This is a genomic window from Bradyrhizobium sp. HKCCYLS3070, assembly GCF_051167575.1.
Taxonomy (GTDB): domain Bacteria; phylum Pseudomonadota; class Alphaproteobacteria; order Rhizobiales; family Xanthobacteraceae; genus Bradyrhizobium.
On the sequence record NZ_JBNPTI010000002.1, the window covers coordinates 1 to 111,310 of the forward strand.

109 protein-coding genes, 1 tRNA gene and 1 pseudogene (1 of these 111 cut by a window edge) are annotated in these 111,310 nt (G+C 65.7%); 62 read left to right on the plus strand and 49 right to left on the minus strand.

The genetic code is table 11. The annotated features are described in order from the left end of the window. Positions 1–388: 388 nt before the first annotated feature. The 6 genes from ACQR03_RS08705 to ACQR03_RS08730 all read right to left on the minus strand — a co-directional run bounded on the left by ACQR03_RS08705 (position 389) and on the right by ACQR03_RS08730 (position 6,670). Positions 389–670, minus strand: a complete 282-nt coding sequence (locus ACQR03_RS08705) for a hypothetical protein (RefSeq protein WP_315714092.1) — start codon at positions 668–670, stop codon at positions 389–391. Between the two features lie 9 nt (positions 671–679). After that, positions 680–1,468: a DpnI domain-containing protein gene (locus tag ACQR03_RS08710; protein WP_316172602.1), complete on the minus strand. Its 789-nt coding sequence runs from the start codon at positions 1,466–1,468 to the stop codon at positions 680–682. 146 nt (positions 1,469–1,614) lie between these two features. Further along, a complete protein-coding gene (uvrB, locus tag ACQR03_RS08715; protein ID WP_315750051.1) occupies positions 1,615–4,896 on the minus strand; it encodes an excinuclease ABC subunit UvrB in 3,282 nt (1,093 codons plus the stop codon). Positions 4,897–5,084: 188 nt separating this feature from the next. After that, on the minus strand, positions 5,085–5,267 hold the full coding sequence (locus ACQR03_RS08720) for a hypothetical protein (RefSeq protein ID WP_315714095.1): 183 nt from the start codon (positions 5,265–5,267) through the stop codon (positions 5,085–5,087). 201 nt (positions 5,268–5,468) lie between these two features. Continuing rightward, positions 5,469–5,681 carry a hypothetical protein gene (locus tag ACQR03_RS08725; protein ID WP_035655128.1) on the minus strand — a complete coding sequence of 71 codons (213 nt, stop codon included), beginning with the start codon at positions 5,679–5,681 and terminating at the stop codon, positions 5,469–5,471. 65 nt (positions 5,682–5,746) lie between these two features. Next, the gene (locus ACQR03_RS08730) at positions 5,747–6,670 is read right to left on the minus strand and encodes a LysR substrate-binding domain-containing protein (RefSeq protein ID WP_315768693.1); all 924 of its coding nucleotides are present in this window, start codon (positions 6,668–6,670) and stop codon (positions 5,747–5,749) included. 90 nt (positions 6,671–6,760) lie between these two features. Here ACQR03_RS08730 and ACQR03_RS08735 point away from each other — a divergent pair, with 90 nt between their 5' ends. The 3 genes from ACQR03_RS08735 to ACQR03_RS08745 are packed head-to-tail and all read left to right on the plus strand — an operon-like array spanning position 6,761 to position 8,498. Then, the gene (locus tag ACQR03_RS08735; protein ID WP_434841386.1) at positions 6,761–7,525 is read left to right on the plus strand and encodes a TSUP family transporter; all 765 of its coding nucleotides are present in this window, start codon (positions 6,761–6,763) and stop codon (positions 7,523–7,525) included. A gap of 7 nt (positions 7,526–7,532) precedes the next feature. Continuing rightward, the gene (locus ACQR03_RS08740; protein WP_434841385.1) at positions 7,533–7,772 is read left to right on the plus strand and encodes a hypothetical protein; all 240 of its coding nucleotides are present in this window, start codon (positions 7,533–7,535) and stop codon (positions 7,770–7,772) included. A gap of 30 nt (positions 7,773–7,802) precedes the next feature. After that, positions 7,803–8,498: a glutathione S-transferase family protein gene (locus ACQR03_RS08745; RefSeq protein ID WP_434841384.1), complete on the plus strand. Its 696-nt coding sequence runs from the start codon at positions 7,803–7,805 to the stop codon at positions 8,496–8,498. Here ACQR03_RS08745 and ACQR03_RS08750 read toward each other — a convergent pair. Then, on the minus strand, positions 8,495–9,277 hold the full coding sequence (locus tag ACQR03_RS08750; RefSeq protein WP_434841383.1) for a crotonase/enoyl-CoA hydratase family protein: 783 nt from the start codon (positions 9,275–9,277) through the stop codon (positions 8,495–8,497). The two genes, ACQR03_RS08745 and ACQR03_RS08750, sit on opposite strands and share 4 nt — an antisense overlap. A 96-nt stretch (positions 9,278–9,373) precedes the next feature. Here ACQR03_RS08750 and ACQR03_RS08755 point away from each other — a divergent pair, with 96 nt between their 5' ends. Continuing rightward, on the plus strand, positions 9,374–10,003 hold the full coding sequence (locus tag ACQR03_RS08755) for a TetR/AcrR family transcriptional regulator (RefSeq protein ID WP_316192029.1): 630 nt from the start codon (positions 9,374–9,376) through the stop codon (positions 10,001–10,003). Here the strand turns inward: ACQR03_RS08755 and ACQR03_RS08760 are convergent. From ACQR03_RS08760 to ACQR03_RS08775, 4 genes are read right to left on the minus strand one after another with little or no spacing between them, the layout of a single operon-like run. Beyond that, positions 9,978–10,460, minus strand: coding sequence for a hypothetical protein (locus tag ACQR03_RS08760; RefSeq protein WP_315750057.1), 483 nt, complete (start codon positions 10,458–10,460; stop codon positions 9,978–9,980). The genes ACQR03_RS08755 and ACQR03_RS08760 overlap by 26 nt on opposite strands. Before the next feature lie 15 nt (positions 10,461–10,475). Then, complete coding sequence (locus ACQR03_RS08765) at positions 10,476–11,279, minus strand: hypothetical protein (protein WP_434841382.1); 804 nt, start codon at positions 11,277–11,279, stop codon at positions 10,476–10,478. 40 nt (positions 11,280–11,319) lie between these two features. Further along, positions 11,320–12,003 carry an HAD family hydrolase gene (locus ACQR03_RS08770; protein WP_316166511.1) on the minus strand — a complete coding sequence of 228 codons (684 nt, stop codon included), beginning with the start codon at positions 12,001–12,003 and terminating at the stop codon, positions 11,320–11,322. Beyond that, positions 12,000–12,242, minus strand: coding sequence for a cysteine-rich CWC family protein (locus ACQR03_RS08775; RefSeq protein WP_434841381.1), 243 nt, complete (start codon positions 12,240–12,242; stop codon positions 12,000–12,002). Before ACQR03_RS08775 ends, ACQR03_RS08770 begins: the two co-directional genes overlap by 4 nt. Positions 12,243–12,361: 119 nt before the next feature. Between ACQR03_RS08775 and ACQR03_RS08780 the strand changes: the two genes are divergently transcribed. The 4 genes from ACQR03_RS08780 (at position 12,362) to ACQR03_RS08795 (ending at position 18,127) form a co-directional block, all read left to right on the plus strand. Then, a complete protein-coding gene (locus tag ACQR03_RS08780; protein WP_434841380.1) occupies positions 12,362–13,882 on the plus strand; it encodes a DUF1800 domain-containing protein in 1,521 nt (506 codons plus the stop codon). Continuing rightward, positions 13,879–15,102, plus strand: a complete 1,224-nt coding sequence (locus tag ACQR03_RS08785; RefSeq protein WP_434841379.1) for a DUF1501 domain-containing protein — start codon at positions 13,879–13,881, stop codon at positions 15,100–15,102. Before ACQR03_RS08780 ends, ACQR03_RS08785 begins: the two co-directional genes overlap by 4 nt. A 136-nt stretch (positions 15,103–15,238) precedes the next feature. Next, positions 15,239–15,559, plus strand: a complete 321-nt coding sequence (locus ACQR03_RS08790; protein ID WP_315714107.1) for an antibiotic biosynthesis monooxygenase family protein — start codon at positions 15,239–15,241, stop codon at positions 15,557–15,559. Positions 15,560–16,144: 585 nt separating this feature from the next. Next, positions 16,145–18,127, plus strand: coding sequence for an AI-2E family transporter (locus tag ACQR03_RS08795; protein ID WP_434841378.1), 1,983 nt, complete (start codon positions 16,145–16,147; stop codon positions 18,125–18,127). A gap of 161 nt (positions 18,128–18,288) precedes the next feature. On the opposite strand, the gene ACQR03_RS08800 is transcribed toward ACQR03_RS08795, so the two are convergent. The 4 genes from ACQR03_RS08800 to ACQR03_RS08815 all read right to left on the minus strand — a co-directional run bounded on the left by ACQR03_RS08800 (position 18,289) and on the right by ACQR03_RS08815 (position 21,596). Further along, entirely contained in the window at positions 18,289–18,750 is a 462-nt protein-coding gene (locus tag ACQR03_RS08800; RefSeq protein ID WP_315750064.1) for a GNAT family N-acetyltransferase, read from the minus strand. Positions 18,751–18,811: 61 nt separating this feature from the next. Beyond that, positions 18,812–19,006 carry a hypothetical protein gene (locus ACQR03_RS08805; protein ID WP_315714111.1) on the minus strand — a complete coding sequence of 65 codons (195 nt, stop codon included), beginning with the start codon at positions 19,004–19,006 and terminating at the stop codon, positions 18,812–18,814. Between the two features lie 513 nt (positions 19,007–19,519). Next, positions 19,520–20,170 carry a glutathione S-transferase family protein gene (locus ACQR03_RS08810; protein WP_315714112.1) on the minus strand — a complete coding sequence of 217 codons (651 nt, stop codon included), beginning with the start codon at positions 20,168–20,170 and terminating at the stop codon, positions 19,520–19,522. Between the two features lie 193 nt (positions 20,171–20,363). After that, positions 20,364–21,596, minus strand: coding sequence for a glycosyltransferase family 87 protein (locus ACQR03_RS08815; RefSeq protein ID WP_434841377.1), 1,233 nt, complete (start codon positions 21,594–21,596; stop codon positions 20,364–20,366). Between the two features lie 191 nt (positions 21,597–21,787). Here ACQR03_RS08815 and ACQR03_RS08820 point away from each other — a divergent pair, with 191 nt between their 5' ends. The 8 genes from ACQR03_RS08820 to ACQR03_RS08855 all read left to right on the plus strand — a co-directional run bounded on the left by ACQR03_RS08820 (position 21,788) and on the right by ACQR03_RS08855 (position 30,562). Then, positions 21,788–22,990 carry a pyridoxal phosphate-dependent aminotransferase gene (locus ACQR03_RS08820; protein WP_315714114.1) on the plus strand — a complete coding sequence of 401 codons (1,203 nt, stop codon included), beginning with the start codon at positions 21,788–21,790 and terminating at the stop codon, positions 22,988–22,990. A gap of 120 nt (positions 22,991–23,110) precedes the next feature. Continuing rightward, positions 23,111–23,635 (plus strand): DUF992 domain-containing protein, encoded by a 525-nt coding sequence (locus tag ACQR03_RS08825; protein ID WP_315714115.1) that lies wholly within the window; start codon positions 23,111–23,113, stop codon positions 23,633–23,635. Between the two features lie 197 nt (positions 23,636–23,832). After that, positions 23,833–24,303 (plus strand): DUF992 domain-containing protein, encoded by a 471-nt coding sequence (locus ACQR03_RS08830; protein ID WP_315750066.1) that lies wholly within the window; start codon positions 23,833–23,835, stop codon positions 24,301–24,303. Positions 24,304–24,479: 176 nt separating this feature from the next. Continuing rightward, positions 24,480–26,528 (plus strand): elongation factor G, encoded by a 2,049-nt coding sequence (locus ACQR03_RS08835; protein ID WP_315750067.1) that lies wholly within the window; start codon positions 24,480–24,482, stop codon positions 26,526–26,528. Positions 26,529–26,734: 206 nt separating this feature from the next. Continuing rightward, positions 26,735–27,037 carry a helix-turn-helix domain-containing protein gene (locus tag ACQR03_RS08840; RefSeq protein WP_315714118.1) on the plus strand — a complete coding sequence of 101 codons (303 nt, stop codon included), beginning with the start codon at positions 26,735–26,737 and terminating at the stop codon, positions 27,035–27,037. A 94-nt stretch (positions 27,038–27,131) separates the two neighbouring features. Continuing rightward, positions 27,132–28,895 carry a SulP family inorganic anion transporter gene (locus ACQR03_RS08845; protein WP_315750068.1) on the plus strand — a complete coding sequence of 588 codons (1,764 nt, stop codon included), beginning with the start codon at positions 27,132–27,134 and terminating at the stop codon, positions 28,893–28,895. A gap of 102 nt (positions 28,896–28,997) precedes the next feature. After that, positions 28,998–29,840 carry a shikimate dehydrogenase gene (locus tag ACQR03_RS08850; RefSeq protein ID WP_315714120.1) on the plus strand — a complete coding sequence of 281 codons (843 nt, stop codon included), beginning with the start codon at positions 28,998–29,000 and terminating at the stop codon, positions 29,838–29,840. A gap of 143 nt (positions 29,841–29,983) precedes the next feature. Further along, positions 29,984–30,562, plus strand: a complete 579-nt coding sequence (locus ACQR03_RS08855) for a hypothetical protein (RefSeq protein WP_315750440.1) — start codon at positions 29,984–29,986, stop codon at positions 30,560–30,562. A 265-nt stretch (positions 30,563–30,827) separates the two neighbouring features. Here ACQR03_RS08855 and ACQR03_RS08860 read toward each other — a convergent pair whose 3' ends face one another. Next, entirely contained in the window at positions 30,828–31,964 is a 1,137-nt protein-coding gene (locus tag ACQR03_RS08860) for an alpha-hydroxy acid oxidase (RefSeq protein WP_315714121.1), read from the minus strand. Between the two features lie 407 nt (positions 31,965–32,371). On the opposite strand from ACQR03_RS08860, the gene glmM reads away from it, so the two are divergent. From glmM to ACQR03_RS08880, 4 genes are all read left to right on the plus strand, one after another. Then, a complete protein-coding gene (gene glmM / locus ACQR03_RS08865) occupies positions 32,372–33,721 on the plus strand; it encodes a phosphoglucosamine mutase (protein WP_315714122.1) in 1,350 nt (449 codons plus the stop codon). 400 nt (positions 33,722–34,121) lie between these two features. Next, entirely contained in the window at positions 34,122–34,964 is an 843-nt protein-coding gene (locus ACQR03_RS08870) for an outer membrane protein (protein WP_315750069.1), read from the plus strand. 188 nt (positions 34,965–35,152) lie between these two features. Then, positions 35,153–35,980 (plus strand): outer membrane protein, encoded by an 828-nt coding sequence (locus ACQR03_RS08875; protein ID WP_315750070.1) that lies wholly within the window; start codon positions 35,153–35,155, stop codon positions 35,978–35,980. Between the two features lie 28 nt (positions 35,981–36,008). Continuing rightward, positions 36,009–36,464 carry a GNAT family N-acetyltransferase gene (locus ACQR03_RS08880; protein ID WP_315750071.1) on the plus strand — a complete coding sequence of 152 codons (456 nt, stop codon included), beginning with the start codon at positions 36,009–36,011 and terminating at the stop codon, positions 36,462–36,464. On the opposite strand, the gene ACQR03_RS08885 is transcribed toward ACQR03_RS08880, so the two are convergent. Together ACQR03_RS08885 and ACQR03_RS08890 are read right to left on the minus strand one after the other, a co-directional pair. Next, the gene (locus tag ACQR03_RS08885; protein ID WP_315750072.1) at positions 36,465–37,316 is read right to left on the minus strand and encodes an amidohydrolase family protein; all 852 of its coding nucleotides are present in this window, start codon (positions 37,314–37,316) and stop codon (positions 36,465–36,467) included. Then, positions 37,313–38,299 carry an aldo/keto reductase gene (locus ACQR03_RS08890; protein ID WP_315750073.1) on the minus strand — a complete coding sequence of 329 codons (987 nt, stop codon included), beginning with the start codon at positions 38,297–38,299 and terminating at the stop codon, positions 37,313–37,315. Before ACQR03_RS08890 ends, ACQR03_RS08885 begins: the two co-directional genes overlap by 4 nt. Positions 38,300–38,405: 106 nt before the next feature. On the opposite strand from ACQR03_RS08890, the gene ACQR03_RS08895 reads away from it, so the two are divergent. The 6 genes from ACQR03_RS08895 to ACQR03_RS08920 all read left to right on the plus strand — a co-directional run bounded on the left by ACQR03_RS08895 (position 38,406) and on the right by ACQR03_RS08920 (position 47,789). Then, positions 38,406–38,696, plus strand: a complete 291-nt coding sequence (locus ACQR03_RS08895) for a hypothetical protein (RefSeq protein ID WP_315714383.1) — start codon at positions 38,406–38,408, stop codon at positions 38,694–38,696. Between the two features lie 145 nt (positions 38,697–38,841). Continuing rightward, positions 38,842–40,014, plus strand: coding sequence for a phosphoserine transaminase (locus ACQR03_RS08900; RefSeq protein ID WP_316201317.1), 1,173 nt, complete (start codon positions 38,842–38,844; stop codon positions 40,012–40,014). A 276-nt stretch (positions 40,015–40,290) separates the two neighbouring features. Then, positions 40,291–41,880, plus strand: coding sequence for a phosphoglycerate dehydrogenase (gene serA / locus ACQR03_RS08905; protein ID WP_316169320.1), 1,590 nt, complete (start codon positions 40,291–40,293; stop codon positions 41,878–41,880). Between the two features lie 454 nt (positions 41,881–42,334). Further along, complete coding sequence (locus tag ACQR03_RS08910) at positions 42,335–43,999, plus strand: mucoidy inhibitor MuiA family protein (protein ID WP_316169627.1); 1,665 nt, start codon at positions 42,335–42,337, stop codon at positions 43,997–43,999. A gap of 130 nt (positions 44,000–44,129) precedes the next feature. Further along, the gene (gene ftsH / locus ACQR03_RS08915) at positions 44,130–45,986 is read left to right on the plus strand and encodes an ATP-dependent zinc metalloprotease FtsH (protein WP_315714130.1); all 1,857 of its coding nucleotides are present in this window, start codon (positions 44,130–44,132) and stop codon (positions 45,984–45,986) included. Between the two features lie 117 nt (positions 45,987–46,103). Further along, positions 46,104–47,789, plus strand: a complete 1,686-nt coding sequence (locus ACQR03_RS08920) for a methyl-accepting chemotaxis protein (protein WP_316166523.1) — start codon at positions 46,104–46,106, stop codon at positions 47,787–47,789. 57 nt (positions 47,790–47,846) lie between these two features. Here the strand turns inward: ACQR03_RS08920 and ACQR03_RS08925 are convergent, their stop codons facing one another. Beyond that, positions 47,847–48,776 (minus strand): DMT family transporter, encoded by a 930-nt coding sequence (locus ACQR03_RS08925; RefSeq protein WP_315750076.1) that lies wholly within the window; start codon positions 48,774–48,776, stop codon positions 47,847–47,849. 77 nt (positions 48,777–48,853) lie between these two features. On the opposite strand from ACQR03_RS08925, the gene ACQR03_RS08930 reads away from it, so the two are divergent. Further along, positions 48,854–49,579 carry a TetR/AcrR family transcriptional regulator gene (locus ACQR03_RS08930; RefSeq protein ID WP_434841376.1) on the plus strand — a complete coding sequence of 242 codons (726 nt, stop codon included), beginning with the start codon at positions 48,854–48,856 and terminating at the stop codon, positions 49,577–49,579. Between the two features lie 44 nt (positions 49,580–49,623). Beyond that, the gene (locus ACQR03_RS08935) at positions 49,624–50,403 is read left to right on the plus strand and encodes a sulfite exporter TauE/SafE family protein (protein ID WP_434841396.1); all 780 of its coding nucleotides are present in this window, start codon (positions 49,624–49,626) and stop codon (positions 50,401–50,403) included. A gap of 10 nt (positions 50,404–50,413) precedes the next feature. On the opposite strand, the gene ACQR03_RS08940 is transcribed toward ACQR03_RS08935, so the two are convergent. Beyond that, a complete protein-coding gene (locus tag ACQR03_RS08940; protein ID WP_315827652.1) occupies positions 50,414–51,343 on the minus strand; it encodes a DMT family transporter in 930 nt (309 codons plus the stop codon). A gap of 143 nt (positions 51,344–51,486) precedes the next feature. After that, the gene (mgtA, locus tag ACQR03_RS08945) at positions 51,487–54,045 is read right to left on the minus strand and encodes a magnesium-translocating P-type ATPase (protein WP_434841375.1); all 2,559 of its coding nucleotides are present in this window, start codon (positions 54,043–54,045) and stop codon (positions 51,487–51,489) included. A gap of 208 nt (positions 54,046–54,253) precedes the next feature. Here mgtA and ACQR03_RS08950 point away from each other — a divergent pair, with 208 nt between their 5' ends. The 6 genes from ACQR03_RS08950 to ACQR03_RS08975 all read left to right on the plus strand — a co-directional run bounded on the left by ACQR03_RS08950 (position 54,254) and on the right by ACQR03_RS08975 (position 61,239). Then, positions 54,254–55,522: an efflux RND transporter periplasmic adaptor subunit gene (locus ACQR03_RS08950; RefSeq protein WP_434841395.1), complete on the plus strand. Its 1,269-nt coding sequence runs from the start codon at positions 54,254–54,256 to the stop codon at positions 55,520–55,522. Continuing rightward, positions 55,519–56,745: an ABC transporter permease gene (locus tag ACQR03_RS08955; protein WP_315750080.1), complete on the plus strand. Its 1,227-nt coding sequence runs from the start codon at positions 55,519–55,521 to the stop codon at positions 56,743–56,745. The genes ACQR03_RS08950 and ACQR03_RS08955 overlap by 4 nt, the downstream gene beginning before the upstream one ends. Continuing rightward, positions 56,738–57,421 carry an ABC transporter ATP-binding protein gene (locus ACQR03_RS08960; RefSeq protein WP_315750081.1) on the plus strand — a complete coding sequence of 228 codons (684 nt, stop codon included), beginning with the start codon at positions 56,738–56,740 and terminating at the stop codon, positions 57,419–57,421. The genes ACQR03_RS08955 and ACQR03_RS08960 overlap by 8 nt, the downstream gene beginning before the upstream one ends. Positions 57,422–57,768: 347 nt before the next feature. Next, entirely contained in the window at positions 57,769–59,061 is a 1,293-nt protein-coding gene (locus tag ACQR03_RS08965) for an adenylosuccinate synthase (RefSeq protein ID WP_315714139.1), read from the plus strand. 36 nt (positions 59,062–59,097) lie between these two features. Next, positions 59,098–60,747: a hypothetical protein gene (locus ACQR03_RS08970; RefSeq protein ID WP_434841374.1), complete on the plus strand. Its 1,650-nt coding sequence runs from the start codon at positions 59,098–59,100 to the stop codon at positions 60,745–60,747. 54 nt (positions 60,748–60,801) lie between these two features. After that, positions 60,802–61,239: a DUF5413 family protein gene (locus tag ACQR03_RS08975; RefSeq protein ID WP_315750083.1), complete on the plus strand. Its 438-nt coding sequence runs from the start codon at positions 60,802–60,804 to the stop codon at positions 61,237–61,239. Between the two features lie 24 nt (positions 61,240–61,263). On the opposite strand, the gene ACQR03_RS08980 is transcribed toward ACQR03_RS08975, so the two are convergent. Together ACQR03_RS08980 and ACQR03_RS08985 are read right to left on the minus strand one after the other, a co-directional pair. Continuing rightward, positions 61,264–61,512: a GCG_CRPN prefix-to-repeats domain-containing protein gene (locus tag ACQR03_RS08980; RefSeq protein ID WP_315750084.1), complete on the minus strand. Its 249-nt coding sequence runs from the start codon at positions 61,510–61,512 to the stop codon at positions 61,264–61,266. Positions 61,513–61,544: 32 nt separating this feature from the next. Further along, positions 61,545–61,790, minus strand: coding sequence for a hypothetical protein (locus ACQR03_RS08985; RefSeq protein ID WP_315714143.1), 246 nt, complete (start codon positions 61,788–61,790; stop codon positions 61,545–61,547). Between the two features lie 261 nt (positions 61,791–62,051). Between ACQR03_RS08985 and ACQR03_RS08990 the strand changes: the two genes are divergently transcribed. Further along, positions 62,052–63,011, plus strand: coding sequence for a helix-turn-helix transcriptional regulator (locus ACQR03_RS08990; RefSeq protein WP_315750085.1), 960 nt, complete (start codon positions 62,052–62,054; stop codon positions 63,009–63,011). Positions 63,012–63,086: 75 nt separating this feature from the next. After that, entirely contained in the window at positions 63,087–63,620 is a 534-nt protein-coding gene (locus tag ACQR03_RS08995; protein WP_315750086.1) for a DUF4112 domain-containing protein, read from the plus strand. A 99-nt stretch (positions 63,621–63,719) separates the two neighbouring features. Here ACQR03_RS08995 and ACQR03_RS09000 read toward each other — a convergent pair whose 3' ends face one another. From ACQR03_RS09000 to msrA, 3 genes are all read right to left on the minus strand, one after another. Beyond that, positions 63,720–64,004, minus strand: coding sequence for a hypothetical protein (locus ACQR03_RS09000; protein ID WP_315714146.1), 285 nt, complete (start codon positions 64,002–64,004; stop codon positions 63,720–63,722). 397 nt (positions 64,005–64,401) lie between these two features. Then, the gene (msrB, locus tag ACQR03_RS09005; protein ID WP_434841373.1) at positions 64,402–64,812 is read right to left on the minus strand and encodes a peptide-methionine (R)-S-oxide reductase MsrB; all 411 of its coding nucleotides are present in this window, start codon (positions 64,810–64,812) and stop codon (positions 64,402–64,404) included. Positions 64,813–64,924: 112 nt separating this feature from the next. Beyond that, a complete protein-coding gene (msrA, locus tag ACQR03_RS09010; RefSeq protein WP_316176092.1) occupies positions 64,925–65,638 on the minus strand; it encodes a peptide-methionine (S)-S-oxide reductase MsrA in 714 nt (237 codons plus the stop codon). A 1,046-nt stretch (positions 65,639–66,684) separates the two neighbouring features. Between msrA and ACQR03_RS09015 the strand changes: the two genes are divergently transcribed. Together ACQR03_RS09015 and ACQR03_RS09020 are read left to right on the plus strand one after the other, a co-directional pair. Further along, positions 66,685–66,942: a hypothetical protein gene (locus ACQR03_RS09015; RefSeq protein WP_315714149.1), complete on the plus strand. Its 258-nt coding sequence runs from the start codon at positions 66,685–66,687 to the stop codon at positions 66,940–66,942. 176 nt (positions 66,943–67,118) lie between these two features. Beyond that, a complete protein-coding gene (locus ACQR03_RS09020) occupies positions 67,119–67,370 on the plus strand; it encodes a hypothetical protein (RefSeq protein ID WP_315750090.1) in 252 nt (83 codons plus the stop codon). Positions 67,371–67,380: 10 nt separating this feature from the next. Here the strand turns inward: ACQR03_RS09020 and ppk2 are convergent, their stop codons facing one another. From ppk2 to napE, 7 genes are all read right to left on the minus strand, one after another. Next, positions 67,381–68,511, minus strand: coding sequence for a polyphosphate kinase 2 (gene ppk2, locus ACQR03_RS09025; protein ID WP_315827656.1), 1,131 nt, complete (start codon positions 68,509–68,511; stop codon positions 67,381–67,383). 146 nt (positions 68,512–68,657) lie between these two features. Then, positions 68,658–69,767, minus strand: coding sequence for an ATP-dependent DNA helicase (locus ACQR03_RS09030; RefSeq protein ID WP_316201308.1), 1,110 nt, complete (start codon positions 69,765–69,767; stop codon positions 68,658–68,660). Between the two features lie 265 nt (positions 69,768–70,032). After that, positions 70,033–70,695 carry a NapC/NirT family cytochrome c gene (locus tag ACQR03_RS09035; protein WP_316201307.1) on the minus strand — a complete coding sequence of 221 codons (663 nt, stop codon included), beginning with the start codon at positions 70,693–70,695 and terminating at the stop codon, positions 70,033–70,035. Then, positions 70,692–71,162 (minus strand): nitrate reductase cytochrome c-type subunit, encoded by a 471-nt coding sequence (locus ACQR03_RS09040; RefSeq protein ID WP_316201305.1) that lies wholly within the window; start codon positions 71,160–71,162, stop codon positions 70,692–70,694. The genes ACQR03_RS09035 and ACQR03_RS09040 overlap by 4 nt, the downstream gene beginning before the upstream one ends. 5 nt (positions 71,163–71,167) lie before the next feature. Further along, positions 71,168–73,672: a nitrate reductase catalytic subunit NapA gene (gene napA, locus ACQR03_RS09045; protein WP_316203644.1), complete on the minus strand. Its 2,505-nt coding sequence runs from the start codon at positions 73,670–73,672 to the stop codon at positions 71,168–71,170. Positions 73,673–73,687: 15 nt separating this feature from the next. Continuing rightward, positions 73,688–74,008: a chaperone NapD gene (locus ACQR03_RS09050; protein WP_315750094.1), complete on the minus strand. Its 321-nt coding sequence runs from the start codon at positions 74,006–74,008 to the stop codon at positions 73,688–73,690. Between the two features lie 16 nt (positions 74,009–74,024). Then, a complete protein-coding gene (gene napE / locus ACQR03_RS09055) occupies positions 74,025–74,210 on the minus strand; it encodes a periplasmic nitrate reductase, NapE protein (RefSeq protein ID WP_315714158.1) in 186 nt (61 codons plus the stop codon). Between the two features lie 389 nt (positions 74,211–74,599). Between napE and ACQR03_RS09060 the strand changes: the two genes are divergently transcribed. From ACQR03_RS09060 to ACQR03_RS09085, 6 genes are all read left to right on the plus strand, one after another. After that, on the plus strand, positions 74,600–75,556 hold the full coding sequence (locus tag ACQR03_RS09060; protein ID WP_434841372.1) for an aliphatic sulfonate ABC transporter substrate-binding protein: 957 nt from the start codon (positions 74,600–74,602) through the stop codon (positions 75,554–75,556). Positions 75,557–75,592: 36 nt separating this feature from the next. After that, a complete protein-coding gene (ssuD, locus tag ACQR03_RS09065; protein ID WP_315827660.1) occupies positions 75,593–76,771 on the plus strand; it encodes an FMNH2-dependent alkanesulfonate monooxygenase in 1,179 nt (392 codons plus the stop codon). Further along, entirely contained in the window at positions 76,768–77,574 is an 807-nt protein-coding gene (locus ACQR03_RS09070; protein ID WP_316169310.1) for an ABC transporter permease subunit, read from the plus strand. The genes ssuD and ACQR03_RS09070 overlap by 4 nt, the downstream gene beginning before the upstream one ends. A gap of 9 nt (positions 77,575–77,583) precedes the next feature. Beyond that, positions 77,584–78,444: an ATP-binding cassette domain-containing protein gene (locus tag ACQR03_RS09075; RefSeq protein WP_434841371.1), complete on the plus strand. Its 861-nt coding sequence runs from the start codon at positions 77,584–77,586 to the stop codon at positions 78,442–78,444. A gap of 14 nt (positions 78,445–78,458) precedes the next feature. Continuing rightward, complete coding sequence (locus ACQR03_RS09080) at positions 78,459–79,034, plus strand: flavin reductase family protein (RefSeq protein WP_434841370.1); 576 nt, start codon at positions 78,459–78,461, stop codon at positions 79,032–79,034. A gap of 91 nt (positions 79,035–79,125) precedes the next feature. After that, positions 79,126–79,281: a hypothetical protein gene (locus tag ACQR03_RS09085; protein WP_316193223.1), complete on the plus strand. Its 156-nt coding sequence runs from the start codon at positions 79,126–79,128 to the stop codon at positions 79,279–79,281. A 444-nt stretch (positions 79,282–79,725) separates the two neighbouring features. On the opposite strand, the gene flbD is transcribed toward ACQR03_RS09085, so the two are convergent. The 8 genes from flbD to ACQR03_RS09125 form a co-directional block, all read right to left on the minus strand. Then, complete coding sequence (gene flbD, locus ACQR03_RS09090; RefSeq protein ID WP_315714165.1) at positions 79,726–81,105, minus strand: sigma-54-dependent transcriptional regulator FlbD; 1,380 nt, start codon at positions 81,103–81,105, stop codon at positions 79,726–79,728. 53 nt (positions 81,106–81,158) lie between these two features. Beyond that, positions 81,159–81,506 carry a flagellar motor switch protein FliN gene (gene fliN, locus ACQR03_RS09095; RefSeq protein WP_015669138.1) on the minus strand — a complete coding sequence of 116 codons (348 nt, stop codon included), beginning with the start codon at positions 81,504–81,506 and terminating at the stop codon, positions 81,159–81,161. A gap of 29 nt (positions 81,507–81,535) precedes the next feature. Beyond that, a complete protein-coding gene (locus ACQR03_RS09100; protein WP_315714166.1) occupies positions 81,536–82,156 on the minus strand; it encodes a FliH/SctL family protein in 621 nt (206 codons plus the stop codon). Then, positions 82,156–83,250, minus strand: a complete 1,095-nt coding sequence (gene fliG / locus ACQR03_RS09105) for a flagellar motor switch protein FliG (RefSeq protein WP_315714167.1) — start codon at positions 83,248–83,250, stop codon at positions 82,156–82,158. The genes ACQR03_RS09100 and fliG overlap by 1 nt, the downstream gene beginning before the upstream one ends. Positions 83,251–83,294: 44 nt before the next feature. Beyond that, positions 83,295–84,893: a flagellar basal-body MS-ring/collar protein FliF gene (fliF, locus tag ACQR03_RS09110; protein ID WP_315714168.1), complete on the minus strand. Its 1,599-nt coding sequence runs from the start codon at positions 84,891–84,893 to the stop codon at positions 83,295–83,297. A 335-nt stretch (positions 84,894–85,228) separates the two neighbouring features. After that, a complete protein-coding gene (locus ACQR03_RS09115) occupies positions 85,229–85,504 on the minus strand; it encodes a DUF1153 domain-containing protein (protein ID WP_002714638.1) in 276 nt (91 codons plus the stop codon). A 249-nt stretch (positions 85,505–85,753) separates the two neighbouring features. Continuing rightward, complete coding sequence (locus ACQR03_RS09120; protein ID WP_315750102.1) at positions 85,754–86,452, minus strand: flagellar hook assembly protein FlgD; 699 nt, start codon at positions 86,450–86,452, stop codon at positions 85,754–85,756. Between the two features lie 12 nt (positions 86,453–86,464). Beyond that, positions 86,465–88,069, minus strand: coding sequence for a flagellar hook-length control protein FliK (locus tag ACQR03_RS09125; RefSeq protein WP_434841369.1), 1,605 nt, complete (start codon positions 88,067–88,069; stop codon positions 86,465–86,467). On the opposite strand from ACQR03_RS09125, the gene ACQR03_RS09130 reads away from it, so the two are divergent. From ACQR03_RS09130 to ACQR03_RS09150, 5 genes are all read left to right on the plus strand, one after another. Further along, positions 88,056–88,283 (plus strand): hypothetical protein, encoded by a 228-nt coding sequence (locus tag ACQR03_RS09130; RefSeq protein ID WP_316169303.1) that lies wholly within the window; start codon positions 88,056–88,058, stop codon positions 88,281–88,283. The genes ACQR03_RS09125 and ACQR03_RS09130 overlap by 14 nt on opposite strands. Positions 88,284–88,425: 142 nt before the next feature. After that, positions 88,426–89,622: a tRNA 2-thiouridine(34) synthase MnmA gene (gene mnmA, locus ACQR03_RS09135; protein WP_315714172.1), complete on the plus strand. Its 1,197-nt coding sequence runs from the start codon at positions 88,426–88,428 to the stop codon at positions 89,620–89,622. Positions 89,623–89,649: 27 nt separating this feature from the next. Next, positions 89,650–90,285 carry a class I SAM-dependent methyltransferase gene (locus ACQR03_RS09140; protein WP_316166538.1) on the plus strand — a complete coding sequence of 212 codons (636 nt, stop codon included), beginning with the start codon at positions 89,650–89,652 and terminating at the stop codon, positions 90,283–90,285. A 76-nt stretch (positions 90,286–90,361) separates the two neighbouring features. Next, a complete protein-coding gene (locus ACQR03_RS09145; RefSeq protein WP_315750106.1) occupies positions 90,362–90,712 on the plus strand; it encodes a hypothetical protein in 351 nt (116 codons plus the stop codon). A 236-nt stretch (positions 90,713–90,948) separates the two neighbouring features. After that, positions 90,949–91,025: transfer RNA gene (locus ACQR03_RS09150), tRNA-Met, on the plus strand. Here ACQR03_RS09150 and ACQR03_RS09155 read toward each other — a convergent pair. Then, positions 90,982–92,652: a recombinase family protein gene (locus ACQR03_RS09155; RefSeq protein WP_315714387.1), complete on the minus strand. Its 1,671-nt coding sequence runs from the start codon at positions 92,650–92,652 to the stop codon at positions 90,982–90,984. The genes ACQR03_RS09150 and ACQR03_RS09155 overlap by 44 nt on opposite strands. Here ACQR03_RS09155 and ACQR03_RS09160 point away from each other — a divergent pair. Further along, complete coding sequence (locus ACQR03_RS09160; RefSeq protein ID WP_315707331.1) at positions 92,597–92,860, plus strand: hypothetical protein; 264 nt, start codon at positions 92,597–92,599, stop codon at positions 92,858–92,860. The genes ACQR03_RS09155 and ACQR03_RS09160 overlap by 56 nt on opposite strands. 218 nt (positions 92,861–93,078) lie before the next feature. Here ACQR03_RS09160 and ACQR03_RS09165 read toward each other — a convergent pair whose 3' ends face one another. Then, positions 93,079–93,354: a helix-turn-helix transcriptional regulator gene (locus ACQR03_RS09165; RefSeq protein WP_315707353.1), complete on the minus strand. Its 276-nt coding sequence runs from the start codon at positions 93,352–93,354 to the stop codon at positions 93,079–93,081. 102 nt (positions 93,355–93,456) lie between these two features. Continuing rightward, positions 93,457–96,468, minus strand: a complete 3,012-nt coding sequence (gene traA, locus ACQR03_RS09170; protein ID WP_315714175.1) for a Ti-type conjugative transfer relaxase TraA — start codon at positions 96,466–96,468, stop codon at positions 93,457–93,459. Between the two features lie 169 nt (positions 96,469–96,637). Here traA and ACQR03_RS09175 point away from each other — a divergent pair, with 169 nt between their 5' ends. After that, a complete protein-coding gene (locus ACQR03_RS09175) occupies positions 96,638–96,964 on the plus strand; it encodes a conjugal transfer protein TraD (RefSeq protein WP_315706518.1) in 327 nt (108 codons plus the stop codon). 1 nt (position 96,965) lies between these two features. Further along, positions 96,966–97,235, plus strand: a complete 270-nt coding sequence (locus tag ACQR03_RS09180; protein WP_315706517.1) for a conjugal transfer protein TraD — start codon at positions 96,966–96,968, stop codon at positions 97,233–97,235. 94 nt (positions 97,236–97,329) lie between these two features. On the opposite strand, the gene ACQR03_RS09185 is transcribed toward ACQR03_RS09180, so the two are convergent. Further along, positions 97,330–97,527 (minus strand): tetratricopeptide repeat protein, encoded by a 198-nt coding sequence (locus ACQR03_RS09185; protein ID WP_315706516.1) that lies wholly within the window; start codon positions 97,525–97,527, stop codon positions 97,330–97,332. 274 nt (positions 97,528–97,801) lie between these two features. Between ACQR03_RS09185 and ACQR03_RS09190 the strand changes: the two genes are divergently transcribed. Next, on the plus strand, positions 97,802–99,109 hold the full coding sequence (locus ACQR03_RS09190) for an MFS transporter (RefSeq protein ID WP_315706515.1): 1,308 nt from the start codon (positions 97,802–97,804) through the stop codon (positions 99,107–99,109). 105 nt (positions 99,110–99,214) lie between these two features. Next, positions 99,215–100,687, plus strand: coding sequence for a carboxylesterase/lipase family protein (locus ACQR03_RS09195; protein ID WP_315706514.1), 1,473 nt, complete (start codon positions 99,215–99,217; stop codon positions 100,685–100,687). A gap of 27 nt (positions 100,688–100,714) precedes the next feature. On the opposite strand, the gene ACQR03_RS09200 is transcribed toward ACQR03_RS09195, so the two are convergent. Continuing rightward, positions 100,715–101,713 (minus strand): LysR substrate-binding domain-containing protein, encoded by a 999-nt coding sequence (locus ACQR03_RS09200; RefSeq protein ID WP_315706513.1) that lies wholly within the window; start codon positions 101,711–101,713, stop codon positions 100,715–100,717. Positions 101,714–101,987: 274 nt separating this feature from the next. On the opposite strand from ACQR03_RS09200, the gene ACQR03_RS09205 reads away from it, so the two are divergent. Continuing rightward, on the plus strand, positions 101,988–103,082 hold the full coding sequence (locus ACQR03_RS09205) for a hypothetical protein (protein ID WP_315706512.1): 1,095 nt from the start codon (positions 101,988–101,990) through the stop codon (positions 103,080–103,082). A gap of 27 nt (positions 103,083–103,109) precedes the next feature. Here the strand turns inward: ACQR03_RS09205 and ACQR03_RS09210 are convergent, their stop codons facing one another. From ACQR03_RS09210 to ACQR03_RS09220, 3 genes are read right to left on the minus strand one after another with little or no spacing between them, the layout of a single operon-like run. Further along, entirely contained in the window at positions 103,110–104,051 is a 942-nt protein-coding gene (locus ACQR03_RS09210; protein WP_315706511.1) for an SMP-30/gluconolactonase/LRE family protein, read from the minus strand. Continuing rightward, positions 104,026–104,598 carry a hypothetical protein gene (locus ACQR03_RS09215; protein WP_315706510.1) on the minus strand — a complete coding sequence of 191 codons (573 nt, stop codon included), beginning with the start codon at positions 104,596–104,598 and terminating at the stop codon, positions 104,026–104,028. Before ACQR03_RS09215 ends, ACQR03_RS09210 begins: the two co-directional genes overlap by 26 nt. Next, positions 104,595–105,254 (minus strand): GntR family transcriptional regulator, encoded by a 660-nt coding sequence (locus ACQR03_RS09220; protein ID WP_315706509.1) that lies wholly within the window; start codon positions 105,252–105,254, stop codon positions 104,595–104,597. Before ACQR03_RS09220 ends, ACQR03_RS09215 begins: the two co-directional genes overlap by 4 nt. Positions 105,255–105,471: 217 nt before the next feature. On the opposite strand from ACQR03_RS09220, the gene ACQR03_RS09225 reads away from it, so the two are divergent. The 7 genes and pseudogenes from ACQR03_RS09225 to ACQR03_RS09255 all read left to right on the plus strand — a co-directional run. Next, the gene (locus ACQR03_RS09225) at positions 105,472–106,491 is read left to right on the plus strand and encodes a TRAP transporter substrate-binding protein (RefSeq protein ID WP_315706508.1); all 1,020 of its coding nucleotides are present in this window, start codon (positions 105,472–105,474) and stop codon (positions 106,489–106,491) included. 74 nt (positions 106,492–106,565) lie between these two features. After that, the gene (locus tag ACQR03_RS09230; protein ID WP_315706507.1) at positions 106,566–107,075 is read left to right on the plus strand and encodes a TRAP transporter small permease; all 510 of its coding nucleotides are present in this window, start codon (positions 106,566–106,568) and stop codon (positions 107,073–107,075) included. Positions 107,076–107,130: 55 nt separating this feature from the next. Beyond that, positions 107,131–108,404: pseudogene (locus tag ACQR03_RS09235) on the plus strand (TRAP transporter large permease). Positions 108,405–108,432: 28 nt separating this feature from the next. Next, complete coding sequence (locus ACQR03_RS09240) at positions 108,433–108,927, plus strand: type II 3-dehydroquinate dehydratase (RefSeq protein WP_315706506.1); 495 nt, start codon at positions 108,433–108,435, stop codon at positions 108,925–108,927. 13 nt (positions 108,928–108,940) lie between these two features. Beyond that, the gene (locus ACQR03_RS09245) at positions 108,941–109,597 is read left to right on the plus strand and encodes a hypothetical protein (protein ID WP_315706505.1); all 657 of its coding nucleotides are present in this window, start codon (positions 108,941–108,943) and stop codon (positions 109,595–109,597) included. Continuing rightward, entirely contained in the window at positions 109,597–110,412 is an 816-nt protein-coding gene (locus ACQR03_RS09250; protein ID WP_315706504.1) for a sugar phosphate isomerase/epimerase family protein, read from the plus strand. Before ACQR03_RS09245 ends, ACQR03_RS09250 begins: the two co-directional genes overlap by 1 nt. A gap of 15 nt (positions 110,413–110,427) precedes the next feature. Beyond that, positions 110,428–111,310, plus strand: partial view of an FAD-dependent oxidoreductase gene (locus ACQR03_RS09255; RefSeq protein ID WP_315706503.1) — the 5' portion only. Its footprint extends 839 nt past the window's final position; the window shows 883 of its 1,722 coding nt (coding positions 1–883); its start codon is at positions 110,428–110,430; its stop codon lies off the right edge, out of view.

The following is a 111,310-nucleotide window of genomic DNA, read 5'->3' on the forward strand; positions in this document are numbered from 1 at the left end:
TCAACCGGCATTCCCTGCGCGACGGTCTTCACGCTTATACGCAGTCTCCCTGGTGCGCCGGGCTTGTTGGCCACCATCCCCACCGCCATGCGCTCGCATTGCGCCGGGTTGATACCAGCGTCGGGGTATCAGGACGCTGCGACTTCACGTCCGCAAGCGATCGTTCGTCCGCGCCTTCGTGAGAAGACGCTGCGATCTCTCGCGGCCATCGCATCCCCGCCTCGCGTGTCGTGACGATCGCGCGCTACGCCCCTCTGCGGTGAGGCGGGATGCGGGGAGATAATCATGATTTCCGAAAATGCGCAAGAGATTTATTTTTTTCGGAAGGTGTACGGGTTGTCTCGCGGCTTGTCCGGCGGCCGTCTGATGGATTTCGTGAAGGGCACCCCTAATTTGGGTCTGACGCCGCGAGAAATTCTTCCGCTTTGGCTCGGCTCGAGAACCGCCCGAGCTCTTCATAGGACGGCTCGTCCTCGGCGTCATCAGCCGATCGCAGGACGACAAAGCAATCCTCATTTCTCAAAATCAGCTCTGTCAGGTCCTCGCTCCGGGACGGAGACATGTCGCGGGCGCCGCAATGAGGACACTCGTCGTCGCACATGCACGACCATTCATCGGTCCAGGCCTGCGCGCAACGTTCACAACGATAGAAGTTCAAGAACCAGGCCATTGCCCGACCTCACGTCTTCAAACGATAGCGGCCGCGCGCTATGAACTCCAGGAATCCCTGATCGCGCAGGAGCTGGAGCTGCTGGCGGATTTTCGGTCGGACGTTCTGGTTGCCGGGATAGAGCAGGCTGAGATGGCGGTCGAAAGCATAGACATCGTCGAGCGTGAATTCAGGCTTGCCGAGCGACTCGACGCATTTCAAGACCTCGATCAGCCATCCGCGTGCATCCAGGGATTCCTTGCGGAGGAAGAGCGTCCTGCTCCACTCCTGCAGCACGACCTCCTTCGAGCGGACGACGCGATTCCGGACGATGTGAATCTTGCCCGACTCGGGAACGCGATCGAGAAGAATGTTCGACCCGACCCATCCGGCGCGGCGCGCGGTCGCCGCAAGCGGCTTGCGCTGCTCGATGATGTCGCGGATGAAGAAGTGCTTCGGCACGACGAAGAGGTTGATGACCGACCGGGTGTCACGGTCATAATTCATCAGCAGGAGATTGGGATTGTTGCTGGCGGCCAGCCGCTCGCACTTCGTCCCATAGGCGCCGTCGGCGACCTTGGCGCCGAATGCCTTCTTCTGGCTCTTCAGCTCGAATTCTTCGCTGCAGGCTTTACAGAGAAAATCCGCCAGCGGGCTGTTGTTGGGAAACTGCGTCATGTTCGACTGGCCGCAGTTCGGACAATAGGCTTGCGCGCCAACCCACGCCTCGGTCCACGCCCGCGCCTTCTGCGTGCCGCTGGTGTAGGCGGTCTGGGATTCTTCGAAGCCGAGTTTCATGTGAGCAGAGTAGCTCAACATGATTTGTTTTCCAGTAGAGATCGCGGGGCCGGACGTCATTGCGAGCGAAGCGGCGAAGCGAAGCAATCCAGATCAGGCCAAGTGCATAGACTGGATTGCTTCGTCGCTATCGCTCCTCGCAATGACGCGGCGAGAAGGTTTACACCTCACCGCTTCTTCCACCCGCCGCGCTTTCCCGGCGCGCCACCGGTCGAGCGCGGAGCCGGGCCGAATTCGGGGCCGGACTCGCGGGAGTTGGTGGGCTGGATGATCTTGCTGCTGCTGCCGAATGGCTTTGGCGGCAGCTTGGCGTTGGGGCGGTAGGGCAGGGATTCCGGGCCGTGCATCTCGTCGAGATGCGGCTTGTGGACTTTGGAGCCGGTGCTTGGGCCGCCGCTGATGATGTCGTCGAGGGACGGCGCGAGCGGGTCGCGGGGCTTCACCCCACCCCGGCCGCCTTTGGCGGCCGACCCTCCCCCTCCAGGGGAGGGTGAAGAGGAGCCGCCAGCGCGTGCCGCAGCGCCACGGCCCTTCATCGCCGTGGTCGGGAGATTTGCGGCGTCGCCGTATTTCTTGGTGCCGGCGTAGGCTCCGGCCTTGCCTTGCACGGTGCGCTGCTTGGCGGTGGGGTCGTCGACGACGGCGAGCTCGGTGGCGCGGAGGCGCTTGACTTCGTCGCGGAGGCGGGCGGCTTCCTCGAAGTTCAAATCGGCGGCGGCTTCGCGCATGCGGGTTTCGAGATCGGCCAGCACCGCCTCGAAATTGTGGCCGATCGAGATGACGTCGTCGGTGGTGGTGCCGCCGCCGGTCTCGATCAGCACGTGGTCGCGCTCGTAGACCGAGTTGAGGATGTCGCCGATCGACTTCTTGACGCTCTCCGGCGTGATGCCGTGGGCCGTGTTGTATTCGACCTGCTTCTCGCGGCGGCGGTTGGTCTCGGCGATGGCGCGCTCCATCGAGCCGGTCATCTGATCGGCGTAGAGGATCACCTTGCCGTCGACGTTGCGCGCGGCGCGGCCGATGGTCTGGATCAGCGACGTCTCGCTGCGCAGAAAGCCTTCCTTGTCGGCGTCGAGGATCGCGACCAGCGCGCATTCGGGAATGTCGAGGCCCTCGCGCAGCAGGTTGATGCCGACCAGCGCGTCGAACGCGCCGAGGCGCAAGTCACGGATGATCTCGATGCGCTCGATGGTGTCGATGTCCGAATGCATGTAGCGGACGCGGATGCCCTGCTCGTGCAGATATTCGGTGAGGTCCTCGGCCATGCGCTTGGTCAGCACCGTGATCAGCGAGCGGTAGCCGGCCTGCGCGGTGGCGCGGACCTCGCCGAGGAGATCGTCGACCTGGGTGCGAGCGGGGCGGATGTCGACGGGGGGATCAATCAGCCCGGTCGGGCGGATGACCTGCTCGACGAACACGCCGCCGGCCTCGTTCAGCTCCCAGCCGCCGGGGGTCGCCGACACCGCCACGGTCTGCGGCCGCATCATGTCCCATTCCTCGAAACGCAGCGGGCGGTTGTCCATGCAGGAGGGCAGGCGGAAGCCGTATTCGGCCAAGGTCGCCTTGCGGCGGAAGTCGCCGCGGAACATGCCGCCGATCTGCGGCACCGTGACGTGGCTTTCGTCGGCGAACACCAGCGCATTGTCGGGGACGTATTCGAACAAAGTCGGCGGCGGCTCGCCGGGCAGGCGGCCGGTGAGGTAGCGCGAGTAGTTCTCGATGCCGGCGCAACTGCCGGTCGCCTCCATCATCTCCAGATCGAAGGTGGTGCGCTGCTCCAGCCGCTGCGCCTCGAGCAGGCGGCCCTGCGCGTGCAACTGGTCGAGCCGCATCTTCAGCTCGGACTTGATCGACTTCATCGCCTGCACCAGGGTCGGGCGCGGCGTCACATAGTGCGAATTGGCGTAGACCTTGATGAACTCCAGCTCGTCCTGCTTGTGGCCGGTGAGCGGATCGAACTCCTCGATGTTCTCCACCGTGTCGCCGAACAAGTTCACGCGCCAGGCGCGGTCCTCATAGTGCGCCGGGAAGATGTCGATGACGTCGCCCCGCACGCGAAAGGTGCCGCGGGTGAAATCGTGCTGGGTGCGCTTGTATTGCAAAGCGACGAGGTCGGCGATGAGTTGGCGCTGGTCGATGCGCTCGCCCTTCTTCAGCGCGAAGGTCATCGCGGTGTAGGTCTCGACCGAGCCGATACCGTAGATGCACGACACCGAGGCGACGATGATCACGTCGTCGCGCTCGAGCAGCGCGCGCGTCGCGGCGTGGCGCATCCGGTCGATCTGCTCGTTGATCGAGGAATCCTTCTCGATGTAGGTGTCGGTGCGCGGGACGTAGGCCTCGGGCTGGTAATAGTCGTAGTACGAGACGAAGTACTCGACCGCGTTGTCCGGGAAGAAGCTCTTGAACTCGCCATAGAGCTGCGCGGCGAGCGTCTTGTTCGGCGCGAGGATGATGGCCGGGCGCTGCGTCGCCTCGATCACCTTCGCCATGGTGTAGGTCTTGCCGGAGCCGGTGACGCCGAGCAGCACCTGGGTGCGGTCGTTGCGCGCGATGCCCTCGACCAGCTCCTTGATCGCCTGCGGCTGGTCGCCCTTCGGCTCATAGGCCGACTTGATCTCGAAGCGGACGCCGCCTTCCGACTTCTCGGGGCGCGGCGGCCGGTGCGGCGTCCACACCTTGAGCGAGCCGTCGTCCTTGCGGAACTCGGGACGACCCTCGCGGATCAGCGACTCCAGCGCTTCCGCCGTGGCCTTGACGCCGAGCGCCTCCATCTTGTTGCGCGGCGGGCGGGCGAGCGCCTCCTCGTCGTCCTCGGCGGTGGGCAGGCCGAGCTGCCGCGCCAGTTCCGGATCGAGCGTCGGGATGGTGGCGGCGGTGCCGTAATTGGCTTGCGGCGCTTCGGCGAGTCCGGAGGCTGAGGCGGCGTCATCCGCCCCGAGGGGGTGATGCTGCGGAGAGAGGCCCCCACCCTGGCCCTCCCCCGCACGCGGGGGAGGGGACGCTAGCGGCGCAGTCTCGGCATCATCGCTGGCGCCGGCACTCGGCGCCTGCCGCCTGGAGCCCTCCCCCGCGTGCGGGGGAGGGTTGGGTGGGGGCGGGCCATGCGACGGATCGTTGTTTGACGATGAACGTCCACCCACCGGCTGCGGATTCGGCCGCAGCGGGATCGGGCGATCGGACGTGTCGCGGGCCGCAAGCTCAGCGCTCTTGCCGCGCGTCGACGCCCGCGCGCGGTGCGCGGCGGCCTCGCCGCCGCTGCGGCGGTCCCAGGAATTGTCCGGCGGAGGCTTCAGTCCCGTTGAGGAACCGATGCCGCTCTCGCCGCGGTTGATGGCGGGATTGAGCAGCTCGGCGAGCGCGGGCGCGATCGGCTGCACGTCGGGCCGGTGCGCTTTCGATTTCGGCGGTCGGCCTGGCTTCTTGGGAGTGTCGGGGGTCTTCGCCATGGCCCGAATATGGGACGGATGGCGCCGAGTTGAAAGAGTGATCGGGCGCCGCGCACCAGCCTTGCTGACAGCATGGTGGCAGCAGCAGGCATCGAGACGCACGTGCTCCCGAAAGGCCACACGAGATCAGCGGGCGACTCGCGAGCCATGACGCGCGCGATGGCGTTGCCGCGACGCCACGCTGCCGTTCAATGCCGCGTCGGCTGCTCGACGATGTCGAGATGCACGCCGTGGCAGGCGACGCATTGCAGGGCCCAGTACTCGGAACCGCCGCGGCCGTTGATGACGCTCAGGACGCTCAGCTCCGCATCGCAGTCCGGGCATCGCGTACGCACCGAAAAAGCGAGGTGTTTGACGGCAGGCTCAGCCATGAATTGCAGTCCGCATTACGAATACACTCGGCATTTCGAATTGGCGTTTGATGTTGGCTTGGAACCGTCTGGCCGCGCGGGGGGACTCTCGGGGACTTCACTCTCGGAGATTGTTCCACGTCGCGCTATCCGTCTTTTCCCGGGGGTCGGTCGATATCCTCCGTCGCGTGCTTCAAAGTGCTGCGATTCGGTCTGCAGGTGTCAGCGCCACCGCTTGCGAAAGCGGTCGATATGGCTTTTCGCGTCGGCAATCGCCATGTCCGCATCGGACCAGGCGAAGCCGACTTCGAGCGAGGGGAACGAAACGCCATTGATCACCACCGGGGTCATGTCCGCGCGGCGGATCCGCGCGTGCCACAAGCCGCGTCCTGCTTCGAACGGCTCGATGGCGAAGTCCTCGTACAAATACGTCATTGCGCAGTCCTGATGTCCCGAACGGCAACGACAGCATGAATTGGTCCGGGCATTTGTGAACAGGTTCACACGTCAGCGTCTTTTTTGATGGCGTCCCTGCGCTGGGAATTCCGGGTCGCGGGCTGTGACGCCGCGCGCATGATCCAGCGTCGGAACGCGGCGAAATCACGTTGGCCGGCCTGGAAATGGCGGTAGACAAGATACCAGCGCTCGCCTTTTGGGACGGTCAATGCGAACGGTGCAACCAGGCGTCCCGCCGCGAGGTCGTCGTCGATATAGGGACGGATGCCCATGGCGACGCCGAGCCCGTCGATCGCAGCCTGCAGCGCATGTCCATAGTACTGGAACTCGGTGCCGCGCGCGCTGACGCGCGTGATGCCCGCGGCCTTCAGCCACAACGCCCAGTCCTCGGCGGCATGCGACACCCGCAGCAGGCTCGAGCCCTTGAGATCGGCAGGCTTCTTCAAGGTCGCGGCGAGCCGCGGCGTGCACACCGGCACGAGATCCGCGGCGAACAGCGGCTCGGCGACGAGGCCCGGCCAGGCGCCGTGGCCGAGCTTGATGCCGCAGCTCCAGTCGTCGCCGAACGGCACCGCCGCCCCGCCGGTGGTGATGCGGACCTCGATGTCCGGCTGCTCGGTGCTGAAATCGGCCAGACGCGGGATCAGCCATTTCATCGCGAACGTCGGCCCGACGCCGAGCGTCAGCACCCGCATCGATGACGGCGCCATGATCTGCGCGGTCAGGCTCGACAGCGCATCGAAGATCGGCGTCAGTCCGCTCTGATAGGCGCGGCCGGCGGCGGTGAGCGCCAGGCGGTTGGCCTTGCGCTCGAACAGCACGACGCCCAGCCGCTGCTCGAGCAGGTTGACCATGCGGCTGATCGCGGCCGCGGAGACGTTGAGCTCGCTGCCTGCCGCGGCGAAGCTGCCGGTGCGCGCCGCCGCCTCGAACGCCTTGATGCCGTTGAGGAACAGCAGCCGTCTCATCGCGCCCTCAGGAAAACTGATGGAGGGCAAGATAACTCGGTTTGTGCGGATGTCGCCAGTGCGACAAATTGCATGGCGAGGAGATCAGCCATGACACCCGCCCTGATTGCAGCGCTCGGATTGCTGATGGTGGCGACGGCGTTCCTGTCGGGGCTGTTCGGCATGGCGGGCGGGCTGATCCTGATCGGCGTGCTGCTGGCGATCATGCCGCTGCCGGCGGCGATGGTGCTGCACGCGGCGACGCAGATGGCGTCCAATGGCTGGCGCGCGGTGCTGTGGCGCCGGCACATCCGCTGGCGGCCAGTCGCGGTGTATCTCGTCGGCTGCGCGCTGGCGCTCGGCCTGTGGTCGCTGGTGCGCTACGTGCCGGGCAAGCCGGCGGCGCTCTTGCTGCTCGGCGTCACCCCGTTCATGGCGCGGCTGATGCCGGCCGGCCTCAAGCCCGATCCGGACAGCGTCTGGCAGGGCGCGATCTACGGCACGATCTGCATGGGGCTGATGCTGATGACCGGCGTGTCGGGGCCGCTGCTCGACACGTTCTTTCTCGGCGCGCGGTTCGACCGCCGCTCGATCGTCGCCACCAAGGCGACGTGTCAGGTCGCGAGCCACCTCACCAAGCTGATCTATTTCGGCGGCATCATCGATCAGGCCGCGAGCCTCGATCCGGTGCTCGCGCTCGTCGCCGTCGGAGCGTCGATGCTCGGCACGAGCCTGGCGCGGCGGCTGCTCGAGGCGATGAGCGAGCAGCAGTTCCGCACCTGGGCCAACCGCATCATCACGGCGGTGGCAAGCTACTACATCCTCTATGGCGGCTGGCTGCTGCTGGCCGCGCAGAGCTCGGCGGCGGCAGAGTGAGGCGAGCATGGCCGGATCGGCAGACCCCCTGGTGCTGGACTTCGTCGAATGGGTCGCGCGCGCGCCGTGCAGCCATGCCGAAGTGGTCGCGACCTGGCGAACGAGCTGCCCGCGCCTGACGGTGTGGGAGGATGCCGCCGATCTGGGCTATGTCACGCGCGAGGCGATCGCGGGCGCCGGCCTCTTCATCATCGTCACCGATGCCGGCGCGCGGCTGCTGCGCGACAACGGCCGCGTCGTGCGCTAGAACGGTCCGGACTTGGAGGAAGGACCGGGAATGGCCGTCAAGCTGTATGAACTCGTCGGGACCGATGCGGGCCGCCCGTTCAGCCCCTATTGCTGGCGCACGCGGATGGCGCTGGCGCACAAGGGGCTGAGCGCTGATACGATTCCGTGGCGCTTCACCGAGAAGAGCGCGATCGCGCCGCATGGATCGGAGAAGGTGCCGGTCATGCTCGACGGCGACCGCGCGGTCGCCGATTCCTGGGCGATCGCCAACTACCTCGAGGACACCTATCCGGATCGGCCCTCGCTGTTCGGCGGCGCCGGCGGCCGCGCGATGGCGCGCTTCCTCAATGCCTGGGGCGATATCGCCATCGTCGGCGGCATCTTTCCGCTGATCATCGCCGACATTCCGAAGAACCTCGCCGCCGAGGATGCCGACTATTTCCGCAAGTCGCGCGAGGCGCGGTTCGGCAAGAGCCTCGAAGAGGTCATGGCCTCGCGCGACCAGGCGGTCATCGGCTTCCGCAGATCGCTGGAGCCGCTGCGGCAGACCCTGAAGACGCAGGCCTTCATCGGCGGCGACGCGCCCGACTATGCCGACTACATCGTGTTCGGCGGCTTCCAATGGGCACGCGTGGTGAGCCCGTTCCGGCTGCTCGAGGAGAACGACAGCGTCCATGCCTGGCGCGAGCGGCTGCTCGATGCATTCGACGGGCTGGCGCGCAAGTCGCCGGGCCATCCGGTCTAGCAACGCGGCGGCCGGCGCTCGCGCCAGGCCGCCAGCCCGTCCGCGAGATCGCGGCTGCCGACGAGGCTCACGAACTGTTCACTCTCGACCTGCAGCCCTTCGCCGATCGCCATGTTGAGCCCGCGCGTCGCGGCGGTGATGATGCCGGCGACGGTGTCCGGCCCGTGGCGGATGATGCGCTGTGCCAGCGCGCGCGCCGCCGGCAACAGCTCGTCGTGCGGCACGACGGCGTTGACGAGGCCGATCTCCAGCGCGCGCTGTGCCGGGAAAGAATCGCCGGTCAGCAGCAGTTCGAGTCCGCGCTTGCGGCCGACCAGCCGCGGCAGCCGTTGCGTGCCGCCGAAGGTCGGCGGCATGCCGAGCCTGATCTCGGGCTTGGCGAAGCTGGCGCGCTCGCTCGCGACCGCAAGATGCACGGCCTCGGTGATCTCGCAGCCGCCGCCGAAGGCGAGCCCGTTGACGGCGGCGATGACCGGCTTGCGGAACGCCTCAAGCCGCGCCGTCATCGCCTGGCCGCGCCGGACGAAGTCGCGCAGCGCGGCAGCGCGCCCCTGGCGGACGCTTGCGGTGAATTCGTCGATGTCGGCGCCGGCCGAGAAGGCGCGTTGTCCCGCACCGGTGAGGATCACGGCCCTGACGCCGGCATCGGTCTCGATGCGGTCGAGCGCGGCCATCAATCGATCGATCAGCGCGTAGCTGAGCGCGTTCAGCCGCTGCGGCCGGTTCAGCGTGATCACGGCGATGCGGTCAGAGATGTCGAGCAGGATGAGGTCGGTCATGGTGTCTCGCAGGCTGGCGGTTGGAGCAGGCAAAGACTAGGCGCCGCGGCAGCCGAGGTATATTCACTGGTCAGTATACATTGACCGAGCGCCGCCATGCCCCGTTCCTCCGATCCCACGCCCGCCCGCATCGTCGCCGCCGCGAGCAGGCTGTTCTATGCCGAGGGCATCCGCGCCGTCAGCGTCGACGCGGTGGCGGAGAAGGCGGGGGTCACCAAGAAGACGCTGTACTATCATTTCCGCAGCAAGGACGATCTGGTCGCGGCCTATCTTGCCGCGCGCGACCAGCCGAACCTGACGCTGTTCAAGCGCTGGTTCGACGAGACCGAGGGCGGGCTGCCCGACAAGATCGCCGGGATCTTCAACCAGCTCGCGCGCGCTGCGCGACATCCGAAATGGCGCGGCTGCGGCTTCCTGCGCACCACCGCGGAGCTCGCCAATCTGCCCGGCCATCCCGCGATCAGGATCGGCGCCGCCCACAAGAAGAAGTTCGAGGCCTGGCTGCAGGCGGTCTTCGAGGAGCAGGGAATTGCCGAAGCAGGCGGGCTCGCGCGGCAGATGCTGCTGCTGCTCGACGGCGCATTCGCGGTCGTGCTGCTGCATCGGGACGCCAGCTACATGGAAACCGCGGGCGCGGCGGCGCGGACGCTGGTCGCGGCGGCGCTGCCAAAGGGGAGGCGATATGCTTCCCGCAGGACCGTCAGCCGGCGCAGCCGCGTCCCCTGACCTGCTCGCCGCGAACGATCGTTGCGACCATCCGGCTCGCCATGCCGTCGAAATCGGATGGCTTGATGTAGCCGGCGGCGTAGGCTTCCTGGGTGAGCCGTTCGATCCTTCGATCCTCGGCGGTGGTCCATACGCCCGCGATATAGGCGGCGCCGGCCGGACCATAGGTCTCGGGATAGCGCTCGTTCTGGTTCTGCCGGTGATAGTAGTAGTGGTTGAGGCCGCTGATGAAGCTGTCGCGCTTGGCGCCGCAGCGGTCGCTCCAGGCGAGGTCGAGCGACTTCAGCGCGTCTTCGCGCTGCGAACGCCGGGCGTCCTCGGTGTATTTCTCGTGGTCCTGAAACTCCGCGCCGGTGACCGGCGGAAACGCCGCCGCGGTCGGCGCTTCGGTCAGGAACAGGCGTCCGCCAACCTGCCAGACGACGATGGCCGCAATGATGAAGATCAGCCGGTTCATGGCAGCGCTCGTTTGCTATCGCCGGTCCCGTTGCGCCTGCCGCGTCCGGCACACCGCCGACTCGTCGGACCAGAAGGCGGGTCCGGCGAATTGCGGGACCTCCTCGCGCACGTCGGCCGGAAAGTCCGCCTTGGTGATCCCCTTTTCCTCGAAGGCTTCGAACAACGCCTCCTTCACGCGCTGATCGAGCGGCGTGCCGACGCTGTCGGCCGCCTCCTGGAGCGATTTGTCGGTGCAGATCTTTGCGCCCCAGAACTGCCGCTTGCAATCCAGCTTGGCAACATAGGCGCGGGTGTAGGCCGTCAGTGCGTCCACCAGGTTCTGCTTCATGGTCTGGTCGCACGGCGACAGCTTGTAGGCCGTCGCGGCCTGCAATGCGTCCATCCGCAACGCGTCGAGCTTGGGATTCTTGTCGCTCTGCGAGGTGTGCTGCGCGAGCCACGCCTTGCGGTCGAACTCCTTTGCCTCCGGGCCGCCGAAGGTCATGTCGACCGTGGGGGATAGGGGAGCCACGACAGCCACGCCCCCCGGCGCCGGCGCAGCAAGGTTTGAGACCGTTTCAATCGAAGCTGTCCGCATCATGCCCCGCCACGGTCCATCCGGAAGCGGAAATCCCCTGACCGCCCAACTCACTCCTGCGAACGCAGCAAAAAATGCCGCACCTGCGGCGCCAATGAATCGCAACATGAAATAAGCCCATCCGCCAACGCCTGCACGGTAGTGCGTGCGGGTTAATGCATCCGATAGGGCCGCCGGCGGCGCGCAACGACGTGAACCGATCGTGACCGTGTTCGGCCGCGTTTGAAGAAAATGGCTCATGAGAAGGCTGCACGGCGATTCACAGCCTGCCGAGGTGACGTCACGTCCTGAGGGGCAACACCGAACGGCGCGCGAGCAGCGCGATGGCGGCATCGAGATCCGGCAGCACGGCCGCCGCATTCGCCCGCGAATGATCGTTCGGCGGCACGATGTCCGGCACCATCAAGGTGATCGCGCCGGCGGCGTGCGCCGAGGCGACGCCGGGATTGGAATCCTCGATCGCGACGCAGGCCGGCGCGTGCGTCCGCAGCCGTTCCGCGGCAAGCAGATAGAGGTCCGGATGCGGTTTGGCGCGGGCCACGTCGTCGCGCGTCAGGACCGCATCGAAGCGGTGATCGATGCGGGCGAGGCGGAGATGCTCCGCGGCCGTGCGGCGCGAGGACGAGGTGACGACGGCCTTGGGCAGGCCGACCGCGTCGATCGCATCGAGCAGCGCGATGACGCCAGGCTTCAGCGGCATGCCCGCCTGCAGGATCTCGACCGTCTTGGCCGCGAACAGGCGGTTGACTTCGGCCAGCGGAAAATCGTCGCCGAAATGGTCGCGCAGGGTCTGCTCGTTGTCGGGTCCGGGAATGCCGATCATCGCGTGACAGAGCTCGACGACGCCGTCGCTGTAGCCGAGCGCATTCAGCGCCGCGATCGCAGCTTCGAGATAGACCTTCTCGGTGTCGAGCAGCGTGCCATCCATGTCGAGCAGGACGGCTTCGACGTGCCAGCGTGTCACGAGCGCGGCTCCGGTTTGCCGGCCAGTCTCTTGAGGCAGTTGGCGCACAGGCAGTCCTTGAAATTGCTTTGTCCGGTCTTGGGCAGCGGCAGGCGCACGGCCTCGTCGAAGCACCAGCAGGAGCCGCCCGGATCGCAGCTGAACGCCGTGCCGCACGACTCGCAGATGAGTTGCCGCGCGGTCATGTCCGCTAAACGATTTGTCACCTTCGGAACCACGTCCGACCAGCCCCTTTTCATGTCCGGTTCATCTGCCGGGGCAAGTATAGTGCGTGACAATCTGCCGCGCCATCGCAGTCTGCGGTCGCGGCAACACAGCGTTTCGGGAGCTCCCGCGATGACGGGCTCGAGGATGTGGCATGGCGCGTGATGCTCGAGCGGCTCTTGTCGCATTGAATCGCTTCGGCTTCGGCGCGCGTGGCGGTGCCTCGGGCGATCTCGTCAATGCGGCGTCGGACCCGCGCGGCTTCGTCAAGGCCGAGCTCGGCCGTCCCGATGGAGCGCTGCTGGAGGCGCCGGGTCTGCAGCCGACGGCAGCACTCGCCGCTGCCGTCTTCGCCTATCAGGACGAGGTCAAGCGGGCCCGCGAGGCCGCGAAGTCGGAGGCTGCGCCGCAGGAGCAGTCCAGCCCCACGCGCGGCCTTTCGACGAACGGCGCGGACAAAGCCATGGCCGCAACGCCCTCGGCGGCCCCAGCGGCCGGTGCCGACCCCGCATCCGCGATGCAGGGAGCGCCGGCAAAGCCCGCGCAAGCCCAGCAGCCGCCCAACGTCGTCCAGAAGACCTTCCGTGCCGAAGCGCTGGCGCGGCTGCAGCGCGCCGTGCTCGCCGATTGCGGCTTCACCGAGCGGCTGGTGGCGTTCTGGTCGAATCATTTCTGCATCTCCGCCGGCAAGGGCGAGTTGGCGCGGATGTGGGCCGGCGCGTTCGAGCGCGAGGCGATCCGGCCGCACGTGCTCGGGCGCTTCGTCGACATGCTGAAGGCGGTCGAGCAGCATCCGGCGATGCTGTTCTTTCTCGACAACCAGGAATCGCTCGGACCGGACTCGCGTGCCGGCCAGAACCGCAAGCGCGGCCTCAACGAGAATCTCGCGCGCGAGATCATGGAGCTGCACACGCTGGGTGTCGGCGGCGGCTACAGCCAGGAGGACGTGACCTCGCTGGCGCGCATCATCACCGGCTGGAGCTTCGCCGGCCGCAACACCCGCAACGCGGCGCCCGGCAGCTTCGTGTTCAATGCCAATGCGCATCAGCCGGGGCCGCAGACGTTGCTCGGCAGGGTCTATGCGGATGATGGCCTCGCCCAGGGCGAAGCTGCGCTCGCCGACATCGCACGGCATCCGTCGACCGCGAAGTTCATCGCCGCCAAGCTCGCACGTCATTTCATTGCCGACGATCCGCCGCCCGCGCTCGTCGCGCGACTCGAAGCCGTGTTCAGGAGGAGCGATGGCGACCTCAAGGCGCTGACCTTGGCGCTGGTGGACTCCGACGATGCCTGGTCGGCGCCGCTCACCAAGATCCGCTCGCCCTATGAGTTCCTGGTCGCCGGCGGCCGGCTGCTGGCGCGCGTGCCGGAGGATCCCGGCTTCTATCTCACTTCCCTGAACACGCTGGGCCAGCCGTTGTGGACGCCCGCGGGACCAAACGGATTCGCTGATACCAATGCGGTGTGGGCCGCGCCGGAAGGCATGAAGCTGCGGCTGGACATCTCGTCGCAGCTCGGCGGCCGACTCGGCAACAATCTCGATCCGCGCGAGCTGCTCGAGCTCGTCGCCGGCGATGCTGCGTCGACCGAGACACGCCGCACGATCGAGCGCGCGGAGTCGCGCCAGCAGGCGCTGGCGCTGCTGTTGATGTCGCCGGAATTCCAGAGGAGATGACGATGGACCGGATCGCGACCTCGCTGTTGACCTCGCGACGCCACTTGCTGCTGGCAGGCGCGTCCTTCGCCGCGTGGGGCTATTTGCCGAAATTCGCCCGCGCCGCCGACCAGCGCGATCCGCGGCTGATCGTCGTAATCCTGCGCGGCGCGCTCGATGGCCTCGCCACCGTCGCGCCGGTCGGGGATCCCGACTACGCCGGACTGCATGGCGCGATCGCGCTGACGACGGCGGGACCAACTCCGGCGCTGCCGCTCGACTCGTTCTTTGCGCTGCATCCGTCGATGCCGGAATTCGCGCGCATGTATCGCGACAAGCAGGCTGCCGTGGTTCACGCGGTCGCGACACCGTATCGCGAGCGCTCGCATTTCGATGGCCAGGACGTGCTCGAAAGCGGCTTCGCCGGTCCCGGCCGCGTGCAATCGGGCTGGCTGAACCGCGCAGTCGAGGCGCTGCCGCGCGGCCCCCGCGTCACGGGCGCGCTCGCGGTCGGTCCGACGGCACCGCTGGTGCTGCGCGGCGCAGCGCCCACCGTCGGCTGGGCGCCGGTAACCTTGCCGCAGGCCGATGACGACACCGCGATGCGGCTGGTCGACCTCTATGCGCATCGCGATCCCGCATTGGCGGCTGCGCTGTCGCAAGGGCTGAAGCTCGAGAAGGTCGCGTTCGGTGACGACATGAAGCCCAAGCCGGGCGGCAACCAGATCGCGGCGATGCGCCAGGTCGCGCGCGGCGCGGCGAAGCTGATCGCGGCGGATGAGGGTCCGCGCATCGCGGCGCTGGCCTTCGACGGCTGGGATACGCATGCCAATGAAGGCGGCGCAATCGGCCGGCTGGCGCAGCTGTTGTCGGGCCTCGACGGCGCGCTCGCCGAGTTCGAGAGCGGTCTTGGCCCACGCTGGCGGGATACGGTCGTGGTGGTCGCAACCGAGTTCGGGCGCACGGCGAAGATCAACGGCACCCAGGGGACCGATCATGGCACCGGGACGATTGCGCTGCTCGCCGGCGGCGCGGTGAAGGGCGGGCGGGTGATCGCCGACTGGCCGACGCTGAAGATGGCGAGCCTCTACCAGGGACGCGATCTTGCGCCGACGACGGATCTGCGCGCGGTGTTCAAGGGCGTACTCGCCGATCATCTCGGCATCGGCGAGCACGCGCTCGGCGGCGCGGTGTTTCCGGACAGCGCGGCCGTGAAGCCAATCAAGGGGCTCGTGGCCTAGGGCTCGCTTGCGCCATGTCCTGATCGGGGCCCTGAAGCGTTCCACATCGCGGCATCAGCGGCCACCGCCGCGGGCGCATTGCACCGCGAAGTCTGCTACTCCTCGACCTGCGGCATTCACCCCTCAGGAGATCAGCATGTTCATCGCCATGAATCGTTTTCGCGTCGCCAAGGGCTCAGAGGCCGCCTTCGAGCAGGTCTGGCTGTCGCGCGACAGCCATCTCGACAAGGTGCCGGGCTTCGTCGAGTTTCACTTGTTGAAGGGACCGGAAGCGGAGGACCATACGCTGTATGCCTCGCACACGATCTGGGCGTCGAAAGCTGCGTTCGAGGACTGGACCAGGTCCGAAGCCTTCCGCGCCGCGCACCACCGGGCCGGCGACACCAAGGTGCACTATCTCGGCCCGCCGCAGTTCGAGGGGTTCGAGGTCCGCCAAACGGTAGGCAGCAAGACGTAGGACAAGGACAGAGTCCACCATTCAGACGAGATCCGTCTCCGCGGCCCGTCTTGGCTGAGCACGGCCGAGCGGACGCTTGATTTGCGCTGAACGACACGGCGGCCGACAGGACCCGGACGGTCGCCGGTCGTGCGCCCTCGGAAGCTGCTCGCCCGGGCCTCGCCGGGCAAGCCGTACCGCCGAACCTGCTGACATCAACAAGGACGACGCCCCAGTGAAGCTCCGGCTGAGTCGCGGAGATGCGACGGTGTGCCGACGCTGACCAGTCGTCGCCGTCGGCAGACGCGCATGCGACCTCAGGCGCTCTCGGGAACTGGAGCCTCACGAGGCTGTTATCGCGTGTCTGAAACAGGAAGCCGAATGTCCGGCAGGGCGGGCAGCGCCAGCCAGCGCCCTCGGTCGTTCTGTTCTAGCGAAGGCCCGGATGGTTGCTCGGATCGAGGACGAACCTTCTGGCATATGACCACCGGCGCCGGCGACATCGTCAGAAGCTTCCCTCCGTTGCAACGCGCCACCTTCGTCGACGTTGACAGCCTGACCGCTTGAGCGACGCGCGCTGCCCTTCCTCGTTCGGAGAGAGATTCGATGATCATCAGACAGCCGCTCAAGGTCCGCACCCCAGAGGAAGTTCTCGGGCTGATCAGCGCGCTGGCCATCGCCATTTTTGCGGTCATCATCATCGCGCTGCTGTATTTTGGTCGCGATATCCTGGTCCCCGTGGCCCTGGCCATCCTGCTCAGCTTCGTATTGGCGCCATTGGTCGCGCAACTGCAGCGGCTTCGTGCCCCGCGCGGACTGGCCGTCGTCAGCGTGGTCGTTCTCGCATTCGTCGTGATCTTTACACTGGGCAGCCTGCTCGCCACCCAGCTCACCCAGCTTGCCAGTGAGCTGCCGAACTATCAATCGACGATGAGCAACAAGATCCAGTCGTTCCGCGACACCAAAGCCGGCAGAGGGACGCTCGAGCGTGCATCGGACATGCTCAAGGATCTGGGCAAGGAACTCGACAAACAGAAAGAGCCGGAAGCGGCTCGGCTGCCGAGCGGACTGCGAACGAATTCCTCAGTCCCTGTGACCCCGATCCCGGTGGAGGTCCGGCAGCCCGATCCCGGAGCGCTAGACAGTCTCCGCACGCTGATTTCGCCGCTCATTCATCCGCTGGCGACGACCGGCATCATCATCATCTTCGTGATCTTCATATTGCTTCAACGCGAGGACCTGCGGAATCGGCTCATTCGCCTTGCGGGCTCATCCGACCTGCAGCGCACCACGGCGGCGCTCGATGATGCGGCTTACAGGCTCAGCCGGCTGTTCCTCACCCAGCTCGCCCTGAACGGCGGATTCGGCGTCGTGATCGGCGTCGGCTTGTGGTTCATCGGCATCCCCAGCGCCCTCCTTTGGGGGATCCTCGCCGCAGCGCTTCGGTTCGTGCCCTATATCGGCGCCGTCATCGCCGCGGCGTTTCCGCTTGCTCTGGCGGCAGCGGTCGACCCTGGCTGGTCGATGCTGATTTGGACCTTGGCCCTGTTTCTCGTGGTCGAGCCGTTGCTCGGCCACGTCATCGAACCGATGGTCTATGGGCGCAGCACGGGCCTGTCCCCCGTGGCGGTGGTCGTTTCAGCCGCGTTCTGGACCGCGCTGTGGGGCCCAATCGGGTTGGTGCTCGCGACGCCGCTGACGGTCTGCCTGGTCGTCATCGGACGACATGTGGAGCGCCTGGAGTTCCTCGACGTCATGTTCGGTGATCGTCCAGCGCTGTCTCCTCCCGAGATCTTCTACCAGCGCATGCTTGCGAACGATCCGACGGAAGCGGCCGAGAAGGCAGAGGAGTTCTTGAAGGAGCGCTCGTTGATTGCCTATTGCGACGAGGTCGCGGTGAAGGGACTGCAATTGGCCCAAGCCGACGCCGACCGAGGGGCGCTCGCCTATGATCGCCTTGCAACGATCCGTGACGCCGTCGCCGAGTTGACCGCCGATCTTTCCGATCAAAATGATGGTCCGCTGGCGAAACGCGAGACCACCAGCGATCCGGAAGCTGCATCGGCCGTCGACAGCTCGGCCAGCAGTGGGGCAATCGACACGATACCCATCCTCAGCAAGGACAATCTCGCCGAAGGATGGCGGAGCGAGCAGCCGGTCCTGTGCGTGGCCGGGCGAACCCCGATCGACGAAGCGGCGGCGGTGATTCTCGCGCAACTGTCGTCGGTGCACGGGTTGGGCGCGAAGGTCTCAGGAGCGGAGGCGCTCTCGACGGCGAACGTCATCAAGCTCGAGCCCGCAGGTGTTGCGATTGCCTGCCTGATCTATATCGGCAATTCCGGCGTTGCACATATGCGCTACTCCGTTCGTCGCTTGAAGCGACGACTCCCCAAGGCAAGAGTGATGTTGGTCTGCTGCGCGGCCGACGTCGATCAGGAGGCCGCGAAGGTGCTGCAGGAAGCCACCAAGGCCGATCTGGTCGCGGCGAGCATGGGTGAGGCTGTCAGAATGTGCGTCGAAGTCGCGCAGGCGAAGGCTTCTCAGCAGGTCCCATTGAAGCAGCAGAACACGACGACCAACGTAGCGTGAGACGCGCCACGTCCAACGACCAAGGCCAGACAAAAAAATGCGGCCCCGGTCAGAGACGGCGACTGACGGGGACCGCTGAAACGCGTGACCGGTGACGGGGGATGATCAGGCGCTCGATGGAGCGTAGGCCTGCCCCGTGACGGCGGCGTGACACCGCCCGTTCACAGCGCCTTGCGGTAGACGATGAAGCCCGAGCGCTCGGCGATCTTGTCGTAGAGCGCCTGTGCCGTGGTGTTGGTCTCGTGCGTCTGCCAATAGACCCGCGGCGCACCGGCCTGACGCGCTTCGCGGTAGACCGCCTCGATCAGCGCCCGTCCGACGCCCTTGCCGCGGGCGGCCTCGCTCGTGAACAGGTCGTTGAGATAGCAGAGCGGCCCGATCGTGGTGGTGGCGCGATGAAACAGGTAGTGCGCCAGGCCGATCAACTCGCCACCGCTCTCGGCGACCAGGGCATGGACCGGCTCGTCGGCATCGAAGAAGCGCGACCATGTCATCGCGGTCACCTCGGCCGGCAGCGCCGTCGGCCCCGAACGGCCGTAGAAGGCATTGTAGCCGTCCCAGAGCGGCAGCCAGTGATCATGGTCGTCGCGCGCGATGGCGCGCACAGTGAGTGCTTCGTGCATGAAGGCTTCGCCGTCCGTTTGAATCTCGACGGACCTTCGATACGCGCAGCCGCGTTGGCGATCAATCCGGGACGGGCTGCACCGGTTCGGCGGCGGGCGGCCGTACCAGCTCGACATAGACGGACCGATCTTCCTCGGTCAGCGGCGAGAGCGAGAGCTCGCCCCGCCGCTCGATCAGGATCAGCAGTGACGCCGCCAGCAGGATCGCGAGTGCCAGGGTCACGGCAACGATTACGACCGTTGATTTCATCGCCATTTTGTGCGCGAGACAATCATCGCCTGTTGTCGCGAAAACCGCGAAGGGTTGTCAAAATGGCTTCCTGTTAAGCGGGCATCGACAAGACGGCGCGGATCGACACCACCGCGATGGTGACGCTGACACCCAACGAGAGCGTGCTGGCCGCGATCGTTGCGACCACGGCGGTGGTCAGGCTGGGCGAAAGGGTGAGCGTTGCGTGGTCGTGAAAGCCGCTGACGGGCGTACGGAGCCCTCTACGGTGGTTCGACTCCTGCGGCGACGCATGGCCGCGGACCCAACTGAACCTCGGAACGGAAGCAAGACGCCACCCGGACATGAAGTCGAAATCCCTTACCCATACATCCGCGAGCGAATCACTCGCAGAGGTAAATTCTAAGGTCGCGCTGGGCAGGATTGCGGCGGCAAATCGGAAAAAAAGGCAGGAACATGGCGCTGGCGGTGTTTGTTCCCGCCGAAGCGTGTATTTTCCCCGCTGTTCTACGGACGGTCCGTAGTCTTACGGTGAATGCCTCACCCGTAGTCGGCGGCGATGCCGGCCGAATCGATCAGCGCCGGCTGCCAATCCATCGCGACGAAACCGGGTGTCTGTTCGACGCGGCGCAGCCAGTTGCGGATCTTCGGGAAGGTCGACAGGTCGAAGTCGCAGCGATCGGCGACGTGGGTGTAGCCGTAGAGCGCGATGTCGGCGACCGTCAGCTGCTTCGCGGCAAAGTAGTCGTTGCTCTTGAGATGATTCTCCATCACCTGGAGCGCGGCGTAGCCGCGCTCCATCCAGTCCTCGAGCGCATGTGTCTGCAGGTCGCGCCCGCCCTTGACCAGCAGCAGCCAGAAATAGGCGGCGCCGATGTTCGGCTCCAGCGCATGCTGCTCGAAGAACATCCACTGCAGCGCTTCGGCGCGCTCGATGCGCTGCTCCGGCACCAGCGGCGTGCCGCCGGCGACATACCAGAGGATCGCGTTCGATTCGGCGATGAAGCGGTCCTCGCCGACCTCCAGCAGCGGCACCTGGCCGCTGGGATTCTTGGCGAGAAAATCCGGCGTGCGGCTCTCGCCGCGCAGGATGTCGATCTCGATCGCCTGATAGGGCGCGTTCAGAAGCGCGAGCGCAAGGCGGACCTTGTAGCTGTTGCCTGACCGCTGCATCGAATAGAGCTTGTACATCCGGCCGATTTCGAGTTCGAGGAATCAAAGGTTGGACGCATCGCACATCCAGACGCCAGATCGTCCCGCAATGCGGCCAGACAATGATGCCGATGGGCGCAGGCTGCAAGAGCCGGCGGATGGAAAAAGTCGAAATGCGCTACTGCACTGCACTCTCGAATAACAACTTTCCAATAGATTCAAACAATCGAGATCACGCCTGCGCGATGCGCGCGTGTCCACCGATCTCGACGGCGCGATCGGTGAGTGCGCGGCGCAGGGTCAGCGCGAACAGGGCCATCAGAACGATGAGGCCCAGCGGTATCGTCGTCAGCCCGGCGACGCTGCGCGAGAGCAGCGGCACGATCCAGGCGGCCGCGAGCACGCTGAGCTCGTAGTCGCGAAAGCCGTTCGCGAGGCCGTGCCGGACGAAGAAGATGATCGCGACCGCGACGACGACGAGGTCGTAGTCGAGCACGTAGGGCGTCGCCAGCAGGCTCGCGCTCGCCAGTGCCGAAGCCTTGAGATCGAACGCGGCCTCGCTCTGCCACAGCCATGCAAGTCCGGCCGCGAGCGACAGCGCCAGCAGGCTCTGCAGCGCATAGGCGGACCTGATATCGGCGCCCCAATGACGCGCGGCCGAGAACACCGACTGGATCTTCTCCCAGCCGGTGCCGCCTTGCTCAAGCACGACGCTCTGTGTGAAGGTCATCGACTGGTAGAAAGCGTGCCAGACGTCGCTGCCGAGCGCGGCGAAGCTGATCGCGACCAGCGCGGCCACCGTGGCGGCTGCCGCAGCAATCGTCGGCCAGCGCGTGCCTGCGAGCAGCGCCACGGGAATGAGCACGCCGAATTGCGGCTTGTAGGCGAGCAGGCCGATCAGGACGCCGGCCGCCCACGGCCGGCCGCGCTCCATCAGCAACAGCGCGCCGCCGAGCAGCGCCGCGGTGAAAAACGCGTTCTGGCCGTGACCGATGTTGACGAACACGGCGGGAAAGGCGGTCGCGACCAGCAGGGTCCCGGAACGCGGCAGGATTGCGCGCATGACCGCGAGGTATGCGAGCAGGCTCGACACGACCCAGAGCGCGAGCCCTCCGGCATAGGGCAGCAGGGCGGTGATGGCGGCGATCGCGAAGAAGAAGGGCGGGTAGTGCCAGCCGAAGAACGGCACGTCGCGGCCGTCGAATACGGCCTTTTCCGTCGCATGCTGCAGCGGCGGATCATAGGCATCGGCCGCCTTGCCCTGAAGGGTCAGCACGCCTGCCGCATAGACATTGGAGAAGTCGGTGCCGATCGGCTTGCCGTTGCGGTCGACCAGGCCATCGGACAGCGCGATCCAGCCGGCGATTGCCGCGATCGTGACCGCGAGCAGAATCCAGCTGTAGGACTTGATCCGCGTGGCCGTCAGCCAGTCGCCGGATCGCAGGGCGTACCCGATAGTGGTCATTTCGGCCTGAGACTCTGGATAATCGTCGGTCCACGCTAACGGGGCGGCTTTAACGTTCTCTAAAGTCTTGGGAGCCATGTGCCCAAGCTTCTTGCGATGCAGCGCTGGGGGCCCTACAAATGGGCGTTTCCCTGACATGACTGGTCGTGGCCCCGAGGGGGTGATCCACGACGCCTGCATAGGAGCTGATGATGTCCTTTCTCGCCGCTGCGCTCGACCGTGTGAAGCCGTCCGCGACCATCGCGGTCACGGATAAAGCGCGCGTCCTCAAAGCGGCGGGCCGCAACGTCATCGGCCTCGGCGCCGGCGAGCCGGATTTCGATACGCCCGACAACATCAAGCAGGCCGCGATCAAGGCGATCCAGGACGGCAAGACCAAGTATACCGCGGTCGACGGCATCCCCGAGCTGAAGGAAGCCATCATCGGCAAGTTCCAGCGCGAGAACGGCCTCACCTATAAGCCGAACCAGGTGATCGTCGGCGTCGGCGGCAAGCAGGTGCTGTACAATGCGCTGATGGCGACCATCAATCCCGGCGACCAGGTGATCATCCCGGCGCCGTACTGGGTCAGCTATCCCGAGATGGTCGCGCTCGCCGGCGGCGAGCCGGTGCCGGTGGTCTGCACCGCCGCCCACGGCTTCAAGCTGCAGCCGGAGGCGCTGGAGAAGGCGATCACGCCGAAGACCAAGTGGCTGATCCTGTGCTCGCCGTCGAACCCGACCGGCGCGGCCTACACCAAGGCCGAGCTGAAGGCGCTCACCGAGGTGCTGGTCAAGCATCCGCATGTCTGGATCATGACCGACGACATGTACGAGCACCTCGTCTATGACGACTTCGTGTTCACCACGCCGGCGCAGGTCGAGCCCTCGCTGTTCGACCGCACGCTGACCGTGAACGGCGTCTCCAAGGCCTATTGCATGACCGGCTGGCGCATCGGCTATGCCGGCGGTCCGGCGCACCTGATCAAGGCGATGGCGACGATCCAGTCGCAGTCGACCTCGAACCCGTGCTCGATCGCGCAATGGGCGGCGGTGGAGGCCCTGAACGGTCCGCAGGACTTCATCCCGGCCAACAACAAGGTGTTCAAGGAGCGCCGCGACCTCGTGGTGTCGATGCTGAACCAGGCGAATGGCATCGAATGCCCGCGGCCGGAAGGCGCGTTCTACGTCTATCCGTCCTGCGCCGGGACGATCGGCAAGACCGCGCCGTCGGGCAAGGTGATCGACAATGACGAGGCCTTCGTCACCGAGCTGCTGGAGACGGAGGGCGTCGCCGTGGTGCAGGGCTCGGCCTTCGGCCTCGGCCCGGCCTTCCGCATCTCCTACGCGACCAAGACCTCCGACCTCGAGGACGCCTGCAAGCGAATCCAGCGCTTCTGCGGCAATCTGAGGTAATCGGGCAACATCCTTCTCGAAACACCAGAAGCCAATTTCCAGGCCGAAAGGCGCCATGTTTTGAACATGGCGCCTTTCTTTTGTCGGCCGACAAGTCTGGTGGCGTAGGGTTGGAGTTCGATGCGGCTGCTTCTGCTGTCGATCGCGTTGATGGTGATGATCGTGCCGCTCGCGCAGGCCCATCAGGGGCGGCCGATGCGCGCCGGCGTGCTCGAATGCGAGGGACGAAAGACCTCCGGCAGGCTCGTGATGTCCCAGTCCCGCCTGCGCTGCGTGTTTCGCAGTCAGGGCCGCCAGCCGGAGCGCTATGTCGCCAAGGTCCGGCGTTACGGCCTCGATCTCGGCCTGACGGATGTGACCAGGATGGCGTGGGCGGTCAGCGCACCGGTCAACGATTTCGGCCGCAGCGAGCTGCGCGGGCGCTATGGCGGATTGTCCGCCAACGCGGCCGCTCTGGTCGGCTTCGGCGGCAGCTTCCTGGTGCGCGACACCGATCGCGCCGCGGCGCTGCAGCCGATCAGCCTGCAGGGGCAGACCGGCTTGAACCTCGCTGCCGGAATCACCGAGGTCGAGCTGGTGCCGCTGCTGCCGATCCACCCGAGCCCGAGCCGTTCATCGTCCTACTTCTCGCGCTTCTATCGCTGAGACCCTCGATCGGAGAGACTCGGACACGTCCAGGCGAACGCGTCGCAGTCGCTGCCTGCGTCGGCGCGCCGGCTCGTGCCGACGGCGCGGCGAATCTGGTGCGACTGTAAGGCTTGTGGCATAGATGTGGCGCCCTGTGATCGTGCGTCCGATCGACGGGTCTGCATCACACGTTCATTTCAGCCGGAGTTCTATTCATGCGCTCGACCATCCTCGCCGGGCTCGCCGCTGCGATCGTCCTCTGCACCGGCGCTGCCCAGGCGCAAGATCGCGTGCGGGTCGGTGTCCTCGAATGCCGCGGCGGCGCCAGTGTCGGCTTCATCGTCGGCTCGGTGACCCATCTCGGCTGCGTGCTGCGCGCCGACGGCCTGCCCGAGGACCGCTACGTCGCGACCATCCGCAAGGTCGGCCTCGATCTCGGCATCACCCAGGAATCGCTGCTGGCCTGGGTGGTCTATGCACCGGTCGCGCGGCTCGGGCCGGGCGATCTCTCCGGCGACTATGCCGGCGCCCAGGGCTCGGCCGCGGTCGGTGTCGGTGTCGGCGGCAACGTGCTGGTCGGCGGCTCCGCCAACTCGATCGCGCTGCAGCCGCTCAGCGTCCAGGGCCAGGTCGGCCTCAGCGTCTCGGCGGGGCTGCAAAGCCTCGAATTGCGCCCGGGGCGGTGATCTTCCCTTTGCCTTGAACAGCGCTCTTCCCGCCATCGTGCGGGAAGACGGCGCGATCCCCCGCACTGCAGCAACGTTTTTCGCAGGCCGCCTGCTTGCCAAAGCGGCAGCCGAGGCAGAGCATTCGGCTTTGCCGACCCAATCAAGGGCCGAGCTCCACAACGAGGAGGCGGCGAATGGGACAAGACCTGAGAAGTCCCCGAGGTCCACGGTGCATCGCGCTGGTGGGCCCTTTCCAAAGCGGTAAAACCACTCTCTTGGAGGCGATCCTGGCGCGGACCGGCGCGATCCCGCGCGCGGGCAGCGTCGACGCCGGCACCTCCGTCGGCGATGCCAGCCCGGAGGCGCGTCAGCACAAGATGAGCGTCGCCATGACGGCGGCGACCACGACCTTCATGGGCGACAGCTACACCTTCCTCGACTGTCCTGGCTCGATCGAGTTCATCCACGACATGCGCGCCGCGCTGCCGGCGGTCGATGCCGCCATCGTGGTCTGCGAGGCGGACGAGAAGAAGCTGCCGCAATTGCAGATCATCCTGCGCGAGCTCGAGGAGCTGCGCATTCCGCGCTTCCTGTTTCTCAACAAGATCGACCGCGCCAATGCGCGGATCAGGGAGACGCTTGCCACATTGCAGCCGGCCTCGCGCGTGCCCCTGGTGCTGCGCCAGATCCCGATCTGGAACGGCGAATTGATCGAAGGGTTCGTCGACCTCGCGCTGGAGCGCGCCTTCATCTATCGCGAGCATAAGGCCTCCGAGGTGATCGCGCTCGAAGGCGGCGATCTCGACCGCGAGAAGGAGGCGCGCTTCTCGATGCTGGAGAAGCTCGCCGATCACGACGATTCGCTGATGGAGCAGCTGCTGGAGGACATCCCGCCGCCGCGCGACGCCGTGTTCGACGATCTGGCGCGCGAATTGCGCGAGGGATTGATCTGCCCGGTGCTGCTCGGATCGGCGTTGCGCGAGAACGGCGTGCTGCGGCTGATGAAGGCGCTGCGCCACGAGGCGCCCGGAATCGCCGAGACCGCGCAGCGGCTCGGCGTGAAGGACACCAAGGAGGCGCTCGGTTATGTCTTCAAGACGCTGCATCTGCAGCATGGCGGCAAGCTGTCATTGACGAGGGTGCTGTCCGGCCATCTCGACGACGGCGCGACGCTGCATGCCGCCTCGGGCGAGGCGGCGCGCGTGTCCGGCATCCTGGCTGCCACCGGCGCCTATGACAGCAAGCGCGCGGGCGCCCAGGCCGGGGACACGGTGGCGCTCGGCAAGCTCGATGCGGTCAAGACCGGCGATACGGTTGCGACCGGCAAGACGGCACCACCGCCGCTGGCAAAGGTGGAGGCGTGCCCGCCGGTGCTGGCGCTCTCGATCGCCGCCGTCGACCGCAAGGATGACGTCAAGCTCGGCCAGGCCTTGCAGCGGCTCCACGAGGAGGATCCGTCGCTGACCATGGTGCAGAACCCGCGCACCCACGACACGGTGCTGTGGGGGCAGGGCGAGATGCATCTGCGCGTCGCGCTGGAGCGGCTGCGCGACCGCTTCGGCGTCAACGTCAAATCGCACCAGCCCGCGATCGGCTATCAGGAGACCATCCGCAAGCCGATCACGCAGCGCGGCCGCCACAAGAAGCAGTCCGGCGGGCACGGCCAGTTCGGCGACGTGGTGCTCGACATCAGGCCGCTGCCGCGCGGCGAAGGCTTCCGCTTTGCCGAGAAGGTGGTCGGCGGCGCGGTGCCGCGCAACTACATCCCGGCGGTGGAGGAGGGCGTCGTCGACGCAATGGCCCGCGGCCCCCTGGGCTTTCCGGTGATCGACGTCGAGGTGACGCTCACCGACGGCTCCTATCACAGCGTGGATTCGTCCGACCTCGCGTTCCGCACCGCGGCGCGGGTCGGCGTCGGCGAGGGGCTGCCGCAATGCCAGCCGGTGCTGCTGGAGCCGATTCACACCGTCGAGATCGTCTGCCCGACGGAGGCGACCGCCAGGATCAATGCGATCCTCTCGGCGCGGCGCGGCCAGATCCTGTCCTTCGATACCCGTGACGGCTGGCCGGGCTGGGACTGCGTCCGGGCGATGATGCCGGAGGCGGAGATCGGCGAGTTGATCGTCGAATTGCGTTCGGCGACGGCCGGCGCCGGCAGCTTCACCCGCCAATTCGACCACATGGCCGAGGTGACCGGCCGCGCCGCCGACCACATCATCGCCTCCCATCGCGACGCCGCCTGAGCTGAACGCTCCGCGCCGAGCAGCGCCGGCCCGTCATCCTCTCTCGGGATGGCGGGCCGGATCGCGTCGGGACCTTTGCTCGGGCGCGCAGGGAACAAACGGCGAGGGCCGGGTTCCAGCTTGCGTCCGGGATCAGTTTGTGATGTATTTTACATCATTGTCTTTGTCTCAGACATCATTTATGGTGTCTGCCACGTGAGGCCAGCGTGATCACGTCGTTCCAGATGCGGGCAGCGCGAGCGCTGCTCGGGATAGATCAGAGAACCTTGGCCGAGCTGGCCGGCGTGTCGCTGCCGACGATCCAGCGGATGGAAGCCTCCACGGGCAACGTCCGCGGCGTGGTGGACTCGCTGACCAAGGTCGTCGATGCGCTCAATCGCGCGGGCGTGGATCTGATCGGTGAGCATTCCCGCAGCGAGAACGGCGGGCGTGGTGTTCGCCTGAAGGACCCGGGGCCGCCCCGCCGCATGGGCCGTCAAACTGACATCGCGCGCGATGACGCAAGCTAGGCTCATCGCGCGGGCACGGGGCCCCTGGGCGCTTCGTGTGGGACGCATCGTCGGCTGCGCCGCGGCCCGATGAGGCGACGGGAGCGTGATGGGCATGAGCATCGCAAACGAACACCGTTCGCACGGGCGGGTCGGACATCATGAGCCGACCTTCGCCGAGCTTTATTCCCCCAAACTCCTGACGGTCTTGCGCGAGGGCTACGGCCTCAGCGACTTTCGCGCCGACGCGCTGGCGGGCCTGACGGTGGCGATCGTGGCGCTGCCGCTGTCGATGGCGATCGCGATCGCCTCCGGTGTCTCGCCGGGGCGTGGTCTCTACACCGCCGTGATCGGCGGCTTCCTGGTCTCGCTGCTCGGCGGCAGCCGCTTTCAGATCGGCGGTCCCGCGGGTGCCTTCATCGTGCTGGTCGCTGCGACGGTCGATCGCCAGGGTCTCGATGGCCTGCTGATCGCGACGATGATGTCCGGCGTGATGCTGGTGATCGCCGGATATCTGCGGCTCGGCACCTACATCAAGTTCATTCCCTATCCGGTCACAGTCGGCTTCACCGCGGGCATCGCCGTCATCATCTTTGCCAGCCAGCTGAAGGATCTGTTCGGTATCACGCTTGCGGGCAAGGAGCCGGGCGAGCTGCTTCCGAAGCTCACGGCGCTCGCGCATGGCGCGCCGACCGCGAGCATGTCTGCGGTCGTGACGGCCGCGCTGTCGATCGCGATCATCATCGGCCTCAAGCATCTGCGGCCGACCTGGCCCGGCATCCTGATCGCGGTGGTGGTCGCGGCCATCATCACCTTCGCGCTGCAGCTTCCGGTCGAGACCATTGGGACGAAATTCGGCGGTATCCCGCGCGAGCTGCCGGCGCCGGCGTTGCCGGCGTTTTCGCTCGCCAAGATCCAGGCGGTGTTTCCCGATGCGATCGCCTTCGCACTGCTCGGAGCCATCGAATCGCTGCTGTCGGCCGTCGTCGCCGACGGCATGACCGGCCGTCGCCATCGCTCCAACTGCGAGCTGGTGGCGCAGGGCTTTGCCAATATCGGCTCGGCCTTGTTCGGCGGCATCTGCGTCACCGGCACCATCGCGCGCACCGCCACCAATGTTCGCGCCGGCGCCCGCGGACCGGTGTCGGGCATGCTGCATTCGCTGTTTCTTTTGGTGTTCATGCTGATCGCGGCGCCGCTGGCGAGCTACATCCCGCTGTCGGCGCTCGCCGCGGTGCTCGTCGTTGTCGCCTGGAACATGGCCGAGAAGCACGAGTTCGCCACCCTGATCCGATCGTCCTGGGGCGATGCCACGGTGCTGCTCGCAACCTTCGGGCTGACGGTCTTCCGCGATCTCACCGAGGGCATCCTGGTCGGCTTCGCGCTCGGCGCCGTGCTGTTCATCAACCGGATGGCGCAGATGACCGGCGTCGAGGACGGGTCGCCTCTGGTCGCAAAGGACCGCGCCGACTTCGAGGATGAGGCGCGGGTGCCGTACAATCCGAAGCTCAGCGCCGACAAGGACGTGCTGGTCTATCGCATCACCGGTGCGTTCTTCTTCGGCGCCGCCTCGACCGTCGGCACCGTGCTCGACTCGATCGCCGACCGCCGCAAGGCCTTCGTGGTCGATTTCGCAGCGGTGCCGTTCCTGGATTCGACGGCCGCCAACGCCATGAGCCGCGTTGCCGCCAAAGCCAAGCGCCAGGGCATCCGCCTGTTCATCACCGGGGCGTCGCCGACCGTGCGTCGGGCGCTGCTGACCCATGGCGTGCGGCCGCCGCTGGTGCGCTACCGCGAGACCATCGAGCGCGCGGTGGCCGACATCAAGGGCAAGGAGACGGCACCGGCGGACGTCGCCGATGGGCTCGCCGCGAGCTGACACGCGACCTCAACGCCGCGTCGCCGTTTGGGCCATGGCGCCTGGGGGCGACTGCCGAGCCCCAGCATTGACTCCAGCCGGAGCTTGTCCGATGTCACGGCCATGACCCTTGCCGCCAAACCCCGCGCTGCGTGCCTGATCGGCTGGCCTGCCGCGCATTCGCGCTCGCCCTTGATCCATCATCATTGGCTGCACGAGCTCGGCATTGCCGGCGGCTACACCATCGAGGCGGTGCCGCCGGAAGAGCTGGCGGACTTCGTCATGCATCTCGACCGTCGCGGCTTCGTCGGCGCCAACGTCACGATCCCGCACAAGGAGCGCGTGCTGGAGCTGAGCGAGCCGGACGCGCGTGCCCGCGCCGTCGGCGCGGCCAACACGCTCTGGTACGAGGACCGCATCCTGCGGGCCACCAACACCGACGTCGAAGGCTTCATCGGCAATCTGGACGCCGCTGCCCCAGGCTGGGACCGCACCGACGAGGCGCTGGTGCTCGGCTCCGGCGGCTCGGCGCGGGCCGTCGTGTTCGGCCTGCTCGAGCGCGGCATCGGCCGCGTCCACATCATCAACCGCACCGCGGCGCGCGCACAAGCCCTGGCTGATCAGTTCGGCAGCCATGTCGTTGCCGAAGGCTGGGACCGCGTCGGCGCGCTGCTGCCGCGCGCGGGCCTGTTCGTGAACACCACCTCGCTCGGCATGCACGGTCAGCCGCCGCTCGAGCTCGACGTCGAGCTGTTGCCGCAGCAGGCCGTCGTCGCCGACATCGTCTACGTGCCGCTGGAGACGCAGTTGCTCGCGGCGGCGCGGGCGAGGGGGCTGCGCACTGCCGATGGACTCGGCATGCTGCTGCACCAGGCCGTGCGTGGCTTCGAATTGTGGTTCGGCCGCCGTCCGCAGGTCACGCCCGAGTTGCGCGCGCTGGTCGAGGCCGATCTCACAAGGGCTTGAGCGCGGAATAAGCGCAGATGGTCGGCGTCTCATTGATCGAGCGTCCGCGTAGCCCCGCATTGGACGCGGATGATCTTCTCTCGCCCTCGGAGCCATGCATGTCCGCTCGTCTCATCCTGATCCGTTCCGTCGCTTCACTCGCCATGGTTGCGGCTGCATCCGCGCTCGCCATCGCCCAGCAGGCGCCGGTGCCGACGCGCGTGCGCGGCGCCATCGAAAGCGTCGACGCCAATACGATGACGGTGAAAGCCCGCAGCGGCGAGATCTTCAAGCTGCGCATGGCCGGCGATCTGCGCGTCTCGGGTGTCGTCAAGGCGCAGCTCTCCGACATCAAGCTGGGCTCGTTCATCGGCGCCACCACGGTGCCCGGCCCGGACGGCGCGCCGAAGGCGGTCGAGATCCACATTTTTCCCGAGGACATGCGCGGAACGGGTGAAGGCTCGCGGTCGTGGGACCTGAAGCCGAACTCGAGCATGACCAACGCCACCGTATCCGAAAGCTCGGTCTCGACCGACGGTCACTCGCTGCTCGTCAAGTACAAGGGGGGCGAAAAGCGCGTCGACATTACGCCGGACACGCCGATCGTCACCTTCGTGCCCGGCGACGAGTCCGAGCTGAAAGCCGGCGCCAAGGTGATCGCCACCGTCAAGCAATTGCCTGACGGTTCGCTCGAGACCAGCCGCGTCAGCGTCGGCCGCGATGGGCTGACGCCGCCGATGTGACCTGCCTTTCTCTGTGTGCTCAACTGCGTCTCCGTTGCCGGTGTCGTCCCTGCGAACGCAGGGACCCATACCCCCAGGGAGGAGTTTAGGGCGCAGTGGCAATTGGGCTTTTGCCCAACACGACGGCCGCGGAGTATGGGTCCCGGATCAGCGCCGCGCCGCGCTGACGCGCGTCACGGCTTGTCCGGGACGACAGCTTTTGCATGGTGGAAGTCGGGGGCGCGTAAGCTGATTAGTCCGAGCACCTTGCTCGCCGATTCTCGAGCTAATCCGCCAGCACCTTCCGGTCGATCTCGGCCACCGTGTTGACGCCGCACAGGCCCATCGTCGTCAAGAGCTCGTTGCGGATGATGTCGATGGCCTTGGCGACTCCGGCCTGGCCGCCGGCGCCGAGGCCGTAGGCATAGGCGCGGCCGAGCATGCAGGATTTGGCACCGAGCGCGAGCGCACGCATCACGTCCTGGCCGGAGCGGATGCCGCCATCGAACATGATCTCGATCTTGTCGCCGACCGCTTCCGCGATGCCGGGCAGGACGTGGATCGAGGACGGCGCGCCGTCGAGCTGGCGGCCGCCATGGTTGGAGACGACCATCGCCTGCGCGCCGGTCTCGACCGCGAGCTTGGCGTCCTCGATGTCGTGGATGCCTTTGATGATCAGCTTGCCCGGCCAGATCGAGCGGATCCAGTCGACGTCCTTCCAGTTCAGCGAGGTGTCGAACTGCGCGGCGGTCCAGGCCGAGAGCTTGGTGAGATCCTCGGTGTTCTTCACGTGGCCGGCGATGTTGCCGAAGGTGCGGCGCTTGCCCTGCAGCACGCCCTGCACCCAGGCCGGCTTGGTGGCGAAGTCGAACAGCTTCGACAGCGTCCATTCCGGCGGCACGCTCATGCCGTTCTTGATGTCCTGGTGGCGCTGGCCGATCACCTGCAGGTCGACGGTCAGGCATAGTGCGCTGCACTTCGCAGCGATCGCGCGCTCGACCAGGGCCTTGATGAAGCCGCGGTCCTTCATGACGTAGAGCTGGAACCAGAACGGCTTCTCGACGCTGCCCGCGATGTCCTCGATCGAGCAGATCGACATCGTGCTCTGCGTGAACGGGATGCCGGCGGCCTGCGCCGCGCGGCAGGCGTGAATCTCGCCGTCGCCGTGCTGCATGCCCAGGAGGCCGACCGGCGCCAGGATCAGCGGCATCGACGAGGGCTCGCCGAGGATCGTCGTCGACAGATCGCGCTTGGAGACGTCGACCAGGATGCGCTGGCGGAACTTGATCTTCTGCAGATCCTCGCGATTGGCGCGCAGCGTCTCCTCGGCATAGGAGCCACGATCGGCGTAGTCGAAGAAGGCTTTGGGCACGCGGCGCTTGTGCAGCAGGCGCAGGTCTTCAATGCAGGTGACGTGTTTCATCGCGGTCTTCGGCTCCCCACCGGCGTCTCGTTTCTTAGGGCTGGGGCAGTCATCTAGCATCTTTGCGGCGGCTGCCAAATCCAACTTGGGAACCGCCACGGCGTCTGGGCAAAGCAGGGCGAACTGCGAGCGTCCCGCAACAACATGACCCAGGGCTGCCGGAGCGAGCACCTTCCTGCTGCGGCGGGGCTCCGACGGGTGAGCCCTCCAGAGCCGTCAGGTCGAATGAAAAATTAGTCTTAACAACGGCTTACAGAGGTCATGGCGGTTTCGTGGTAATGATTCATCACATTTTTTGAAGCCATCTTAGCCTTAAGGCGACTATAACCCGCGGGCTGACCGGCAGGGCGGGTCCTGTGATTCGCGCTCGCCGGTAACGAAATCCAGAAGCCGTTGCTGGGGGTCATATGAGCCGTAACTATTTCGGGACCGATGGGATTCGTGGCCGCGCCAACGGCCTGATCACGCCGGAACTCGCGCTCAAGGTCGGGCAGGCCGCAGGTCTTCTGTTCCAGCGCGGCGAGCATCGCCACCGGGTGGTGATCGGCAAGGATACACGCCTTTCCGGGTACATGATCGAATACGCCATGGTGGCCGGCTTCACCTCGGTCGGCATGGACGTGCTGCTGGTCGGCCCGATGCCGACGCCCGCGGTCGCCATGCTCACCAAGTCGATGCGCGCCGATCTCGGCGTCATGATCTCGGCCTCACACAATCTGTTCGAGGACAACGGCATCAAGCTGTTCGGGCCGCAGGGTTTCAAGCTGTCCGACGATGTCGAGAGGCAGATCGAGCAACTGCTCGATGAATCGCTCGACAAGAAGCTGGCGCAGAGCGCGAGCCTCGGCCGCGCCCGCCGCATCGACGGCGTGCACGATCGCTACATCGAATTCGCCAAGCGCACCCTGCCGCGCGATCTCTCGCTCGACGGTCTTCGCGTCGTGGTCGATTGCGCCAACGGCGCGGCCTACAAGGTCGTGCCCGAGGCGCTGTGGGAGCTCGGCGCCGATGTGATCTCGATCGGCGTGGAGCCGGACGGCTTCAACATCAACAAGGAATGCGGCTCGACCTCGCCGGAGGCACTGTGCCGGAAGGTACGGGAAATGCGCGCCGACATCGGCATCGCGCTCGACGGCGACGCGGATCGCGTGATCCTGGTCGACGAGCGCGGCCACATCGTCGATGGCGATCAGCTGCTCGCGGTCATCGCGCAGAGCTGGAAGGAAGACGGCCGCTTGGCGCGCGCCGGTATCGTCGCGACGGTGATGTCCAATCTCGGCCTCGAGCGCTTCCTGCAGGGGCTGGGGCTCGAGCTGGTGCGTACGCCGGTCGGCGACCGCTATGTGCTCGAGCGCATGCTGGCCGACGGCTACAATCTCGGCGGTGAGCAGTCGGGCCATATCATTCTCTCGGATTACGCGACGACGGGCGACGGCTTCGTCGCGGCGCTGCAGGTGCTGGCGACGGTGCAGAGGCTGCGCCGTCCGGTCTCCGAGGTCTGCCATCGCTTCGACCCGCTGCCGCAGATTCTCAAGAACGTCCGCTATCGCAGCGGCAAGCCGCTCGACGCGGACGAGGTGAAGTCGGCGATCGACACCGGACAGAAGCGCCTCAACGGCCATGGCCGACTGCTCGTACGCTCCTCCGGAACCGAGCCGGTGATCCGCGTGATGGGCGAGGGTGACGACCGCGATCTGGTCGAAGAGGTCGTCGACGAGATCGTCGCTGCCGTCGGCAACGCTGCGGCTGCTGCTTGATCGCGGACGGGAATATATCAATCTCTGCGGCCTGCCATCGACGTCGGATGGCAGGCCTTTTTGTTGGTCCCTTCTCTGCTCGCAAGCTGATGGGAGCGGATGTGCCTGAGCGAGCAGGGCGCGTCGGACTGCCGGACGCGATCGCCTGCGCGCCAGCGCCTTGGCTGCGACCGATTGAGATGGGACTCAACTAATTAGTTGTTCTTCATCCTGCGGTCAAAATTGTCGCTAACGAATTGTTAGGAGGGGTTGCTTGGCCGTTAACGACTCCGCGCGCTCATGAAAAATCAACCTTAATTATTAGGGTTAAGCGCTGCTTAAGCATTTGGCGTGATAGTGTGGCATCAGCGTGATGTGGAAGCAATTCTCCGATTGCTTCACCGGCCAAAGGGACGAAAAAATGCGTAGCGTTAAGTTTCTGATCGCCGCCGGAGCGGCCACTCTGTTTTCCACTTCGGTCTTCGCTGCCGACATGCCCATCATGCCCCCTCCGGTCTACGCGCCGCCGCCGGCGGCCGATTTCGGTGGCTGGTATCTGCGCGGCGACATCGGTTTCAGCAATCAGAAGGTCAAGGACGTCCATTACTCGCGCGAATCCGCCTACACGCCGATGACGTCGTTCAACCAGACCTCGGCGTTCGATACCGCGGGCATCTATGGCGTCGGCGTCGGCTATCGCTTCAACAGCTGGTTCCGCGCCGACGTCACCGGCCAGTATCGCGGCAATGCGAACTTCAAGGCCACCGACCGCTTCAATGCAACGGCGGGCGGCGTGCCCTACAGCGGCATCGACAATTACAGCGGCAGCAAGTCCGAATGGCTGGTGCTCGCCAACGCCTATGTCGATCTCGGCACCTGGTGGTGCGTGACGCCGTTCATCGGCGCGGGTGTCGGTGGTGCGCGGGTGACGATTTCGAATTTCACCGACACGGGCATCAACAACCTGCCGTTCACGACCACGAGCTTCGCGACGGCGCCGACCTCCTCGAAATGGAATTTCGCATGGGCGGCCCATGCCGGTCTGGCTTACAACGTCAATCCGAACCTGGTGCTGGAGCTGGCCTACAGCTACGTCGATCTCGGTCACGGGCAGACCGGTGTACTATCCGACTACGTCGGCAACACCACCGGCAACGTCTTCAAGTTCAAGGACATCACCTCGCACGACCTGAAGCTCGGCGTGCGCTGGAATTTCGACAATCCTCCGCCGCCGCCGATGCCGGCGCTGATCCGCAAGGGCTGAATCGAGCGCTCGCCCTCACTGTAAATCGAACGAACGGCGCGGGCCTCCCGCGCCGTTTCGCGTTTCTGATCGGGCGAAGCGCGCGCTTTCGCTGAAAGAATTTCCGTGCAGAGCGCTGCGACAACGAATGATTAAGGTTAACGCGCGATGATCGGAACAGAGAGTCAAGTGCTGATTGGAGCGTTGCGATGCGTAGCCTGGTGGTGGCGGTTTCGGTGTGCGGCATGGTCTCCGCGGCCCAGGCCGCGGACTTGTCCGACCTTCCGATCCTGCGCGGTGGCCTGACCGAGGGCCTGAACAATTCGCGGGTCAACTGGGACGGTTACTATGTGGGCGTCCAGGGCGGCTACGGCTCGTCCGATGAGAATTTCAACGGCTCGACCAAGAACATGACGGCGGCGGTGTTGGCCAACACGCTGATCGAGAGCCAGATGCAGGTATCGTCCTGGAACCCGAATCTCGGCAAGCAATCCTCGCGCGCATCGGGCTTCGGCGCCTTCGTCGGCTACAACAGTCAGTGGGACGACGTCGTGCTCGGCGTCGAGGCGAGCTATCTGCACGGCAAATACGGCGGCATGGCCTCTTCGAGCCGCACGCTCGTCAGCACGGCCGCACTGACCGACGGCAACTTCCACGCCGTGACGTCGACGCAGTCCTCGCAGATCTCGATCACCGACATGGCGACGATCCGCGGTCGTGCCGGCTATGCGATGGGTTGCTTCCTGCCCTACGCATTTTTCGGCCTTGCACTCGGCAACGCAGATATCGGCCAGTCCGTGACGGTTCAGGACCGGGTCAGCACGACATTTCTCGGCACCTACACGCCGCTTGCGCCGCTCAGCGCCAACAACCTTCAGCACAATCACCTGATCTACGGCTACAGCGCCGGTCTCGGCGTCGACGTCAATCTGGTCGGGGGCCTGTTTGCGCGGGCCGAATACGAATACGTCCGCTTCACCTCGACGGTCGACACCAGCATCAATACGGTGCGCGCGGGCCTCGGCTACAAGTTCTGAGCTGATTGCAAGCCTGTCCTGTATGCCGATGTCCGTCAGCATCCGTCCTGCGCAGCGCGACGACGTCGCTGCCATTGTCGCCATGCTCGCCGACGATCATCTCGGCCGGGCGCGCGAGCGCCTCGAGCAGCCGTTGCCGCAGTCCTACTACGACGCGTTCGAGACGATCGCGCGGGATGGGAACATCACCCTGATCGTTGCCGAGGAGGCGGGCCGGGTGGTCGGCTGCCTGCAACTCTGCATCCTGCCCGGGCTCAGCTCGCAAGGTGCGTCGCGCGCGCTGGTCGAGGATGTTCGGGTCGCCACCGACCGCCGCAGCCGCGGCATCGGCGAGCAGCTGCTGCAATGGGCGATCGCCGAGGCGCGCAAGCAGCGCTGCAATCTGGTCGAGCTGATGACGCATCAAAGCCGCACCGACGCGCAACGCTTCTACGGGCGGCTCGGCTTCGCCAAGAGCCATGTCGGCATGGTGATGCGGTTCTGATCAGCGCGGCAGGCGGTAGGCCGCGACGGCGTTCGGGCCGAACGCCTTGTCGCGGATGTCCGAGCCGAGCTGTGTCAGGCAGCGCTCGAGCGCCTGCTTGATTTCACGGTAGCTGCCGGCGAGCAGGCAGACCGGCCAGTCCGAGCCGAAGATCAGCCTGTCGGCGCCGAAGCAGCGCGCCACATGTGTCACGTAGGGCTGCAGCCGCTCCGCGTCCCAGTCGGTCCAGACGGCTTCCGTGGCGAGCCCCGACACCTTGCACCAGACATTGCCGCAAGCCGCGAGCTCGGCGATGCGATCGGCCCAGTCCTGATCGAAGCCGGTTGCGATCGGCGGCTTGGCGGCGTGGTCCAGCACGAAGCGCGCTCTTGGAAAGGCGCGCACCGTCGCAATCGCCGCTGGTAGCTCTCGCGTGCGCACCAGCAGATCGTACGTCAAGTCGTGCGCGAACACGCTGTCGAGGCCGCGCCTGACGTCGCCGCGAAAGATCCACGCCGGATCGGCCTCGTCATGGACCTGGTGGCGGATGCCGACCAGCCTGTCGCCGCCGGGCAGGCCGCGCAGCCGGTCGATCGTCGACCCTACCGACGGATCGGTCAGGTCGACCCAGCCGACGACCCCGCCGACGAATGGCGTCGCATGGGCGATGCGCAGGAACTCCTCGGTCTCGTCGAGCGACGAGCGGGTCTGCACCAGGATGCTGGCGTCGAGAGCGTTCTCGGCCAGCAGCGGGGCAAGGTCGGCGGGACCGAACGGACGGCGGATCGGCGCCAGCGCGTCGCCGGTCATCCACGGATAGTCGGCGCGACCGGGATCCCAGAAGTGCTGATGCGCGTCGATGACACGGCTCATGGCGCGTCTCCCGGCAGCGGCGCCCGGGCATCGACGAGATTGCTGGCACGCAGGTCGCGCCAGAAGGCGGGCGGGATCGGAGCTTGCGCCATCGCGATGTTGTCGGCCGCCTCCTGCGCATTGCGGGCGCCCTGCAGGCCGACGGTCACGGCGGGATGGGCCAGGCAGAACTGGATCGCGGCAGCCTTGAGCTCGGTGCCGTGCTGTCTGCACAGCGCATCGAGCTGGCGCGCCCGCGCCACCAGCGCGGCATCGGCATCTTCGTAGTTGAACTTCGCCGGCCCGTGAGGGTTGGCGAGAATGCCGCTGTTGTAGATGCCGCCGAGAATGATGGCGATGTTGTTCTCGCGGCAGATCGGAAAGAGCGTCGTCAGCGCGCCCTGGTCGAGCAGCGTGTAACGGCCCGCCAGGAGAAAGCAGTCGACCGGAACGGCCTGCGCAAAGCGCGTCAGCATCTCCGACTGGTTCATGCCGGCGCCGATCGCCTGGATGCTGCCGTCGTCGCGCAGCCGCTGCAGCGCGCGAAAGGCGCCGGCCACAGCCTCGTCATAGTGATCGTCGGGATCATGCACGAGCAGGATGTCGATGCGATCGAGGCCGAGCCGGACCAGGCTCTCCTCGACCGAACGCATTACGCCGTCATAGGAGTAATCGAACCGCGGCCGCAGCGGCGGCGTGCCCTTGTAGTGCGGATCTTCGCCCGAGGCGGTCGGGTCCGGCCGCAGCAGCCGGCCGACCTTGGTCGAGATCACATAGCTGTCGCGCGGCTGCCGGCGCAGAAATGCACCGAGCCTCTGCTCGGCGAGGCCGAAGCCGTAGAGCGGCGCGGTGTCGTAGAAGCGCACGCCGCGCGCCCACGCCGCGGCGATCGTGGCTTCGGCATCGCCGTCGCTGACCGGCTCGAAAAGACCGCCGAGCGGCGCCGTCCCGAGGCCGAGTCGGGTGATGTCGAGCGGGCTCCTCCCGAGACGGACGCGTTCCATTCTTCTATCCTTGTTGTTCGGCGCGTGCAGATCGCGTCATTGTGCACGGATGCGTTCGACGAAACAATGACGTCGCATGGTGCAGTACAACGAAGAGGAGAGGACGATGTCGGCGATCAATCCACTGACGGCCTTCGGTGTCGTGCTGGCGACGGCTGCCACCGACGCGGTCTACGTCATGTTCACGTCGGCGGTCGTTGCCAAGCGACGGTTGTCAGCGGCGACCTGGAGCTCGATCTGGTACATGCTGTCGTCATTCGCGGTGATCAGCTACACGGAGAACTGGATCTACGTCGCATTCGCGGCGGTCGGCTCCTGGATCGGCGCCTACGGCTCGATGACCTTCCTGCATCGTCCGCCAGCTGGTCAGGCACCGGTCGGCGCCGCGCCGGAATGAATTGCATTCGCTTGCATGCCAGCACGACCGCGTGAACGCAGACAGGAGGCGCGCGAAGTTCCTTGACGCGGAACGACCCTTACCGTATTCACGCCGGCGGGACACCTCCCCCCAACGGGAGGCTTACTATCTGGAAGGATAGACGATGACTGCAGCGAAACCCTCGCAGCGGCCTGCCGTGCCGCACTTCTCCTCCGGCCCCTGCGCCAAGCGCCCCGGATGGACCTCCGAAAATCTCAAAGACGCTCCCCTCGGCCGCTCGCATCGCGCGAAGATTGGCAAGGCGAAGCTCAAGCAGGCCATCGAGCTGACGCGCGACGTCCTCGAAGTGCCCGCCGACTACAAGATCGGCATCGTGCCCGCGTCCGACACCGGCGCGGTCGAGATGGCGCTGTGGTCGCTGCTCGGTGCGCGGCCTGTCACCACGATCGCCTGGGAATCCTTCGGTGAGGGTTGGGTCAGCGACATCGTCAAGGAGCTGAAGCTCAAGGATGTCACCAAGCTGCACGCCGGCTATGGCGAGATCCCGGATCTGTCCAAGGTCGATCCGGCCAGTGACGTCGTCTTCACCTGGAACGGCACCACGTCAGGCGTGCGCGTGCCGAATGCCGACTGGATCAGCGCGAGCCGGGAAGGCCTGACGATCTGCGACGCCACCTCGGCCGCATTCGCGCAAGCCCTCGATTGGCCGAAGCTCGACGTCGTCACGTTCTCCTGGCAGAAGGCGCTCGGCGGCGAGGCCGCGCATGGCATGCTCATCCTCTCGCCGCGCGCGGTGGCGCGTCTCGAGACCTACAAGCCAGCCTGGCCGCTGCCGAAGATCTTCCGCCTCACCAAGGGCGGCAAGCTCAACGCCGGCATTTTCGAGGGCGAGACCATCAACACGCCCTCGATGCTGTGCGTCGAGGACTATCTGGACGCGCTCAACTGGGGCAAGTCGATCGGCGGCCTCAAGGCGCTGATCGCCCGCGCCGACGCCAACACCAAGGTCCTCGCCGACTGGAAGGCGCGAACGCCGTGGATCGACTTTCTCGCCAAGGATCCCGCCATCCGCTCCAACACCTCGGTGTGCCTCAAGGTCGTCGATCCCGCGATCACATCGCTGTCGGCCGATGCCCAGGCGGAGTTCGCCAAGAAGCTGGTGTCGCTGGTCGAGAAGGAGAACGCCGGCTTCGACTTCGCGCACTATCGCGATGCGCCGGCCGGCCTGCGCATCTGGTGCGGCGCGACGGTGGAAGCCAACGACGTCGCGCTGCTGACGCAGTGGATCGACTGGGCGTTCACTGAGGCCAAGGCCGCGCTGCCGAAGGCGGCGTAGCGCTTCTCGCTTGCCGTCATTGCGAGCGTAGCGAAGCAATCCAGGGCAACGCGGGAAGTCTGGATTGCTTCGTCGCAAGTGCCCCTCGCAATGACGAAGACAGCGAGCTGCGTAGGGTGGGCAAAGGCGCGAAGCGCCGTGCCCACCATCAACGTCAACCGACGCGAAAGACGGTGGGCACGCTGCGCTTTGCTCACCCTACGATTCGATTGCTTCCACCCATTCCGGCGCCGATGCGCTGTCCCTCTCTCGCGAGAGGCGTGAAGGAACATCGTCATGTCCAAACCCAAAGTTCTCATTTCCGACGCACTTTCCCCGGCCGCCGTGCAGATCTTCAAGGATCGCGGCATCGAGGTCGACTTCCAGCCCAATCTCGGCAAGGACAAGGACAAGCTCGCCGACATCATCGGCGACTATGACGGCCTTGCGATCCGCTCCGCGACCAAGGCCACGGCCAAGATCATCGAGCGTGCCAAGCGGCTCAAGGTGATCGGCCGCGCCGGCATCGGGGTCGACAATGTCGAAATCCCCGCGGCGACCGCCAAGGGCATCATCGTGATGAATACGCCGTTCGGCAATTCGATCACGACCGCCGAGCACGCGATCACGATGATGCTGTCGCTGGCGCGCGAGATTCCGCAGGCGGACGCCTCGACCCAGGCCGGCAAGTGGGAGAAGAACCGCTTCATGGGCGTCGAGATCACCGGCAAGACGCTGGGCGTGATCGGCTGCGGCAATATCGGCTCGATCGTCTGCGACCGCGCGCAGGGCCTGCGCATGAAGGTGATCGGCTTCGATCCGTTCCTCACCGAGGAGCGCGCCCTCGATCTCGGCGTCGAGAAGGTCGAGCTCGAGGAGCTGCTGAAGCGCGCCGACTTCATCACGTTGCATACGCCGCTCACCGACAAGACCCGCAACATCATCGATGCCGCGGCGATCGCCAAGATGAAGCAGGGCGTGCGCATCATCAATTGCGCGCGCGGCGGCCTGGTCGACGAGCAGGCGCTGCTCGAGGCCCTCAACAGCAAGCATGTCGCGGGCGCGGCCCTCGACGTGTTCGCCGAGGAGCCGGCGACCAGCAATCCGCTGTTCGGTCATGCCAACGTGATCTGCACGCCGCATCTCGGCGCCTCGACCACGGAAGCGCAGGAGAACGTCGCGCTGCAGATCGCCGAGCAGATGTCGGACTACCTGCTCACCGGCGCGATCTCGAACGCGATCAACTTCCCGTCGATCACCGCGGAAGAAGCGCCCAAGCTGAAGCCGTTCATCGCACTCGCCGAGAAACTCGGCTCGTTCGCGGGCCAGCTCACCGAAAGCAGCATCACCAAGATCCAGATCACCTATGAAGGCCACGTCGCCGAGATGAAGACCCGGGCGCTGACCTCGGCGGTGCTGGCCGGGCTGCTGCGGCCGATGCTGGGCGAGGTCAACGTCGTGTCGGCGCCGGTGATCGCCAAGGAGCGCGGCATGATCGTCGACGAGGTGCTGCGCGCCGGCGAGAGCGACTATGAGAGCCTGATCACGGTCGCGGTCACCACCGAGCATCAGGAGCGCGCGGTGTCGGGCACGGTCTACGCCGACGGCAAGCCGCGCCTCGTCGACATCAAGGGGATCCGTGTCGACGCCGAGTTCGGCAAGTCGATGATCTACGTCACCAACGAGGATAAGCCGGGCTTCATCGGCAAGTTCGCAAGCCTCCTCGGCGACGCGAAGATCAACATCGCGACCTTCCATCTCGGCCGTGTCGCGCCGGGAAGCGACGCGATCGCGCTGGTCGAGGTCGACGGTGCGGTGCCGGCGGATCTGCTCGCCAAGATCCAGGCATTGCCGCAGGTCAAGCAGGCCAAGGCGCTGGCGTTCTGATGACGCGCTAGAGCGCGCGGTGCTTCTTGGTTGAATCGACTTCGCCGCTGGCTCGGTTGACCTCTCCCGTCAAGCGAAGCTTCGCTTCGCCAGAGCGGGGGAGGTCGGCGCGAAGCGCCGGGTGGGGTCTCCCTCCGCTCGGGCAGCCTCAATCGAGGAGGCACCCCCCACCCCAGCCCTCCCCGCAACTGGGAGAGGGAGCGCACATCCTTCGCGGCTCGCAACCAGACCTCAACTCTTCACGCGCTGGGCCAAATTGGCCGACCGGAAAGGGCAGCCCGGCACCGTGGCCGTGCTGCCCTTTTCTGTGCTCGTCTGTGCTCGGCGGAATTTCAACGGCAAGCTTTGCGGTCGCACGATTTGAACCCGCGGACCTCTCGTGGCGTCTAACGCCCCGCAAGGGACCGGCTCATCCGGTTCTCAGGGGCGCTGGGATACGGAGAGATCGATGGCAATGCGAACGACGTGGCTGGTTACGACAACTCTCGTTCTCGGTGCCTCGCTGGCGGCAGCGCCGGGCCATGCGGCAAACCTTGACGCGACGTCCACCGTCGATGCCGTCACCGTGTATCCCGACGGCGCGACCGTGACCCGGGTCATCTCGCTCGACCTTCCCACCGGTGACACGACGGCGATCGCCAAGGACTTCCCGCTCGGACTCGATGCGTCCTCGCTTCGTGTGGAAGGCGAGGCCGGCGCCAAGCTCGTGATCGGCACCGTCGACGCCAAGCCACCGCGTGCGGCGCCGCCCGTCAACCTGCCCGACATCGACAAGCGCATCGAAGCGCTGAAGGACGAGCGCGCCAATCTCGATGGCACGATCGCCGCGGCCCTGGCGCGCAAGAAATTTGCCGAGCGTTTTGCCGAGGCATCGCCGGCCGGGCTCGGCGAAAAGGGCGAGGCGCGTCCGATCACGGAATGGCGTGCCGCGTTCGCCGCCGTCGCCGACGAGGTTGGACAGGCCGACGCGGCGATCCGTGATGCCGAACGCAAGCAGCGCGAGATCGATCGCGAGATCGCGCGCCTGCAGGACAATCTCACGACGAAGCCCCCGAGCAAGCTGGAGGTGCGGATCGAATTGTCGGCTGCGGCAGCGACCAAGGCGACCTTGCGCGTGACCTACGCGGTGCGCAATGCCCGCTGGGTGCCGCTCTACGACGCGCGTCTCGACACGACGGCGAAGGACCGCAAACCGGCTCTCGAACTGGTGCGACGCGCCGAGATCCAGCAGGCCACCGGGGAGGACTGGTCCGAGGTCGCGCTCACGGTTTCGACGGTGCGGACCGGACGCGGCGGCAGCGCGCCCGAGCTCAGGACGATCATCGCGCAATATCCGCCGCCACAGCCCGCGCCGAAGCCGGCCGCCGTCAGCGCGGCACGAGGACTCATGGAGAGCCGGCAGGAGTTTCGCTTTGGCGGAGGGACGACGTTCGGAGATGTCGCGGACAAGGCCGTCGAGCAGCAGACTGTCGCGGAGATCAGCGCCTTTCAGACCGTCTTCCACCTCCCCGGACGCGTCAGCGTCGGTGCCAATGATGGCGCGAAGAGCCTGCGGATTTCCACCGCGACGATCACGCCCGAACTGACGATCCGTTCGGCGCCCGTCATCGATGCCACCGCCTATCTCGAAGCGAGCTTCCCGCAGAGCGAGGAGGCGCCGCTGCTGCCGGGCAAGGTCTCGATCTATCGCGACGGCATGTTCGTCGGCACCAGCAGATTGGCGTCGGCCGGCAAGGACGAGGTCGTTCATGTCGGCTTCGGGGCCGACGACAAGGTCAAAGTCGAGCGCAGTGTCGTCAAACGGAACGAAGGTTCGGCCGGTCTGATCGTGACGACGGCGAAGATCGACGAGCGCGCCTTCAAAACCACGGTCCGCAACGCGCATGATTTCCCGATCAAGGTCGCGATCCAGGATCAACTGCCGGTCAGCGAGAACGAGGAGATCACGGTTGAGATGCTTCCCGCGACCACGCCGCCGGCCTCGACCAACGTCCGCGACCGGCGTGGTGTCGTCGAATGGGTGATCGACGCCAGACCCGGCGAGGCCAAGGATATCGCCTTCGCCTGGCGTGTGCGCTGGCCGAAGGACAAGTCGATCGTGTTGCAGCCGTCGGGCTGATTGCCCGGCGTGGGATCGGCGCCGTTTGATCCATGACAAGCCGCCCGGTCCCGGCCCTGTTATGCGCGAGTGGGACCCCGTTCGATCACGTCCTGTCCGGCCGTGATCGATCTCGACCGAGAGCGCCGACATGGAATCCGACCCGAACACCCGCAAGCAGGCCGTCGCCGTCGGCTACATCTTCCTCGCCGGCGTCGGCATGCTGCTGCTGCAATGGCTTCTGACGACCTACAACACGGTCGAGACGATTCCCTATAGCCAGTTCGAGCAGCTGATCGAGCAGGGCAAGATCTCCGAGGTGTCGGTCAGCCAGGACACCATCCAGGGCAAGTTCAAGGACAAGCAGTCCGACGGCAAGACGTCGTTCATCACCGCGCGCGTCGATCCGCCGCTGGCCGCGAAGCTTGCCGCAAAGGGCGTGACGGTGACTGGTGTGCCCTCGGGCGGGCTGATTCAGGCGCTGCTGTCCTGGGTCGTGCCGGCGCTGATGTTCTATCTCATCTGGGTGTTCCTCGGCCGCAAGGTGATGGATCGCCAGGGCTTCGGCGGTCTGATGTCGATCGGCAAGTCGCGCGCCAAGGTCTATGTCGAGACCGACACCAAGGTCACCTTTGCCGATGTCGCCGGTGTCGACGAGGCCAAGTTCGAGCTGCAGGAGGTGGTGCAGTTCCTGAAGGATCCGAAGAGCTATGGCCGGCTCGGCGCACACGTGCCCAAGGGCATCCTGCTGGTTGGCCCGCCCGGCACCGGCAAGACCCTGCTCGCCCGCGCGGTAGCGGGCGAAGCGGGTGTGGCGTTCTTCTCGATCTCCGGATCCGAGTTCGTGGAGATGTTCGTCGGCGTCGGCGCTGCCCGCGTGCGCGATTTGTTCGAGCAGGCCCGCAAGGCCGCGCCTTGCATCATCTTCATCGATGAGCTCGACGCGCTTGGCCGCAGCCGAAGCGTCGGCGGCCAGTTTGGCGGCTACGACGAGAAGGAGCAGACGCTCAATCAATTGCTGGCGGAGCTCGACGGCTTCGACCCAAGCTCCGGCGTCATCCTGCTCGCCGCGACAAACCGGCCGGAGATCCTCGATCCCGCGCTCATGCGCGCCGGCCGCTTCGATCGCCAGGTGCTGGTCGACCGCCCTGACAGGGGCGGGCGGCTCGCAATCCTCAAGGTGCATGTCCGCAAGATCACGGTCGCCGACAGCGTCGATCTCGACAAGGTCGCGGCACTGACGACCGGCTTCACCGGCGCCGACCTCGCCAACCTGATCAACGAGGCCGCGATCGCGGCGACCCGCCGCAAGGGCCACGAGGTGACGTTCGACGATTTCACGATGGCGATCGAGCGCATCGTCGCCGGCATCGAGAAGAAGAGCCGCGTGCTCAGTCCCGCCGAGCGCCGCCGTGTCGCCTATCACGAGATGGGTCACGCGCTGGTCGCGGCCAATCTCGTCGGCGTCGATCCGGTGCAGAAGGTCTCGATCATTCCGCGCGGCGTCGGCGCGCTCGGCTACACGATGCAGCGCCCGACCGAGGATCGCTTCCTGCTCGCGGTCAGCGAGTTGAAGAACCGCATCGCCGTGCTGATGGGCGGACGGGCTTCCGAGCAGTTGATCTTCGATGGCGATGTCTCGACCGGCGCCGCCGACGATCTGCAGCGCGCGACCGAGATCGCGATCGAGATGGTCACCAAATACGGGATGGATGCGACCGTCGGGCAGCGCACCTACGCGCCGCGTCCACAGGTGTCGTTCCTGCAGCCACAGGATCAGATCGTGTCGGCCGCGGAGGAGACCGGGCGCGAGATCGACCTCGCCGTCCGGGATCTGATTGCAGACGGCGATGCCCGTGCCAGGGCGATTCTCGAAAGCCATCGCCCGGACCTCGAGCGCGGCGTCGCGCTCCTGATTGCCAAGGAGACGCTGACCGCCGATGAGTTCGCGCCGTTGCGGCCGGCCTCCGCTGCGGTCCCGGTCCGGGATGCCGTTGCCCCGAGCTGATCCGGGATTCTACGGAGGGCGTTCGCAACCGAACTCTAACCATCGCCTGATCAGTTAACCAGCGGCTCACCTTGACAGATCGAGGTCGTCGATCGGGGACCGGGCGGAGTTCGTTGCGTGCTGCTGAACAACCTGAAGATTGCCCCCAAGCTCGCCATCGTCGTCGGCGTGGCGATGCTGGGCCTTGCCGCGGCCGGTACGTTTGCCGGCACTCTGATGCAAAAGGAGATGGTCAATGCCCGCATCGAACAGTGCCGGGCGATCGTCGAGACCGCGCGTAACATGGCCCTCGGCCTCATCAAGGATGTCGAAGCCGGCAAATTGACGAAGGAGGCCGCGCTCGACGAGTTCGTCAATCGCGGGAGAACGATGACCTTCGACAAGGGCACGGGCTATCTGTTCGCCTATACGATGGACGGCAATGTGGTGCTGTCCCAGGATCCGAAGCAGCGCGGCTCGAACGTGATCGATTTCGAGCTCAACGGCCGTAAGCTCGTCGTCGAGCTGCGCGACGGCGTTGCCAAGGATGGCGAAGTCACCTTGCACTACGAATACCTGCGCCCCGGCCAGGAGCAGCCGACCCGCAAGATCTCCTATGCCGTGATGATTCCCGGTTGGAATACGTTCGTGGGCACCGGCGTCTATGTTGACGATCTCGACGCGAAGATGAAGCCGCTGAAGTGGCTGATCTGGGTGGCCTGCGCAGGCATCGCGGTCGTCGCCGGCGGGATCGCCTGGCTGATCAGCCGCAGCATCAGCGTGCCGCTCGATCGTCTCGGCGTCCGCATGCGCGAGATCGCCGATGGCCGGCTCGAGGGCGAGATTCCCGGTGTCGGCCGCGGCGACGAGATCGGCGGGATGGCCTCCACTGTCCAGATCTTCAAGGACAACGCGCTGCGGATGCGCGAGCTCGAGCAGGCCGAGGCCGCCACCCAGCAGCGTGCGGCCGCCGAACGGACCGCGGCCATGCAGAATTTGGCCGCCGACTTCGAGCGCAGCGTCAACGGCATCGTCCGCTCGGTGGCGTCGGCGGCCGAGGGCATGCAGCACACCGCGCAATCGATGACCTCGACCGCGAGCGATGCCAGCTCGCGCGCCTCGACCGTCAGCGCCGCCACCCAGAGCGCCAATGACAATGTCGGCACGGTCGCGGCCGCGGCCGAAGAGCTGTCGAGCTCGGTCAATGAGATTTCGCGCCAGGTCGCCCGTTCCAGCGAGATTGCGAGCAAAGCCGTGGGCGATGCGGAGCGCACCAATGCCACCGTTCAGGTGCTGTCGACCGGCGCCGAGAAGATCGGCGAGGTCGTCAAGCTGATCCACTCGATCGCGGCGCAGACCAACCTGCTGGCGCTGAACGCCACCATCGAAGCCGCGCGCGCCGGCGAGTCCGGCAAGGGCTTTGCCGTCGTCGCCTCGGAGGTGAAGGCACTCGCCAACCAGACGGCGAAGGCGACCGAGGAGATTTCGGCGCAGGTCGCGGCGATGCAGACCTCGACCCAGGATGCGGTCACCGCCATCAGCGGCATCACCCAGACCATTGCGCAGATGAGCGAGATCACCAATTCGATCTCGACCTCGATCGCCCAGCAGGGCGACGCGACGCGCGAGATCGCGCGCAACATCCAGTCGGTCGCCGCCGGCTCGAACGAGATCAGCGCGCACATCGGCGGCGTGACCAAGGCGGCGGAAGCGACAGGCATGGCTGCCGCCGAAGTGCTGTCGAGCGCACGTGAGCTCGACAGCCAGTCGAGCCTGCTGCAGCGGGCCGTCGATGGCTTCATGGCGAAGGTGCGCACGGCCTAGTCGCAGCGGTGATGGACCGGGCCTGGCCTTGAAAGCACGGCGTGAGCTTGCAGGCGCTCACGCGACCTTGGTGCGGCCGGTGCGGGAGGCGATGATCACGCCGGCGATGACCAGCGCGTAGCCGATCAGATGAAACGGCTTCAGCTCCTCGCCGAGCAGCAGGATCGCCAGCACCGAGCCGAACAGCGGCACCAGATGCAGAAACGGCGCGGCGCGGTTCGGCCCGATCAGGCCGATGCCGCGATTGAAGAACAGATAGGCGAGCGTCGAGGCGAACACCACGACGTAGCCGAGGGTCAGGAGCGATAACAGATCGAGCTGCAGCACGAAGCCGGACGCGTATTCCCACGCGGCCAGCGGCAGCAGCAGCAGGGCGCCCAAGGCCGTGCAGCACGAGATCAGCGACAGCTGGTGCACGGCCGGCCGCCGCGTCATGACCGCCGAGTAGATCCCGAACACCAGCAGCGCCCCGGCGAACATCAAGTCACCGCGGTTGAACTGAATGGCGGCCAATGCGCCGAGGTCTCCGCGCAGCAGAATGACCAGCACGCCGGTCAAGGATATCGCGATGCCGGCGAACTGCGCCGCCGTCAGCCTGACCCCGAACAGCACGAGCGACCATAGCGCTACGAACAGGGGGGCCGAGGATTGGATCAGCAGCCCGTTGAGCGCCTGGGTGTACTGCATCGCCCAGTAGGACAGCGCATTGTTGATGGCGAAGCCGGTCAGCGCCAGCACCAGCAGCAGCGGCCAGCTGGCCAGCAAGGTACGCCAGTCGCGTACGAGATGCGTCCGCGCGAACGGCCACAGCATCAGGAAAGTTCCGATCCAGCGGATGCAGGACAGGGTCAGCGGCGGCACGTGCCCGGCGACATAGCGCGCCAGCACGATGTTGCCGGCCCAGAACAGCGAGGCCAGCGTCAGAAGCAGATAGGGCTGGTTGTTGAGCCAGGCCAGCGGCGAGGTCGGATGCGATGCGGTGGGCAAGGAATCGGCTTCTCTTGTTGACCGGAGCTTGTGCCCGAAATGGCGGGCGGGACAAGAGCGCCGGGCGGAAGGCCGCCATGTCGAAATACCAATGGGCCTCCTTTACAAAACGAATATTCGTTTTGTATGCTCGTCGCAGACGGGAACGCCATCGAGCCGACAGCCGCAACCCTGCAACGGCTCGGCAGGAGCTGCACATGCCGAAACTCAAGCCCGAGACGATGGCCGCGCGCCGGGACGAGATCCTGCAGGCCGCCGAGGCCTGCTTTGCCCGGCAGGGATTCCATCAGACCACGATCGCCGATGTCATTGCGCAATCTGGTTTGAGCGCGGGCTGCATCTACGGCCATTTCGCCAGCAAGGAAGAGCTCATTCAGGCGATCGGCGAGCATCGCCATGCCCGTGATGCCGCCCTGTTGGCCACGGCGCGTGAGATTTCTGATCCGTTGGAAGCGTTGCGCGCCATTGCGCGCGCCTCGTTGGCAGACATGCAAAAGGAAGAGGGCCTGCGCCACCGGCGCATCGCGCTGCAGCTCTGGGCCGAGGCGCTGCGGGACGATGATATCCGCGCGCAGGTGACGGACGGTGTGCGCAAGCCGGCCGTCTTGATCACCGAGCTGCTGCAGCGGGGCCAGCGGCTCGGCGTCATCGACCGCTCCGTTCATCCACGCAGCATGGCCCGCACGATCGTCGCGATGTTCCAGGGGTTCGTGCTGCAGCGATTGTGGGGCGAGCCGTTCTCGTCATCCGAAGCGATGGCCGCATTCGAGACGCTGCTGACGGGACTCGCGGCGCGGCGATGACCTGAAGCGACTGCCTCTCCAACCGTACCGGGCGGGTCTCAATGATGAGCGTTCCTGATCTCATTGGCGGTCTCGGCACCGGGCTGGTCGGCGGCTTCACTTCGGGGCTGCTCGGCGTCACTCCCGGCGGTGGGCTCGTCGTGTTCGCGGTCATGCTGCTCGGCGCCGAGCAGCATGCCGCGCAAGGGCTCTCGCTGGTCGCGCAGATCCCGCCGACCAGTGCGGCCGGCATCAGGCGCTATTGGGATAGCGGCAATCGGGTGACGGCTGCGGTGTTGCTCTGGCTCGGCCTGGGATTCCTGGTCGGCGGCATCGTCGGCGCACTGATCGCGAACTGGACGACGGCGGCGGTCCTGCAATGGGCCTATGTGATCTACCTATTCTTGCTCGATGCTCTGCTGCTGCGCAGGCGACGGGCGAAGGAGTCCGCCGAAGCAACCGGCGCCGCGCCGGATCCACATCGAGCAGCGCTCCTTGCAGTTGGCTGCGCGGCCGGCGTGTCCTCAGGCTTTCTTGGGATCGGCGGCGGGCTCGCGACGGTGGTTGGCTTGAGCGCGGTGCTGGGCATGGCACAGCACCGCGCCCAGATGATCAGCCTGGCGCTGACGCTGGTGCCCACGACGCTTCCATCCGCCTGGATCTACTGGCGGCACGGCGCCATGCCGGCCTGGCCCACCCTCGTCGCGGTGATCGTCGGCCTCGCGGTCGGCACCGATGTCGGCGCGCGTCTCGCGAACCGCGTTCTGCCGGAACGGTTGCGCGTCCTGCTGGTGGGCTTTGTGTCGCTGATGGCCGTCTGCATGACGCTCAAGGCGCTCGGATGAACCGTTCGCCTCATGTCGCCTGCTTGCGCGAGGCCGCGTAGACGCCGCTCAGCACCAGGGCGAAGCCGATCACGTGGAAGATCTGCGGCCGCTCGCCGAGGAAGACGAACGCCATGATCGAGCCGAACACCGGCACCACGTGGAAGAACGGCGCTGCGCGGTTGGCACCGATCAGAAGAACGCCGCGGTTGAAGCACAGATAGGCGATGGTCGAGGGAAAGATCGCGACGTAGAGCAGTGACAGTAGGTTCTGGGTGTCGAGCGCCATCACCGGGCGCGTGTTGAGCTCCCAGATCAACAGCGGAATCAGGCTCGCGGCTCCGCAGCCGAAGGTGAAGGCGACCATCGACAGGCCATGGATTTGCGGCCGCTTGATCGTCAGCACCGAATAGAAGCCGAACACCGCCATCGCGACCAGGAAGATCAGGTCGCCCTTGTTGAAGCTGATGTCGGTGAGCGCGGCCGGATGGCCGCGCGTGAGGATCAGCAGCACGCCGACCATCGACAGCACGATGCCGATGGCCTGCGCCAAAGTGAGATGCACGCGCAGCAGCAGCATCGACCAGAGCGCCACGATCAGCGGGCCGCCGGATTGCAGCAGCAGCGTGTTGAGCGCCTGGGTGTATTCGAGCGACCAGTACTGCAGCGTGTTGAAGGCGCCGATGCCGGTCACCGACAGCGCGATCATGACGCCGAGCTTGGAGCGGATCGCCGGCCAGTCCTGGCGAAGCTGCTTCCAGGCCAGCGGCAGAATGATCAGGAACGCCAGCGACCAACGCAGGAACGACAGGGTGACAGGCGGAATGTGCCCGGCAGCCAACCGGCCGACGATCGCGTTGCCGGCCCAGCACAGCGCGGTGATGCTGAGCAGCACATAGGGTTGGTTGGCGATCCAGGCGCGCGCGGGCGCGGCGGACGCGGTGGGATCGGCGGCAGACATGCGGCGGTGTTGGCCCCGGTTCGTGCGCCGCGGCATCCGGCCCGGTCATCCCGGCCGCTGGTCCTCCCCGGCCTCGTCGACAGACACCAATTGCAGCTGCCTATCAAGAGGGCAGATGCATCGCGACTATGCAGCGGCGCTGGTCATGAACCGCGGTGGTGATGCCGCCAGTGAGTTCGCAAGGTCGTGGACTGTACGGCGACCGATTTGAGACCTTCGGCGCAGACCAGATAGGCGATAACGAGAGCCGCGATGGTGGCCAGCACGGCGATCGGCGGCACCACGAAGCCGAACCAGGCGCCGGCCGGGGTGAAGGGCACGACGAGCGCGACGGCGAGCGCGGTCAGTGACGACGCAGTCAGCATCGGATCGGCGCGGTTGCTCCATGGCCGTCCGTTGGTCCGGATGATGAAGATGACGAGGATCTGGGTCGCCATCGATTCGAGGAACCAGGCGGTCCGGAACTCGTCGGGCGTCGCATGGAACAAATAGAGCAGGGCGCCGAAAGTGAGAAAATCGAACAGCGACGACAGCGGGCCCATGATCGCGGCAAAGCGCAGCAGCCGCTTCATGTCCCAGCGCTGCGGCCGCGCGGTGGCCTGCGGACTCACACGATCGAACGGGATGCCGAGTTCGGAGAGATCATAGAGCAGGTTGTTGAGCAGGATCTGCGTCGGCAGCATCGGCAGGAAGGGCAGTATGATCGAAGCGACCGCCATGGACAGCATGTTGCCGAAATTCGAGCTCGCGCCCATTCGCACGTATTTCAGGATGTTGGCGAAGGTGCGCCGCCCTTCCTCCACACCGTCGGCGACAACCTCGAGATCGGAGGCGAGCAGGATGATGTCGGCGGCGGATTGCGCCACGGCGGTGGCGCCGTCGACCGACAGGCCGATGTCGGCCACCTTCAGCGCCGGCGCGTCGTTGATGCCGTCACCCAGGAAGCCGACGACGTGGCCCGAGGCCTGCAGCGCCTTGACGATGCGCGATTTCTGATCGGGGGCGAGCCGGCCAAACGCGTCGGCCGAGCGCACCTGCACCGCGAGCGCGTCATCGCTGAGTTCGGCGATGTCGCTGCCGGACAGCACGCGATCCGCCCTCAGTCCGACCAGCCCGGCCAGTCGCTTGACCACGACCGGATCGTCGCCGGAAAGGATCTTCAGCGCGATGCCGGCGCGCGCAAGCTGTGCGATGGCCGCGGCTGCGGTCGGCTTGGGCGGATCGGCGAACGCGCACAGACCCTCGAAGATCAGTTCCTGCTCGTCATCGGTCTCGATCTCGCGCGGCGCGCCGGTCCAGGGCCGTGACGCGATTGCGACCGTGCGCAGGCCCTCGCGCGCCAGCGCGTGAACGCGCGCGCACATCTCGTTGCGGCCGCTGGCGTCGATCGGCGTAGTCGCGCTGCCCTGCCGTTGCTGCGTGCAGAGCTCGATCACCGCCTCTGGCGCGCCCTTCACGATCAGGATCTGATCTGCCCCGCGGATCGCCAGCACCGAGCCGAGCCGGCGCGAGAAGTCGAAGGTCTGCTGTCCGCCCAGGGTCCATCCTGCTGCCGCACGGTCCGCGCCGGCGATGAGCGCGGTGTCGAGCGAGCCCCGATCGCCGCCGAGCGCGGCAGCGATCGCGCCGAGCTCCGCGGCTCGCGGGTCGTCGCTGCCGTCGGGCGCGATGCTTCGGGCGAGCGTGATCTCTGCTGAGGTCAATGTTCCCGTCTTGTCGGTGCACAGCACCGACATCGCGCCGAGATCATGGATCGCCGCGAGCCGCTTCACGATCACCTTGCGGTTGGCCATGCGAAGCGCGCCGCGCGACAGGGTCACGGTGGTGATCATCGGCAGCAGCTCGGGCGTCAGTCCGACGGCCAGCGCCACCGAGAACAACAGCGAGTCGAGCACATCACGGCCGAACACGACGCGCACCGCGAGCACGATCACGACCAGCGCCAGCGTCAGCCGCGCGATGACGAGGCCGAACTCGTGCAGGTCGCGCTCGAACGGCGTGCGGGCCTGCGCTTCGGCCAGCGCCGAGGCGGCAGCGCCGAACATCGTGTTCGGCCCGGTGTTGACGACGAGCGCGACGGCCTCTCCGGTCTGAGCCACGGAGCCACGAAACAGCGCATTCGACGTGTCGTTCTCATCGCTGGGAATACCGGCCTGTTTCGTCACGGGATAGGGCTCTCCCGTCAGCGCCGCCTCGCCGGCAGTGAAGGCCTTGCTTTCGATGATCAGCGCATCGGCAGGAACGATGTCGCCCGCGCGGACGCGCAGGATGTCTCCGGGAACGACGGCGTCGACGTCGATCTCGCGATAGGCGCCGTCCCGCTTGACCTCGGCCTTCAGGGCCACGGAGCGGCGGAGCTCCTCGGCCGCCTTGACGGCATGCCCCTCCTGAACCGTATCGAGTCCGATCGACAGCGTGAGGATGAGGACGATGATGGCGCCGCCGATCACGTCGCCCGTCACCATCGAGATGATGCCGGCCACCAGCAGGATCAGCGATAGCGGCTCGAGCAGGCGGCGGAGCACGGCGCGCATCGGCCCCACGACATGCGATGGGGAGTCGGCATTCCGGCCGTAGCGTTGCAGCCGCTGCTCGGCGTCGGCTCTGCCGAGGCCGTCCAGGTCGCAGCCCAGCGCTGCGCCTGCCTGCGCAGGCGACAGGCGCCAGAACCGGTGTAGGCCGGGGGTCGTATCAGTGCTCACATGCGTCCGTTCATGTTCGTGGATGATTGGTAATGGTCATCATGCCTGATTTGCATGAACGATCGTCCGCCGGTTGACCTAGCGCAACATCCTGCTGTCGCGATCCCCTAGCTTTGTGTGCAATGCGCCGCGGGCTGACGGCCGCACTCAAGGAATGGATGGCGCGTCACTGGGCATCATCCGCATTGACGAGTTTGTGTTGACGACCATGGCCGATCATGCCGCAGCTCTCCCGTCCCCTACGAAAGCCGCCGTTGGTCCGACCGTCCTAGCGGCGGTCTGGGCGCATCGCTGGTTCGCTCTCGCCATCATCGTGCTGCTCGGCCTTGGCGGCTGGCAAAGCGTCCGGGTCATGCTTGGGCCTGCCATCGTGGTCGATCAGGTCCGGCGCGGCGACCTCGTCGAGACCGTCGTTGCCAGCGGTCACGTCGAGACGCCGTTCCGCGTCGAGATCGGCAGCCAGATCACCGGCACCGTCGAGGAGGTGCTGGTGCTGGAAGGCCAGCACGTCACCAAGGGCCAGCCGCTGATCTCGCTGGAGTCGCGCGAGCTGAAGGCTGCGGTGGTGCAGGCACAAGGGCAGGTGGCGCAGGCCGAGGCGCGGATGCGCCAGCTCGCCGAGCTGACCTTGCCGTCGGCGAAGGAGGCTTTGCGCCAGGTGCAGGCGACCTTGCTCAATGCTCAGCAGACCTATGACCGGACGTCGCAGCTGACCGGCAACGGCTATGCCACGCGCGCGGCGCTCGACGAGGCCCAGAAGACGCTCGACGTTGCGCTGGCCCAGAAGCGTGCCGCCGAATTCCAGGTCTTCACGGCGAGCCCCGGCGGCAGCGACTACGTCATGGCCGAGACGCAGCTGAACCAGGCGCGCGCCAATCTCGACACGGCGCAGTCTCGTCTCGGCTATGCGACGATCTCGGCGCCGCGCGACGGCGTGCTGATCACGCGCAGTGTCGAGCGCGGCACCGTGGCGCAGCCCGGCAAGACGCTGCTCGTCCTGGCGCCTGCCGGCGATCTCCAGCTCGTCCTGCAGATCGACGAGCGCAATCTCGGCAAGCTGGCGCTCGGCCAGACGGCGCTCGCGTCGGCCGATGCCTATCCCGACAGGCGCTTCCCCGCTGTGGTCAGCTACATCAACCCCGGCATCGATATTTCCCGCGCGTCCGTCCAGGTCAAGCTGATCGTCAAGGACCCGCCCGACTATCTGCGCCAGGACATGACGGTGTCTGTCGACATCGAGGTCGCCTCCCGCAAGGATACGCTGGAGCTGCCGGTGCGCTCGGTTCACGATATCACCTCGGGACAGCCCTGGGTGCTCGGGGTGAAGGACGGCCGCGCGGTCAAGCAGCCGGTGCGCGTCGGCCTCCGCGGCAACAGCCATGTCGAGATCGTCGACGGCTTGAACGCCGGTGACATCGCCGTGCCCCAGAGTTCCGGCATCCTGACCGGCCAGCGCTTCCGCCCGGTGCTGCCGTGAACCGCTGGCTGCCCTTCGAGTGGATCGCGGCGGTGCGTTTCCTGCGCGAGGGCCGGCTGCAGACCTTGTTCATCATCGGCGGCATCGCGATCGGCGTCGGCGTCATCGTGTTCATGTCGGCGATGCTCGCCGGCCTCGAGGCCAATTTCATCAAGCGGGTGCTGACCTCGCAGCCGCAGATCCAACTGCTGACGCCGGATCAGGTTGCGCGTCCCCTGCGCAACGACAATGGCGTGATCGAGGATGCCATCGTGCAGCGTCCGAGCCAGCGCGTGATCTCGATCGATCAATGGCCGAAGATCCGCAATCAGATGCTGGCGATGCCGGAGATCTCGGCGGTGTCGCCGACCATCTCCGGCTCCGCCCTCGCCATTCGCGGCGACGCCAGCCGCGCCGTGACGCTGTCCGGCATCGAGCCGGAGAGCTACTTCACAATCGTGCGCGTGCCGGACTACATCGTCGCCGGCGAGCCGCGGCTGACCAGCGAGGACATCATCATAGGTACCGAGCTCGCCAGGGATCTCGGCGCGATCGTCGGCGACAAGCTCAATGTTCAGGCGGCATCCGGCGCCAACCGCGTGCTGATCGTGACTGGTCTCGTCGATCTCGGCAGCAAGGGCGCCAATCAGCGCTCCGCCTATGTTGCGCTGCGCACGGCGCAGTCGCTGCTCGGCATGGTCGGCGGCGTCACCACGATCGACATCACCGTGCGGGACATCTATGCCGCTGAGGACATTGCGCAGCGCATCCAGGCCGCCAATCGCGTCAAGGCCGACAGTTGGATCAAGACCAACGCGCAGTTCTTCACGGCGGTGCGCGCGCAGGCGACATCCAACACGCTGATCCGCGTCTTCGTCGCGCTCTCGGTCGCGTTCGGCATCGCGGCCGTGCTGATCGTCTCGGTGATCCAGCGCTCCAAGGAGATCGGGATCCTGCGTGCGATGGGCACCTCGCGCGGACAGATCTTGCGCGTGTTCCTGCTGCAGGGCGGGCTGCTCGGCTTCGTCGGCTCGCTGTTCGGCGCGGCAATGGGCGCGGGTGCGCTGATCTATTGGCATGCGGTGCAGCGCCAGGCCGATGGCTCGGAGTTGTTTCCGTTGATCCTCGAACGCCGATTGTTTCTCATCACGGCCCTGCTCGCGACGGTGACGGGCCTGCTCGCCGCGACCGCGCCGGCGCTGCGCGCGGCCAAGCTCGATCCGGTGGTGGCGATCCGTGGCTGAGGTCCTGCTGCGACTGGAGAAGGTCTGCAAGGCCTACAATGTCGGGCTGCCGACCGAGACCGAGGTGCTGCACGACATCGACATCGAGGTCGACCGCGGCGAGTTCGTCGCGCTGATCGGTCCGTCCGGCTCCGGCAAGAGCACTCTGCTGAACATCGTCGGTCTCTTGGACCGGCCGACCTCCGGCCGGTTGGCGATCAAGGGCCAGGATACTGCGTCGCTCAGTGATACCGAGCTCACCCATCTGCGCGGCCATACCATCGGATTCATCTTTCAGTCTCATCTCCTGATCTCTGCCTTCACGGCCAAGGAGAACGTGATGATGCCGCTGCTGGTCGATCGCGGCTTCCCGGGCCCCGAGATCGAGGCGCAGGCGTCGAAGCTGCTCGACCAGGTTGGGTTGGCGAAATTCGCCGACCATCTCGCGAGCAACATGTCGGGCGGCCAGCAGCAGCGGGTCGCGGTGGCGCGGGCGCTGGCGATGAACCCCGATCTGGTTCTGGCGGACGAGCCGACCGGCAACCTCGACACCAAGTCTGCCGAGGCGGTCTTTGGCCTGATGCGCGACGTCAATCGGGAGGTCGGCACGAGCTTCCTGCTCGTCACCCACAACCTTGATCTGGCCCGGCGCTGCGATCGCATCATCGAGGTTGTCGACGGCCGCATCCAGAGCTGAGGGCGGGCCGCTTCGATCGTAGATTCGCCGCCGTTCGGGGGCTCAATGGAACTGCCCGGGTCGATGCGCCGCCAGAAGCGCACGGCCGGGTCGCCCGATCCGCAGCCGGGGCGGCTTGAAATTTTGGGGCTTATCAAAGGCTTGGTGGCGCTCTTGTGTGCTCCGAAGGCCCGTTCTCGCTTGCCTAGCCCGGCGGCTTCCTTTATCCGGTGGGTCGCCTCGCAAGCGAGCGGTCCTGGCCGCGATTTGGGCTGGGCGCATGGTTGGCCAGGCTGGCCCCTCATCGGAAGCGATTTCGTCCGAACCGATCGTGCTGTTTTGGATCTTGGCAGAGGAAAGAGCTGCGAATGGCTAACGTCGTCGTCGTCGGCGCCCAATGGGGTGACGAGGGGAAGGGCAAGATCGTCGACTGGCTGTCGGAGCAGGCCGACATCGTCGTTCGCTTCCAGGGCGGCCACAACGCCGGTCATACGCTTGTCATCAACGGCGCGACGTACAAGCTGGCGCTGCTGCCGTCGGGCGTGCTGCGCACCGGCAAGCTGTCGGTGATCGGCAATGGCGTCGTGTTCGATCCGCAGGCCTTCCTGGACGAGGTCGGCAAGCTCCAGTCGCAGGGCGTCGCCATCAGCCCGGACAATCTGCGCGTTGCCGAGAACGTCACGCTGATCCTGCCGCTGCACCGTGAACTCGACGCGCTGCGGGAATCCGCGAGCGCGGCGACCGCGATCGGCACCACCCGCCGCGGCATCGGCCCGGCCTATGAGGACAAGGTCGGCCGGCGCGCGATCCGGCTGATGGACCTCGCTGATCTCGATACGCTGCCGCACAAGATCGACCGCCTGCTCGCGCACCATAATGCGCTCCGCCGCGGCCTCGGCCTCGAACCGATCGACGGCCAGCAGATCCTGCGCGAGCTGACCGCCTTCGCGCCGAAGCTGCTGCCCTATGCGGAGACGGTCTGGCGGCTGCTCGACATCAAGCGCCGCGAAGGCAAGCGCATGCTGTTCGAGGGCGCGCAGGGTGCGCTGCTCGACGTCGACCACGGCACCTATCCCTACGTGACCTCGTCCAACACGGTGGCGGCGCAGGCGGCCACCGGCGCCGGCCTCGGGCCGGGCGCGATCGGCTATGTGCTCGGCCTGTGCAAGGCCTACACGACCCGGGTCGGGCAAGGGCCGTTTCCAACCGAGCAGGACAACGAGACCGGCCGCAAGATCGGCGAGCGTGGCCGCGAATTCGGAACGAATACCGGCCGGCCGCGTCGTTGCGGCTGGTTCGATGCGGTCCTGGTCCGTCAGGCGGTCCGGACCTGCGGCATTAACGGTCTTGCGCTGACCAAGCTGGACATTCTCGATGGTTTCGACACCATCGATGTCTGCACCGGCTACAGGCTGGACGGCAAGGAGATCGATCATTTCCCGGCAGGTGAGGGCGCGCAGTCCAGGGTCGAACCGATCTACGAGACGATCGAAGGCTGGAAACAGCCGACGGCGAACGCGCGCTCCTGGGCCGATCTGCCGGCACAGGCCATCAAATACGTCCGGCGCATCGAGGAACTGGTGGGTTGCCCGATCGCGCTGCTTTCCACCAGCCCCGAACGCGAGGATACTATTCTGGTCCAGAATCCCTTCGAGGCGTGACGGGACCCGACAGCTGAGCGCGCGAATTGAGTTGATATGGCCGACTACTACCCGCTGATAGCCCGTGCCATTGCCGGATTGGACCCCAACGCTCCCGGGGAAAGCCGGCGTGCGCTTTACGAGCGGGCGCGGGCCGCGTTGATCGCACAGTTGCGCAGCGTCCAGCCGCCGCTCAGCGAGTCCGAGATCACGCGCGAGCGGCTGTCGCTCGAGGAGGCCGTTCGCAAGGTCGAGGCGGAAGCAGCCCAGCGTGCCCGCGAGGCGCAGCGGGCGTCCAGTGGCGCTGCCCGCCCAGGCGATGCGCTCCGGCGGGCCGGTGCGCGCAATTCGGATGCTCCGGCACCCCCCTCGGCTCAGCCCACTCCGACTCCAGACCAGGCCGCCACTGCCGCCCCCCGGCCACGACCGGCGGGCCCGGCTGCTGCCCGGGCCGAGCGGCCGCCGCTCGGCGCCGAGACGGCCGAGCTGCGTCCGGCGCGCAATCCGCGACCGGAAGCGCCGCCGGCTGCCGCTGGCGCACCAGCTGTGCCACCGCGGCCCCAGCCGCCTCAAACGCCTCCACAGGATGGGGCGGCGCATCCCGTGCGCGAACGTCCGGCTGCCGCCCGCCGCGGTGCTCAGGACAACGGCAATCCGGCAACGCCGCCCGCCATGCGCGGCTTCCGCGACATCACCGCTGATGTCGACGATCTCGGCAAGGCCACCGCGCAGGCCAACCGCGCGGCGCGCAAGACCTACGCCAACGTTCCGGCCACCGATCTCGATCGGCTCGAGGGCGACGACGATGACCGGCCGCCGCTGCCCGAGGCGCCGTACTCCTATGACGAGTCGGTCCAGGAGGCCGAGCGCTACGCGCTGCCGGCCACCTCGACCCGCCAGCGTGGCGCCGCTCCGGATCGCGAGGGCAAGAAGAAGCCGGAGCGCAGCGGCTCGACCTTTCCGTTCAAGGCCGCCATCGCCGCCGGGATCGTGCTGATCCTGATCGGCGCCGGAATTCTGTGGGGCCGGCCGCTGGTCGGGATGGTCAACGGCCTGTTCAAATCGTCCTCGACGGTCGAGGCGCCCAAGGACACCGGCGCGCCGCTGAGCAAGCCGAAGATCACCGACCGCGTCGGCCAGTCGCCGTCCTCGGACCAGATCGCGCCGGTCGCACAGCGCGTCGTGCTGTATGACGAGGATCCCGCCGATCCGAAGGGCAAGCAGTACATCGGCTCGGTGGTCTGGCGTACCGAGCAGATCAAGGCGACGGGCACGCAGAAGGCTGATATCGCGGTGCGCGCCGACATCGAGATTCCCGATCGCAAGTTCAAGATGACGATGTCGTTCCGCCGCAACACCGACACGTCGCTGCCGGCGAGCCACACCGCCGAGCTCACCTTCATCCTGCCGCAGGACTTCTCGGGCGGCGGCGTCGGCAACGTGCCGGGCATCCTGATGAAGTCCAACGAGCAGTCGCGCGGAACGCCGCTGGCGGGCCTTGCGGTGAAGGTCACCGACGGCTTCTTCCTGGTCGGCCTGTCCAACGTCGACGCCGACCGGACCCGCAACGTGCAGCTCCTGAAGGAGCGCTCCTGGTTCGACGTTCCCTTGGTCTACACCAATCAGCGCCGGGCCATCATCGCGATCGAGAAGGGCGCGCCGGGCGAGCGCGCGTTCAACGACGCCTTCGCGCTGTGGGGTGACTGAGCAGGCCGCACGCGCCTCGCGCGTTCGGCGAATCGCCGAGGCAGGAGATTGGGCATGAAGCGATATCTCATCTTCGTTGCCGTAGGCCCGGCGCTGGGCGGCTTCGCGCTGCTCCTGGTCACGACCTACATGTCCGGTTATTGGACCAACACCAATCCGGGCGAAGTGGCCAAGCTGTTCAAGGTCTTCGTCACCTCGCTGCAATACAGCTACCTGTTCGGCTTCTTGCCGGCGCTGATGATGTGCGCGATCGACGACATCCTGTTCCACGTCAGGCGCATCGGGCCGACGTTGCGGATGCTGCTGGTGGGCGGCATCGCCTTCCTGCTCGCGGCCTTCAACTACGCCTCGCATGGCTCCGAATACGGCATCGTGCAGTGGATCCTGTACGGGCTGGTCGGCTTCATCCCGGCGACGGTGTCATCGTGGCTGGTGCACAGATTCGTTGAGGAGCCGCAGCCGGCGGTCGCTACTGAGCCGCCGACTGCGTAAGCCGATCGCACGAGCCGATCAGCCCTACCTGCCGTTGCCGCGGCAGCGGCCGCCGGGGCCGATGTGAAAGCCGCGCGGGCAGGCGTGCGCCGCCGGATTGGCGTAGTTGCGCAGGCATCCGCCATAGGGACCGCGGTGCCAGCCCGGGCCGCAGCCGCCGGCGACCTGGATCACCTCAGGCTTGGATCCGGCGTCGATCGGCGCCAGCTGCATCGCAGATGCGCCGACGGTGAGAACTCCCAACAGGAGCGCGCTGGTGAGGATGGTTCGCATCGATGGTCTCCCTGGTGTGATTTGCGAAAGGGTCAGCCGCCGGCAGCGAAGGCGATGCCGGCACGCACCTCGGTGATGGCCTGATCGATCAGCCCCAGCGCGCGCTCGCGATGGCCGCCCTTGTTCGGTGTCGCCTGAGCCAGCTCGGCCCGCGCCGATTGCAGCATGGTGATAGTCGCGGTCATGTGCGGCTGCGCGCCGAGCGCGTAGCCGATCCCGATGCAACCCGCGAGGGCGGCGCCGAGGCAGAGCTTGCGGGCCGCGGAAGACATGGTCATTTCAATCTCTCCTCGTACTCATGGCTGTTCGACTTGAAGGGGGCAGGCCGCAACGCATGTCCGCGTGCGTCCATCGGCATCGCTAGTTGAACCCGTTGCCGCTGTCTTGGACTCATCGGCATGAACGGTCGCGCGACTTGGACTGATCGGCGCTCCCGATCCCGTCTTGATGAGCTCTGCCGACTTCAGCGGCCGTTCATCCCGCCGCTGCCACATTGATCGCCTTGCCTTGGAAATTCCTTTGCCTCGGGTCCGATTTCGATGACCATCGTCAGGAAAATGCTGTCGACCGACATGCTGCCGAAAGGGCTCGACGACAGGCAGCGCTTCTTGTGCTTTGCGGAATTGTTCGAGCACTTCTCCAACACGGGCGAGCTCGATCCGGCCGAGGACGTGCCGTTTCGCGCCGCAATGAACGCGATCCACATCGGGACCACCTTGCTCGGGCGCTGCGACGGCACCTTCACCCGTGTCAGGCGCGAACGGCGCCAGGTGCTCGCGACCAATGACGACCGCTATTGCCTGGCGCGCAACGCCGGCAGCCGCGAGGCGATGGTCGTCCATCGCGGACGCGAGTTCGTTCTGCGTCCCGGCGCAATGGTGCTGCTCAAGCTCGATGAGCCTTTCTTCAGCGCCGACGGCGCCAGCCACAAGCGCTTCGTCAACGTGCATCTGCCGATGATGACGCTGCGCTCGATGGTCTCCGGTGTCGATGATCTGGTCGGACGCGAATTGGCGCCGGGCGGCGCGCTGTCGCTGGCGATGGATTACAGCGAGCTGCTGCTCGCCTATCCCGCCGCGGCCGACGAGGCCGGCCCGGCGATCGCGCAGCATCTGCTCGATCTGGTGGCGCTCGGGCTCGGTGTGCGCGGCGACGCGATGCGCAAGGCCGGCCGCGGCGGCCTGCGCAGCGTTCGCCTGGCGGGGCTGCTGACCATTCTGAACAGCCGCTTCACCGAACCGGATTTTTCGGCGCAGAAGCTCGCCGTCGCGGCCGGGCTGTCCGAGCGCTACGTCAATGACCTGCTGCATGAGGCCGGCGCCGGCTTCTCGGCCCGGCTGAACGAGCTGCGCCTGCGCAAGGCCATGGACCTGCTGGCCGGCGGCGGACGCCGCATCAGCGACATCGCGTTTGCCTGCGGCTTCAACGACCTGTCCTATTTCAACCGCTGCTTCCGGCGCCGCTTCGGGCTGACGCCGACCGGCGCCCGGGGCCGCTAGGCGAGACAAGGCGACGGTTCGACGCAACTTGTGCCGAGCCCCGCGCGTTGCCATCTCATGGGTATGCAAGACCACATGGCTCCCTCGCCCCGCCGCGGACGCGCCTCGCAGGCGCACTTCGACGCCAATGAGGCGCGCGGACCGATCATCGACCAGGACGGACGTGAGATCCCGCAGGGCTCCTTCCGGTCCTCGTTCAACGGCGCCTTCGTCGGTCCGGACGGTGTGCGCTTCGATTTCAACACCGCCAATCCCTTCGGCAATCTGACCCGTGAGCAGCGCATCGCGCGGCTGGAGGCCGTGGCGAAGCTGCTCGACGTCGCCTTCGTCCTGCCCGGCACCAACATCCGTTATGGCATCGACGGCATCATCGGCCTGATCCCGGTGGTCGGCGACCTCATCGCGACCGCGCTGTCGCTGTGGCTGGTGCGCGAGGCCCGTGCGCTGGGCGCGCCCTGGCACGTCATTACGCGGATGCTGGGCAATGTCGCGGTCGAGGGGGTGATCGGCATGGTCCCCGTCGCGGGCGACGCCTTCGACGTGCTGTTCCGCGCCAACATGCGCAACGCCAAGATCCTGCGGCGGTGGCTGGATACCCAGTCGCGTTGAGGCGCTGCGAGACCGGGCCAAAACCTCGCAAACCGACCCCCATAAAAAAACTGCCCCGCGCGAGGCGGGGCAGGGTGTTGAAGACTGGTCTGGCAGCCGTCAGGCCGCATCGGCGTCCTGCGCCTTGTCGACCCCCCGGCGCGGCAACGGAAACGCCTCGCTCTCATACAAGGTGCGGATGCCGTTCTGGTCGAAGCGGGCTTCCTCGACCTGCAGGTAGGCGCCATTCAGCGAATCCGCAGGCAACTCCTCCATGGCGAAGCGCACGGCTTCAGCCGCGGTGCCGAACCGCCGGTAGGCGAAGCCCGCCCGCTTCTTCTTGCGGATGGCGGCGGGAAACAGTTCGGCAGAGGTGTTGAAGTTGAACGGACGCAGTGGACGCATGGTCTGAGACCTCTTCTTGTCGGCTGGAAGCGCTGACGCGAGCTTTCAAAACATTCAGCTTGGCAATGACGCCAGCGATTGCGGGGGTGGAGGGCGGGATTTGCCGCTCCAGGCGGCCCGGCCCTGCATAGTCAGTTACGGTCTCTAATATAGGCCGATTTGGCAGAAATGCGAATCCTGCACGCTCACATCGTAAATCCGGCCTCGTTCGGGGCCTACTGAAATATCCTATTTTTTCAATGGTTTAATCGATCCACAACTTGTGAATGCAGGAGAGCCCGATCTGCACGGCTAAAATCTCGCCCCTAGTGGCCGGTTTTGGCCCCCGGCGCCGCGCCGGCCGCCAGCCCAGCGGCCCCGATTACCGTCCGTGACGGAACCGAGGCCGATGGAGACGTCACCGCGGCTTCAGCTTCAGGGCCGCCGAGTTGATGCAATAGCGCAGGCCGGTCGGCCCCGGGCCGTCGGGAAAGACATGGCCGAGATGGCCGGAGCATTTCGAGCACAGCACCTCGGTGCGGACCATGCCGTGGGTATGGTCGGTCTCCTCGTCGATGTGGCTCTCCGCCGCCGGCTGGGTGAAGCTCGGCCAGCCGCAGCCGGAGTCGAATTTGGCGTCGGACTCGAACAGGGTCTGGCCGCAGCCGGCGCACACATAGGTCCCGGCGCGATGCTCATGCTCGTATTCGCCCGAGAACGGGCGCTCGGTCGCCTTCTCGCGCAGCACGGCGTACTGCATCGGCGTCAGCTCCTCGCGCCATTCCGCCTCGCTCTTGATGACCTTGTCGCTCGTCTTGGTGTCGCTCATCCCGTTGTCCTCCGGGCGGACCGAACTGGTCCGCTCCCTGTGATTGCGCTGATCGGCCTCGGTCGCGGCCGCAGGTCGTCGCCTCAGTTCGTTACCCAGTTAGTTCGTCGCCTCAGTTCGTTGCCTTGGCCTCGCCGACCAGCGTCGGCTTCTCGACATAGTTCTCCGCGAAGATCTTCTTCAGATTCTCGATCTTCGGCAGGTCGTTATAGGCAATATAGGGCTGGCTCGGGTGCAGCGTCAGGTAGTCCTGATGATAGGCCTCGGCCGGATAGAACGCGTCGAGCTTGCCGATCTTGGTGACGATCGGCTTGCCGAACACCTTGGCCTTTTCGAGCTGGGCGACATAGGCCTCCGCGACCTTCCTCTGCGCCTCCGAGGTGGTGAAGATCGCCGAGCGATATTGCGGTCCCGAGTCCGGGCCCTGTCGGTTCAACTGGGTCGGATCGTGCACGACCGAAAAGAAGATCTGCAGAATCTTGCCATAGGAGATCTTCTTCGGGTCGTACTTGATCTGGACCGATTCCGCGTGGCCCGTCGTGCCGCTCGAGACCGTGCGGTAATCGGCCGTGGCCTTGGTGCCGCCGGCATAGCCGGACACCGCGCTGACCACGCCGGCCGTGTGCTGGTAGACGCCCTGGACGCCCCAGAAGCAGCCGCCGGCGACGACAGCGGTTTCCAGCGCGTCGGAGGCCGCCTGGTCCTGGGCCGGCGGCGGGATCACAACGGCCTGCTCGGCGGCGTGCAGCGGCTGCCAGGCCAGGATGCCGGCCGCCATCGCACCGAGCACGGCTGTCTTGACGAAAAGGGAGCGGGTGAGGCGCATCTTCGGATCCTCGTGAGGGGGGCTTGTCTCGTCTCGCCGGCCGGAAACACTGGCCCGGTCCGGCCTCTGCTGCAAGATACGTCGGTGCCCGGCCGGCGTTACGGGGGACGTGACACGACTGCGTGAACAGGCGGGTGGCGCGAGGCGTGCGCTATCGCCCAATGGGTGCCGGGACGGCGCTGGGAGTTGTGGCGAGAGCGTTCCAGGCATGGTGATCTGTTCTCGCGGCCCGAATTGCCCGAGGGATGCCGGTTCATTGGCCCTCCGAAAGCGGAGGGCGCAGGGAAGGCCGGACCTCGACTGAGGCCCGTGGCCCGCCTGCGGAAAAAATGCAGGCGGCAGGTACCACAGGTTCAGCCGGACAGATCCGGCCCTCCCTGCGCGATGGTTTTAGCGCTTATACGTGCTCTCCCCGGGGACCGGCTGTCTTGCCCCCGTCGCCGGCGGATCATCACCGCCAGCTTGGCCTCAGCGTCGGGAGGCCAGGACCACACGCTTTCGCCGTCCGCGCCATGCCGTTCGTCGGCAGGCGCTTCGCCCGCTGCAACATGCCGCATCCATCGCATTTCGCTGCCAACGTCCGTGACGATCGCGATACGTCCCCTGCCGTGCAACGAAACGCAGGCATCATAAGCCTGATTTGGGCACGGCGCGAAATGATTTATGTTTTTCAGAAGACCTTGACAGCTTTTGTCGTCGCCGGCCGATTTGCCCGACGGGCCGAACGGCGCTGCCGCATGCGAGGAAGGTGCAGTGATTCATGCATGGGTGGGCAGCTACGAGATTCACCATAGTCGATATCGTCGACGGCGCGACGCGCGACGTCCAACCCGCCAGGTCACGATCCCATCACGCTTCGCCGATCCTCGAACCATGATGTCATTCCATTGTCGCGGTCGTGATGCCGGCGCGGCGGGACGCCGCGAATATTTCCTCCATCCGATGGTCAATACAGAGGCGGTCGCGCCTCGACCGGCAGGGCCCTGACCAGGGCATCGATCAATCGAGTGCGCGCTCTCCGCCCCTTGAGAACCTGGAGAACAATCATGACAATGTGGAAATCGAAGGCGGCAGCCGTGCTGCTGTCGATGGCGACTGCCGCGCCTGCATCGGCGCAGGGTTGGTTCTACGGCGAGCAGGAGCCGGGGGCGTTTCAGGCGATGTATCCCGATCGCGACGTGCTCAACGGCGGCGCACTGACGCCGGCGGGACGAATGGGCCTGGTGCGCGCCTCCGGCGCGGTGCTCGTGTTTCCGCCGCCGGCTCATCTCCGCCCGTATGATCGGCGGCCGCAGCGGCGATGACGCGTCGCCTGGAAGGCGCCCTATGATCTGCTGCCCGGACAGCGGCTGCCGTGCTACGTCTGAGCGATGGCGCGATCACGAACGGCCGTCGGCTCGCGCGGTCGTGATTGGGATGCCGCTTTCGCCTGCCTACATCATCGCCTGCGTGAACTGGTGCGCAACAGGGAAGACCAATCATGATCGCATTCAGGAGCCTGGCGGCAGCTCTGCTGATGTCGACGCTGGCGGCCACCGCGGCATCGGCTCAATTCTCCGAGCCGGCGGCCTATGCGGCCATGCATCCCGAACGCGACGTGCTCAATGGCGGCGCGCTGACGCCGGCGGCGCAGGCGGAACTGGCCCGCCGTGGCACGTCGGCCTTTCCGAATGCAAATGCAGCGATGCCTCCGGCCGATCGCGTGGGGCCGCATCGACGTCATCGGCGCTGAGCGCGTCGCCTCAGTTGGCGTGCTCCTCGCGCTCGTGGATGACGCTGGCGCGGCCGACGATGAGATCGTCGACCTGGCCGATGCGTGAGACGTCCTTCCCGGCATAGGGCAGCGAATGCAGCACGCAGCGCATCGCGTTCAGCCGCGCCCGCTTCTTGTCGTCGGACTTGATCACGGTCCACGGGCAGTCGGCGGTGTCGGTGGAGAAGAACATCGCCTCCTTGGCGCGGGTGTAGTCGTCCCATTTGTCGAGCGAGGCGGTGTCGATCGGTGACAGCTTCCACTGCTTCAGCGGATGCGCCTCGCGCTCCTTGAAGCGGCGGCGCTGCTCCTCGCGGCTGACCGAGAACCAGAACTTGATCAGGTGCATGCCGCTGCGCACGAGGTTGCGCTCGAACTCCGGCACCTGGCGCAGGAACTCGTCATATTCGGCCTGCGAGCAGAATCCCATCACGCGCTCGACGCCGGCGCGGTTGTACCAGGAGCGGTCGAACAGCACGATCTCGCCGGCGGTCGGCAGGTGCTCGACATAGCGCTGGAAGTACCATTGGCCGCGCTCGACGTCGCTCGGCTTGTCCAGCGCCACGACGCGGGCGCCGCGCGGATTGAGATGCTCCATGAAGCGCTTGATGGTGCCGCCCTTGCCGGCGGCATCGCGGCCCTCGAACAGCAGCACCAGGCGTTGCCGCGCATCCTTCATCCAGTTCTGCAGCTTCAGCAGTTCGGTCTGCAGGATGAATTTCTGCTCCTCGTAGTCCTTGCGATACATCCGGTATTTGTAGGGGTAGCCGCCCTGGCGCCAATTGTCGGCGAGCTCGTCGGAGGTGTGGCGCCTGTCGCGCTTGGTTTGTTTGCCTTCGATCAGCGCCTTCATCAGCTTGGCATCGTCGGGTGCTGCGCCGTCCAGCATGGCCCTGATCGGTGCGCTGTCGGCGTCGAGCGCCGGCGGTCCGTTCAGTACGGTCTCGAACGCCGACAGCCCGGTGATCTGCGCAGCCTGCATCTGTTCGTCGACCAGCGACTGGGCGATCGGATCGAGCCCCGCAGCCGATTGCCGGCGCGGGGCGTGCACGGTGGCGGCTGCGCGCTTCATGCGTTGGCCATTGGAGGCCTTGGCTTTCGTGGTCTTGGACTTTGCCATGCGATTCCGCTGCCTGCTGTTGGTTTAACAGAGATGTGAATCGATTTTTATCCGCCAAGGACCCTGCGTCAGGTTGACGTGGATCAACCGGCCGCAGGTGGGTACCAGCGAGGCGAGCGAAATCGTCTCGCGCGGTAAAGCCGGCGTTACACCACGATCGACAGCCGCTTCGCGGCCCGTGTGATTCCGGTGTAGAGCCAGCGGGCGCGGCTCTCCTGGAAGGCAAAGCTCTCGTCGAACAGCACGACGTCGTCCCATTGCGAGCCCTGCGACTTGTGCACGGTCAGCACGTAGCCGTAGTCGAACTCGTCGTAAGGCTTGCGCTGCTCCCACGGGATGTCCTCGATGCCGCCGCCGAAGCATTCGCCGCGCACCGAGACTTTCGTCACCTTGCGTCCGAGATCCTCGTCGGGCGCGACCCGCATCGTCACGATCTTGGATTTCGAGGTCGCGCGCGACTTCACCCGCCATAGCCCGCCATTGAACAGGCCCTTCTTGCGGTTGTTGCGCAGGCAGACCAGCTTGTCGCCGGCGACGGGGAGGGCGTCCTCGATGTCGAGTCGCTGTCGAAAGCGGTTGTTGTAGGCGCGGCGGGTGGCGTTGCGGCCGACCAGCACCTGGTCGGCCTCCATCACGCGCGACGGATCGAGCTCGCGGCGCTCCACCACCTCGCTCTCGCCGTAGCGGCCGATGTCGAGCGTGTTGCCTTCGCGCACGTCCATCGACATCCGCACGATCGGATCGTCCTTGGCCTGGCGATGCACCTCGGTGAGCATCACGTCGGGCTCGCTCTCGGTGAAGAAGCCGCCGCCCTTGACCGGCGGCAGCTGCGCGGGATCGCCGAGCACCAGCAACGGGCAGTCGAAGGACAGGAGATCACGGCCAAGATCGGCGTCGACCATCGAGCATTCGTCGATGATGATCAGCTTGGCCTTGGACGCCGGCGCGTCGTCCCACAATTCGAAGTTCGGCTGCTCCTCGCCGCTCTCCTGCGCGCGATAGATCAGCGAGTGGATGGTGGAGGCATTGTCGCAGCCCTTGCTGCGCATCACCAGCGCCGCCTTGCCGGTGAAGGCCGCGAACTTGACCTCGCCGTTGACGTCTTCGGCGATGTGGCGGGCCAGCGTGGTCTTGCCGGTTCCGGCATAGCCGAACAGCCGGAACACCTGCGGCGTGCCGTTCTTGCCCGGCTTGGCTTTCAGCCAGTCGCCGACGGCCTTGAGGGCGGAATCCTGATGCGGAGAGAAGGTGGTCATGGCTCAACGAAATGGAGCCGCGCGGCGACTCGGGGACATTCCGTGAACCTAAGGGCTGACGGGGAGAGATCAAGCGCTCGATGTGAATGGGTCCACGCCTCCCCCGCTTGCGGGGGAGGTCGCATCGCATCGGAAGATGCGATGCGGGTGGGGGAACGCTCCGGCGGGACTGCCCGTGTGGCGCCCCCACCCCAGCCCTCCCCCGCAAGCGGGGGAGGGGGCGCAGCGTGCCTGCGGCGGCCGCTCGTTCCCCTCCAGAGGAAGCCTACTGCCAGCCCGGCACGCCGCGCATGTCGGGCAGGTGATGCGCGATGCCCTTGTGGCAGTCGATGCAGGTCTTATCGCCGGTGAAGAGGAAGCGCTGGTGGGCTTCGACGGCGCGCGGCGACTGCTTGGTGATGTCCATCGACTGCGCGCTGTGGCAGTTGCGGCATTCGAGCGAGTCGTTCGCCTTGAAGCGCGCCCATTCGTGCAGCGCCAGTTCCAGCCTTCGGTCGGTGAACTTCTCGCGGGTGTCGATCGAGCCGAACAGATGGCCCCAGACCTCCTTGGAGGCCTGCATCTTGCGCGCGATCTTGTCGGTCCAGTTGTGCGGCACATGGCAGTCCGGGCAGCTGGCGCGCACGCCGGAGCGGTTGGAGAAGTGGACGGTCGATTTCAGCTCGGCGAACACGTTGTCGCGCATCTCGTGACAGCTGGTACAGAACTTCTCGGTGTTGGTGATCTCCAGCGCGGTGTTGAAGCCGCCCCAGAAGATGACGCCGGCGAGGAAGCCGGCGAGCACCAGCACGCCGAGCCCGAACACGGAGCTCGGCTTCAGCAGGACGTCGATGAGGTCGAGAATGAACTGCCGGGCGCGGCCGGCAAGGCCGAGCCGCTTTTCGGGGACGGGCGCTTTGGCGCCCTCCGGGATGTCGGCGCTGCTCATCGCTTGCCACCCGGCCTGTCGTGCGCCAGCAGCGTGTCGATGTCGACGAAGTCGTTGCTGACAGGCGGATTGGCGACGTTCTGCGGCACGTGGCACTGGGTGCAGAAGTAGCGCCGCGGCGACACCGACGCCAGGAACTGGCCGTCGCGATCCATGAAGTGGGTGATCGACAGCATCGGCGCCTTCGACTCCGCCGTGCGCGCCCGGGCGTGGCAGGACAGGCATTTGTTGCCCTGCATGTCGACCTGATAGCCGTCGATGGCATGCGGAATCACCGGTGGCTGCTCCGGATAGTTGCGCACCTCCTTCTCGGCGGTGTTCTTCATCGGCTGCATCGGCGGCGCAGGACCCTCGTCGTTGAGCGGCGCAGGACCGCGCAGCGAGGACGAGACGCTCTGGGCGAGCAGGGCGCTCGATCCGGCCGCAACGCTGGCCGCGATCAGCATGACAGCGATTTTTCTCATCATGATGGTCACACCCGCTCGATGCGCACGGCGCATTTCTTGTAGTCGGTCTGCAGCGAGATCGGATCGGTGGCGTCGAGCGTCACCTTGTTGATCAGCTTCGACTCGTCGAACCACGGCACGAAGACGAGGCCGCGCGGCGGCTTGTCGCGGCCGCGGGTCTCGACGCGGGCGCGGATGAAGCCGCGGCGCGAGGCGACCTTGACCTCGTCACCGCGCCTCAAGTTCGCGGCCTCGGCATCGTCCGGATGCATGAAGCAGACGGCTTCGGGGAACGCCTTGTAGAGCTCGGGCACGCGGCGCGTCATCGTGCCGGAATGCCAATGCTCGACCACGCGTCCCGTCGACAGCCAGAACGGATAGTCCTTGTCGGGCGATTCCGCCGGCGGCTCGTAGGGCAAAGCGAAGATGCGCGCCTTGCCGTCGGGGAAGCCGTAGAACTGCACGCCGGTGCCGGCCTTGACGTAAGGATCAGAGCCCTCGCGAAACCGCCAGCGCGTCTCCTTGCCGTCGACCACCGGCCAGCGCAGGCCGCGCTCCCGGTGATAGGCCTCGAACGGCGCCAGGTCATGGCCATGGCCGCGGCCGAACGAGGCGTATTCCTCGAACAGGCCCTTGTGGACGTAGAAGCCGAACGCCTTGGACTCGTCGTTGGCATAGCCCGGCTCGATCTGGTCGAGCGGAAACTTGTCGACCTGGCCGTTCCTGTAGAGCACGTCGAACAGCGTCTTGCCGCGCACGTCGGGCTTCTTGGCGATCAGCTCCTCAGGCCAGACCTCCTCGATCTTGAAGCGCTTGGAGAACTCCATCAACTGCCAGAGATCCGAGCGTGCCTCGCCCGGTGCCGACACGAGCTGGTGCCAGAACTGGGTGCGGCGCTCGGCATTGCCATAGGCGCCTTCCTTTTCCACCCACATGGCCGTCGGCAAAATGAGATCGGCGGCGAGCGCGGTGACCGACGGATAGGCGTCGGAGACAACGATGAAATTGTCCGGATTGCGGAAGCCCGGATAGGTCTCTTCGTTCGCGTTGGGGCCGGCCTGCAGGTTGTTGTTGACCTGCACCCAATAGGCGTTCAGCAGGCCGTCCTTCAGCATCCGGCTCTGCAGCACGGCGTGATAGCCCGGCTTGTCGGGGATCGTGCCTTCCGGCAACTGCCAGATGTGCTCGGCCTTGGTGCGGTGCTCCTTGTTGGTGACGACCATGTCGGCGGGCAGGCGGTGCGAGAAGGTGCCGACCTCGCGCGCGGTGCCGCAGGCCGAGGGCTGGCCGGTCAGCGAGAACGGGCTGTTGCCGGGCTCGCTGATCTTCCCGGTCAGGAGATGGATGTTGTAGACGAGGTTGTTGCACCAGACACCGCGGGTGTGCTGGTTGAAGCCCATGGTCCAGAACGAGACCACCTTGGTCTTCGGATCGGCATAGAGCTCGGCCAGCGCCTCGAGCCGATTCAGCGGCACGCCGGACATCTCGGCGGCCTTCTCCAGCGTATAGTCGGAGACGAACTTGGCATACTCGTCGAACGAGATGTCGGTGGCGTCGTTGGCCTTGGCTGCGCCGGTGGCCTTCTTCTGCAGCGGATGCTCCGGGCGCAGGCCGTAGCCGATGTCGGTCTGGCCCTTCTTGAACACCGTATGCGCCTGGACGAACTCCTTGTTGACGCGGCCGGTCTTGATGATGTGGTTGGCGATCGCGTTGAGGAGATAGAGATCGGTCTGCGGCTTGAACACCATGCCGATGTCGGCGAGGTCGAACGAGCGATGCTCGAAGGTCGAGAGCACAGCGACCTTGACATGCGGCGCCGACAGGCGCCGGTCGGTGACGCGGCTCCACAGGATCGGATGCATCTCCGCCATGTTGGAGCCCCACAGCACGAACGCATCCGTCGCCTCGATGTCGTCGTAGCAGCCGGCCGGCTCGTCGATGCCGAAGGTGCGCATCATGCCGGCGACGGCCGAGGCCATGCAGTGCCGCGCATTCGGATCGATGTTGTTGGAGCGGAAGCCGGCCTTGAACAGCTTTGACGCAGCGTAGCCTTCCCAGATCGTCCACTGTCCCGAGCCGAACATGCCGACGCCGGAGGGACCGCGCTTCTTCAGCGCGTCTTTGTACTTCGCGGCCATGACGTCGAACGCTTCGTCCCAGGAGACGGGGGTGAACTCGCCGTTCTTGTCGTACTTGCCGTTCGTCTTGCGCAGCATCGGATGCGTCAGGCGGTCATGGCCGTACATGATCTTCGAGAGGAAGTAGCCCTTGACGCAGTTGAGGCCGCGATTGACCTCGGCCTTGATGTCGCCATGGGTGGCGACGACGCGGTTGTCCTTGGTCGCGACCATCACGCTGCAGCCGGTGCCGCAGAAGCGGCAGGCGGCCTTGTCCCATTTCAGCTCGCTGGCTTCGCGCTCGGTGACGAGGTTCGCCGCAAGCGAGCTGCCGGGCATGCCGGCGGCGGCCGCGGCAATCGCGGCGGCTTCCAGCTTCAGCATCTGGCGACGATCGATCTTCATGTCGGTCATTGGTGTCTCGTGTGATTAGCCGGCGTCGATGGCGTGGAAGACGAGGCAGGCGGAGTGCACGTGCGGCAGCAGGCCGATCCGGTTCATGGTGGCGCCGAGCGCGCCGGCATCGGGCGCATCGACGACGACGATCAGCTTGCCGCGTGCGTCGCGGCCGTGAATCTCGCAGCCGGACAGCGCGAGGATGTCGGCTTCGACGCGGTCGAGCTGCTCGGGCCGGGTCTGCACGATGATGCTGGCGATCTCGCCCTTGGCCGGTGCGACGACGGGATCGGCGGTGAGGACTCGGCCGGTGATCAGAGCACGGCGGTCGAGGGAGGTGCGGTGTGAGAGCATGGCGGGGTCCTTCCGATCAGTGCGCCGCGGGCGGCCCGGGTGGCCCGGCCATCATCTGGTAAACCCAGACCGTGAGCCCGTAGGAGCCGACGGTGGCGACCGCGAGCGCGGGCATCAGCACAGCGGTGAGAAACAGGAAGGCAACAATTTCCATGCGTCTGCGACGCGCACGCGCGTTCGCATCGCCGCCAACGAGCGACATGAGAGAATTCTCTGCTAGGGGAGGTTCAGTTCAGGAGGGATTGCGGCATCCGGGCCGCGCCTGATCTTATGTTTAAGAAGGCTCCGGAAACCGGCGTTGACCTGGATCAAGCGGGCGGAACCCCGCGCACACCGGCGCACCGCCAGAGCGGAGTCGCGCCGGTCCCCACTGAGCTCTTGGTTGACGGGCTGTGAAGACGCGTGATCGCAGCTTTGCTTGCGAGAAATTCTCGCTGCTCTGCGCCGCGGTCTCGATACGAACATCCCCTCCGGCCGTAAGCCGATAGGACCCGCATCGCTATTTTTCCGGGACGCTCGACACGCGTTGCGCCTGCCACCATCATTCCGTGCATCGCATCAATGCGGATGCAGTCTTGGTCGGAGAGGGCAATGAAGCGTCGTGATTTTCTGAAATTGTCGTTGGCATCGGCTGCGGTGATGGCCTCAGCGGCGCCGCTGCGCGCCGAGGACAAGCCGAAGGAGATCCGCATCGGCACCCAGAAGGGCGGCTTCTTCCCGGCGGTGAAGGCGCGCCGCACCATCGAGGATACGTTCAAGCCCGTCGGCATCGACATCGTCTGGGTCGACTTCCAGTTCGGCCCGCCGCTGCTGGAGGCCATCAATGTCGGCAGCGTCGATTTCGGCTATGTCGGCGACGCGCCGCCGATCTTCGCGCAGGCCGCCGGTGCCAAGATCCGCTACGCGGCGGCCGTCAAGCAGAACGGCAGCAGCCAGGCGATCATCGTGCCCAAGGACTCGCCGATCAAGTCGCTCGCCGATCTCAAAGGCAAGCGCGTCGCCTTCGGCAAGGGCTCGAGCGCGCACAATCTCCTGGTCGCCGCGCTGGAGAAGGCGGGCCTGTCCTGGACCGACATCACGCCGGCGCCGCTCGCGCCCGCCGATGCCACCGCCGCCTTCGTCAAAGGCTCGGTCGATGCCTGGTCGATCTGGGATCCGTATCTCGCGCTTGCCGAGCTCAAGGAGAATGCGCGCGTGATCGTGTGGGACAAGGATGTCCACAAGCCGAACTCATTCTACATCGTCGGCTCCGACTTCGTCGAAAAGTATCCGGCCGTCGTCGCCAGGCTGAACGCGGCTTTCGCCGCCGAAGGCGTGTGGGCCAACAGCCATCACGAGGAGGTCGCCAAGGCGCAGGCCGAGGCCACCGGCGTCGATCTTGAGGCGGTCAAGCGCTTCGTCGACCGCTCGGTCTATAGCGTCGTGCCGATCGACGACGAAGTGATCAAGAGCCAGCAGGCCGTCGCCGACCGCTTCGCCCGTGTCGGCCTCATTCTCAAAGCCGTCAACGTCGCCGACATCGTCTGGAAATGGACGCCGTCCACCTGACGGCTGTCCCGCCACTCAAATCCGAAAGAGAACGACATGAGCAACGCTTCGTCGAAGCCCAATGTGCTTTGGTTCCTGCCGACCCATGGCGACGGCCGCTATCTCGGCACCTCGCAAGGCGGCCGCGAGGTCAACTTCAACTATCTGCGCCAGGTGGCGCAGGCCGCCGATCAGCTCGGCTATTACGGCGTGCTGATCCCGACGGGACGCAGCTGCGAGGATTCCTGGATCGTGGCGTCGGCCGTGGCGCCATTCACCGAGAAGCTGCGGTATCTCGTCGCGGTGCGTCCGGGTCTGCAATCGCCGGCCGTGGCCGCGCGCATGACCGCGACGCTCGACCGCGTCACCAACGGTCGCCTGCTGGTCAACGTCGTCACCGGCGGCGATCCGGTCGAGAACAAGGGCGACGGCATCTTCCTGTCGCATGAGGAGCGCTACGAGGTCACCCGCGAGTTTCTCACCGTCTACAACGCGCTGCTCGAAGGCGAATCCGTCAACTTCGCCGGCAAGCACATCAAGGTCGAGGATGGCCGGCTGCTGTTCCCACCGGTGCAGTCGCCACGCCCGCCGCTGTTCTTTGGAGGCTCGTCGGATGCCGGCATCGACGTCGCCGTCGATACGGTCGAGAAGTATCTTACCTGGGGCGAGCCGCCGGCAGATGTCGCGGCGAAGATCGCCAATGTGAGAGCAGTCGCCGACAGCCGTGGCCGCAGGCTGTCGTTCGGCATCCGCCTGCATGTGATCGTGCGCGAGACCAACGCGGAGGCGTGGGTCGCCGCCGACGACCTCATCAAGCACGTCACCGACGACACCATCGCCTCGGCACAGAAGATTTTTGCGCGGATGGATTCGGTCGGCCAGCAGCGCATGTCGCAGCTGCACGGCGGCCGGCGCGACAAGCTCGAGATCAGCCCGAACCTGTGGGCCGGCGTGGGCCTCGTCCGCGGCGGCGCCGGCACCGCGCTGGTCGGCGATCCCGATACGGTCGCGGCGCGCATCCGCGAGTACCAGGAGCTCGGCATCGACACCTTCATCCTGTCCGGCTACCCGCATCTCGAAGAAGCCTACCGCTTCGCCGAGCTGGTGTTTCCCAAGCTTGGGCTGAACGTGTCCGAGCAGGCCGGCAACGTGACCAAACTGCGCACCAACACCGGCCCATTCGGTGAGACCATCGCCAACGAGCATCGTCCGTTGCAGAGAGCCTCGCAGTCATGAGCCTGATCGAAAGTCTTCCCAAGGTCGGCAAGCTCGTGGTGCCGCGCGCGGATGCGCTGATCCCCTGGCTGGTGCCGCTCGCGATCATCATGATCTGGCAGGCGGCCTCGGTCGCCGGCCTGGTGTCGCCGCGGGTACTGCCGGCGCCGACCGACGTCGCACGCGCCGGATGGAAGCTGCTGCTATCAGGCGAACTCGGCCGTAACATCTGGGTCAGCTTCTGGCGCGCCTCGATCGGCTTCTTGATCGGTGGCGGCATCGGCTTCGCCTTCGGGCTCGCCAATGGCCTGTCGCAGCTGTCGGCGAAGCTGACGGACACCACGCTGCAGATGGTGCGCAACGTGCCACATCTGGCGCTGATCCCGCTGGTCATCCTGTGGTTCGGCATCGACGAGAGCGCAAAACTGTTCCTGGTGGCCCTCGGCGTGTTCTTCCCCGTCTACCTCAACACGCTGCACGGGATTCGCACCGTCGATCCGCAACTCATTGAAATGGGCCGCGTCTACGGCATGACCGACGGCGAACTGTTTCGCCGCGTGATCTTCCCCGGTGCGTTGCCGTCGATCTTCGTCGGTCTGCGCTTCGCGCTCGGCATCATGTGGCTCACCTTGATTGTCGCCGAGACGATCGCGGCGTCCTCGGGGCTCGGCTACATGGCGATGCAGGCGCGCGAGTTCATGCAGATCGACGTCGTCGTGCTTTCCATCCTGATCTACGCCCTGCTGGGCAAGGTCGCCGACAGCGCTTCGCGGGTGCTGGAACGGATGACGCTGTCCTGGCATCCGGCCTTCAGCAAACATTGAGGTTCGTAAATGCAGCAAGCGCTCCGAATTTCCGTGTCCGGCGTCGAGGCGATCGACGGCACTGACGTGATCGGGCATGCCGAGGCCTTCCGCCACGCGAGGAAGGCCGGCGTGACCCCGGCCAAACCCGCGACGCGCGGCCTGCCGCTGGTGATCCGCGACCTTCGCAAGGCGTTCGGCGACAACGAGGTGCTGCGCGGCATCGATCTCGAGATTCCGGGCGGTCAGTTCGTGGCGATCGTCGGTCAGAGTGGCTGCGGCAAGAGCACGCTGCTCCGCCTGATCGCAGGTCTGGACAAGCCGACGTCGGGCAGCATCAGCTTCGGTGAAGCCGCGGCGCGGCCCGAGGACGTCCGCGTCATGTTCCAGGAACCGCGGCTGCTGCCGTGGGCGCGGGTGCTCGGCAATGTCGAGGTCGGCCTCGGCCGCGAGCGCAAGGCCGCCGGCGCCCATGAGCGCGCGCGGCAGGCGCTGGAGGAAGTGGGTCTCGCCGACAAGCGCGACCAATGGCCGGCGGTGCTGTCCGGCGGCCAGAAGCAGCGCGTCGCGCTGGCGCGCGCGCTCGTCAGCGGTCCGCGCCTGCTGGCGTTCGACGAGCCGCTCGGCGCCCTCGATGCGCTGACGCGGATCGCGATGCAGCGGCTGCTGGAGCGGGTCTGGGCCGATCAAACCTTCACCGCAATCCTGGTCACCCATGACGTGGCGGAAGCCGTGGCCCTGGCCGACCGGGTTCTGGTCATCGAGAATGGCCGGATCGCCGAGGATATCATGGTCGATCTGCCGCGCCCGCGCCAGCGTGGCTCTGCGGAGCTTGCGGCGCAGGAAGGCTCGATCCTGGGCCAGTTGCTTGGACCGGGCGCGGCGGGTTAGGAGAGAATATCGCAATGAACTCCATCGTCCGCCTCATGCCCGACGCCACCGCGCTTCAGCCCGATTTCCGCTCCGCGATGCGCCAGCTGGTCGGGGGCGTGAGCGTGATCACCGTCGGGCGCGGCGATGAGGTCACCGGCATGACGGTGAGTTCGCTGTCATCGCTCTCCATCGAGCCGGCGTCCGTGATCGTGAGCCTCAATCGGAACGCCTCGTCTTGGCCGATCCTGCAGCGGGAGCGTGTTTTCGGCGCCAATCTGCTCGCCGCGGACCAGATCGGCGTGGCCGAGCGGTTCTCGGGTAAAGGCGGTCTCAGAGGCGCCGAGCGGTTCGCCGGCGCGGAGTGGCGCAAGCACGTGACCGGCGTGCCGCTCCTGGTCGGGGCACTCGCCGCGCTGGACTGCGAGGTCGAGGAGATCATCGAGCGGCACTCTCATGGCATCGTGATCGGCCGCGTGGTGCATGTCGAGGTGGCGCCGCAAGCGGCAGCCCTGGCATATTGGCATGGCGGCTATGTGCACGTCGACCGCGACGAGGACGTGGCCCGGCTCGCCCCCCTCGGCGGGCCTGATCCGCAGGACGAGCCATAGGCGGTGAGCGGCGGTTGGCCGCAGGGTGGCGTCCCGAAGCTGGACGCCGTAAAAGCACCGCGGCCTTGAGGCGGTGTTTGCGGCGGAGCTGATGAAACGGATCGGAACCTGGGCGCTCTATCTGATCGGCACGGCCGCGATCCTGTATCTCGCGCTCTATGCCTATGCCGTGCTGACGCAACGCGAGTTCACGCCCGGCGATCCCATTCACATCTTCCGCAATCCCGAGGCGCCGAACTATTCGTGAGGCTGTGCCCGGCGACGACGCGCCGGCGTATTCTCGCGAACCCACGGATCCGGGGACTGTTCACAGTCCTGTAGCTGCATCCAATCGTCGGTCAGAAACTGCACGCGGCAGCGGCGCCACACTTTGATGTGTTCGCCATCCGGCGACGTCTCGACATCGGATAGCGACAGGGTGGGCGGCCGCCAGCGATAGCTGCGTTCATTGTCCCAGCCGTCGCAGCCCTCCCTGCCACAGGCAACCGTTCGCGAGATCAGCTTGCCCTTGCCTGCGAAGCACCAGCTCCGGGCGCCCCATTCCTGACCCGACGACGGATTGACGAGCGGCGCGTGCGACGTCTGCTCCCAGCAGCCTGACAGCACGCCGCGCGTTGCGGCATCAGCCGGCGAAACGGCAAGCGGCGCGCCGAGGGCCAGCGCGCCGCCGAGAACGAACCGGATGGGCAGATTATACGGGGCTCGGCATGCGCGGCGTATCGCCGGAGCCCGGCGGCGGGATCGGCACGCCGCCGTCGGCATATTCGTTGAGCTTGTTGCGCAACGTGCGGATCGAGATGCCCAAGATATTGGCCGCATGTGTCCGATTGCCCAGGCAGTGCTTCAGGGTCTCCAGGATCAGGTCACGTTCGACATCGGCGACCGTGCGGCCGACCAAGGCGCGCGTGACCTGCTCCGCCGCCATCGTAGCATGCGCTACGGCGGGTTGGGTCTTGCCGATGTCGAGGCGGGTGCCGTCGGGCGTGAGGATGGCATCCGGCCCGATCTCGTCGCCCTGCGCCATCAGCACCGCGCGATGCATCGTGTTCTCCAGCTCGCGCACGTTGCCCGGCCAGCGGTTGGTGGTGAGGATGCGCTTGGCCTCCGCCGAGATCGGCCGCAGCGGTACGGCATTGGCCTCGGAATATTTGCGCGCGAAATGCTGCGCCAGCTCGAGAATGTCGGCGGGGCGCTCGCGCAGGGGAGGGATCTTCAGGTTCACGACGTTGAGCCGGAACAAGAGGTCCTCGCGGAACGAGCCCTCGCGCACGGCGTCGGCCAGGTTGCGGTTGGAGGTCGCGATGATGCGGATGTCGACGGGGACGGGGCGGGTGCCGCCGACGCGGTCGATCACGCGCTCCTGGATGGCGCGCAAGAGCTTCGACTGCAGCCGCACGTCCATTTCCGAGATTTCGTCCAGCAGGAGCGTGCCGCCATTGGCCTCCTCGAACTTGCCGATGCGGCGGGCGACGGCCCCGGTGAAGGCGCCCTTCTCATGGCCGAACAGCTCGGACTCCAGGAGGTGCTCAGGGATTGCGGCGCAGTTGATCGAGATGAAGGGACGCTTGGCGCGGGCCGAGCGGGTGTGGACGTAGCGCGCCAGCACCTCCTTGCCGGTGCCGGACTCGCCGGTGATCATCACCGAGGCATCGGAGCCGGCGATCTGCTGGGCGAGCTTGATCACCTTCGCCATCGCCTCGTCGCGATAGACGAGGTCGCGGCTGTCATTGGCGACGGCGGCGAGCACGGCGGCGATCAGTTCGGGATCCGGCGGCAGCGGAATGTATTCCTTGGCGCCGGCATGGATGGCGGCGACCGCGGCGCGTGCATCGCTGGTGATGCCGCAGGCGACGATCGGCACGTGGATGTGCTCTGCATCGAGCCGCATCACCAGGTCGCGGATGTCGAGCGCGACGTCGACGAGGAGCAGGTCGGCGCCCTTGCCGCCGCGCAGCACCCGCATCGCCTGCTCGTTGTCCTCGGCATGGGTGACGGTGGCGCCGTTCTCCATGGCGATCTTGGTGGCCGTCGTCAGCTGGCCCTTCAGCGTTCCGACGATGAGAAGCCGCATGTTGGTCTCCTATTCGGTCGTGCCGCTCTCGATCGGCACGCAGGTCATGTCTGTCAGTTGCGGTCGGACTTGATGATTTCGGTCATCGTCACGCCGAGCTTGTCTTCGACCAGAACCACCTCGCCGCGTGCCACGAGCCGGTTGTTGACGTAGATGTCGATCGCCTCGCCGACCTTGCGGTCGAGCTCGAGCACGGTGCCGGGCCCGAGCTTCAGGAGCTCGCCGACATCCATCTTGGAGCGGCCGAGCACGGCCGAGACCTGAACCGGGACGTCGAACACCGCCTCGAGGTCGGCCGCGATGCGCGCGGCATGCTCTTCCTCGTTGTAGCCGACGTCCCCGCCCAGCGGAGGCGCGTCCGCCGCATTGAGGTCGGGAAGCGGGATCTCGTTGTCGCTCATGACTTAACTCCCTCGGCCACCACAGCGGCCTAGTTCTTCTTGGACGCCATGTAGCGTCCGACCAGCTCGTTGATCTTGGCGTCGATCGCAGCGCGCTCCAGCACGACGCCGCCATCGGCCCATTCGATACGGCAGTCGCCGGTCGCGATCTCCGGCTCGGCGAGGATCACGAGGCGCCCCTCGAAGCCGCTCTGCTTGGCGAGCTTCTCGATCTTCTCGCGGGCGAGCTCGTACAGCGTCTCGTTGATGCGCAGCACGAGGTGCGGCGTGGCAACCAGATGCGCGAAGCAGTCGTGCACGAGTCCAATGATCTCGCCGAGCGGCTCCGCCTCGACCAGCGCCGCGCACAGCTTGCGGGCGACGGCGACCGCGACATCGACGGCCTCGGTTTCCATCCGCTGCTCGATGCCTTCGAAGCGGGCGGAGATGCCCTGCAATTGGATGTTGATCTGCTCCAGCGCCGAGGCGACGCGGCGGTCGGCCTCGACCTTGGCTTCGCGCTGTGCCGCCTCGTAGCCGTTGCGATAGGCGGCGGCTTCGGCGGCCGCGACCTTCTGTGCGATTTCCGCGGACGTGGCTGCACGCTCCCGCGTCGTCTTCTCCGGCGCGGCGAAGTCGGTATCGAACAGGAATTTCGCAGGCTGAGCCATCAATACACCAGTTCGTCGTCGGCGCGGTTCTTGCTGAGCATGATCTCGCCCTTTGCGGCGAGGTCCTTGGCGAGATTGACGAGCAGGGCCTGCGCCTCGTCGACGTCGCGCAGCCGCACCGGCCCCATGGCGGCCATGTCGTCCTGCAGCATCTTGGCGGCGCGCGACGACATGTTGCCGAAGAAGAAGTTGCGGACCTCCTCGTTGGCGCTCTTGAGCGCCACGCCGAGCTTGTCCTTGTCGACATTGCGCAGCAGGGTCTGCGCCGAAGCGGAATCGAGCTTGATCAGGTCGTCGAAGGTGAACATCAGCGCCTTGATGCGCTCGGCCGACTCGCGGTTCTCTTCCTCCAGCGAGGTGATGAAGCGGGTCTCGGTCTGGCGGTCGAAATTGTTGAAGATTTCGGCCATCACCTCGTGGGCGTCGCGGCGGCGGGTCTGCGACAGGTTCGACATGAACTCGACGCGCAGGGTCTGCTCGACGCGCTCGATGACCTCCTTCTGCACCGCTTCCATGCGCAGCATGCGGCCGATGACGTCGAGCGCCATGTCCTCGGGCAGGATCGCGAGCACGCGGGCAGCATGCTCCGGCTTCAGCTTGGACAGCACGACCGCGATGGTCTGCGGATATTCGTTCTTGAGGTAGTTGGCGAGCACCTCTTCCTGGACGTTGGAGAGCTTCTCCCACATGTTGCGGCCGGCGGGGCCGCGGATCTCGTCCATGATGCCGTTGACGCGTTCCGGCGGCAGGTATTGCTGCAGCAGGCGCTCGGTGGCGTCGAAATTGCCCATCAGCGCGCCGGAGGCCGACATGCGCGAGACGAATTCGAGCATCAGGTCCTCGACCACGTCGGCTTCGATGGTTCCCAGCGTCGACATCGCCAGCGACAGTTCGCGCACCTCGTCGTCATCGAGCTGCTGCCAGATCTTGCCGCCATACTGCTCGCCGAGCGCGAGCATCATCACGGCGGCGCGCCGCGGGCCGCTCAAGGGCTCGGTCTTCTCGCGCTGCGCCTGGCGGCTCGCCAAGGTCGCGATGACCGTGGAAATGTCGTTGTTGTTGGCGTTGGCGTTCTGGGTCTGCGGCAGCGACATGGCGTCTACGTTCTTTTCAGTTCAGGCGGTTCACGTCGATTGGGTCAGCTCTGCGGCTCGGCGAGCCACTGGCGGATGATGGCGGCGGCTTCGCCCGGGTTGCGGTCGGCCAGCTCGCCCACCCGGTGGACGGACTGAGCGTGGACCTGGCCCTGGACCTGGGCGACGTCGATCATGTTGGCGGTCTGCTGGGCGTGAGCGGCTGCCTGGATGGTTTCGTCGGTGAGGGCCGGCAGGCCGCCGCCCGGGGCGGCGATCTCCTCGCTGGCGATGATCTTCTTCACCAGCGGCCGCACCACCATGAACACGACCACGATGCCGAGCAGCATCATCACCGCGAGCTCGATGACGTACATGACGTCATCCTTGGTGAAGTGGAGCATGCCGAGGAAGCCGGTGGGCTCGTTGATCTGCGGCACGGTGGGAGCGTCGGCGAATTTCAGGTTGACCACCTCGACCTGGTCGCCGCGCTTCTGGTCGAAGCCGATGGCGGAGCGGACCAGTGCGGCGATGCGGTCGAGCTCGTCCTTGCTGCGCTCTTGATAGACCAGCTCGCCCTTTTCGTTCTTCGAGTAGGCGCCGTCGACCAGAACCGCGACCGAGATGCGGTTGACCCGTCCGGCCTCGGTGACTTCGGTCTTGGTGGTCCGGGAGATCTCGTAATTGTTGGTCTCTTCGGTCTTCTTGCTCTGGTCCCGCGGCTGTTGCGGCGGCGCGTTCTGCTGGTTGCCCGGCAGCTCGTTGTTGACCGTGACCTGGCCGTTGTTCTCGTTGGTCGCCGACTGCTCTTCGCGGGTCTGGCTCGAGCGCAGCACGCGGCCTTCCGGATCGTAGCGGTCGGAGGTCTGCGTGATGCGGTTGTAGTCGAAGTCGGCGGACAGCTGGACGCGGGCGCGGCCCGCTCCGACCACCGAGGAGACGATGTCCTCGACCTGCTTGCGCATCCGCTTCTCGAAGGCGTTGCGGCGCTCGTCGCCGACCTGCTGGTCGATGTCGGTCTGGGTGCCGTCGGCAAGCAGCTGGCCGGCCTCGTCGACGATCGACACCCGCTGTGGCTTCAGGCCGTTGACGGCGGAGGCGACGAGGTGGCGGATGGCGCGGATCTGCGCCGGCTCGAGGGTGCCGCGCACGCGCACGACGATCGAGGCGGACGGCTCCGGAGTCTCGCGCGAGAACAGCGGCCGCTCCGGCAGGACGAGATGGACGCGCGCCGCCTGGACACGGTCGATGGCGCGGATGGTGCGGGCGAGCTCGCCCTCGAGCGCGCGGAGATGGTTGATGTTCTGGACGAAGCTCGTGGTGCCCAGCGCGTCCGACTTGTCGAAGATCTCGTAGCCGACGCCGCCGCCCTTGGGCAGGCCGCCCTCGGCGAGCTTCATGCGCAGCCGGGTCACCTTGTCCTTGGGCACCAGGATCACGCTGCCTTCATTGCGCATCTCGAAGGGAATGCCCTGCCGCTCCAGATCCTTGATGATGCTGGAGGAGTCTTCCATCGTCAGGTCGGTGAAGAGGGTGGTCATCTGCGGCGCGGTCACGCGCATGATGACGAAGCCGAAGAAGCCGATTAAGGCAGCGGTGACTGCGATCATGGCGGTGAGCCGCGCGGCGCCCAAACCCTTCAGGAAGTCCAAGAGACCTTGCAAGCAACTGCCCCATAGTTCGGCATTCGACGGGTGGCCGCTGAAAGGTGATTTGAGCTTCGCGGGCCTTTACGGCCGGTTGCATAGATCGCGAAATTCAATCCTTAACCTTCACCAGCACCCGCATTCCAGGTGGCGATCCGATGTCAGCCGCTGCCCCGCCATTCGCGGGACGGGGCGCGGAGGTTGAATCGAACCACTGGGCAATTATTGCCTATGGGAAGGTTTCGATATGGTTAACGGTGGTTAAAGGGTCCTAACAAAGTGTAGACATGCAAAAAATCGGCTTGGCAGGGCCAAGCCGATTTTCGAAGAAATCCCGTCGCGTCGGCAACGATCTATTGGCGATATTGCTGAATTCGGGTGGTGCGCAGGCCGGCGAGACCGTGCTGGTCGATCGAGAACTGCCACGACAGGAATTCGTCGACGGTCAGGGTGTAGCGGCTGCACGCTTCCTCGAGGGACAGCAAGCCGCCGCGAACGGCGGCAACGACTTCAGCCTTCCGGCGAATGACCCACCTCTTGGTGCCTGGAGCAGGCAAATCCGCGATGGTGAGTGGGCTGCCGTCAGGCCCGATGACGTATTTCACCCTCGGGCGATGGGGTTCTGTCATGGCGTACTCACAAACTCTTAACCACTGAACTCACGGTAAGACCCTACGCCGCCTCGCTTAAAATTTGCCTAAGCCGAGGGCGCGAATCCGGCGTTGCGCGCGAACGCCGCCACTTCCGGTGGCGCTGCGCCCCGGGAGCGGAATCGTGGTGAATGATTGGTTAAGAATTTCCGGCGCTTACGCTGACAGGTCGCCGCGGCGGCTGAGCTTGTTCAAGTCCAGCCGGGATCGGTTCAGATGGGGTGGGAGCTAGCTCACGATCCGCTGGATCTGGTTCACCGTGTAGGTCTGGCCGCCGATCGTCAGCAACGGCGGCTGCTGGGTCAGGTCGACCGAGGACACGGTGCCCTGGACCTGGGTCGAGATCGCCACCGGACTGCCATTGGTCACATCGGTCGCGACCGTCGTGATCTTGTACTGCCCGTCCGGCCATTGGGTGCCGTCATTGCCCTGGCCGTTCCAGTTGTAGGTCTGATTGTTGCCGGCGCTGGCGGTATATTTGCCGGTGAAGACGGTCTGGCCAACGCTGTTGGTGATGTTGACGGTGAGGTTGCAGTCCTTGGGGATGCTGAGGTCCCAACTCGCCTTTCCGCTGGCCATGGTCGTCGTGGAGCCGCTGACCACGGCGGTCTTGCCGACGAAGGCCAGCGCCTGGGTCGCCTGCGTCGCCTGCTGCATCGTGAGCAGCGATGCGAGCTGGTCGTTGGTCTTGAGCTGCTGCTCGACGCCGGCAAACTGCACGAGCTGCTGGGTGAACTGATTGGTGTCCAGCGGATCCAACGGATTCTGGTTCTGCAGCTGCGTCGTCAGCAGCGTCAGGAAGGTCTGGAAATTACCGGCAATCGTCGAGCCTGTGCTCGAGCCGAGGCTGTTGTTGCCGGTTGACGAATTGGTGTTGGTCGTGCCCGAGACTGGCGGGCTTGACGTGATCGCGTCGCCGATTGCCATGGAAGCCTCCTGTTAAACCCTGATATCCACGCCGCCTTGCGCGCCGAACATCCGTCCATAGGACCGTCCGGCGAGCTGGACCGGGACGTTTTCGTCCTCGGTCACGATCAGGCGTTGTGCGTTGCCATTCTGTTGATAATCGCCGCCATTCTGGCCGGACGAGTTCTGGTCGCGCAGCGAGAACTGCAATCCGCTGTTGTTGCTCTTGAGGCCGGCGTCCTGCAGCGCCTGCTGGAGCTGCGGCGCCGTCTGCTGCAGCATCGCCAGCGTCTCCGGCTTCTCGACCCGCAGATGCGAGGTCACCTGGCCATTGCGGTCGACGTCGATGCGGACGTCGATGCGGCCGAGCTCGGCCGGATCCAGTCGGATCTCGAAGCGGCTCTTGCCGTTGAGCGCGGAGGCTGCGATCTCGACCGCAAGCCCATGAAGCGGCACAGCGGCCGCCGTAGCGGCCGTCGCGGTCAGGTTGGCCGCGGTGATCTGGCTGGTCGATGCAGCCGGCGTCGACAGCTGGGGCTGCGCGGCGGCCGTGGCCTGTGCGCTCGGATCGGGAGCCGGCGCGTTGGTCTGGCTGGTCGTCGGCGCGGCGTTGCGATCATGTGAGGCCGGTGCCTGCAAATTGCCGTTCGCCTTCCCGTCGCCGGCCTCGACCGAGTCCGGCTTGGCTGCAACAGCGGGTTGTTGCGCGAGCGCGCCCTGGCCCGGCTGCTGAGTGGACTGGACGTTGCCATTGCCCGGTTCGGTGACCTTGCCGGCTGCGCTTTCGGCGAGCCCCGTCTTGGTCTGGGTGCCCGGCTTGCCCGTCGTCTTGGTGCTGCCGGGAACGGCCGCATCGAGCGCGGCGGTGAAGGTCTGATCGGCAGATGCGGCAGCGTCGCCGGAGGCCGCCGCTGCCGTCTCGGGCGTCGTCGCGGTTGATCCGGCGCCGTCGGCATCCTTGGCCGCCCCGGTGGATTTCGCTGCGGCCGCCAGCAGACCTACCGCGGCATCGACCGAGCCCTGCGGGCCAACACCGGCCGCTCCGACGGGCGCGGCCGCGCCGGGCGCATTGGTTTTGCCGTCGCCGCCCGCCGTGCCATCGCCGGTGGCGGGGTTGGCGAGGGTGATGTCGGGCTGGATGACGACGGCGACCGGCGTCGGCACGGCCACGGTCTGCTCGGCTATAGCGGTCGTCGCAGCGCTCGCATCCGTGCTGGCCTGATCGCCGTCCTTCTTGTCGCCCGTCTTGCCGTCGCTGGTCTTTCCGTCGGCGGTCCCGGCCGCATCGGTCTTGGTCGGTGTGCCAGTGGTCGCGTCGGCCGTGGTATCGGGACCGCTGGCGTCGGCGCCCGCAGTGCTGCCGTCGGCCTTGTCCGCCGGCTTGTCCTGCGACCTGGCCTGGGTGGTGCGATCGGCGTCGCCGGCGCGCGCCGGCTCGCGGCTCGGGGTGGAAGCGCTGCCGGGGCGCGGTGACGGCGACGGGGAGGTGGGCGGCGACGCTGTCGACGGATCCGGAGTCGCGGCGTCGACCAGCGCCGAGAAGCTGTCGGACGGCTGCGGAGCGTCCTGACGGGACTGTCTCGGCGCCGTGGTCTTGAGAACCGTGCCTGCCTGGATGTCTGACGTGACGCTGAACACCTTGGACCCTCTCGCGATGAACTCGACCAAGCAGTTCAGCAAGGAGCGGGCCAAGCCGGCGCCACTGAAAATAGTCAATAAATTCAATTTCTTATGGAATCGATCGCGGCGCGGATCCGCCGCCGCGTCCTCGCCATTTCTGCCCGGCCGGCAAGATTTGCCGCCGGCATCTGCGACCGGCGCAATTGCTTCGCAGGAAGTGCGCCTATATTAGAGACAGATGCTTTCGTGTTGTTTCCGATCAGGACATCCTGTCCGGAGATCGCCCGAAGCAAGCCATCCGCAAAGACGGCGCATGCGAGGCGTTCCCGCGCCGGGAACCCGTTGCCTGACGCCGCGATCGCAGTGACCGGATCATGCTCAACAGTCTCGATCTCGAAGGCCGTCCTGAAGACACCAGGGTCGTCGTCGCCATGTCCGGCGGCGTGGACTCCTCGGTGACGGCCGCGCTGCTGAAGTCGGAAGGCTACGACGTCGTCGGCATCACCCTGCAGCTCTACGATCACGGCGCGGCGACGCACCGCAAGGGCGCGTGCTGCGCCGGCCAGGACATCCACGATGCCCGCAACGTCGCCGAGCGCCTCGGCATCCCGCATTACGTGCTGGACTACGAAGACCGCTTCCGCGAGTCGGTGATCGACAATTTCGCCGCCAGCTACGCTTCGGGCGAAACGCCGGTGCCGTGCATCGAGTGCAACCGCGCCATCAAGTTCGGCGATCTCCTGAAGACCGCGCGCGAGCTCGGCGCCTCCGTGCTCGCCACCGGCCACTACGTCGCCTCGCGGCGGCTGGCGGACGGATCGCGCGCGCTCACTTGCGCGGCGGACAGCGATCGCGACCAGAGCTACTTCCTGTTCGCGACCACGCGCGAGCAGCTCGATTATCTGCGCTTTCCGCTCGGCGACATGACCAAGCCGGAGGTGCGCGAGCTCGCGCGCCGCTTCGGACTGGAGGTCGCCGACAAGCACGACAGTCAGGACATCTGCTTCGTGCCGACCGGCCGCTACACCGACATCATCGGCAAGCTGCGCCCGAACGCGATGGAGCCGGGCGAGATCGTCGATCTCAATGGCCGCGTTCTCGGCGTGCATCAGGGCATCGCGAACTACACGATCGGTCAGCGCAAGGGCCTCGGCATCGCTGCCGGCGCGCCGCTCTACGTCGTCAAGCTGGACGTCGCCACCCGCCGCGTCGTGGTCGGCCCGCGCGAGGCGCTGCGCACGCATCGCATCACGCTGCGCGAGGTCAACTGGATCGGTGACGGCGCGCTCGACGCCGCCGCGCGCGAGGGCCTCGAATTGTTCGTGCGGGTGCGCTCGACGCGGCCGCCGCAGCCGGCTTGGCTGCGCGGTGCGGACGGCCGTTACGAGGTCGAGCTGGTCGCCGGCGAAGAGGGCGTCTCGCCGGGCCAGGCCTGCGTGTTCTACGATGCCGCCTCCGGCCGCGCCCGCGTGCTCGGTGGCGGCTTCATCCAGAGCGCTGTTGCGGAAAGCAGCAGCTTGGGCGGCAACGTGATCAGGCCGCAGCGCGTGGCCGAGCCGGTCCGCGGCTGATCAGCATCCATCATTCGGGGCAGGGGCATGGGGGACATCGACCGCGCGGGGGTCGAAAAGGCCTATGAGCGCTGGGCGCCGATCTACGATCTGGTGTTCGGCAAGGTCTTCGATCAGGGCCGCCAATCGACCATCGCGGAAGCCGATCGCATCGGCGGCCGCATTCTCGACGTCGGCGTCGGCACCGGTCTGTCATTGTCGGACTATGCCCGGACCACGAAGATCTGCGGCGTCGATATCTCCGAGCCGATGCTGCGGCGGGCGCAGGCCCGCGTGCGCGAGCTGAAGCTCCTCAATGTCGAGACGCTCGCGGTGATGGATGCCAAGCATCTCGCGTTTCCCGACAATTTCTTCGACGCGGTGGTCGCGCAATACGTCATCACCGCTGTGCCGGATCCCGAAGCGACGCTCGATGATTTCATCCGCGTGCTGAAGCCGGGCGGCGAGCTGATTCTGGTCAACCATATCGGCGCCGAGAGCGGCCCGCGCCGCATCTTCGAGCTCGCCTTCGCGCCGATCGCGCGCCGGCTCGGCTGGCGGCCGGAGTTCCCCTGGGCCCGACTGGTGAACTGGGCCGCAAAGCATGGCGGCGTCACGCTGGCCGAGCGCCGGCCGATGCCACCGCTCGGACACTTCTCGCTCATTCGCTACCGCAAGGGCTGACCGCCAGATCCTCTGGCCGTGCGCTTTGCCACGCCATCCGCGCGGAACGCGAACGCGGGGTTTGCGTTGCCCCGCCATGAGCATCAGGCAATCCTTGTTCCTCTCCTTCGCACTGGTCTCGGCCGCGGCTGCGGCCCACGCCCAGGCGCCGCCGACGGCGGCCACACCTCCGCAGGCGACGGCGCCGGCCCCCGACGCGAATGCCGCCTGTGCGCCGAATGTCCGCGCGACGGCGACGCCCGACGGCATCACCACCGGCAGCGCCAGCGAGCCGCTCGGCGACAAGCTGGCGAAGACCAACGGCGTGTTGTGTCCGCCGAGCGGGGTCGATCCGGAGATGCACGCGCCGACCCCGGAGGGCGGCACGACGCCGGTGATCCCGCCGCCCGGCAGCCCCGGCGGCTATCCTAACGTGCTGCCGAAATGAGCCTCTTGTGATCTGCATTGCCGACCGCCGCTCTTGGCGCGCACATCGGCCTGTGGCCCTCGACGACCAGCGGATACATGCGCAAGGCCTTGGAGAGTCGTCCGGAAATCCCCTGGTCCGAAAACCGCTGCTGCCCGCGAGCTTTGCTTGACAGGGGCGGAGACGCCTCCTTATATGCCGCCCGTTCACAAGGCCCGGCGCCCGCTTCGACCGGTCTTGCCTTGATCGAACATCGTGGCGGGGTAGCTCAGCTGGTTAGAGCACGGGAATCATAATCCTGGGGTCGGGGGTTCGAGTCCCTCCCCCGCTACCACGCGTGACCCACTATTGTAGCTGCCGTCTGGGAACACTCCTTTCCCGAGTAAAGCAGCTAGCTTTCCCTTCACTTCGATCTCAAATCCTTCCCTGGGTCCCTTCGGGTAAATCGTGACGCTGTGCACGAGAGCCCGGAAATCGTCGATGAGCGTGCCTCGGTCGTCCTCGGCAATGGCGTGGTCCGCCAAGGTTTCCGCTAGCGCATCGACGGTTGCGACATATCGGTCCAAGGTTGCCGGGTGAAGGGCAACCGGAACAGGCGCTTCCTCGAGCGCGGCCAGTTCCGCCTCTACCCGCTCTCGCTCCTCTTTGAGCTCGGCGATGCGTTGCCGAGCGTCGTCCTCCGAAATGACGTATCGGACGACAAGATCGATGTTGCGCTGCCGCTCGCCCTCGATCCGATCGCGCTTCGCCTCCAGGCGCGTGCGTGTTGCGGCGGCGTCTCCGGCAAGGCGCTCTCGTTCACGATTATAGTTGCGCACATAGGTCTCGATCAGCCGAGGATCCTTCAGTTCTTCGGCCATGCCGCTGAGGACCAGATTTTCGACGTCGCGAAGGTACAAGATTCTGCGGTTCGAACAGCTGCCGCTTTCGCGCACGGCCGAGCAGCGGACGCGGGTCTTGCCCGTTTTGTCCCGGTCATGCACCGACAGGCCGGATCCGCAGCAACCGCAGCGAAGAAGTCCGGAAAGCAGATGTGGCGTTCGGCGCTTGACGTGGCTGGCGAGACGGCTCTTCTGCGACTTCAACAGATGAGCCTGTTCCCAAATGGACTGTTCGACGATCCGCAAATGGGGGGCTTCGATGCGCTGCCACTCGTCCGGCGGATTGGGCCGAGACAGCCGCTTTCCGGTGTCGGGATCTTTGACCATCCGGACCTTGTTCCAGACGATGCGACCCGCATACAGCTCATTGAAAATGAGGCCGTTCCCGCGCTGCGCGTTGCCGTTGATCGTCGATGCATTCCACCGCGGGCCTCGCGGCGGACGAATTTCCTCGCGATTGAGATCCCGCGCAATGTCGCGAGGTGTTCGTCCGTCGGCATAAGCGGCGAAGATGCGCCGAACGACGGCGGCCTCCTGCTCGACGATTTCGAGCTCGCCGGGTTTGCCGGCGACCGCACGATAGCCATAGGCGCGCCCGCCAGCGTGGCGGCCATCGCGTATCACGCCGGCCATACCGCGCCGGACTTTCTTCGCGCCATCCTCGCGTTGCATCTGTCCGACGAGACCGCGAATCCCTATCAGGATGGAGTCTGCCGTGCCGTCATGCACCGCTTGGATCTGGATCCCCTGAAAGGACAGCCTCTTGTGAATTCCGGCGAGATCCTCCATGTCGCGCGAGAGCCGATCCAACGCCTCCACGACTACGACATCGAATGTGTGCAGGCGTGCAGCATCCATCAGCTGCATCAAGCCATCGCGTCCAAAAACCGAGGCCCCAGACCGGGCCTTGTCCTCGAACGTAGCGACGACTGAGAGCTGATGACGCGCCGCATAGGTCCGACACAAAGCGATCTGATCTTCAGTCGATCTTTCGCTTTGGAGCTCGGTCGAGAATCTGGCGTAAATGGCTGCGCGCTTCATCATGAACACCATTGCTGCGGCACCGAGAGTTGACCGCATCAAGATGGCATTTTGTCAGCGGCTCTCTTTCCCGCAGATGATCGCGCCTCGCATCGGCAATCGCAAGCGCTTCAACGAATTTGGCCAGGGCATTGTCAGTTTCGGCAACACAGCCTGTTGCCCGATGCGATCCCTGTCCGGTCTTTTGTCGCGCCATCTCAACAGGATGCTGCGCGGGGAGAGCCGAGGCGAGATCGGGGAACGATGAAGCGTAGCATTGGATAGAATCGAGAACAGAAACGTCGTTTGGATGCGGATCGCTTTGACCTTGGGCACTGTGCCTGCCGTCGGCACAGTCAAAAGAGGGGTGTCCGGAAACGGAAGAGGATCGGAGACGCGCTCGCCGTTTAGGATGCGCTGGCGAAGGAAAGGGTCCGGGATCGAAAGTGGGCGGTGTATGAAGTGAGGATACGAGAGCACGAGTCTTTACGTTCTGCGGCCGGTTGAAGGATCGGAAATCGAGCTCACCGCGGCTTCCTCGAATCGACCTTCCGCACGCCATCCGGCTGGATCTGCGATCCATCGGTTTATATCGGATTCATGCCAGCCCGAACCGTTGCTGCTGATTTTGAGCTGGGCCGGGAACGTGCCCTCGGCGATCTTGCGGTAGATTGTGGACCGGGACAGCCCGGTCCTGGTGAGGATGGTCTTCAACCTGATGATCTGGTTCGCGCATGGCCGTGATGCCCTTCGCTGGTCGATTCTGAGGTGTTGTGAGACCAGAGAGGCCAAACAGATGCAGGCGGACAATAAGAGTTCGCGCGTTGCCAAGCGTGGCGTAGAGCCGGCGGCAAACGGGATGGGTCAAATTCCAAGGCTTCGGCCTCTGCCGAGATCGATGCCATGGACGAAGGCCAGATCCTGGCCGAGCCGGCGGCCTGATTCGAATGCAATGCCGAGATCGTTCTTGCGACCGGCGAGAATGGATTCCAATTGCGGGTCGCGTTCGAGACTTTTCGCCATGTCGCCCATCGCGGACCGCGTGGCCTTGTAACCGGACATGTCCCCGGCCTGATATTGTCGCTGACTGGTGTGCTCGAGCTTCTGCCAGCGCTCTACGAAGCGATCGGCGCGGCGGCTCGGATCGGTGCGCAGTTCAGTCTCGAGCTGGAGCGCGCGGATGGCGCGGTTGAGGCGTCCGCCAGCGGCCTCGCGGGCCAGCTCGGGGTTCTTCTTGTAGGCGGCCTCAGCGTCGTGGGAGCCATAGGGGCGCACCTTTTCGAAGGCCTGGCGGGCGGTCTGTAGCTCTTTGACCTGTTCGGGGCTCGCTCTGCCGCCCATCTCATGCGCTGCGAAGATCGCATCCACGGCGCGAGCATGGCGCACCAGCGCTCGGGTCCGCACACGACGGGCTTCCGCTTCGGGATCTTGCGCCACGGTCCTTGCCGGCACTTCGGCTTCGCGCCGGTCGGCTGCCGTGCCGCTGTTTTCTTTTTCGGGGGATCCCCGCTCGGGCCGTCGTCCGCCATCCCGGTCGAGCACCTCTCCAGAAACGCTAAGGCCGTCGAACATGCCGCGCAGCGTCTCTGGCACGGCCTTGCGCACGATCTCGGCCACGCGCTCGCGGAACGTGATCCCGCGCCGCTCGGCGTAGCTCTGGACGGGATCGGCACGGTCGTAATCCAAGGCCATGTCCTTCGACCGGTCGCGCGACAGAGCACGGTTGAGCCGATCCGCATCGGTAAAATCGTTGCGGCCATAATGCAGGTCCACGCTGTCGCGATGCCGCGACAGTGCGACATAGCTGCTGTGGGCGTCCATGCCGGGCGTTGCCAGTACATGGACCCGGTCGACCGTCATACCCTGCGCCTTGTGGATCGTCGCGGCATAACCGTGGTCGATCCGGTTGTAATCCTTGAGGTCAAAGCGCACGGACCGGCCATCGTCGATCTGCACGGTCATGGATTGCGCGCTGACCAGTTCAATGGTCCCGAGTGTGCCGTTCTTGACACCAAGCCCACGCTCGTTCCGCAGGAACATGATGCGGTCTCCGCCGGCGAAGCTTCTCGCGCCGCGCTCGACCGTTACACCCACCTCATTGCCCAGAGCGCCGGCGGCCCGCATCCGTCCGCGCGCCGCCTCGTTCAGCGCGCGCACCTCGTCATTGGTATGGGTCAGGATGATCCGGCTCCGGTCCGGCGATACCTGCCGGTCGCGGTCCCAGCGCGCGATCAGATCGCCCCGCGCCTGCTCGCGGGTCATCGCCTCATGCACCATGCCGTTGGCCCGATAGGCTTCTAGCGCATGGCCGACCTTGCCGGTCGCCAGATTGCGCGTGGCGTCGCGCTGCCAGTCTTCGCGCTGACGGCGTATTTCGCCGATCTCCGCCCCGCCGTGACGCTCATGGATCGACCGGAAAGCTGCGCCCGCCTCGATGGCCTGCAGCTGCTGCGGATCGCCGACCAGCACGACCTTGGCGCCCGCCTCGGCAGCACGAGACATCACGCGCTCGAGCTGGCGCGTGCCGACCATGCCCGCCTCGTCGATGACGAGCACCTCGCTCGATTTGAGTAGATCACGGCCCTGCTCCCAGCCATGCTCCAGACTGGCAATCGTGCGCGACGCAATGCCCGACCCGCCTTCGAGGTTTTCTGCTGCAATGCCGGACAGCGCCACGCCCCGGACCTCGAAGCCGGCTGCTTCCCACGCCTCCCGCGCCACCCCCAGCAGCGCGCTCTTTCCTGTCCCGGCATGGCCGACCACGACGCTGAGACCGCGTCCATCCGTGACGTGCGCCAAGGCGTCAACCTGCTCGGATGACAGCACCAGGCCGCGTGCTTCCGCACGCGCCAAAGCGGCCTGGCGATCCTCGTCGCGCACCTGGTGGCGCTCCCGTTCTGCCATCAGCTCAGCGGCCCGGTGCAGGCGCCGTTCTGCTTCGATCATTCCGCGGGTGGTGAACCGATCCTCGCCGCGAGCGTCCTTGCCGAGGTCGACTAGATCTGGCGCTCCCTGCATTGCGCCCAGCACTTCATTGAACTGGTCGAGCCCGTCACTGTGCCGATGCGCAAACTTTGCGAGGTCACGGCGTGTGAAGGTCGATTGCTGTTGGGTGATCGCGTCCAGTCCAAGGGAGGGATCGGCGATGATCCTCCTGCCGTTGTTTCGCGCGATCTCGCGGTGCATCTCGGCCCGGTCAGCCTCAGCGCCCTCGCCTCCGCCTCTCCGCCCCTCAATGCGCTTGGCCGGTGCGCCGATCTGGCTTTGCGGCTCGAGCGCAATGCCCTGGGCTTCCAGGCTGCGGTGATCAATCCGCGCGTCGATGTCGAGCTCGGCCAGCCGCTCGTTGGCAATCTCCGCCCAGCGTTCGCGCCAGCGCTCGACCATCTCCGTGCGGTTCCACTCTCTCACCTTCTGACCAAAGCCGTTCTGATCGACCGAGCGCATTGTCAGCATGACATGGGCGTGCGGCTTGGGCAGGCCGTCTTCGGCCCTGTCCCAATGCACATTAAGATCGGCGATCATGCCGCGACGGACGAACTCGCTCTGAACGAAGTCCCGAGCCAGCTCAATGCCCTGCGCCTCAGTCAGTTCTCGCGGAAGGGCGAACTCGATCTCCCGGGCCAGCTGGGCGTCCTTGCGGACTTCGAATGCTTCGACATCGTTCCAGAGCCGCTCGCGGTCACTCCACGCCTCCGGCGCATTCTCCGGCAGCATCACCTCGGAATGGACGACGCCGCGCTTGGCCGAAAAATCCTGCTCACGGCCCAACCGCTCGTCGCGCAGCCGCGAGCCCGAGCGGTAGGCCGCCGATGCCACCGCGCTGCTCCCGGCCTTCCGGCCAATGACCTTGACGTGAAGATGATAGATCGCCATCGCGAGCAGAGCATCTACACAGCGAAGCGTACGTCGGCACGACGTATAAGCGCGCCCTCCCTCGAAAAAATCTCGGGAGGGATTATCCCATCTCAGCTCGTCCTGACGACCTTACGGCAAGGCGCCGCTAGCCGAGTTATCATTTCTCCGCCGACGTAGGGAGACGACAATGCGCAAACCAAGGGACTTTGATGCGGACCTGAAGGCACTCGACGACAAAGCGCACGAGCTTAAAACCCGCAAGGTGCGGCAGCTAGGCGAGCTCGTCATTGCCACGGGAGCTGACGCGCTTAGCGCAGACGAACTCGCTGGTGCGCTGATCGTGCTGGTCGAGACCAAGGAGGCCGGAAAGAGGGAGGCATGGGCCAAGCGCGGCGTCTCGTTCTTTCAAGGACGGTCGATGCGGAATGCGCCAGCAACTGACCGCGACGCTAATGTGGTTTCGACGCAACCGAGCGGCGCGCAACCGGCAACAAGCCGCAAGGGCACGGCGTGACATGCGCTCTTGGCAGATCACGCGCCGAAAGCGCACCCGCCATCTCATCGAACTCGGTGGCCTCGTCGTCAAAGCCGGTGTCGTGGAGCAAACCGGCGATGATCGCGCCATCATCTATGGCGCGCTGCTCTGGGTTGCTGACAAACTCCAAAGTGATCAGCGCGAACGGGCGCGAGCGCTATGGATGGCAGAGGGGAAGCGGGTGTTTGAGGCGGAAGCGGCGACACCAGACAAGAACGATCAAAATGGCTCAACACCAAGCAAGAGCTGAAACTCTGCCTGCCCAATCGCCAGTGTCCTTGACGCGCAATTGGCGGCTGTGCGGTGTGAGCTTGAGCCGGCGAGAGGCATGGCAGCAATGCCGCTTAGCGCTCCGGCAAGCCGGCGGCGATCATCAGCTTGATCATCCGATCGGCGGCCTGGACGAAGACCGGGCTGGTGTTCTTCATCGGCGGTGCAACGTTGAGGGCCGTCGTGCCAGGCCGCAACCTCAGGCCCTCCTGCATGGCCGCCTTCGCCTCCTCGGTCCGGCCCAACTGCTGGTAGGCCGCCGCCAGATTCATGTGCGGTCGCCCCGAGGCCGCGGTCTGCGCCGCGACGGTGGTCGGCGCATCGTTGCTCAGGCTGCATCAGGGCCACGACGGTCTGATTGGCAACGACCTCGTCACCAGCAACGTCGCCATGCTTGAACATGTCTTCAAGCCAAGTGAGGATCACGGGCTGCGCGTAACAGCTCGCGTCTCAATTATAGAACCGAGCATCCCATTCCTGGAGCTGGACAGCTAGTTTGGAAACCCCTTGAGTTTTCCCCAACGGGATTGGTGTGGAGGCAAAAGGGTGAAGGGCGTAGCGCAAGCAAGTCCGCTAGGAAGCGAAGGCGAAGAATGCGACTCCGGCGTCAACGACACCAGCACGCGCCTTGGGAGCACGTCCGCTGAACGTGTATCGAGATCAGCCTGGATCGCGATCGCGCTCAGCTTCGCAGCGGTCCTGCTCGACGGGCTTGATACCAGTTCGATCGGCGTGGCGGCTCCCGTCATCGCAGCCCACTTCATGGTCTCGCCGGCGTCGCTCACACCTGCGTTCGTGCTGACGAGCGTCGGCGCCGTGCTCGGATACCTGGCGTCCGGCCCGCTGGTCAGCCGTTGGCAGGCGCGTCCTGTCCTGATCGCAAGCGTGGCGGCGTTTGGCGTTCTCTCGCTGGCAACGCCGCTTGCGGGTTCCGTGGAGCAGCTTGCAGCGCTGCGCCTGATCACGGCTATTGGGCTCGGTGCAGCGTTGCCGTCGGCGATTGCCATTGCGACGTCGCAATGTCCGCCAAGGCTGAAGGAGACGGCTGCCGTCATCGTCGGGACCGGGCTCGCCGCCGGCGGCATCCTGGGCGGTGTGCTCGGTGCAGTCCTGACCGCGCGTTTGGGTTGGCAGTCCATCTTCATCATCGGCGGTGCCCTGCCGCTCGGACTCTCCCTCGTTCTGCTGTTTTGGTTACCCAGGCTGACCGCCGCGCGCGATCCGTTGTCGACCAATCAACGCGACCTGCACCTGGGCGGTTTGAAGCTGATCGGAGATCTGCTCGCCACTGGCGTTGCGAGCCGGACCGTCAGCCTTTGGATATTCTCCTTTCTGATCTTCGCTGACGGCTACGCACTGGTGTTCTGGCTGCCGGCGCTGCTCGTCAAGCTCGGATTCTCGACCGAATATTCGCAGCTTGGCATCAGCTTCTTCAGCGCCGGCGGCCTGGTCGCCAACGTCCTCGTGATGCTCCTCGTGAGCAGGCTTCCGATTGCGCGTATCCTGGTGTCGGCCGTGACCCTTGGGGTCATGTCTGCGGCGGGGCTTGCGGCGCACGACGTGGTCCCGCTCGGTGTCTGGCTGCTGATTGCCGGAACCGGTGCAGGTCTGATCTCCTGCAGCGTGGGGCAGTCCGCTCTCGCTGTCGCGATCTATCCCGAAGCGCTTCGCACCCACGGTGTCGGCTTCTCCGCTGCCGCCGGCCGCATCGGCTCGATCGTTGGGCCCGCGTTCGCAGGTCTCCTCGTTTCGAAGGGTGTTGCGCCGAAAGCGATCTTGCTCGCGGCCACGCTTCCCGCATTGCTTGCGATCTTCGCTCTGCTTCCGCACTTGCGGACGACGGAGCGGTCATGATGCGGCGTTTCAAATCTGGAACGCTGCTCGCCATTTTCGGACGCTGGCTGCATTTGGTGAGAGAGCTTAAGCCGTGGGGCCGGGAAGTGCCTTGTCGGAATAGGAATGACCGCTGTGGAGCATGTTGAGCTGGAAACGCCGTTTGGTCGGCTGCGCGGCGCGCGATCAGAAGGAGTGACCGCGTTTCGGAGAGTTCCGTATGCGGAAGCCCCCGTCGGCCCATTGCGCTTTGAGATGCCGTCAGTGCCGCCGCGATGGGGCGGTGTTCGCGACGCCGTCGCGGCCGGGCCGATTCCTCCGCAGAATCCGTCGCGTCTCGACGTGGTGATGGGGACCTACGACGTCGAGCAAAGCGAGGATTGTCTCCATCTGGACGTCTGGACCGGTCATGCGGCAGGCGACCGCGCTCCGGTCCTGGTGTTCATTCATGGCGGCGCCTTCATGACCGGAGGCGGATCGCTGCCTTGCTACGACGGAGGCATCCTCGCGAAGGACAATGGCCTCGTCGTTGTCAACGTCAGCTATCGGCTCGGCATTCTCGGCTTCTTCCCGCATCCCGGCCTCGGCGGTCTGAACCTCGGCCTGCACGACCAGGTCGCAGCGTTGCGCTGGATAGCACAAGCCATCAGCGTGTTCGGCGGAGATCCGCAGCGGATCACGGTGATCGGCCAATCGGCGGGCGCATTCAGCATCGCGGCCCTTGCCGGCATCGAAGCTGGATCGGGGCTGTTCAACCGGGCGATCCTGATGAGCGCGCCGGTCGGCGTCAAGCTGCGTACCGTCGAACAGTCGCGACCGGTCGCCAATGCAATCCTCGATGTTCTCGGCATCGCCGCTGACGAGGTCGACAAACTCCGAACGATCCCGATTGGTCGCGCCCTCGAGGGCTTGCGCATGCTGCAAAGGCGGCCGCCGGCGACCCCGGGAGATATCACGCCTCCCTTCATGCCGGTTCTGGATGATGCCCTCGTGCACCGCGATCCCATCGAGTCAATTCGAAGCGGCGGCGCACGGTGGTGCGACATGATGATCGGCTTGACGCGCGAGGAGTATGCCGCGTTCTCGATCTCGAATCCGTCGCTCGACGAACTGTCCGATGATGCGCTCGAGGACGTGATCCGATCCCAGGGGGACGACGACGCAAGTGCGACGCTGGCACGGCTGCGTTCCTCGCGCGTGCCTGCGACACCTCGCATGCTCCTGGGCGACTTCTACAGCGAACGGATGTTCACAAAGCAGAGCCTGGAGATCGCCGCCACGCAGTCCAGCCTCGGTCGAAAGGCCTTCACCTATCTGTTCGACTGGCAGGCGCCCGTTCCGGGCCTGGGAGCCTGCCATTGCATCGATCTTCCCTTCCTGTTTGGCAACTTCAACATCTGGCAGTCGGCTGCCATGGTCAAAGGCGCGGACCGGCGCGAAGTGCAGGACCTGAGCCGCCTCTTCAGAGGCTCGATCGCCGCGTTCGCGGCAGCGGGAGACCCGAACGCGCGCGGTCTCCCGGAATGGCCCGCCCACGCGGCGGATCAGGCGGTCCTGCATTTTGATCGCCGCATCACGGCATCGCGATACATCGCCTGACTCGAGCAGGAACGGCCGGGAGTTCTCTCAACGCCTGGCCGGTCTGGGCCTGCGCTTCTTCACGGCGCGTTGGGATTTGCGCCTCACGGCGGACGCCGGACCCGATGGCTGCGGACTATCGGACGAGCGCAGCCTGTCCTGAAGAAATTTGGCGAGACCGGCGAGGAACAAACGGCCGGCGACCGTCAGGGATCGGCGCGAAGGATAGAGCGCATAGAACGTCACCGGTGGCGGCGCCCAGTCGGGAAGCGGCAGAACGAGCCGGCCATCGAGCAGGTCGGCGTCGCACATCGGCATCGGCAGTCGCGCGAGACCGAGGCCGCGTAGCGCAGCCTGGCGAATGATGTTGAGGTTGTTGGCTGAAAAGTTGAGCTTGACGTTGATCTCCGTCGTCGCGTCGCTTGCGCCTAACAGACGCCAGCGCGCCATGAAGCCGTCGGCGCCCCATCCGACGCCCGGGAGGCCTTCGAGGTCTGCGGGGGTCGTGCGCGGGCCGAGGCGCGCCATCAGGGCGGGCGCTGCGACTAAGCGGTAAGGCGCTGTCGCGAGCTTCTGGCAGATCAATTCGGAATCCGCCAGATCTTCGCGCACAGGATGGATTGCGAGGTCGTAGTGATCGATCTTCGGGTCGAACGTCCCTTTGGTGTTGTCCAAGGTCAGGCGCACATCCGGATAGGTCTCGGCAAACTGGATGGCAAAATCGGCGACCAGAATCTCGGAGAGGACGGCCGGGCAGGAGATGCGCAGCATGCCCGAGGGGCGGTTCGTGCGGTCCTCCGCAAGCGCCTTGATCGCAACCAGCTCTTCCCTGATCTTCTGGCTCCGCTCGTAGATAGAGAGGCCGATTTCAGTCGCCGCGAAGTTGCGCGGGCCGCGATGAACGAGATGCACGCCGAGCTGACTTTCGAGGTCGCCGATCCGTCTGCTCAAGCTCGACTTCGGAATGCCTGTCTTGCGGCTCGCCGCCGACAGGCTGCCGGCCTCGATGATTTCGACGAGAAGTGTCAGGTCATCGACCGTTCCCATGAGTAATCCTCTGCGGAGATCTCAGACAGAAGTCCGGATTCGATGAGACGATCGAAAGCGGCACTCCAGCAAGCAGGTCGTCGTTCCAATCCTGGAACGTGACTGTACCGATTGCCGGACTTTTTGTCCCGCGTCCACTGCCTATGCTGTTTCACCGAACTGAACGGGGCGGTTCGAGGGACAACACGCCGGACCACGACAGCGTCTGATGTCTTGGACCTGGGCTTAGAGGACATTGGAGGGGGACTTGAGGCATCATATTCAGCCATTACTCATGGCACTGGCTTTTGCGTCGTGCGCAAGCGCGGCAGCTGTCGCGGAGGATTTGCCGGTCAAGGCAAAGCCAGCGGCCTCCGGTCAGCCATTCTTTTCGCTGATCGATGATCGCCTCACCTTCTCCTATATCCCCAAGGCGACGGACCCCGGCGTGTTCTCCAGGAATCCGGACGGGTCGCTCAACAGCACGACCGCGATGCAGGTCTACTCGTTCACGCATTTCGACATCTGGCAGTACGGTACGAACTTCCTGAACATTTCGATGTTCAAGGCGGACCATAACGATCCCGCCAGCCCCTGCACGAACGCGGGCGTCGTGGTCAATCCGGGCACCGGTGTTGCAACACCGGCCAATTGCGCGGGTGCAATCTTTTTCACCGGTCAGAGCCGTTCGACATTTGGCTGGAATGAAATCTTCGATACCAAGGCGTTCACGGTCGGCCCGCTCCGCAACATCTCCTTCGAGGTCGGTTTGGACCTGAGCACGTCGAACTACTATCGCGCCGCCGCTGCGCAGGCCGTATCGGCCGGCCTGCAGTTCCAGTTCGATCTTCCCTACAAGGGTTACGTCAACGTCGCGCCGCTCGCGACATGGATCTACATGGCACACATGGGATTCCTGCAGTGCGGTGGTGGCTTTGCCCCTCCGGGGCCCGGCGTGAGCTGTCTGCCCGACGGCAACCGGCGGTATCAGCCGACCTGGGCGATTGAAACGAACTACTACATGGACCTCGGCTTCTTACCCGAGAGCATGCGCTATTTATCCATCAGCGGCCGCGCCCAGTTGCTCGGCGCGCTCGGCCCCGAGAACAGCCCACTTCCCTATAATCCGCTGCCCGTCGCGGCGCCGGCCAACTCCATGACCAAAGTCTCACTCAACTCCGAGCCGATCCGCCTTACCTTCGATGCCTCCAAAGCGATGTGGGGCCCGAAATTCTCGCACTATCTCGATGTCTGGGTGGCCTATCGCTACTGGCAGAACAAATACGGTCTCGATCACAATGTCAGCAAGCTCTGCACGAGATCGCCAGGGGTGAGCAACAACACCTGCACCGAATCGAGTCTGTCCAGCGGCATCAGCGTGAAGTTCTAGTGCGTCGACAAAACGGGGGAGAGCGGTTTACCTGCCGCGCCTGATGCGACCGTCGTCAGCTTTTTGGCGTCGCACAGCACCGCCCGATGGGAAACGATGTTCGGAGAGGCCTTGTGCGAGGCCGCGGACAGCAAGCAGATGTCCCGCCATGGGTTCGGCACTCAACTGCTTCGGATCCAGGAATTTTCTGGCCGTCGTGATGAACAGCGTTTTGAGGTCGCTGCCTCCAAAGCACACGCAGGTCGGGTTCGTCACCGGCAATGGGACGATGGTGTCGATCTGCCCGTTCGGGCGGTAGCGTACGACGCGGCCGCCCGAGAAGAAGGCTGTCCATAACCCGCCTGCGGCATCGACGCAGGCGCCGTCCGGTCTTTCCTTCGACGTGCTATAATCTGCAAACAGGCGCCGGTTGCTGATGATACCGTCGTCGAGATCGAAGTCGAACGACCAGGTGCAGTATCGCCGCGTATCGGTGAAATAGAGCGTGCGGTTGTCCGGCGCGAACGCGATCCCATTGGTCACGATGACGTCGCCGAAGATGCGCGTCACCTGGCCGTCTCCGGTCACGCGATAGAGCGAGCCGTTCGGGCGATGCAGCTGGTTGTCCATGGTGCCGATCCACAAGCGGCCGCGCGCATCAACCCGGCCGTCGTTGAGGCGGTTGTCGAGGCCGTTTTCGACCTCGACAAACTGCTCCGGATGATCGGCCGCGCGACGGTACAGAGTCAGATCCCGTGCGAGCAGATGCGAGCCGTCCGCCGTCAGCGCCTGGCTGCCAAGGAATTGACACTCATGGGAAACAGCGTGGTGCGCGCCAGTTTCCGGATCGAACGACTGATGCAGCCTGCCGTCGATATCGATCCACCACAGCTTGCGGGTCCGGTCGCACCATAATGGCGTCTCGCCGAGGAGATCGGCGTTGGCCACCGCAATCTCGACCCGATCAGCGGAGATCGAATGAATGGTCATGTCGGAATCCCGTTCCAGCCGCGCGCGCTATCGATCTCAGCTTTTCCAGCGGGCGCATCGCCTGGACGAAGCGGCAGTTCCTTGCGCAGCAGGTCCGCGGCGTCGGCGGAAGGAACGACAACTCCACGCCGACAGCAAGCCCCGGCGTCGCGACGGATCGGACATGCCCGAGCGCGAGCGTCATGGCCTCGACCGAGGTTGACGATCCGAACACGGCCGGCGGCATCCAGTATCCGGCGTCCGTCCTATTGGGGATGCTGTCCCGCTCGTTCCGGTTGGCGGTGTAGACCGTCTTGTCCGGCTCGCCCTTCACATAGATGAGGATCGGCAGGTGCCGGCTGATGCCGATCGCGTCCATGAAGTCGAACTGGAAATGGTAGTAGCCGCCGAGAAGGTACTGATGTTGTGCTTCGACGTGCAGATCAGGACGTCGATGCCGGCCGCGTCGAGCAGGCCGTCGAGCCGGGCGGTCGAGAAGGGAATGTTGGCGCGCATGAATCGTTCTCTGCGTCGACCACCCGGGGGGCGGCAAGGTGAGGGCGATCAATTGCCGGTCCAGGAGGACAGGGCATGCGCGACACAGTTGTTGATGTGCTCGCTCAGGACGGTCCTTGCGCCCTCGATGTCGCGCCTCAGGGCGCATTCCAGCAGCGCCTTGTGCTGGTTGATCGTCTCGCTGCCGCGATAGCGCAGTGCGTAACGGAAATATTTGTCGAACACGATGGAATGCGTATGCATCAGCTCGCGCGACCCGCAACGCGAGATCAGCGCCTGGTGGAATTCGCCGTCGTAGCGCTTTCGCAACTCGGGATCGTCGCCCTCCTTCAGGATGGTGCGCTCGGTCGCGGCCAGCTTGTGATGCGCTGACACCACGCGTCCTTCCCACTCGACGTCTCCGGCGCGGAACGACTCGGCCATGGCGTGATGCTCCAGCAGGATGCGCAGCTCGGCGAGCTCGCGCAGGTTCTGGAGCGAGACCGGTGCCACCTCGAAGCCACGCTGCCCTTCGGCGACCACGAAGCCTTCGGACGCCAGGCGATTGAGGATCTCGCGCAGGGTCGAGATGCTGACGCCGTAATCCTCCTTCATCGCCTCGAGCCTGAGGCGTCCCGACGGCGTGAGCACGCCGAAAATGATGTCGGAGCGGATGCGCCGATAGCCGCTGTCGCCCGCCGACAGCGGCCGTTCCTCAAGATCCGTCATGCCTTCTGATCCCGCTCGCCCGGAGCGCCGCCCTGTGGGAGCGGGCCACTCGCCGGCATTATAGCAGAGTCGCGGCATCTGATGTCCATTGAAATCTCATATGAAATTATGATTGTCGTTTGACATCGATATTGATGTGTGTTTTCTCGATAAACAGAGGGTACGGAAAATAAGCGCTCAACCCGCCGCGTGCCCCGAAGAAACCAGGGAGGACACGATGAGCTTGTTCGCACGGGCGCTGTCTGCCGCCGCGATCTCGGTGGCGCTGACGGTCGGCGCATCTGCCGCCGATGACATTCAGGAGCGGACGATCCGGTGGGGGCACCTGAACAACACCGATCACCCCGTCAGCTTCGGCGTGCAGAAGTTCGGAGAGATCCTGCTGGCCAAGAGCGGGGGTAAGATGAGGGTCCGCGAGTTCGCGGCCTCGCAGCTCGGCAACGAATTGCAGCAGCAATCCGCGCTGCGCGGCGGCACTCAGGAGATGCTGTCGGCCTCGACCACGTCGCTTGCGACCGTCGTGCCCGAGTTCGGCCTGATCGATTTCCCGTTCCTGTTCAACACGACCGAGCAGGCCGATGCGCTCGCGACCGGCAAATTCGGCAAGGCCATGCTTGAGGGCCTGCCGTCGAAGAACCTGATCGGCCTCGGTTATTGGGGCCTTGGCTTCCGCAACGTCACCAACAGCACCCGGCCGATCACCAAGGTCGAGGACTTCGCCGGCCTGAAGCTGCGCGTCATTCCGAACCCGGTCTATCTGGAGAGTTTCAGCGCTTTCAAGGCCAATCCCGTCCCGATGGCGTTCGGCGAATTGTATTCGGCGCTGGAGACTCGCACCGTCGACGGGCAGGAGAATCCCTACACCGTCATCCTCTCCAACAAGTTCTACGAGGTGCAGAAGTACGTCTCGGCCACCAACCACACCTTCACCCTCAACATCATCCTGGTGAGCAAGACGTTCTGGGACAAGTTGTCGCCGACCGAGCAGCGCCTGATGCGCGAGGCCTATGAGGAAAGCCGCAACTATCAGAAGGAGCAGACGCGCCTCCAGACCGAAAAGGCGCTGGCGGAATTGCAGGCCAAGGGCATGCAGTACAATGCGATCGCTCCCGAGGAGACCGAGCGCATGCGCAAGGCGGTTCAACCGGTCGTGGACAAGGTCTCGGCCAATCTTCGGCCCGAGACGGTGAAGCTGTTCAACGAGGAAGTCGAGCGCATCCGCAAGGACGTAAAGTAATCGCCTCTCCATCACGATAGGCGGCGGAGCCGGCCCATGCCGGCTCACGTCCCACATCTGCTCGGACCTGACGCATGGCGCAGTTTCTCGACCTCTATTGCTCGTTTCTGAAAGCCGTCATTGCCGCGTGTCTCGCGGCCATGGTGGTGCTGGTCTTCGGCAACGTAGTGCTGCGCTATGGCTTCAACTCCGGCATCACGGTGTCCGAGGAGCTGTCGCGCTGGCTGCTGGTGTGGCTGACCTTCCTCGGAGCCATCGTCGCGCTGCGCGAGCACGCCCATCTCGGCGTCGACAGCCTGGTGCGGAAGCTGCCGGCCTCCGGCAAGCGCATCTGCTTCCTCATCAACTACGGCCTGATGCTGTTCGCCGATTGGCTGCTGCTCTCCGGCAGCTGGCGTCAGACCCTCATCAACATCGACGACCGCGCGCCGGCGACCGGTCTGTCGATGGCCATCTTCTACGCCGTCGGCGTGATCTTCGGTGTGTCGGCCGCAATTATCCTTCTCTACGACCTGTACCGGGTGATCAGCGGGCAGGCGAGCGAGGAGGACATGGTGGCGGTCAGGGAATCGGAGGAGCAGTGATGGCCTCGATCGTCTTCGCGCCCTCTCACTCTCTCCGCGTCACCCGGATCATGCCATGACGATCGTCGTCTTCACCGTCTCTCTGCTGGGCGCCATGGCGCTGGGCATGCCGATCGCCTTTGCGCTCCTCATCTGCGGCGTCGCCCTGATGAGCACCATTGACATGTTCGATCCCCAGATCGTCGCCCAGAACGTCATCAACGGCGCCGACAGTTTTCCGCTGATGGCCATCCCGTTCTTCATGCTCGCGGGCGAGATCATGAACAAGGGCGGACTGGCCAAGCGCATCGTCAATGTCGCACTCGTGGCGGTGGGGCATTTCCGGGGCGGCCTGGGCTACGTCACGATCCTGGCCGCCTGCATCCTGTCGTCATTGTCGGGGTCGGCGGCGGCCGACGCCGCCGCGCTGGCGGCGCTGCTGGTGCCGATGATGGTGGCGGCGGGACACAAGAAGACCTATGCGGCGGGTCTCGTGGCGGCCGGCGGCGTGATTGGCCCGGTGATTCCGCCCAGCATCGGATTCGTGATCTTCGGCGTGGCCGCCAACGTCTCGATCTCGAAGCTGTTCCTTGCCGGCATCGTGCCCGGCCTTTTCCTGGGATTGGGCCTTTGCGCCGCCTGGTACTGGGTGGTGCGCAAGGAAAACCTGTCGCCGCCGCCGCGCGCCGCGAGGTGTGGCATGCGATCACCGACGGCTTCTGGGCACTCATGCTCCCCGCCATCATCATCGTCGGCCTGCGCTTCGGGATCTTCACGCCAACCGAGGCCGGCGTCGTCGTCGCCGTCTATTCGATGTTCGTCGCGACGTGCATCTATCGCGAGCTGAAATGGTCCGAGATCTACGCGGTCCTGGTCTCGTCGGCCGTGACCACGAGCGTCGTCATGTTCCTGGTCGCTGCGGCCTTGGTGTCGTCCTGGCTGATCACGGTGTCTGAGATCTCCAACCAGGTCGTCGATCTCCTGAAGCCGTTCATGAGCAACAACACCATCCTGATGCTCGCGATCATGGTGGTCGTCGTGATCGTGGGCACGGCGCTCGACATGACGCCCACCATCCTGATCCTGACGCCGATCCTGATGCCAATCATCAAGGCGGCAAATATCGACCCCGTCTATTTCGGCGTGCTGTTCATCATCAACAACTCCATCGGCCTGATCACGCCGCCGGTCGGCATCGTGCTTAACGTCGTCTGCGGCGTGTCCAAGATCAGCATGGAAGACATCATCAAGGGGGTCTGGCCCTTCATGATCGCGCAGCTGATCGTCCTGTTCGCGATGGTCCTGTTTCCCGGCCTGGTGACGGTGCCGGCGCGATGGTTCGGCGGCTGATCGGGCTGCGTTGGCAAAGGAGTCGAACATGGCCGCACGGATCGTGATCTTGAATGGACCCAATCTCAATTTTCTCGGCATTCGGGAGCCCGACATCTACGGCTCGACGACGCTGAAGCAGATCGAGGACAGCTGCCACGCGCTCGCGGACCAACTCGGCGTATCCGTCTCGTTCCACCAGTCGAACATGGAAGGCGAGCTCGTTGGTCTGATCCAATCCGCTCACGGCCAGGCGGATGCGATCATCATCAATCCGGCAGGCTATTCTTTCACATCGGTCGCGCTGATCGATGCGCTGAACATCTTCGATGGGGTGAAGATCGAGCTGCACATCTCCAACATCCATGCGCGGGACGAGCTGCACCGCCATTCGATCACCTCGCGGGCCTGCACAGCGGTGATTTGCGGACTTGGCGCTTACGGCTATCTCGCTGCGATCCTGGCGGTCGTCCAGCGGCTCGGGCAATTGCCTGAAACGATTCCGCCGGCCCTGCACGGGCTTGCGCTAACCGGCAAGATGTAATCAGGAGACAAGCATGCGCGGAACAGGGTTTCTCGCCATCTGGAGCGACGTCGAGGCGCATGATCTGACCGACTACCGGCATTGGCTGACGCGCGAGCACACCACCGAGCGCGTGACGACGCGGGGCTTCCTGGCGTCGCGTGTGTTTCGTGCCGTGCGCAGCGACGTCAACCGCTTCTTCATCCTGTACGAGCTCGAAACGCCCGAGGTCCTCGACGGCAAGGACTATCTGGCGCGGCTCAACGCGCCCACCCCGTGGTCGCAGCGCATCATGCCGAAGCTCGGCAATTTCATGCGTGGCGGCGGTGTGATCGTCGCGCGCGCCGGGCGGGGCGAGGGCGCCACGATCGTGGCGCTGCGGATCGACAAATTGCCCGCCGACCCGCAACGGCTGGCCACCGCGCTCGTTGGCTGCGACGGGATCGCTGCCGTGCAGATCGGGGCGACCGACGCGCCGCGGACATCCGTACCGACCGCTGAAAAGGGCATGCGGAAGCACGAGGGCTTCTTCTCGGGGCTTCTGTTGATCGAGGCGCTCGATGACGCTTCGTTGCAGAGGGCCTTGCGGCAGGCGCGGACACTTGCATCCGATGTCATGGAGGGAGCCAGCGAGCCTGACTTCTATCAGGGCATGTTTGCGCTCGACGCACGCATCGCGGATGCTTGCTGATGGCGACCTTTTCGCTCGCTGCGCTGACCGTGCTCGACTTGGCGCCGCCCGAGATGATCGATCTGGCGGCCCGCTGCGGCTACGACAAGGTCGGCCTCAGGCTGCTGCCGGCCGTGCCCGGTGGACTGGCCTATCGCCTGATGGATGACGCCGCGCTCCTGCGTACGACGCTCCAGCAGTTGCAGTCGACGGGTGTAACCGTTGCCGATCTCGAGGTCGTCGCCTTCAGACCTGAGACGAGCGTCGCGTCGTTCATGCCGTTCTTCGAGACAGGCGCACGCCTCGGCGCCAGGCACATCCTTGTCGCCGGCTATGACCCCGACCTGGCGCGGTTCTCCGATCGTTATCGGCAGTTTTGCGAGGCGGCTGCTGCGTTCGGTCTGACCGCCGATCTGGAATTCATGCCCTGGACCAGCGTTCCTGATCTGACAACCGCGATGCGGATCGTTGACGATGTCGACCATCCCGCGGCCGGCATTCTGGTGGATGCGCTGCATTTCGATCGATCGCGAAGCAAGCTCGCGGATCTCCGCTCCATCCCGGCCGATCGGCTGCACTATTGGCAGCTCTGCGACGGTCCGGCCGAGCGCCCCGCGACGACTGAGCAAATGATCCATGCCGCGCGCGAGGAGCGCATGTTCCCGGGCGAGGGCGGCATCGATCTCGTCGGTCTCACGCGGGCGATGCCGGACTGCCTGACCATCAGCATCGAGGTGCCGACCGTTGTGCTGGCGAAGACCGTCGATGCTGAAACGCGGGCGCGGCGCGCCCTTGCAGCGGGCAGGGCCGTGGTCGAAAAGGCGCAGGCGCTGTGACGGAAGAGGCTGGTGATGGCGCACAACGATCGCCCGTGGGACGTTGAGACCGATCTGCTGGTCGTCGGTACCGGCGCTGCCGGCATGACGGCCGCGCTGGTGGGCGCGCTCGAAGGGCTCGACGTCGTCCTGTGCGAGAAGTCGGACATGGTGGGCGGCACCACCGCAACCTCCGCCGGCACGGTGTGGATCCCGGGCAACCGGCAGGGCCGCCTTGCGGGGACGCCTGATACGGTCGAGGCCGCGCGCACCTATCTCGCTGCAATGCTCGGCGAGCACGCCGCCGACCGCCGCGTCGACATGTTCCTTCGGGCAGGGTGGGTCGTGCTTGATGATCTCGAGCAGAAGACGAGCGTTCGATTTGCGGCGCCTCCGATCCACCCCGACTACAAGCAGCTTCCGGGCGCTGCGATCGGCGGACGCGCGCTCACGGCCATGCCGTTCGAGGGCCGAAAGCTCGGACCGGATTTTGCCCGTGTCAGGCCGCCGCGTCGGGAGTTCATGGTGCTCGGCGGCATGATGGTGAGCAAGGCGGACATCCCGGCGCTGCTGGCGCCATTCCGCAGCTGGAGCAGTCTTAGGCATGTCCTGGGTCTGCTCGCCCGGCATGCGATGGACCGGATCAGCCACACGCGCGGAACGCGCCTGGTCATGGGAAACGCGCTCGTCGCGAGGCTCCTCGACAGCCTCCGCCGCGTCGCCGTCGACCTGCGCTTCGAGACCGAACTTCGCGATCTCGTTTGCGAGGGGGATCACATCATGGGTGCGGTTCTTTCGTCTCCTGGCGGAGAGCTCAGGATAAGGGCCCGCAAGGGCGTCGTGCTGGCGAGCGGAGGCATCGGCTGGAGCCGTGAGCTAAGAGAGCGTCTATTCCCCGAGCCGGCGCGTCGACTTTCGC

Bases quoted from the DNA above. Each gene is read 5' to 3' on its own strand.
- ACQR03_RS08980 (WP_315750084.1), bottom strand. From the start codon at position 61,512: ATGCGAACCATCCTCACCAGCGCGCTCCTGTTGGGAGTTCTCACCGTC.
- ACQR03_RS08930 (WP_434841376.1), top strand. From the start codon at position 48,854: ATGTCGAAATACCAATGGGCCTCCTTTACAAAACGAATATTCGTTTTG.
- ACQR03_RS08725 (WP_035655128.1), bottom strand. From the start codon at position 5,681: ATGACGTATTTGTACGAGGACTTCGCCATCGAGCCGTTCGAAGCAGGA.
- serA (WP_316169320.1), top strand. From the start codon at position 40,291: ATGTCCAAACCCAAAGTTCTCATTTCCGACGCACTTTCCCCGGCCGCC.
- glmM (WP_315714122.1), top strand. From the start codon at position 32,372: ATGAGCCGTAACTATTTCGGGACCGATGGGATTCGTGGCCGCGCCAAC.
- ACQR03_RS08890 (WP_315750073.1), bottom strand. From the start codon at position 38,299: ATGGAACGCGTCCGTCTCGGGAGGAGCCCGCTCGACATCACCCGACTC.
- ACQR03_RS09195 (WP_315706514.1), top strand. From the start codon at position 99,215: ATGACCGCTGTGGAGCATGTTGAGCTGGAAACGCCGTTTGGTCGGCTG.
- ACQR03_RS09245 (WP_315706505.1), top strand. From the start codon at position 108,941: ATGCGCGGAACAGGGTTTCTCGCCATCTGGAGCGACGTCGAGGCGCAT.
- ACQR03_RS09185 (WP_315706516.1), bottom strand. From the start codon at position 97,527: ATGAATCTGGCGGCGGCCTACCAGCAGTTGGGCCGGACCGAGGAGGCG.
- ACQR03_RS09115 (WP_002714638.1), bottom strand. From the start codon at position 85,504: ATGACAGAACCCCATCGCCCGAGGGTGAAATACGTCATCGGGCCTGAC.
- ACQR03_RS09240 (WP_315706506.1), top strand. From the start codon at position 108,433: ATGGCCGCACGGATCGTGATCTTGAATGGACCCAATCTCAATTTTCTC.
- ftsH (WP_315714130.1), top strand. From the start codon at position 44,130: ATGGAATCCGACCCGAACACCCGCAAGCAGGCCGTCGCCGTCGGCTAC.
- mnmA (WP_315714172.1), top strand. From the start codon at position 88,426: ATGCTCAACAGTCTCGATCTCGAAGGCCGTCCTGAAGACACCAGGGTC.
- uvrB (WP_315750051.1), bottom strand. From the start codon at position 4,896: ATGGCGAAGACCCCCGACACTCCCAAGAAGCCAGGCCGACCGCCGAAA.
- ACQR03_RS08790 (WP_315714107.1), top strand. From the start codon at position 15,239: ATGTTCATCGCCATGAATCGTTTTCGCGTCGCCAAGGGCTCAGAGGCC.
- fliN (WP_015669138.1), bottom strand. From the start codon at position 81,506: ATGAGCGACAACGAGATCCCGCTTCCCGACCTCAATGCGGCGGACGCG.
- ssuD (WP_315827660.1), top strand. From the start codon at position 75,593: ATGAGCAACGCTTCGTCGAAGCCCAATGTGCTTTGGTTCCTGCCGACC.
- ACQR03_RS08870 (WP_315750069.1), top strand. From the start codon at position 34,122: ATGCGTAGCGTTAAGTTTCTGATCGCCGCCGGAGCGGCCACTCTGTTT.
- ACQR03_RS08875 (WP_315750070.1), top strand. From the start codon at position 35,153: ATGCGTAGCCTGGTGGTGGCGGTTTCGGTGTGCGGCATGGTCTCCGCG.
- ACQR03_RS09060 (WP_434841372.1), top strand. From the start codon at position 74,600: ATGAAGCGTCGTGATTTTCTGAAATTGTCGTTGGCATCGGCTGCGGTG.
- ACQR03_RS09155 (WP_315714387.1), bottom strand. From the start codon at position 92,652: ATGCGGTCAACTCTCGGTGCCGCAGCAATGGTGTTCATGATGAAGCGC.
- ACQR03_RS09225 (WP_315706508.1), top strand. From the start codon at position 105,472: ATGAGCTTGTTCGCACGGGCGCTGTCTGCCGCCGCGATCTCGGTGGCG.
- ACQR03_RS08910 (WP_316169627.1), top strand. From the start codon at position 42,335: ATGCGAACGACGTGGCTGGTTACGACAACTCTCGTTCTCGGTGCCTCG.
- ACQR03_RS09040 (WP_316201305.1), bottom strand. From the start codon at position 71,162: ATGATGAGAAAAATCGCTGTCATGCTGATCGCGGCCAGCGTTGCGGCC.
- ACQR03_RS08965 (WP_315714139.1), top strand. From the start codon at position 57,769: ATGGCTAACGTCGTCGTCGTCGGCGCCCAATGGGGTGACGAGGGGAAG.
- traA (WP_315714175.1), bottom strand. From the start codon at position 96,468: ATGGCGATCTATCATCTTCACGTCAAGGTCATTGGCCGGAAGGCCGGG.
- ACQR03_RS08775 (WP_434841381.1), bottom strand. From the start codon at position 12,242: ATGAAAAGGGGCTGGTCGGACGTGGTTCCGAAGGTGACAAATCGTTTA.
- ACQR03_RS09000 (WP_315714146.1), bottom strand. From the start codon at position 64,004: ATGCGTCCACTGCGTCCGTTCAACTTCAACACCTCTGCCGAACTGTTT.
- napE (WP_315714158.1), bottom strand. From the start codon at position 74,210: ATGTCGCTCGTTGGCGGCGATGCGAACGCGCGTGCGCGTCGCAGACGC.
- ACQR03_RS08735 (WP_434841386.1), top strand. From the start codon at position 6,761: ATGACACCCGCCCTGATTGCAGCGCTCGGATTGCTGATGGTGGCGACG.
- msrA (WP_316176092.1), bottom strand. From the start codon at position 65,638: ATGCGCCTCACCCGCTCCCTTTTCGTCAAGACAGCCGTGCTCGGTGCG.
- ACQR03_RS08800 (WP_315750064.1), bottom strand. From the start codon at position 18,750: ATGCACGAAGCACTCACTGTGCGCGCCATCGCGCGCGACGACCATGAT.
- fliG (WP_315714167.1), bottom strand. From the start codon at position 83,250: ATGTCGCTGCCGCAGACCCAGAACGCCAACGCCAACAACAACGACATT.
- ACQR03_RS09015 (WP_315714149.1), top strand. From the start codon at position 66,685: ATGACAATGTGGAAATCGAAGGCGGCAGCCGTGCTGCTGTCGATGGCG.
- ACQR03_RS08850 (WP_315714120.1), top strand. From the start codon at position 28,998: ATGACCCTTGCCGCCAAACCCCGCGCTGCGTGCCTGATCGGCTGGCCT.
- ACQR03_RS08785 (WP_434841379.1), top strand. From the start codon at position 13,879: ATGACGATGGACCGGATCGCGACCTCGCTGTTGACCTCGCGACGCCAC.
- ACQR03_RS09050 (WP_315750094.1), bottom strand. From the start codon at position 74,008: ATGCTCTCACACCGCACCTCCCTCGACCGCCGTGCTCTGATCACCGGC.
- ACQR03_RS08705 (WP_315714092.1), bottom strand. From the start codon at position 670: ATGGCCTGGTTCTTGAACTTCTATCGTTGTGAACGTTGCGCGCAGGCC.
- ACQR03_RS08750 (WP_434841383.1), bottom strand. From the start codon at position 9,277: ATGACCGACCTCATCCTGCTCGACATCTCTGACCGCATCGCCGTGATC.
- ACQR03_RS08815 (WP_434841377.1), bottom strand. From the start codon at position 21,596: ATGACCACTATCGGGTACGCCCTGCGATCCGGCGACTGGCTGACGGCC.
- ACQR03_RS09175 (WP_315706518.1), top strand. From the start codon at position 96,638: ATGCGCAAACCAAGGGACTTTGATGCGGACCTGAAGGCACTCGACGAC.
- ACQR03_RS08830 (WP_315750066.1), top strand. From the start codon at position 23,833: ATGCGCTCGACCATCCTCGCCGGGCTCGCCGCTGCGATCGTCCTCTGC.
- ACQR03_RS08795 (WP_434841378.1), top strand. From the start codon at position 16,145: ATGATCATCAGACAGCCGCTCAAGGTCCGCACCCCAGAGGAAGTTCTC.
- ACQR03_RS09020 (WP_315750090.1), top strand. From the start codon at position 67,119: ATGATCGCATTCAGGAGCCTGGCGGCAGCTCTGCTGATGTCGACGCTG.
- ACQR03_RS08810 (WP_315714112.1), bottom strand. From the start codon at position 20,170: ATGTACAAGCTCTATTCGATGCAGCGGTCAGGCAACAGCTACAAGGTC.
- ACQR03_RS08860 (WP_315714121.1), bottom strand. From the start codon at position 31,964: ATGAAACACGTCACCTGCATTGAAGACCTGCGCCTGCTGCACAAGCGC.
- ACQR03_RS08720 (WP_315714095.1), bottom strand. From the start codon at position 5,267: ATGGCTGAGCCTGCCGTCAAACACCTCGCTTTTTCGGTGCGTACGCGA.
- ACQR03_RS09160 (WP_315707331.1), top strand. From the start codon at position 92,597: ATGGCTGCGCGCTTCATCATGAACACCATTGCTGCGGCACCGAGAGTT.
- ACQR03_RS09085 (WP_316193223.1), top strand. From the start codon at position 79,126: ATGAAACGGATCGGAACCTGGGCGCTCTATCTGATCGGCACGGCCGCG.
- ACQR03_RS09205 (WP_315706512.1), top strand. From the start codon at position 101,988: ATGGCACTGGCTTTTGCGTCGTGCGCAAGCGCGGCAGCTGTCGCGGAG.
- ppk2 (WP_315827656.1), bottom strand. From the start codon at position 68,511: ATGGCAAAGTCCAAGACCACGAAAGCCAAGGCCTCCAATGGCCAACGC.
- ACQR03_RS08900 (WP_316201317.1), top strand. From the start codon at position 38,842: ATGACTGCAGCGAAACCCTCGCAGCGGCCTGCCGTGCCGCACTTCTCC.
- ACQR03_RS08895 (WP_315714383.1), top strand. From the start codon at position 38,406: ATGTCGGCGATCAATCCACTGACGGCCTTCGGTGTCGTGCTGGCGACG.
- ACQR03_RS08730 (WP_315768693.1), bottom strand. From the start codon at position 6,670: ATGAGACGGCTGCTGTTCCTCAACGGCATCAAGGCGTTCGAGGCGGCG.
- ACQR03_RS08780 (WP_434841380.1), top strand. From the start codon at position 12,362: ATGGCGCGTGATGCTCGAGCGGCTCTTGTCGCATTGAATCGCTTCGGC.
- ACQR03_RS09200 (WP_315706513.1), bottom strand. From the start codon at position 101,713: ATGGGAACGGTCGATGACCTGACACTTCTCGTCGAAATCATCGAGGCC.
- ACQR03_RS08995 (WP_315750086.1), top strand. From the start codon at position 63,087: ATGGCTCCCTCGCCCCGCCGCGGACGCGCCTCGCAGGCGCACTTCGAC.
- ACQR03_RS08765 (WP_434841382.1), bottom strand. From the start codon at position 11,279: ATGAGCCATTTTCTTCAAACGCGGCCGAACACGGTCACGATCGGTTCA.
- flbD (WP_315714165.1), bottom strand. From the start codon at position 81,105: ATGCGGCTTCTCATCGTCGGAACGCTGAAGGGCCAGCTGACGACGGCC.
- ACQR03_RS08845 (WP_315750068.1), top strand. From the start codon at position 27,132: ATGAGCATCGCAAACGAACACCGTTCGCACGGGCGGGTCGGACATCAT.
- ACQR03_RS09070 (WP_316169310.1), top strand. From the start codon at position 76,768: ATGAGCCTGATCGAAAGTCTTCCCAAGGTCGGCAAGCTCGTGGTGCCG.
- ACQR03_RS08970 (WP_434841374.1), top strand. From the start codon at position 59,098: ATGGCCGACTACTACCCGCTGATAGCCCGTGCCATTGCCGGATTGGAC.
- ACQR03_RS08950 (WP_434841395.1), top strand. From the start codon at position 54,254: ATGGCCGATCATGCCGCAGCTCTCCCGTCCCCTACGAAAGCCGCCGTT.
- ACQR03_RS09210 (WP_315706511.1), bottom strand. From the start codon at position 104,051: ATGACCATTCATTCGATCTCCGCTGATCGGGTCGAGATTGCGGTGGCC.
- ACQR03_RS09075 (WP_434841371.1), top strand. From the start codon at position 77,584: ATGCAGCAAGCGCTCCGAATTTCCGTGTCCGGCGTCGAGGCGATCGAC.
- ACQR03_RS09180 (WP_315706517.1), top strand. From the start codon at position 96,966: ATGCGCTCTTGGCAGATCACGCGCCGAAAGCGCACCCGCCATCTCATC.
- ACQR03_RS09145 (WP_315750106.1), top strand. From the start codon at position 90,362: ATGAGCATCAGGCAATCCTTGTTCCTCTCCTTCGCACTGGTCTCGGCC.
- ACQR03_RS08710 (WP_316172602.1), bottom strand. From the start codon at position 1,468: ATGTTGAGCTACTCTGCTCACATGAAACTCGGCTTCGAAGAATCCCAG.
- ACQR03_RS09035 (WP_316201307.1), bottom strand. From the start codon at position 70,695: ATGAGCAGCGCCGACATCCCGGAGGGCGCCAAAGCGCCCGTCCCCGAA.
- ACQR03_RS08855 (WP_315750440.1), top strand. From the start codon at position 29,984: ATGGTTGCGGCTGCATCCGCGCTCGCCATCGCCCAGCAGGCGCCGGTG.
- msrB (WP_434841373.1), bottom strand. From the start codon at position 64,812: ATGAGCGACACCAAGACGAGCGACAAGGTCATCAAGAGCGAGGCGGAA.
- ACQR03_RS08935 (WP_434841396.1), top strand. From the start codon at position 49,624: ATGAGCGTTCCTGATCTCATTGGCGGTCTCGGCACCGGGCTGGTCGGC.
- ACQR03_RS08885 (WP_315750072.1), bottom strand. From the start codon at position 37,316: ATGAGCCGTGTCATCGACGCGCATCAGCACTTCTGGGATCCCGGTCGC.
- ACQR03_RS09250 (WP_315706504.1), top strand. From the start codon at position 109,597: ATGGCGACCTTTTCGCTCGCTGCGCTGACCGTGCTCGACTTGGCGCCG.
- ACQR03_RS09140 (WP_316166538.1), top strand. From the start codon at position 89,650: ATGGGGGACATCGACCGCGCGGGGGTCGAAAAGGCCTATGAGCGCTGG.
- ACQR03_RS08990 (WP_315750085.1), top strand. From the start codon at position 62,052: ATGACCATCGTCAGGAAAATGCTGTCGACCGACATGCTGCCGAAAGGG.
- ACQR03_RS08745 (WP_434841384.1), top strand. From the start codon at position 7,803: ATGGCCGTCAAGCTGTATGAACTCGTCGGGACCGATGCGGGCCGCCCG.
- ACQR03_RS08975 (WP_315750083.1), top strand. From the start codon at position 60,802: ATGAAGCGATATCTCATCTTCGTTGCCGTAGGCCCGGCGCTGGGCGGC.
- ACQR03_RS08740 (WP_434841385.1), top strand. From the start codon at position 7,533: ATGGCCGGATCGGCAGACCCCCTGGTGCTGGACTTCGTCGAATGGGTC.
- ACQR03_RS08825 (WP_315714115.1), top strand. From the start codon at position 23,111: ATGCGGCTGCTTCTGCTGTCGATCGCGTTGATGGTGATGATCGTGCCG.
- ACQR03_RS09220 (WP_315706509.1), bottom strand. From the start codon at position 105,254: ATGACGGATCTTGAGGAACGGCCGCTGTCGGCGGGCGACAGCGGCTAT.
- ACQR03_RS09100 (WP_315714166.1), bottom strand. From the start codon at position 82,156: ATGGCTCAGCCTGCGAAATTCCTGTTCGATACCGACTTCGCCGCGCCG.
- ACQR03_RS08940 (WP_315827652.1), bottom strand. From the start codon at position 51,343: ATGTCTGCCGCCGATCCCACCGCGTCCGCCGCGCCCGCGCGCGCCTGG.
- napA (WP_316203644.1), bottom strand. From the start codon at position 73,672: ATGACCGACATGAAGATCGATCGTCGCCAGATGCTGAAGCTGGAAGCC.
- ACQR03_RS09230 (WP_315706507.1), top strand. From the start codon at position 106,566: ATGGCGCAGTTTCTCGACCTCTATTGCTCGTTTCTGAAAGCCGTCATT.
- ACQR03_RS08880 (WP_315750071.1), top strand. From the start codon at position 36,009: ATGTCCGTCAGCATCCGTCCTGCGCAGCGCGACGACGTCGCTGCCATT.
- ACQR03_RS08835 (WP_315750067.1), top strand. From the start codon at position 24,480: ATGGGACAAGACCTGAGAAGTCCCCGAGGTCCACGGTGCATCGCGCTG.
- ACQR03_RS09120 (WP_315750102.1), bottom strand. From the start codon at position 86,452: ATGGCAATCGGCGACGCGATCACGTCAAGCCCGCCAGTCTCGGGCACG.
- ACQR03_RS08820 (WP_315714114.1), top strand. From the start codon at position 21,788: ATGTCCTTTCTCGCCGCTGCGCTCGACCGTGTGAAGCCGTCCGCGACC.
- ACQR03_RS08985 (WP_315714143.1), bottom strand. From the start codon at position 61,790: ATGACCATGTCTTCCGCGGCCCGCAAGCTCTGCCTCGGCGCCGCCCTC.
- ACQR03_RS08760 (WP_315750057.1), bottom strand. From the start codon at position 10,460: ATGAACCGGCTGATCTTCATCATTGCGGCCATCGTCGTCTGGCAGGTT.
- ACQR03_RS09030 (WP_316201308.1), bottom strand. From the start codon at position 69,767: ATGACCACCTTCTCTCCGCATCAGGATTCCGCCCTCAAGGCCGTCGGC.
- ACQR03_RS09080 (WP_434841370.1), top strand. From the start codon at position 78,459: ATGAACTCCATCGTCCGCCTCATGCCCGACGCCACCGCGCTTCAGCCC.
- ACQR03_RS08805 (WP_315714111.1), bottom strand. From the start codon at position 19,006: ATGGCGATGAAATCAACGGTCGTAATCGTTGCCGTGACCCTGGCACTC.
- ACQR03_RS08755 (WP_316192029.1), top strand. From the start codon at position 9,374: ATGCCCCGTTCCTCCGATCCCACGCCCGCCCGCATCGTCGCCGCCGCG.